General features: G+C 34.6%; 102 protein-coding genes, 2 tRNA genes and 1 pseudogene (1 of these 105 only partly in view). 43 read left to right on the forward strand and 62 right to left on the reverse strand.

Going from position 1 to position 115,343, the window contains the following annotated elements:
* Positions 1–58: 58 nt before the first annotated feature.
* The 11 genes from EKM03_RS07980 to EKM03_RS08030 all read right to left on the reverse strand — a co-directional run bounded on the left by EKM03_RS07980 (position 59) and on the right by EKM03_RS08030 (position 11,126).
* A complete protein-coding gene (locus tag EKM03_RS07980) occupies positions 59–433 on the reverse strand; it encodes a c-type cytochrome (RefSeq protein ID WP_126459669.1) in 375 nt (124 codons plus the stop codon).
* A gap of 18 nt (positions 434–451) precedes the next feature.
* Positions 452–1,504 carry a sugar phosphate isomerase/epimerase gene (locus EKM03_RS07985; protein WP_126553261.1) on the reverse strand — a complete coding sequence of 351 codons (1,053 nt, stop codon included), beginning with the start codon at positions 1,502–1,504 and terminating at the stop codon, positions 452–454.
* A 39-nt stretch (positions 1,505–1,543) separates the two neighbouring features.
* Positions 1,544–2,704 (reverse strand): Gfo/Idh/MocA family protein, encoded by a 1,161-nt coding sequence (locus EKM03_RS07990; RefSeq protein WP_233584076.1) that lies wholly within the window; start codon positions 2,702–2,704, stop codon positions 1,544–1,546.
* Positions 2,705–2,714: 10 nt separating this feature from the next.
* Positions 2,715–4,418, reverse strand: coding sequence for a GMC oxidoreductase (locus EKM03_RS07995; protein WP_126451623.1), 1,704 nt, complete (start codon positions 4,416–4,418; stop codon positions 2,715–2,717).
* A 54-nt stretch (positions 4,419–4,472) separates the two neighbouring features.
* Positions 4,473–5,036 (reverse strand): gluconate 2-dehydrogenase subunit 3 family protein, encoded by a 564-nt coding sequence (locus EKM03_RS08000; RefSeq protein WP_126451624.1) that lies wholly within the window; start codon positions 5,034–5,036, stop codon positions 4,473–4,475.
* Between the two features lie 469 nt (positions 5,037–5,505).
* The gene (locus EKM03_RS08005; protein WP_126563761.1) at positions 5,506–6,696 is read right to left on the reverse strand and encodes a hypothetical protein; all 1,191 of its coding nucleotides are present in this window, start codon (positions 6,694–6,696) and stop codon (positions 5,506–5,508) included.
* Positions 6,697–6,708: 12 nt separating this feature from the next.
* Complete coding sequence (locus EKM03_RS08010) at positions 6,709–7,539, reverse strand: type 1 glutamine amidotransferase (RefSeq protein ID WP_126740153.1); 831 nt, start codon at positions 7,537–7,539, stop codon at positions 6,709–6,711.
* 40 nt (positions 7,540–7,579) lie between these two features.
* Complete coding sequence (locus EKM03_RS08015) at positions 7,580–8,689, reverse strand: carboxylate-amine ligase (protein ID WP_126740154.1); 1,110 nt, start codon at positions 8,687–8,689, stop codon at positions 7,580–7,582.
* Positions 8,690–8,757: 68 nt separating this feature from the next.
* Entirely contained in the window at positions 8,758–9,699 is a 942-nt protein-coding gene (locus EKM03_RS08020) for a RimK family alpha-L-glutamate ligase (RefSeq protein ID WP_126740155.1), read from the reverse strand.
* Between the two features lie 18 nt (positions 9,700–9,717).
* Entirely contained in the window at positions 9,718–10,431 is a 714-nt protein-coding gene (locus tag EKM03_RS08025; protein ID WP_126740156.1) for an esterase family protein, read from the reverse strand.
* A gap of 290 nt (positions 10,432–10,721) precedes the next feature.
* Positions 10,722–11,126: a glyoxalase gene (locus EKM03_RS08030; RefSeq protein WP_126561575.1), complete on the reverse strand. Its 405-nt coding sequence runs from the start codon at positions 11,124–11,126 to the stop codon at positions 10,722–10,724.
* Between the two features lie 67 nt (positions 11,127–11,193).
* On the opposite strand from EKM03_RS08030, the gene EKM03_RS08035 reads away from it, so the two are divergent.
* Positions 11,194–11,583: an acyl-CoA thioesterase gene (locus tag EKM03_RS08035; protein WP_126451631.1), complete on the forward strand. Its 390-nt coding sequence runs from the start codon at positions 11,194–11,196 to the stop codon at positions 11,581–11,583.
* 34 nt (positions 11,584–11,617) lie between these two features.
* On the opposite strand, the gene EKM03_RS08040 is transcribed toward EKM03_RS08035, so the two are convergent.
* Together EKM03_RS08040 and EKM03_RS08045 are read right to left on the reverse strand one after the other, a co-directional pair.
* Positions 11,618–12,874 (reverse strand): mechanosensitive ion channel family protein, encoded by a 1,257-nt coding sequence (locus EKM03_RS08040; RefSeq protein ID WP_126459637.1) that lies wholly within the window; start codon positions 12,872–12,874, stop codon positions 11,618–11,620.
* Entirely contained in the window at positions 12,867–13,145 is a 279-nt protein-coding gene (locus EKM03_RS08045; RefSeq protein WP_126459634.1) for a DUF3817 domain-containing protein, read from the reverse strand. The genes EKM03_RS08040 and EKM03_RS08045 overlap by 8 nt, the downstream gene beginning before the upstream one ends.
* Positions 13,146–13,247: 102 nt before the next feature.
* Here EKM03_RS08045 and EKM03_RS08050 point away from each other — a divergent pair, with 102 nt between their 5' ends.
* The 3 genes from EKM03_RS08050 (at position 13,248) to EKM03_RS08060 (ending at position 16,919) form a co-directional block, all read left to right on the forward strand.
* Positions 13,248–13,775 (forward strand): DUF6155 family protein, encoded by a 528-nt coding sequence (locus EKM03_RS08050; protein ID WP_126459631.1) that lies wholly within the window; start codon positions 13,248–13,250, stop codon positions 13,773–13,775.
* A 106-nt stretch (positions 13,776–13,881) separates the two neighbouring features.
* Positions 13,882–15,426, forward strand: a complete 1,545-nt coding sequence (locus EKM03_RS08055) for a DEAD/DEAH box helicase (RefSeq protein ID WP_126451635.1) — start codon at positions 13,882–13,884, stop codon at positions 15,424–15,426.
* A 143-nt stretch (positions 15,427–15,569) separates the two neighbouring features.
* Entirely contained in the window at positions 15,570–16,919 is a 1,350-nt protein-coding gene (locus EKM03_RS08060) for a DEAD/DEAH box helicase (RefSeq protein ID WP_126553277.1), read from the forward strand.
* Between the two features lie 21 nt (positions 16,920–16,940).
* Here EKM03_RS08060 and EKM03_RS08065 read toward each other — a convergent pair whose 3' ends face one another.
* Both EKM03_RS08065 and EKM03_RS08070 read right to left on the reverse strand, forming a co-directional pair.
* Entirely contained in the window at positions 16,941–18,167 is a 1,227-nt protein-coding gene (locus tag EKM03_RS08065; protein WP_126740183.1) for a multidrug effflux MFS transporter, read from the reverse strand.
* A gap of 187 nt (positions 18,168–18,354) precedes the next feature.
* The gene (locus tag EKM03_RS08070; protein ID WP_199736783.1) at positions 18,355–19,074 is read right to left on the reverse strand and encodes a sulfite exporter TauE/SafE family protein; all 720 of its coding nucleotides are present in this window, start codon (positions 19,072–19,074) and stop codon (positions 18,355–18,357) included.
* Positions 19,075–19,179: 105 nt separating this feature from the next.
* Here EKM03_RS08070 and EKM03_RS08075 point away from each other — a divergent pair, with 105 nt between their 5' ends.
* Positions 19,180–19,596, forward strand: coding sequence for an Lrp/AsnC family transcriptional regulator (locus EKM03_RS08075; protein ID WP_126563760.1), 417 nt, complete (start codon positions 19,180–19,182; stop codon positions 19,594–19,596).
* 497 nt (positions 19,597–20,093) lie between these two features.
* Positions 20,094–20,213, forward strand: coding sequence for an SsrA-binding protein (locus EKM03_RS15265; protein WP_197037188.1), 120 nt, complete (start codon positions 20,094–20,096; stop codon positions 20,211–20,213).
* A 16-nt stretch (positions 20,214–20,229) separates the two neighbouring features.
* Here EKM03_RS15265 and EKM03_RS08085 read toward each other — a convergent pair whose 3' ends face one another.
* Positions 20,230–20,742 (reverse strand): adenine phosphoribosyltransferase, encoded by a 513-nt coding sequence (locus EKM03_RS08085; protein ID WP_126561571.1) that lies wholly within the window; start codon positions 20,740–20,742, stop codon positions 20,230–20,232.
* Positions 20,743–20,843: 101 nt separating this feature from the next.
* Between EKM03_RS08085 and EKM03_RS08090 the strand changes: the two genes are divergently transcribed.
* A tRNA-Arg gene (locus tag EKM03_RS08090) sits at positions 20,844–20,917 on the forward strand.
* Positions 20,918–21,090: 173 nt separating this feature from the next.
* On the opposite strand, the gene EKM03_RS08095 is transcribed toward EKM03_RS08090, so the two are convergent.
* The 3 genes from EKM03_RS08095 to EKM03_RS08105 all read right to left on the reverse strand — a co-directional run bounded on the left by EKM03_RS08095 (position 21,091) and on the right by EKM03_RS08105 (position 24,948).
* Positions 21,091–21,711, reverse strand: coding sequence for an L-threonylcarbamoyladenylate synthase (locus tag EKM03_RS08095; RefSeq protein WP_126561570.1), 621 nt, complete (start codon positions 21,709–21,711; stop codon positions 21,091–21,093).
* 13 nt (positions 21,712–21,724) lie between these two features.
* The gene (locus EKM03_RS08100) at positions 21,725–24,061 is read right to left on the reverse strand and encodes an ATP-dependent helicase (protein ID WP_126740157.1); all 2,337 of its coding nucleotides are present in this window, start codon (positions 24,059–24,061) and stop codon (positions 21,725–21,727) included.
* Positions 24,062–24,180: 119 nt separating this feature from the next.
* Positions 24,181–24,948, reverse strand: coding sequence for a TSUP family transporter (locus EKM03_RS08105; protein ID WP_126740184.1), 768 nt, complete (start codon positions 24,946–24,948; stop codon positions 24,181–24,183).
* Positions 24,949–25,077: 129 nt separating this feature from the next.
* On the opposite strand from EKM03_RS08105, the gene EKM03_RS08110 reads away from it, so the two are divergent.
* Positions 25,078–25,599: a hypothetical protein gene (locus EKM03_RS08110; protein WP_126740158.1), complete on the forward strand. Its 522-nt coding sequence runs from the start codon at positions 25,078–25,080 to the stop codon at positions 25,597–25,599.
* Positions 25,600–25,602: 3 nt separating this feature from the next.
* Here the strand turns inward: EKM03_RS08110 and EKM03_RS08115 are convergent, their stop codons facing one another.
* Together EKM03_RS08115 and EKM03_RS08120 are read right to left on the reverse strand one after the other, a co-directional pair.
* The gene (locus EKM03_RS08115) at positions 25,603–26,502 is read right to left on the reverse strand and encodes a patatin family protein (protein WP_126514825.1); all 900 of its coding nucleotides are present in this window, start codon (positions 26,500–26,502) and stop codon (positions 25,603–25,605) included.
* 50 nt (positions 26,503–26,552) lie between these two features.
* Complete coding sequence (locus tag EKM03_RS08120) at positions 26,553–28,613, reverse strand: M1 family metallopeptidase (RefSeq protein ID WP_126740159.1); 2,061 nt, start codon at positions 28,611–28,613, stop codon at positions 26,553–26,555.
* Positions 28,614–28,715: 102 nt separating this feature from the next.
* On the opposite strand from EKM03_RS08120, the gene EKM03_RS08125 reads away from it, so the two are divergent.
* Complete coding sequence (locus EKM03_RS08125) at positions 28,716–29,453, forward strand: diphthine--ammonia ligase (RefSeq protein WP_126740160.1); 738 nt, start codon at positions 28,716–28,718, stop codon at positions 29,451–29,453.
* Positions 29,454–29,862: 409 nt separating this feature from the next.
* On the opposite strand, the gene EKM03_RS08130 is transcribed toward EKM03_RS08125, so the two are convergent.
* Positions 29,863–30,408, reverse strand: coding sequence for a DUF1697 domain-containing protein (locus EKM03_RS08130; protein WP_126563741.1), 546 nt, complete (start codon positions 30,406–30,408; stop codon positions 29,863–29,865).
* A gap of 139 nt (positions 30,409–30,547) precedes the next feature.
* Here EKM03_RS08130 and recG point away from each other — a divergent pair, with 139 nt between their 5' ends.
* The 7 genes from recG to pheT all read left to right on the forward strand — a co-directional run bounded on the left by recG (position 30,548) and on the right by pheT (position 42,978).
* Positions 30,548–32,656: an ATP-dependent DNA helicase RecG gene (gene recG / locus EKM03_RS08135; RefSeq protein WP_126451461.1), complete on the forward strand. Its 2,109-nt coding sequence runs from the start codon at positions 30,548–30,550 to the stop codon at positions 32,654–32,656.
* 377 nt (positions 32,657–33,033) lie between these two features.
* The gene (locus EKM03_RS08140) at positions 33,034–34,104 is read left to right on the forward strand and encodes an efflux RND transporter periplasmic adaptor subunit (protein WP_126740161.1); all 1,071 of its coding nucleotides are present in this window, start codon (positions 33,034–33,036) and stop codon (positions 34,102–34,104) included.
* A gap of 60 nt (positions 34,105–34,164) precedes the next feature.
* Complete coding sequence (locus EKM03_RS08145; protein ID WP_126740162.1) at positions 34,165–37,260, forward strand: efflux RND transporter permease subunit; 3,096 nt, start codon at positions 34,165–34,167, stop codon at positions 37,258–37,260.
* Between the two features lie 52 nt (positions 37,261–37,312).
* Positions 37,313–38,626 carry a TolC family protein gene (locus tag EKM03_RS08150; RefSeq protein WP_126460124.1) on the forward strand — a complete coding sequence of 438 codons (1,314 nt, stop codon included), beginning with the start codon at positions 37,313–37,315 and terminating at the stop codon, positions 38,624–38,626.
* 152 nt (positions 38,627–38,778) lie between these two features.
* On the forward strand, positions 38,779–39,642 hold the full coding sequence (locus EKM03_RS08155) for a bestrophin family protein (protein WP_126740163.1): 864 nt from the start codon (positions 38,779–38,781) through the stop codon (positions 39,640–39,642).
* 75 nt (positions 39,643–39,717) lie between these two features.
* Positions 39,718–40,215, forward strand: a complete 498-nt coding sequence (locus tag EKM03_RS08160; protein ID WP_233584077.1) for an AraC family transcriptional regulator — start codon at positions 39,718–39,720, stop codon at positions 40,213–40,215.
* Between the two features lie 342 nt (positions 40,216–40,557).
* Positions 40,558–42,978, forward strand: a complete 2,421-nt coding sequence (gene pheT / locus EKM03_RS08165; protein WP_126740164.1) for a phenylalanine--tRNA ligase subunit beta — start codon at positions 40,558–40,560, stop codon at positions 42,976–42,978.
* Between the two features lie 131 nt (positions 42,979–43,109).
* Here the strand turns inward: pheT and EKM03_RS08170 are convergent, their stop codons facing one another.
* From EKM03_RS08170 to EKM03_RS08200, 7 genes are all read right to left on the reverse strand, one after another.
* Positions 43,110–43,664 carry a fasciclin domain-containing protein gene (locus EKM03_RS08170; protein ID WP_126459586.1) on the reverse strand — a complete coding sequence of 185 codons (555 nt, stop codon included), beginning with the start codon at positions 43,662–43,664 and terminating at the stop codon, positions 43,110–43,112.
* Positions 43,665–44,004: 340 nt separating this feature from the next.
* Positions 44,005–45,786 carry a 30S ribosomal protein S1 gene (gene rpsA / locus EKM03_RS08175; RefSeq protein WP_126740165.1) on the reverse strand — a complete coding sequence of 594 codons (1,782 nt, stop codon included), beginning with the start codon at positions 45,784–45,786 and terminating at the stop codon, positions 44,005–44,007.
* 385 nt (positions 45,787–46,171) lie between these two features.
* Positions 46,172–47,548 (reverse strand): nucleoside permease, encoded by a 1,377-nt coding sequence (locus EKM03_RS08180; RefSeq protein WP_126459580.1) that lies wholly within the window; start codon positions 47,546–47,548, stop codon positions 46,172–46,174.
* A 75-nt stretch (positions 47,549–47,623) separates the two neighbouring features.
* The gene (gene cmk / locus EKM03_RS08185; protein WP_126459577.1) at positions 47,624–48,319 is read right to left on the reverse strand and encodes a (d)CMP kinase; all 696 of its coding nucleotides are present in this window, start codon (positions 48,317–48,319) and stop codon (positions 47,624–47,626) included.
* A gap of 34 nt (positions 48,320–48,353) precedes the next feature.
* Positions 48,354–49,376, reverse strand: a complete 1,023-nt coding sequence (gene porQ, locus EKM03_RS08190; protein WP_126563737.1) for a type IX secretion system protein PorQ — start codon at positions 49,374–49,376, stop codon at positions 48,354–48,356.
* A 165-nt stretch (positions 49,377–49,541) separates the two neighbouring features.
* Positions 49,542–51,992 (reverse strand): endopeptidase La, encoded by a 2,451-nt coding sequence (lon, locus tag EKM03_RS08195; protein ID WP_126459571.1) that lies wholly within the window; start codon positions 51,990–51,992, stop codon positions 49,542–49,544.
* 358 nt (positions 51,993–52,350) lie between these two features.
* Positions 52,351–52,428, reverse strand: a tRNA-Val gene (locus EKM03_RS08200).
* Positions 52,429–52,639: 211 nt separating this feature from the next.
* Between EKM03_RS08200 and EKM03_RS08205 the strand changes: the two genes are divergently transcribed.
* Positions 52,640–54,427: an ABC transporter ATP-binding protein gene (locus EKM03_RS08205; RefSeq protein ID WP_126740166.1), complete on the forward strand. Its 1,788-nt coding sequence runs from the start codon at positions 52,640–52,642 to the stop codon at positions 54,425–54,427.
* Between the two features lie 117 nt (positions 54,428–54,544).
* Here EKM03_RS08205 and EKM03_RS08210 read toward each other — a convergent pair whose 3' ends face one another.
* Positions 54,545–55,714 carry a proline dehydrogenase family protein gene (locus tag EKM03_RS08210; protein ID WP_126459563.1) on the reverse strand — a complete coding sequence of 390 codons (1,170 nt, stop codon included), beginning with the start codon at positions 55,712–55,714 and terminating at the stop codon, positions 54,545–54,547.
* Positions 55,715–55,806: 92 nt separating this feature from the next.
* Between EKM03_RS08210 and aroB the strand changes: the two genes are divergently transcribed.
* The 6 genes from aroB to recQ all read left to right on the forward strand — a co-directional run bounded on the left by aroB (position 55,807) and on the right by recQ (position 62,226).
* Complete coding sequence (gene aroB, locus EKM03_RS08215) at positions 55,807–56,874, forward strand: 3-dehydroquinate synthase (RefSeq protein ID WP_126568882.1); 1,068 nt, start codon at positions 55,807–55,809, stop codon at positions 56,872–56,874.
* A gap of 56 nt (positions 56,875–56,930) precedes the next feature.
* Entirely contained in the window at positions 56,931–57,110 is a 180-nt protein-coding gene (locus tag EKM03_RS08220) for a hypothetical protein (RefSeq protein WP_126459556.1), read from the forward strand.
* 53 nt (positions 57,111–57,163) lie between these two features.
* Positions 57,164–58,564 carry an arginine decarboxylase gene (locus tag EKM03_RS08225; protein ID WP_126459553.1) on the forward strand — a complete coding sequence of 467 codons (1,401 nt, stop codon included), beginning with the start codon at positions 57,164–57,166 and terminating at the stop codon, positions 58,562–58,564.
* A gap of 84 nt (positions 58,565–58,648) precedes the next feature.
* Positions 58,649–59,620 carry a deoxyhypusine synthase family protein gene (locus tag EKM03_RS08230; RefSeq protein WP_126459548.1) on the forward strand — a complete coding sequence of 324 codons (972 nt, stop codon included), beginning with the start codon at positions 58,649–58,651 and terminating at the stop codon, positions 59,618–59,620.
* Positions 59,621–59,628: 8 nt separating this feature from the next.
* A complete protein-coding gene (locus EKM03_RS08235) occupies positions 59,629–60,033 on the forward strand; it encodes a DNA primase (protein ID WP_126740167.1) in 405 nt (134 codons plus the stop codon).
* An 87-nt stretch (positions 60,034–60,120) separates the two neighbouring features.
* Entirely contained in the window at positions 60,121–62,226 is a 2,106-nt protein-coding gene (recQ, locus tag EKM03_RS08240; protein ID WP_126740168.1) for a DNA helicase RecQ, read from the forward strand.
* Positions 62,227–62,501: 275 nt separating this feature from the next.
* Here recQ and EKM03_RS08250 read toward each other — a convergent pair whose 3' ends face one another.
* The 4 genes from EKM03_RS08250 to EKM03_RS08265 all read right to left on the reverse strand — a co-directional run bounded on the left by EKM03_RS08250 (position 62,502) and on the right by EKM03_RS08265 (position 67,424).
* Positions 62,502–63,017 (reverse strand): DinB family protein, encoded by a 516-nt coding sequence (locus tag EKM03_RS08250; protein WP_126459538.1) that lies wholly within the window; start codon positions 63,015–63,017, stop codon positions 62,502–62,504.
* Between the two features lie 10 nt (positions 63,018–63,027).
* A complete protein-coding gene (locus tag EKM03_RS08255; RefSeq protein ID WP_126740169.1) occupies positions 63,028–65,613 on the reverse strand; it encodes a phosphoenolpyruvate carboxylase in 2,586 nt (861 codons plus the stop codon).
* Between the two features lie 100 nt (positions 65,614–65,713).
* Positions 65,714–66,193: an Lrp/AsnC family transcriptional regulator gene (locus EKM03_RS08260; protein WP_072943262.1), complete on the reverse strand. Its 480-nt coding sequence runs from the start codon at positions 66,191–66,193 to the stop codon at positions 65,714–65,716.
* 76 nt (positions 66,194–66,269) lie between these two features.
* Positions 66,270–67,424: a M14 metallopeptidase family protein gene (locus EKM03_RS08265; protein ID WP_126553317.1), complete on the reverse strand. Its 1,155-nt coding sequence runs from the start codon at positions 67,422–67,424 to the stop codon at positions 66,270–66,272.
* A 310-nt stretch (positions 67,425–67,734) separates the two neighbouring features.
* Here EKM03_RS08265 and EKM03_RS08270 point away from each other — a divergent pair, with 310 nt between their 5' ends.
* Entirely contained in the window at positions 67,735–68,211 is a 477-nt protein-coding gene (locus tag EKM03_RS08270; RefSeq protein ID WP_126459528.1) for a helix-turn-helix transcriptional regulator, read from the forward strand.
* Between the two features lie 69 nt (positions 68,212–68,280).
* Here the strand turns inward: EKM03_RS08270 and EKM03_RS08275 are convergent, their stop codons facing one another.
* Positions 68,281–68,667 (reverse strand): hypothetical protein, encoded by a 387-nt coding sequence (locus EKM03_RS08275; RefSeq protein WP_126459525.1) that lies wholly within the window; start codon positions 68,665–68,667, stop codon positions 68,281–68,283.
* Between the two features lie 174 nt (positions 68,668–68,841).
* A complete protein-coding gene (locus EKM03_RS08280; RefSeq protein ID WP_126459522.1) occupies positions 68,842–69,396 on the reverse strand; it encodes a 1-acyl-sn-glycerol-3-phosphate acyltransferase in 555 nt (184 codons plus the stop codon).
* 62 nt (positions 69,397–69,458) lie between these two features.
* Between EKM03_RS08280 and EKM03_RS08285 the strand changes: the two genes are divergently transcribed.
* Positions 69,459–70,124, forward strand: coding sequence for a spermidine synthase (locus EKM03_RS08285; protein WP_126459519.1), 666 nt, complete (start codon positions 69,459–69,461; stop codon positions 70,122–70,124).
* 13 nt (positions 70,125–70,137) lie between these two features.
* Here EKM03_RS08285 and kdsB read toward each other — a convergent pair whose 3' ends face one another.
* On the reverse strand, positions 70,138–70,875 hold the full coding sequence (kdsB, locus tag EKM03_RS08290; protein ID WP_126459516.1) for a 3-deoxy-manno-octulosonate cytidylyltransferase: 738 nt from the start codon (positions 70,873–70,875) through the stop codon (positions 70,138–70,140).
* Positions 70,876–71,282: 407 nt separating this feature from the next.
* On the opposite strand from kdsB, the pseudogene EKM03_RS15480 reads away from it, so the two are divergent.
* Positions 71,283–72,100: pseudogene (locus EKM03_RS15480) on the forward strand (LTA synthase family protein); the annotation flags it as partial.
* A gap of 252 nt (positions 72,101–72,352) precedes the next feature.
* Here the strand turns inward: EKM03_RS15480 and EKM03_RS08300 are convergent.
* Positions 72,353–73,351 carry a zinc dependent phospholipase C family protein gene (locus EKM03_RS08300; protein WP_126459509.1) on the reverse strand — a complete coding sequence of 333 codons (999 nt, stop codon included), beginning with the start codon at positions 73,349–73,351 and terminating at the stop codon, positions 72,353–72,355.
* A gap of 98 nt (positions 73,352–73,449) precedes the next feature.
* On the opposite strand from EKM03_RS08300, the gene EKM03_RS08305 reads away from it, so the two are divergent.
* Complete coding sequence (locus tag EKM03_RS08305) at positions 73,450–74,199, forward strand: YoaK family protein (RefSeq protein WP_126459506.1); 750 nt, start codon at positions 73,450–73,452, stop codon at positions 74,197–74,199.
* Here the strand turns inward: EKM03_RS08305 and EKM03_RS08310 are convergent.
* The 4 genes from EKM03_RS08310 to fabG form a co-directional block, all read right to left on the reverse strand.
* Positions 74,183–75,160 carry a YeiH family protein gene (locus EKM03_RS08310; RefSeq protein ID WP_233584078.1) on the reverse strand — a complete coding sequence of 326 codons (978 nt, stop codon included), beginning with the start codon at positions 75,158–75,160 and terminating at the stop codon, positions 74,183–74,185. The genes EKM03_RS08305 and EKM03_RS08310 overlap by 17 nt on opposite strands.
* A gap of 75 nt (positions 75,161–75,235) precedes the next feature.
* Complete coding sequence (locus EKM03_RS08315; RefSeq protein WP_126563728.1) at positions 75,236–76,132, reverse strand: LysR family transcriptional regulator; 897 nt, start codon at positions 76,130–76,132, stop codon at positions 75,236–75,238.
* A 19-nt stretch (positions 76,133–76,151) separates the two neighbouring features.
* Positions 76,152–78,179, reverse strand: coding sequence for a hypothetical protein (locus EKM03_RS08320; protein ID WP_126740170.1), 2,028 nt, complete (start codon positions 78,177–78,179; stop codon positions 76,152–76,154).
* Between the two features lie 100 nt (positions 78,180–78,279).
* Positions 78,280–79,026 (reverse strand): 3-oxoacyl-[acyl-carrier-protein] reductase, encoded by a 747-nt coding sequence (gene fabG / locus EKM03_RS08325; RefSeq protein ID WP_126459494.1) that lies wholly within the window; start codon positions 79,024–79,026, stop codon positions 78,280–78,282.
* Between the two features lie 394 nt (positions 79,027–79,420).
* Between fabG and EKM03_RS08330 the strand changes: the two genes are divergently transcribed.
* On the forward strand, positions 79,421–80,626 hold the full coding sequence (locus tag EKM03_RS08330) for a cytochrome-c peroxidase (protein ID WP_126740171.1): 1,206 nt from the start codon (positions 79,421–79,423) through the stop codon (positions 80,624–80,626).
* Between the two features lie 33 nt (positions 80,627–80,659).
* Here EKM03_RS08330 and EKM03_RS08335 read toward each other — a convergent pair whose 3' ends face one another.
* The 10 genes from EKM03_RS08335 to EKM03_RS08380 form a co-directional block, all read right to left on the reverse strand.
* A complete protein-coding gene (locus EKM03_RS08335) occupies positions 80,660–81,082 on the reverse strand; it encodes a hypothetical protein (protein ID WP_126459488.1) in 423 nt (140 codons plus the stop codon).
* A gap of 214 nt (positions 81,083–81,296) precedes the next feature.
* Positions 81,297–82,169, reverse strand: coding sequence for a succinate--CoA ligase subunit alpha (gene sucD / locus EKM03_RS08340; RefSeq protein ID WP_126451553.1), 873 nt, complete (start codon positions 82,167–82,169; stop codon positions 81,297–81,299).
* 94 nt (positions 82,170–82,263) lie between these two features.
* Positions 82,264–82,626 carry a nuclear transport factor 2 family protein gene (locus tag EKM03_RS08345; RefSeq protein ID WP_126451552.1) on the reverse strand — a complete coding sequence of 121 codons (363 nt, stop codon included), beginning with the start codon at positions 82,624–82,626 and terminating at the stop codon, positions 82,264–82,266.
* Position 82,627: 1 nt separating this feature from the next.
* Positions 82,628–83,557 (reverse strand): UDP-3-O-(3-hydroxymyristoyl)glucosamine N-acyltransferase, encoded by a 930-nt coding sequence (locus EKM03_RS08350; RefSeq protein WP_126459485.1) that lies wholly within the window; start codon positions 83,555–83,557, stop codon positions 82,628–82,630.
* 87 nt (positions 83,558–83,644) lie between these two features.
* Positions 83,645–84,211 (reverse strand): elongation factor P, encoded by a 567-nt coding sequence (gene efp / locus EKM03_RS08355; protein WP_126459482.1) that lies wholly within the window; start codon positions 84,209–84,211, stop codon positions 83,645–83,647.
* A 30-nt stretch (positions 84,212–84,241) separates the two neighbouring features.
* Positions 84,242–85,027: an acyl-ACP--UDP-N-acetylglucosamine O-acyltransferase gene (gene lpxA / locus EKM03_RS08360; protein ID WP_126451549.1), complete on the reverse strand. Its 786-nt coding sequence runs from the start codon at positions 85,025–85,027 to the stop codon at positions 84,242–84,244.
* A 70-nt stretch (positions 85,028–85,097) separates the two neighbouring features.
* A complete protein-coding gene (locus EKM03_RS08365) occupies positions 85,098–86,486 on the reverse strand; it encodes a bifunctional UDP-3-O-[3-hydroxymyristoyl] N-acetylglucosamine deacetylase/3-hydroxyacyl-ACP dehydratase (protein ID WP_126460118.1) in 1,389 nt (462 codons plus the stop codon).
* A complete protein-coding gene (gene lpxD, locus EKM03_RS08370; protein WP_126451547.1) occupies positions 86,479–87,522 on the reverse strand; it encodes a UDP-3-O-(3-hydroxymyristoyl)glucosamine N-acyltransferase in 1,044 nt (347 codons plus the stop codon). The genes EKM03_RS08365 and lpxD overlap by 8 nt, the downstream gene beginning before the upstream one ends.
* Positions 87,523–87,561: 39 nt before the next feature.
* Positions 87,562–88,791 carry an HD domain-containing protein gene (locus EKM03_RS08375; RefSeq protein WP_126561550.1) on the reverse strand — a complete coding sequence of 410 codons (1,230 nt, stop codon included), beginning with the start codon at positions 88,789–88,791 and terminating at the stop codon, positions 87,562–87,564.
* A gap of 119 nt (positions 88,792–88,910) precedes the next feature.
* Positions 88,911–89,705 carry a DUF1080 domain-containing protein gene (locus EKM03_RS08380; protein ID WP_126767341.1) on the reverse strand — a complete coding sequence of 265 codons (795 nt, stop codon included), beginning with the start codon at positions 89,703–89,705 and terminating at the stop codon, positions 88,911–88,913.
* 235 nt (positions 89,706–89,940) lie between these two features.
* Here EKM03_RS08380 and EKM03_RS08385 point away from each other — a divergent pair, with 235 nt between their 5' ends.
* From EKM03_RS08385 to EKM03_RS08400, 4 genes are read left to right on the forward strand one after another with little or no spacing between them, the layout of a single operon-like run.
* On the forward strand, positions 89,941–90,450 hold the full coding sequence (locus tag EKM03_RS08385) for a GbsR/MarR family transcriptional regulator (protein ID WP_126553340.1): 510 nt from the start codon (positions 89,941–89,943) through the stop codon (positions 90,448–90,450).
* A 13-nt stretch (positions 90,451–90,463) separates the two neighbouring features.
* Positions 90,464–91,570, forward strand: a complete 1,107-nt coding sequence (locus EKM03_RS08390; protein ID WP_126561549.1) for an efflux RND transporter periplasmic adaptor subunit — start codon at positions 90,464–90,466, stop codon at positions 91,568–91,570.
* A gap of 33 nt (positions 91,571–91,603) precedes the next feature.
* Positions 91,604–94,774 carry an efflux RND transporter permease subunit gene (locus EKM03_RS08395; RefSeq protein ID WP_126740172.1) on the forward strand — a complete coding sequence of 1,057 codons (3,171 nt, stop codon included), beginning with the start codon at positions 91,604–91,606 and terminating at the stop codon, positions 94,772–94,774.
* Complete coding sequence (locus tag EKM03_RS08400; RefSeq protein ID WP_126740173.1) at positions 94,764–96,176, forward strand: efflux transporter outer membrane subunit; 1,413 nt, start codon at positions 94,764–94,766, stop codon at positions 96,174–96,176. The genes EKM03_RS08395 and EKM03_RS08400 overlap by 11 nt, the downstream gene beginning before the upstream one ends.
* A gap of 113 nt (positions 96,177–96,289) precedes the next feature.
* Here the strand turns inward: EKM03_RS08400 and EKM03_RS08405 are convergent, their stop codons facing one another.
* Complete coding sequence (locus tag EKM03_RS08405) at positions 96,290–96,616, reverse strand: hypothetical protein (RefSeq protein ID WP_126576185.1); 327 nt, start codon at positions 96,614–96,616, stop codon at positions 96,290–96,292.
* A 359-nt stretch (positions 96,617–96,975) separates the two neighbouring features.
* Between EKM03_RS08405 and EKM03_RS08410 the strand changes: the two genes are divergently transcribed.
* From EKM03_RS08410 to EKM03_RS08425, 4 genes are all read left to right on the forward strand, one after another.
* Complete coding sequence (locus EKM03_RS08410; protein ID WP_126459461.1) at positions 96,976–97,443, forward strand: (2Fe-2S)-binding protein; 468 nt, start codon at positions 96,976–96,978, stop codon at positions 97,441–97,443.
* A gap of 111 nt (positions 97,444–97,554) precedes the next feature.
* On the forward strand, positions 97,555–98,133 hold the full coding sequence (locus tag EKM03_RS08415) for a hypothetical protein (protein ID WP_199741559.1): 579 nt from the start codon (positions 97,555–97,557) through the stop codon (positions 98,131–98,133).
* A 41-nt stretch (positions 98,134–98,174) separates the two neighbouring features.
* Positions 98,175–100,340: a xanthine dehydrogenase family protein molybdopterin-binding subunit gene (locus EKM03_RS08420; RefSeq protein ID WP_199741560.1), complete on the forward strand. Its 2,166-nt coding sequence runs from the start codon at positions 98,175–98,177 to the stop codon at positions 100,338–100,340.
* Between the two features lie 181 nt (positions 100,341–100,521).
* Complete coding sequence (locus EKM03_RS08425; RefSeq protein WP_126740174.1) at positions 100,522–101,661, forward strand: cysteine desulfurase family protein; 1,140 nt, start codon at positions 100,522–100,524, stop codon at positions 101,659–101,661.
* A gap of 46 nt (positions 101,662–101,707) precedes the next feature.
* Here EKM03_RS08425 and EKM03_RS08430 read toward each other — a convergent pair whose 3' ends face one another.
* The 8 genes from EKM03_RS08430 to EKM03_RS08465 form a co-directional block, all read right to left on the reverse strand.
* Positions 101,708–102,148, reverse strand: coding sequence for a molybdenum cofactor biosynthesis protein MoaE (locus EKM03_RS08430; protein WP_126563719.1), 441 nt, complete (start codon positions 102,146–102,148; stop codon positions 101,708–101,710).
* Positions 102,148–103,254: a HesA/MoeB/ThiF family protein gene (locus EKM03_RS08435; RefSeq protein ID WP_126563718.1), complete on the reverse strand. Its 1,107-nt coding sequence runs from the start codon at positions 103,252–103,254 to the stop codon at positions 102,148–102,150. Before EKM03_RS08435 ends, EKM03_RS08430 begins: the two co-directional genes overlap by 1 nt.
* Position 103,255: 1 nt before the next feature.
* Positions 103,256–103,483 (reverse strand): MoaD/ThiS family protein, encoded by a 228-nt coding sequence (locus EKM03_RS08440; protein ID WP_126576183.1) that lies wholly within the window; start codon positions 103,481–103,483, stop codon positions 103,256–103,258.
* Positions 103,484–103,768: 285 nt separating this feature from the next.
* On the reverse strand, positions 103,769–104,503 hold the full coding sequence (locus tag EKM03_RS08445) for a sulfite exporter TauE/SafE family protein (RefSeq protein WP_126740175.1): 735 nt from the start codon (positions 104,501–104,503) through the stop codon (positions 103,769–103,771).
* Positions 104,504–104,558: 55 nt separating this feature from the next.
* Positions 104,559–105,737: a gephyrin-like molybdotransferase Glp gene (gene glp / locus EKM03_RS08450; RefSeq protein WP_126740176.1), complete on the reverse strand. Its 1,179-nt coding sequence runs from the start codon at positions 105,735–105,737 to the stop codon at positions 104,559–104,561.
* Positions 105,734–106,321 carry an NTP transferase domain-containing protein gene (locus EKM03_RS08455; protein ID WP_126553362.1) on the reverse strand — a complete coding sequence of 196 codons (588 nt, stop codon included), beginning with the start codon at positions 106,319–106,321 and terminating at the stop codon, positions 105,734–105,736. Before EKM03_RS08455 ends, glp begins: the two co-directional genes overlap by 4 nt.
* Positions 106,321–107,301, reverse strand: a complete 981-nt coding sequence (gene moaA, locus EKM03_RS08460; RefSeq protein WP_126459434.1) for a GTP 3',8-cyclase MoaA — start codon at positions 107,299–107,301, stop codon at positions 106,321–106,323. Before moaA ends, EKM03_RS08455 begins: the two co-directional genes overlap by 1 nt.
* 2 nt (positions 107,302–107,303) lie before the next feature.
* The gene (locus EKM03_RS08465; protein ID WP_126563716.1) at positions 107,304–108,434 is read right to left on the reverse strand and encodes an XdhC family protein; all 1,131 of its coding nucleotides are present in this window, start codon (positions 108,432–108,434) and stop codon (positions 107,304–107,306) included.
* A 214-nt stretch (positions 108,435–108,648) separates the two neighbouring features.
* Between EKM03_RS08465 and EKM03_RS14985 the strand changes: the two genes are divergently transcribed.
* The 6 genes from EKM03_RS14985 (at position 108,649) to EKM03_RS08490 (ending at position 113,235) form a co-directional block, all read left to right on the forward strand.
* Positions 108,649–108,822 carry a hypothetical protein gene (locus EKM03_RS14985; RefSeq protein WP_156063247.1) on the forward strand — a complete coding sequence of 58 codons (174 nt, stop codon included), beginning with the start codon at positions 108,649–108,651 and terminating at the stop codon, positions 108,820–108,822.
* 203 nt (positions 108,823–109,025) lie between these two features.
* The gene (locus tag EKM03_RS08470) at positions 109,026–110,579 is read left to right on the forward strand and encodes a PglZ domain-containing protein (protein WP_126459428.1); all 1,554 of its coding nucleotides are present in this window, start codon (positions 109,026–109,028) and stop codon (positions 110,577–110,579) included.
* A gap of 61 nt (positions 110,580–110,640) precedes the next feature.
* Positions 110,641–111,048 (forward strand): tRNA (adenosine(37)-N6)-threonylcarbamoyltransferase complex ATPase subunit type 1 TsaE, encoded by a 408-nt coding sequence (gene tsaE / locus EKM03_RS08475; RefSeq protein ID WP_126561542.1) that lies wholly within the window; start codon positions 110,641–110,643, stop codon positions 111,046–111,048.
* 8 nt (positions 111,049–111,056) lie between these two features.
* Positions 111,057–111,530: a GNAT family N-acetyltransferase gene (locus tag EKM03_RS08480; protein WP_126561541.1), complete on the forward strand. Its 474-nt coding sequence runs from the start codon at positions 111,057–111,059 to the stop codon at positions 111,528–111,530.
* A 94-nt stretch (positions 111,531–111,624) separates the two neighbouring features.
* The gene (locus EKM03_RS08485; protein WP_197037185.1) at positions 111,625–112,824 is read left to right on the forward strand and encodes an alanine dehydrogenase; all 1,200 of its coding nucleotides are present in this window, start codon (positions 111,625–111,627) and stop codon (positions 112,822–112,824) included.
* A 36-nt stretch (positions 112,825–112,860) separates the two neighbouring features.
* A complete protein-coding gene (locus EKM03_RS08490; RefSeq protein ID WP_126451527.1) occupies positions 112,861–113,235 on the forward strand; it encodes a DUF4258 domain-containing protein in 375 nt (124 codons plus the stop codon).
* Positions 113,236–113,382: 147 nt separating this feature from the next.
* Here EKM03_RS08490 and EKM03_RS08495 read toward each other — a convergent pair whose 3' ends face one another.
* Positions 113,383–114,051 (reverse strand): uracil-DNA glycosylase, encoded by a 669-nt coding sequence (locus EKM03_RS08495; protein WP_126459419.1) that lies wholly within the window; start codon positions 114,049–114,051, stop codon positions 113,383–113,385.
* Between the two features lie 113 nt (positions 114,052–114,164).
* Between EKM03_RS08495 and EKM03_RS08500 the strand changes: the two genes are divergently transcribed.
* A protein-coding gene (locus tag EKM03_RS08500) for a DNA mismatch repair protein MutS (RefSeq protein WP_126459416.1) crosses the window boundary here: on the forward strand, positions 114,165–115,343 show its 5' portion. It continues 987 nt past the right edge of the window; only the first 1,179 of its 2,166 coding nucleotides appear in the window; the start codon lies at positions 114,165–114,167; the stop codon falls past the right edge of the window.

Here is a 115,343-nt window from a genome sequence, read left to right on the forward strand (position 1 = left end):
CATGATTTTATTTTCGACATTCTAGAATTATATTGATTCTTTAAAAGCGCCTTTTAATTTACTTTTTTAAGGATAAAATATACTTTGCCATAGAATTTGCCTCATTCTTTTTCAGTGAAGCATGCGCAGACATGGGAATTGAACCCCAAACCCCAGAGCCACCTTTTATTATTTTACCGGATAAATAGGCAACATTTTTATCATTTAAAGCATATTTTTTAGCAATGTCTAAGTAGGAGGGACCAATTAGTTTTTTGTCTAATTTATGACATCCGATGCAATCGGATTTAGCTATTAATTTTTCTCCTTCAGAGGTTTGAACAACAAGGTTTGATTGCGCAGTAGTTTCAATATATTTTTCTTCTGAATTATCATTAGAAAATGAGGTTAAACTAATTAGTGCAACCCCAAAAAAGAAATATTTTAATTTCATTTTATTGTATTTAAGTTTTTATAATCCTAAGTTTTTTTTGTTAAAAGCCAGATTTGTTTCTACTGCAGCAAAATCATCAAATGCTTTATCAGTAACTTTTATAATATGATTTTTTATAAATTCAGCACCTTCACGCGCTCCATCTTCCTGATTTTTAATGCAGCATTCCCATTCCATTACTGCCCATCCTTTGAAATCATATTGGGCTAGTTTGCTGAATATCGTTTTAAAATCAATCTGACCATCGCCTAGAGAACGATACCGTCCGGCACGATTTGCCCAGCTTTGGTAGCCTCCAAAAGTACCTTGCTTTCCTGTAGGATTAAACTCGGCATCCTTTACGTGAAATGCTTTAATCCGTTCATGATAAAAATCGATATATTGGATGTAATCTAATTGTTGTAAAACAAAATGCGATGGATCGTACAACAAGCAAGCTCTGGAGTGATTATTCACCGCTTTCAAAAACATTTCATAGGTTTCCCCATCAAATAAATCTTCTCCGGGATGAATTTCGTAACAAAGGTCAACACCATTTTGATCAAACTCATTTAAAATGGGCAACCAGCGTTTAGCCAATTCGGCAAAACCATCTTCCACTAAACCCGGAGGTCGTTGTGGCCAAGGATGAAAATACTGCCAAAGTAGAGAACCACTAAAAGTGGCATGTGCATTTAACCCTAAATTTTGAGATGCTTTAGCCGCATATTTCAATTGTTGCACAGCCCATTCTTGCCTTGCTTTAGGATTTCCATGTACATTTACTGGTGCAAATGCATCAAAAAAGTCATCATAAGCAGGATGAACAGCCACTAACTGCCCTTGTAAATGGGTTGATAATTCAGTGATTTCTAGTCCGTAAGAAGCAATTGTTCCTTTTAGTTCATCCGCATAGGTTTTACTTTCTGCCGCTTTTTGTAAATCAATAAAACGGGTATCTAATGTTGGCATTTGAATCCCTTTAAAGCCTAAATCAGCAGCCCATTTACAAATCCCATCTAAGGAATTAAAAGGAGCTTTATCATCAATAAACTGTGCTAAAAAGACCGCAGGCCCTTGAATTGTTGTCATAATATTTGGTATATAAGAGGTCTACGAATTCCTAATAAATTACAAAACGTAGGGAGTCCATTTTTTATCCGATTGTGATGATGCGACTACGTTATCTATAAATGCCATTCCTCTCACTCCATCTTCAACAGAAGGAAAGTCTAACATTTCAGGAGTAGGTGTTGTACCATCTAATTTGCAGTTGAGGGTTAAAGCAAAGTTGCGATAAATATTAGCAAATGCTTCTAAATAACCTTCTGGATGTCCGCCTGGAGTTCTACAATTGTGTGTTGCAAATGAAGATAAATGTGCATAATTGGATCCAGCTCTTAAAACCTGAGTTGGTTCATCTAACCACCTAACCGTTAAAGTGTTTGGATCATGTTGAAACCATTCGATTCCACCTTTTTCGCCATAAACTCTGATTTTTAAAGCGTTTTCTTCTCCAGCTGCTACTTGTGATGCTATTAAAACGCCTTTAGCACCATTGTCAAATTTCAATAGTACAGCTCCATCATCGTCCATTATGCGGCCTTCAACTAATGTGTTTAATTCTGCACAAACATCGGTAATTTTAGCTCCGGTGATATATTCGGCTAAATGAGAGGCGTGCGTACCAATATCTCCCATTACAGAACTTTTTCCGGATTTTTTAGGATCTGTTCGCCATGCAGCTTGTGCGTTTCCCTCTCTTTCGGATAGTGTACTTAACCATCCTTGGGGATATTCTACTAAAACTTTTCTAATTTTACCCAATTTTCCTTCGCTGACCATAGCTTTCGCTTGTTTGACCATTGGATACCCGGAGTACGTATGTGTTAAACAAAGTAGTAATCCTGTCTCTTCTACTTTTTGTTTCAATAGTTTTGCTTCTTCCAATGAAAAAGTCATTGGTTTTTCAATTACTACATTAAAACCATGCTCCAAAGCCATCATTGCAGGTGCAAAATGGGCAAAATTTGGAGTAACAATAGTAACAAAATCGATTCTTTCGTCAGCAGGTAAAGCCGCTTCCGCTTTAATCATTTCGTCATACGTTAAATATGTTCTTGATTCCGGAAGAAACAAGGCTTTACCAGATGCAATTGCGGTTTCTGGTTTTATACTTAATGCACCACACTTTAATTCAATTAGTCCATCCATATTGGCGGCTAAGCGGTGAATTGCACCTATAAAAGCATCTTGACCACCACCGACCATTCCCATTCTTAATTTTCTCATAATGATGAACCTAAATATTTCCTTTTTTTAATTCTTTTACTGCATAATCGCAGGCACGAGCCGTCAAAGCCATAAATGTTAATGATGGATTTTGACACGCAATAGAAGGCATACAAGAACCATCGGTAACAAATACATTACTAACTTCGTGCAATTGATTCCATTTATTTAAAACGGAATCCTTGGGGTCATTACCCATTCTGGCAGTACCCATTTCGTGTATAGCCATTCCAGGATAACAATCGTTATCATAGGTTTGCACATTTTTGATTCCAGATGCTTCCAGCATTTCTGCGGCATCATTCATCATATCTTCCCGCATTTTTGCTTCATTTTCTTTGTATTCACAATCAATAGCTAAAACTGGTTGTCCCCATTTGTCTTTTTTGCTATGATCGATGTACACTTTGTTTTCGTAATACGGCAGCATTTCTCCAAAACCACCTAATCCCATACTCCAGGAATCAGCAGGTAATGACATAGTCGATTTAAAGTTTTCACCAAAAGCCAATTCGGCAACTTCTTTATGCCAAGATCCTCTGCTGGCACCTCCTTGGTACCCAAAACCTCTTAAATAATCTCGTTTATCACCACCTACATTCTGATATCTTGGAATATAAATACCATTAGCTCTTCTTCCGTACGTGTATTTATCTTCAAAACCTTCAGCTGTTCCTTCTGCACCACAACGGAAATGATGGTCCATAAGATTATGGCCTAATTGTCCGCTGGCATTACCCATTCCATTCGGATGCGCTTCTGAAGTTGAATTTAATAAAAGGAATGTTGATCCTAAGGTGGATGCGTTTACAAAAACAATTTTAGCATAAAACTCCATGGTTTCATTTGTTTCTGCATCAATAACCATAACACCCTTTGCTTTTTTAGTGTCTTTATCATAAATAATATGATTCACAATAGAGTAGGGTCTCACGGTCAATCTATTGGTTGCCATTGCAGCAGGTAGTGTAGAAGATTGGGTGCTAAAATAGGCGCCAAATGGACAGCCTCGACTGCATAAATTTCTGTACTGACAGCTGCCACGCCCTTTGTGGGGTACAGTTAAGTTAGCAGTACGACCAATTGTAAGAATACGGGTTTTATTATAATGTTTTTCTAATCTTTCTTTAACTGATTTTTCAACACAATTTAAATCCATTGGAGGCAAAAATTTACCATCCGGTAATAGGGGCCAATTTTCAGCTTGCCCACTTATTCCTGCGAATTTCTCTACATAATCATACCACTTGGTAAGGTCTTTATATCGAATAGGCCAGTCATTTCCATGACCATCTTTGGCATTATCTTCAAAATTATGGTCACTAAAACGGTAACTTTGACGGCCCCACATTAAAGATTTTCCACCCACATGAAATCCTCTGTACCAATCAAAACGTTTGTCTTCTGTATAGGGACATTCCAAGTCATTCACCCACCATTTTTCGGTAGCTTCATTGTATGGATAATCTCTTGTTTGAACAGGATGGGTTCTTTTTTGTTCTTCGGTAAGCTTGCCAGCGCGTTCAAATTCCCATGGTGCTTTCATGGCCGATTCATAATCTTTGATGTGCTCAATATTCATTCCGCGTTCTAACATCAAAACTTTTAATCCTTTTTCGGTAAGTTCTTTTGCAGCCCAACCACCACTAATTCCAGATCCTACAACAATAGCATCATACGTATTTTCCTCTTTCAAATTGGTATTTATATTCACGGGTAGTATTTTTTATTTAATAAAATAGTTTATAACAAAAGGTTCTAGTAACAATTAGTTGGTTGCCCAAGCTTTTTGTCCGGGTTTGTAGTCTGCACTACCATCGTAGCGTCCCGGAACTGGAAGGTATTCGCGTGCTTGTGTACAACCTATTTCTGAAGAATAATAGCCAAGAAGAGTTAAATCTCTAGCAATCAAAAAGAATGAAGGTGCTTTATCAGTTGCAATTGCCTCATCTCGTAATGAAGTCATTAATTGCTGACGCTCTTCAACTGACATTGATAAGAAATTCTTATTGAAATCTTTAACGCATTTTGCTTGCATTTCCTGCATCCCGGAAGCAAAAATTTCTTGCATTTTTGCAGGATAACATTCTCTAATAATCATTGGAATAAAAGCACCCAATCCTGCAGCTTTTGCTCCTGCCGAAGAGGCTGTAGTAGGTATAATGATATCGGCAAATTCAGCCAAAATTTCTTCATCTGCAGCAGAAAAAGACACGCTATTTTTTTCTTTTTCAGGCAAAGTAAAACTTTCAAATAAAACGCCCATTGTTGTTGCTGAGATTGCGCTTCCCATCAAAAATGCAACGCTTTTAAGTGCTTCTCTTCTATTCATTTGCTAATTATTAAAATTATTGATTCTTCTTAATTTATTATAACATTACAATAATAAAGAAAAAAAAAACAGGTTAATTTTTTTTATGTTAAAATATTGAATAATTCCATATTTTTCAAATTATTAAGGGAATCACTTTCAAAAATTCATTAAACAGCAGTTGGAATCAATTAAATCAAGAAAAAAAAAATGTTTGAAGAAGCAAAAAAGAATAAAAAACGATTTTTAAATTATTTTTAATGTAAAATTAACAAGGTTTTAATTATAAAATATAACTGTATTTTCTTTTCACACCATTTCAATGTGTTAAAATGACGGTATTACTTAAATAACCATTCAAATAATCTACTATATATTTCCTGTTTTGTAGTAAAAAAGAAGTTTTTATATTTTAAAAATAGGAAGTAATTTAAATGTGCAACCCGCTAAAAAATGGAATTTTTTGAATGTTACAAAATGGAAGTATTATCTACCTTTCAAATAAACCTAAAGTGCCACCAACCCAATCTTTATCTTTATTGAATTTCACGCCAATCATCTCGCCACGGCTTAAGCGGACTAAGTTGCAGAGTAGAGTAGGTACGGCATCACCTTTTTTCCAAACACACAAGATTCGGACTTCAGCTTTTACTTTCCCTTCAGGAGCGTGTACAATAGGAAGATAATTTACTTTTTTTTGAAGAATATATAATTCTTTATCTACAACGGCTTCAATATCTTTTTTTGTGACATGAAAAATAACGCCCGTTCCTGAAAAAGAAAAAAGCGGTTTCAAAACATAGTTTTCTAAATCCTGAGGAATTACTGCCAAGTCACTCAATAGTGTCGTTTCAATACAATATTTTCCTTTTAAGAAAGGTAAAATAAATTTACTGATTCTGAAAAACCAGTTAGGATGTCCCGCCCATTCCACATCCAAATCATCTGAAAAACTAAAATTAAGTCTTAAATCTGTTCTCAAATCCAATTCATCAAAAATAACCCGATTGTAAATTCTTTTTACCAATATTTCATTGCCTGTTGCATTTTTGTAAAACAGTTGTTTTCCTTTTTTTATGAGTTCAGTAACACAAACTATAGGGATGCCAATGTCTCTTTTGCAGTAATAAAAATCAATCTTGGTATTTTGTTTTTCGGGTTCTATTTCAAGAAGAATAACATTTTCTTTTGGATGATAGTTGCAAATCACTTCTTCTAAAATAGTAAGATATTCCTGTGGTTCAATAGCATTAATAAATGGAGTTAATTCGTTAAGAAATGGATAATGATTTTTAAATTTTTCGTACAAATGCATTTGATAATTGTACAAAGAGGGGAATCCCTGTACTTCAATTAGTTTTGGAATAAGTACTCCGTCTTCTTCACAAATTCCAAAATCAATTGCTAAAAAGGTAGTATGTTCATCCTCATTAGGAACAGTATTATTTAGCTCTAATGATTTATTTGTAAGTGATTTAAAGTCGTTTTTCTGAATGAAAGCTATAACATCATTACAGCCTTCAATCAATTGTGCTTTAAGCTCCTTCGAAATAAAAAAGGGGGTTTCGCCTAACCGGAAAGTAGGCAGGTAATTAAAATCGGAAGCAATATCATCTTTGAATTCCTGATATTTTTTTTCTGTAAATTGAGTATTAAATAACTTCCGATATTTTGAAATCATTTTGAAATCGTATTAATTAGAAAGTGTCTTCTTTGTTTTTAGCAAGTCATTAATTGCTATTCGAAGGAAATTAGGAATCAAAGTTTCATTAGTTCTGTATATTTTATCATCATCTAATAAATCCTCCAGCATGTTTCTGAACTTCTTTTTTCCTTTCATATTCTTAATCTTTTCCTTTGCTTCTTTATTTCTTAAATGAGAAACAAAACTAATGGGATCCGCTTCCGGGTGAAATTGAGTACCCACAAAATAATCGGTAAAACGCACGGCCATAATTGCGCGTTCGTATTGTACATGATCCCTAATTTTCTCTAATGAAATAATTTTGGCTCCTTTTTTCGCAAAAATACTTAACTTGGGTTGAACCACTTGATAGTCTCTGGAGTCTATCGCATAAAAAGGGTCTCCTAATCCCTCGAACAAGGGATCCACAAGTCCTTCTTTGGTTTTATGAATGGTCATCACCCCAAAAGAAGTGTCATTTCGTTTGGTAACCGTAGCCAATCCAAAATGCAAACACGCCATTTGAAAAGAATGACAAATGAACAAAACATGTTTTTTAATACTATTTTCAGTATTCCATTTATTCAAGGAATCGATAAATTCATAGTATTTTACATCCCAGTTTCCATCACCACTTAAGGGATTTCCAGGTCCTCCAGTTGAAATATAAATGTCAAATTTATTCTTGTCCGGCAATTCACATTTTCCCCGAACATCAAATATTTCAAAACTAACAACGGGACTAAACCTATTGACTACATCAATAATACATCGCATTCCCTGGTTGGGTTCACCATTGTACATGTCCAGAAGGGCTATTTTTATAATTTTATTAGACATACTTTTTTTTAAAAAACAATGAACAAAGGTACTTTATATTTTATAATCCTTTCGTAAATTCTCCTGTTATGAAGTCAACCACACGGGAAAGATCGCCCGTTTCTTGAAAAATAGCCAGTTGCTTATCAGCACCGGTACCGTTTTTTAAAATTTCATGGACATAATTTATATCAGCACGACTTCCTAATTCATCCACCACATCATCAATGAAATCAAGCAGTTCCAGAATAAGCATTTTTGTTTCTACTTCTTTTTGCAAACCAAAATCGATCATACTATTCTCAATTCCGTAACGTGCCGCCCGAAATTTATTTTCTTTTATCAAAGCCAGTCGATACACATTAAAGCTAGTATTGTTCATGTTCAATTTGTAGAGTTTAGCTACAATTGCCTGAATAATAGCAACAATGCAAATGGTTTCATCCACTGTCAATGACATATCACAAATCCTGAATTCAATCGTATTGTAAAAAGGATGCAACCGTAAATCCCACCAGATTTTCTTTGGATTATCGATGCAATTAGTCTTTATTAATGTATCCAAATAATTCTCATACGAACTCACCGAATCAAAATATTCCGGCAAACCTGTCCTTGGAAACTTGTCAAAAACTTTTGTTCTAAAGGATTTATAGCCTGTTTTTCTTCCCTCCCAAAAAGGAGAGTTCGTTGAAAGCGCAAAAATATGCGGCAAAAAATATGTGGCCTGATTCATTAATTGCAAGCCAATCTCCCGATTTTCAATTCCTACATGACAATGCATTCCAAAAATTAAATTAGAACGTGCTGCATCTTGCAATTCATTGACAATATCGTGATAGCGAGGATCATCAGTTATCGGTTGATCTTGCCATTTCGAGAAAGGATGCGTCCCGGCACCCCCCACAATAAGATCTTGTTTTTCCGCTAATTCAACGATTTTAGAACGTAAAAACCGAATCTCATTTTTGGCATCATTCACATTATTGCAAATATTGGTACCCACTTCGACCACAGATTGATGCATTTCAGCCTTTACCTGCTCATTCAAAATGATCTTCGCACCATCTACAATTTTGGATAAATGCGACCGTAAATCTCTGGTTACAGGATCTATAATTTGATATTCTTCTTCTACACCGAGGGTAAAAACAGGTAATTTCTTTAACATAATTATTGTTTTAGTGTTCAGTCGCAGTCAAAGTTTACAGTCTGTTTACTGAATACTGTGACTGAAAACTATTTTACTGCATCTTTCATAAATGTTCCCCAAGTCAAATTCATCTTTCCGGATTTCTGTTTTTTTGCAGCAGCAATTGCCATTTTTGCTGCTTCCTCTACAACCCACTCAAAGTTTTCTGCACCTACCGAAGTTAATTCAGCATCTGGTGCTGGATTTCCAAAATCTATCGCATAGGGAATACCATCACGGACTGCAAATTCAACCGTATTAAAATCATAACCCAATCCTTTGCAAAGACGTAAAGTATAATCCTTAATAGTAGCTAATAATTTTTTATCCACAGGCGGCCCATCAAGTACATAACGCAAATGATGCGGATTTCTGGGTTCGTATTGCATAATCCTAACGGCTTTGCAACCCAAACAATAGACTCTGAAATACTCTGTAAAAACAATTTCTTCCTGTAGCATCATCACCAGTTGCCCCGTTTCCTTATGTTTCTCCCAAAATTCTTCGACATTTTCTAATCGATACACATTTTTCCAGCCACCTCCGGCATAGGGTTTCATATAAGCTGGAAAACCAATATAATGAAAAATTTCTTCCCAATCCATTGGGTATTTTAGGTTTCGGAATGATTTTCCAGTCGTATCCGTAGGATGTTCTGCCGATGGGAGAAGTACCGTATTAGGTAACGGAACTCCCAGAGTATCGGCCAATGCGTTATTAAAAAATTTATCGTCGGCACTCCACCAAAAAGGATTGTTGATCACATTTGTCCCTGTTAAAGCAGCATTTTTCAAATATGCACGATAGAAAGGGACATCTTGCGAAATGCGATCAATAATTACGGCATATTCTCCGTCTTGATTTTGAACTACTTTATCAATAACCACAGCTTCAGCTATGATTTCTTTTTCGTTTTTTGAATTGACACGATCTATGAAGGCTTGTGGAAATGTATCTTCCATTCCAAATAAAATTCCAATTTTTTTCATCTTGATATGTTTATAATTTTAAAAAAAATTTATTCTGGATAAATAATGTGGAAACATTTCGTTCCATACCGGCCAGTCGTGTTTTCGTTCCTGACGAATATCCAACCAATGATGAATGTTTCTATCGCTCAACACTTTACTTAGTTTTAAATTTGCATCAAAACAAATATCCCAATTAGACGTCCCAAGCACAATATCCATTTTCCATAATTCCGGATCATTAAGTCCATGTAAATAATCTTCCGGGCTGTTGTAAAACACATCATCGTCATGAAAACCATCCATAAAACTCTTGATATTAAAAGCGCCACTCATAGAAAACAAATGACTTACATAACCAGGATGTCTAAAAGCAAAATTTGCCGCATGATACCCGCCAAAACTGCAACCGGCAAGAGCCACTCTGCCTGAGGAGGTATTGTTCTTTACTTTTTCAACGATTTCGTGACAAATCATTTTATCGTACCTGACGTGGTTTTCTATACGATTTATAGGATATATATTTTTATTGTAAAAACTGTCTTTATCAATGCTATCAGGACAAAATATTTGGATCAAACCTTGTTCCAGATACCATTTTGCAGAATCAATCAATCCCATATCTTTATTTTCATGGTAACTCCCCATAGAAGTAGGAAATACAATTACAGGATATCCGGCATGTCCAAAAACCAACATTTCTATCTCTCTATTTAAATTAGGGGAATGCCATTTGAAATACTCTTCCTTCATGAAATTAGTTTTAACAATTATAATGAAAAAAATAACACAAAAAGCAGATAAAATTATACTTAACCCATATTTATTATAAAAAAGATTAGGATTAATAAATTGGATCTAAATGGTAAAATTTGGATGAATAAAGAGCCGTTTTTTAAATTATAAACAACAAGGCAACGTGTTTTAAAAGCTCTATATTTTTAATTATAAGGTTTTTAGACCTAAAATAAGCCTTAGGATCTTTCCTATAATTACTATTTGATTAGAGAACCCTAAATTTCTAAAATAAGGAAGAAATAGCGCTAGTTGCTTTTATTAATTTCATACAGTGATACATGACTTTTTAATCGTTCTACAAGCATACTCATCATTCTTTTATTGATATTGGAGGAGTTTTGTACATAAGCAGCATATTCATCGGCTGTAAATAAACCAATGATCATTCCTTTCAGAGAATTTCTAAACTTGATGTCTTTCTGGATTGCATTTTCCATGACGGATACTTTTTTATCAAGTGTATAACTGTAGAAATCAATTTTATTTTTGTTGACATAATTGAGGAAGGATGCTGCAAATAAGTCATTTTGCAACTTTAGAATGGGGCGTAACACCTCATTTTGAAATGATTCTTCTGTTGTGGATTGTGTGGTTACGGAACCTATTGTTTGTCCTCGAAATTCTTTTAAAAAAGTATCGCGTGCATTCATATTTTTTCTTTAAAATTAAATAAAATTGCGTCAAGAATACGTATTTTTACATTTATAAAGAAAAAACATGAAATTTCACACTAGAAAATGGGTAAAACCCGAAGATCTAAATCCTAACGGAACTTTATTTGGCGGTAAATTATTAGCTTGGATTGATGAAGAATTGGCTTTGTATACCATAATTCAATTAGAAAATACCAGAATCGTAACCAAATACATGTCGGAAATCAATTTTCGAAGTTCGGCCAGACAAGGTGATATTGTCGAAATTGGAATTGATGTTTTAAAATTTGGCACAACCTCACTCACGCTGAAATGCGAGGCGCGAAATATGATGACACGCGAAACTATCATTACAATTGATCACACCACAATGGTTAACTTAGATGCGGATGGAAAACCTAAGGCACATGGAAAAACAGCAATTGAATATGTGAAAAACAGATTATTAATTTGATACGAAGTGCATTTATACTTTTTAAGTAAAAAAATTAAACCTGAGATTCACTTTCTGCAGTTGTTTCAAAAATTTCTAAATCAAAATATTTTATGGAAGCAATGATGTGATCAAATATATCCGACATGATGTATTCATAGTTTTCAAATCGCTTGTCATGTGAAAAGGCATAAACCTCAAGCGGTACACCATGGGAAGTTGATTGTAACTGACGGCAAAGCATCAACATGTCTTTGTTTAATCCTGGATAATTGAACAGGTATTCCGTGATGTATTTTCGAAATAAACCTAAGTTTGTCAAATTTCGCCCATTAATAGCAATGGATTTGTCAATTTTATGTTTAGAATTATAGTCGTCTATTTCTAATTTGCGAGTGCCTATATAATCCGATATTAGATGAATTTTTTTTAAGTCATTTAATTCTGATTCCTCTAAAAACCGAATGCTGCTTGTTTTTATCAGAATGTGTCTTTTGATGCGTCGGCCATCTGAATTCAGCATTCCGCGCCAGTTTTGAAACGAATCTGAACTCAAACTATAGGTTGGAATTGTGGTTGTGGTATTATCGAAATTTCGAACTTTTACCGTTGCCAAATTGATCTCGATGACATCTCCATCGGCACCAAATTTATCCATCGTAATCCAGTCGCCAATTCGAACCATATCGTTTATGGATACTTGAACACTAGATACAAAACCTAAAATGGTATCTCGAAAAATTAATATGATTACCGCTGAAACAGCTCCTAAAATAGTTAAAAGCTCTTTTTTATCAATCTCAAATAATTTTGAAATGATTAATGTAATTCCAATTACCCACAACATAATCATGATTACCTGAATGAAACTGTCAATAGGTTTGTCGCTGTATCTTGGTTTTAGTTTTAAATAATCACGTAACGCATTGAAAATAGTTCGTATAATCCATAAAATCAGAATGATGATGTAGATTCCAACCAATTTCCCAAAAAAGCCTTCCCAATATTCAAATCGGTCTAAAATTATTGGAACAGATTTGTAAATAAACAATAGTGGAATTAAATGTGCAATGTATTTAGCCGTTTTGTTAGTTACCAGCAAATCATCAAATTTGGTTTTGGTTTTTTGGGCAATAACGGCCATAATAGTAACTAAAACAAGTCTAAAAATTACGTAGATGACATACGCCAATACACACAAAACAATAATGTTCAGCACCAAGCTAAAATAAGAAGCCAGACTGTTCCCTAAGCCCCATTTCCTGAGTACTAGATATAGAAAAGTGAATATTTTTTCTATTAATTTATACATTTCGCAAGTATTTCTTTTCTATGTAAAAAGTCCCAAAAGGAGGAATTGACGCAATACAAATGATAAAATACTTTTTAAAATTCCACTTTTCACTAAACTTTAAAATTGTTGCCAAGATAATGTAAGCAGTAAATAATACGCCGTGAGCCATTCCAATGTGTTTGACATAAATAGGATCATTAAAAATGTATTTCATTGGCATAGCAAAGAAAAATAACAATAAGGCGGATATACCTTCTACTATTGCTGTAACCTTAAAAATCTTAAGCATTTATTTTTTTTTAAGTGATAATTGACAAAATTAAGGATTATCATTGATTTACCACGCATTGATTCCTAAAGTAAATTACTTTTGTAATCTTAAACTTTGATAATGAGCAAACGAGATTTAAAAAAATATGTAGCCGAATTGAATAAAGAACAACTCGAAGAGCAAATACTCGAATTGTACGAGAAATTCAGTTCTGTAAAAGTCTATTATGATTTTGTTTTTAATCCAAAAGAAGAAACGCTTTTGAAGGAATGCAAACTCAAAATTTCCAATGAATATTATCCTCTGAAAAAATCCGGAAGGCGTAGCAAACCTAAAATGAGGCGTTCCGTTGCCCAAAAATACATTAAGCACTTTACGCTTTTGGGAGTAGATCCTTTTGTAATTGCGGATGTAATGCTTTACAATATTGAAATAGCACAAACATTCTCATCAGAACAGGATATAAAGCAAGAATTATTTTTCAAAAGCATGTATAATTCCTTTCAGCAAGCCGTTGTTTTCTTGATTGCAAATGGAATACTTACTGATTTTAAACCCAGAATTAGTGCCATACACACTGAAACTATTTTGCAAAAATGGTACAATGAACCAGAATTTAATGCCATTTTAGAACGATTAGAATATTAAATCCTCACATAATTCAAATTTATTTAATCATTCCGTTTATTTTTAATAAAAATTGATACTTAAACTGTTTTTTAGGCGTATTTTTGCAAAAACCCAACAATAAGCAATGTCCCAAAACACTTTAGAAATAGAAATAGAAGACAAAAAAGAACTTTATGCGTACCAAAAAGGCGATATAGATGCCATCTTTGAGCGCATTGATAATGCACCGCCACAACACCATTTGTTATACCAATTGCCCACCGGTGGTGGAAAAACAGTGGTTTTTTCTGAAATTGTGCGCCGTTATTTATCGCAACATGATAAAAAAGTAGTTGTTTTGACCCACAGAATTGAGTTGTGCAAGCAAACCTCAAAAATGTTGAAGGGTTTTGATGTGAAAAACAAAATTATCAACAGTAAAGTAAAAGAACTTCCGGATCAAAACGATTATTCCTGTTTTGTAGCCATGGTGGAAACTTTAAAAAACCGAATCAACGATGAAAAACTGCATTTAGATAATGTAGGATTGGTAATCATTGATGAGGCACATTACAATTCCTTTCGCAAATTATTGAGCTCTTTCAAAAATGCTTTTATTTTAGGGGTAACCGCAACACCTTTAAGCTCAAATATCAAATTGCCAATGCATGAAAGCTACGATGAATTAATCGTAGGAGACACCATTAGTTCCTTGATTACAAATGGCTTTTTGGCCAAAGCAGTTACCTATAGCTATGATGTGGGACTGACCTCCCTGAAAGTAGGGATCAATGGCGATTATACCGTAAAATCATCTGATGATTTGTACACCAATATGGCCATGCAGGAAAAGTTATTGCATGCCTACACGGAGAAATCATTAGGCAAGAAAACCTTGATTTTCAATAACGGGATCAACACCTCCTTATATGTATACGAAACGTTTAGAGAAGCCGGTTATGCCATTCGCCATTTAGATAACACCAGTAATAACGAGGAAAGAAAAGATATTTTACATTGGTTCAAGCATACACCTGATGCCATATTGACATCAGTGGGAATTCTTACTACCGGTTTTGATGAGCCTACCGTAGAGACCATAATCCTGAACAGAGCAACAAAATCGTTGACCTTATATTACCAAATGATCGGTCGTGGTTCCAGAAAATTACCTAACAAAGACATTTTCAATGTGATCGATTTAGGGAATAACGCCGCCCGATTTGGCCTGTGGAGTGAGCCGGTAAACTGGCAGCATATCTTTAAATCTCCGGAGTTTTACCTGGAAAACTTACGAGACGATACAGAAATAGAATTGTATTTTAAATACAGCATGCCACCGGAATTACGTGCTAAATTCAGTAAAACAGAAGTAGTAACCTTTGATGTGGATGAAGAACACAAACTCATTATCAAACAAAATTTACGTTCCAAAGTAGTGCTAGAAAAATCCCTAGAGCAACATGCCGCCATGTGTGTGGATAATTCTGAAACCTTACAAGAAGCAAAAGCGCTGGGAAAAGAACTGGATGATGACATTGATTGTCGCATCAAGCGCTATTCAAAATGTTTGAGCCAGTGCAGTAAAAATTACCGCGAATGGCTAGTAGATGATTACAAATTGAAACTGGTATTATTGACCGGGAAAAAATACCGGGAAAAAATCATGAACGAACCGGATGAAGAGTAATATTTATTTTTCAAGGAGCTAATCCCGCTATTCGTTTCAATCTTTTATTTTTAAAGAAAAAATAAAAGGATTTTCACTGCTATCGGGGCTAAAATTACCGTTACAAAACAACTATTTTTTATAAAATATAAAATTCAAAAAAAATGCCAAAACAATTCTCTGATTTAGGAATTTCAGCACCAATAGTAAAAGCGATTACCGAATTGAAAATTGTTGTACCAACAGAAATTCAGCTAAAAACGATTCCGTTACTTTTGTCAAATACAACGGATATAGTTGGACTTGCTAAAACCGGTACCGGAAAAACAGCCGCATTTGGATTGCCAATTTTACAATTAATAGATGTAAAATCACCTTTGATTCAAGCAGTAATTCTTGCACCAACTCGGGAATTAGGCCAACAAATATTTAAAAATTTAGAGTCTTTTGCCACCTTTTTGCCTGAAGTTTCCATTGCAGCAACATGCGGAGGAATTCCAATCAAACCGCAAATAGAACGCCTTGCAACACCTACACATATTGTAGTGGCAACGCCCGGAAGATTAATTGATTTAATTCAGCGCAAAGCCATAAACTTAAAAGAAACCAGATTCCTCGTGCTCGATGAAGCCGATGAAATGGTGACTATATTAAAAGAAGGCTTAGATGAAATTATTGCTGAATTACCAGCAGCGCATAAGACTTTTTTATTCTCGGCCACCATGCCCGGAAGCATAAAACAATTGATTCAAAACTATTTGAATAAAAATGTGGTACATGTCAGTGCCAATATGGAAACAGTAGGTAATCAAGGAATTGATCATCAATACATTGTGGTAAATCCTATTGAAAAACTGGACGTTTTGATGCATTTTCTGAATTCTAAAGAGGGTGAACGCGGTATCATTTTTTGTAAAACAAAAGCAGCAGTCAATAAATTAGCTAAAAACTTGGCTATCAATAGGTTTTCTTCTGGTGCATTACACGGAAGTTTATCGCAGGGAATTAGAGACCGAATCATGGAGCAATTCCGCGAAGGACATATCAATATATTAGTCGCAACAGATTTAGCAGCAAGAGGAATTGATGTAAAAGAAATTTCTTATGTAGTCAATTATCATTTGCCTGATGTGTATGAAGCATACGTACATCGTAGCGGTAGAACTGCAAGAGCAGGAGCAAAGGGACTTTCATTGACGGTATTGCAGCCGGAAGAAGTAGTTGAAATTGCTGAATTCGAAAAAGAATTGGGAATACAATTCAAAGAATTTAAAAAACCAACTCTTGCCAGTATTGAAGAAAATAATACGTTGTTATGGGCGAAGCAAATCTTCAAGACAAAACCCAATCATGACATCGCTACAGAATTAAAAGATAAAATAAAAACAGTTTTTCATCATTTGACGAAAGACGAACTAATAGAAAAGGTCCTGGCCAATCACTTGCTTCAAGCAAAAAATGAAGTCCTTTCAAAAACGGAGAAACCAATAAAAAAACAAAAAAGAATGAATTAATTCATTCTTTTTCATAAACTGTTAATGAGCTATTACAATTTCATCATCTGAAGTTGTAATGGCTTTTTTTATGTTTCGTTTTCCGATAATTAAAATAATCAATGCCAGTATTGTTGATGTTGTCATAATCAAAACCATTGGTAACATAGAGCTTTTTACAAAAACACCAACCGCAAAAGAGGCCAAAGCACCTAATCCCAATTGAATCGCACCCATGAGGGCTGACGCGCTTCCTGCATTTCTTGAAAAAGGAGCAAGAGTCAGTCCTGCTGTATTAGGATTAGAGATTCCTAAACACGCCAAGAATAAAAACAGCATGGCGATTGTTTCATACAAACCTAAAAGACCATTGATTGCTAATGTCAGAAATAAAACACTGATTACCGACTGTGTAATTAAGGCCCCAAAAATCATTTGTTCACTGGTAAATTTCCGCAATAAAAAAGAATTAAGCTGACTGGCGCTTATAAAACTCAAAGACATAAAGGCAAAAATCCAGCCATACGTTGTACCATCTACTTTGAAAATATCCATAAATAAAATAGGAGAGGCTGCTACATACGTGAATAAACCAGAAAAAGCGATTGCTCCTGTAAACGCATAGGTGTAAAATTGAGGCACTTTAACAATGCGTATAAAATTAGAAATAATTGGTTTTGGCTTTAATGAAATAGAAGTGTCCGGTTTGAAAGTATTAGGCAAAACAATTTGAGCCGCTACAAGAATTACAATTCCCATGCACATCAGTATAAAAAATACAGTATGCCAACCGTAATAAGTAGTAACATAACCGCCTACAGTGGGTGCCAGCATTGGCGAAAGCCCTACAACCAACATCAATAAAGAAAAGACTTTAGGTATCTCTTTTACAGGAAATAAATCCCGAACCATTGACACTGAGGCTACCGTAGCAGCACAGCTCCCAACAGCCTGAATGAATCTCAGCCCTATAAAAGTATCAATATCAGTGACAAATGCGCAGCCCAAAGAGGCTAATATGTAAACCAATAATCCAATAAAGAGCGGTTTTTTTCGGCCAAAACGATCTAATAACGGACCATAAAGCAATTGTCCAGCAGAAATTCCAATAAAATAACTGGATAATGTCATGGACACATTGGCAACAGAAGTATTCAAATCTTTAGCAATTCCGGCAAAACCAGGTAAATACATATCAATTGAAAATGGGCCAAGTGCGGTAAGAGAACCTAAAATGAGGATTAATTTAATGTATTTTTTTTTGTTCATTTCGGTATTATTCATTGAAGTCGCAATTTTTAATTTTTTGCAAAGGTAAATAATTAAGATGCGAATCAAACCACTTTGCACACTAATGTGATCTATGATAATGGACAAAGAGCTGCTAAATAAAATAAATTTAGCACTGTCATTGACCAGTAATGTGATAAAAGCAGAGTCAATACAATTTCTATAATTATACTTTAAAAACCAGCAATACTCCTGATAGAAATAATAGTCCTAAAATGATTCTTTTTATAAGCGCTTCATTAAGTTTTAAATAGACTTTTTTGCCCAAAAATAAAGCAAGAATAAGAAAAGGCACAACATAGAGGGAATTGTAAATTTGGTTCATAGTAATCACGCCACCTAAAACCAAAACAGGCATTCGCATCAGCGTAACCAGGCCTAAAGTACCAAACATGGTAGCCCTAAATGTCTTTATATCGTTAGTTTCATTCTGAACAATTATTACATATAAAGGACCTCCGGTAGAAAATAAACCAGAGAAGAAACCTCCTAGAAAACCCAAAAAGTGTTTCGTTTTTTTTAAAATCACTACTTTTTTTTTGACACGAAGACTATTTAATACAAATAGGATAATAAAAACACCCAACGCCTGCTTTAAGATCAGAGGTTTTCCATAAACTAGAACCACTATTCCGGTAAGCACTCCAAAAAAGGAAGAAAAAGCAATTTTTTTTAATAAGCTTTTGTCTATATGTTCCCATTCTTTATACACATAAATAGGAGAGGAGACCAAATAAAAAATAGAAAGATACGAAACTGCTTCAGATAAAGGCATGACTAACAACAAGAAAGGTAAAGCTATTAAAGCACCGCCGAAACCGATCATAGTTTGAATAAAAAATCCTGTGAAAATTCCAATTGTAAGTAGTAATAAAGTGTTATCCATGGTTCAAAAGTACTATTAGCACTATAAATATCTAAATTTAATCCATCAATAAACAAGTAATTTTCCGTTAAAAAGTTGTAATTTTAAGCATTTAAAACTTTTTTAATGGTTGATACTCTAGATTTAAAAATAATAAAGCAATTAGAAATAAACTCAAGAGCTTCCTATGTAGAAATTGGGAAACAAATTGGACTTTCACCTTCTTCCGTAAGAGAACGCATTCAAAAACTGGAGGATGCTGCTATTATACAGGGATATAAACTTCAGCTGAACAACCAAAAACTGGGATTTGGATTAGAGGTTTTTATTCTGTTCAAGTTATTTAGTGGAAAACTACAGCTGTTTTGTGATCAGCTGAAAGATTTTCCAGAGATAAATGAGGTTTTTAGAATTACTGGACCCCAAAACATTATTATGAACGTCGTTCTAGTTGATCAAATGCACCTACAACAATTTATTGATCGGCTTTTAGTTTATGGAGAGCCTACAACTCACTTGATTTTATCTGATTTAAATAAATAATATAGGATCGTCTGTTTCTTAAATCAAAAATTATTCCGTTACTATTAATAGTTTAGTTTTACGTTAGCTGCCAAAACCAAGGTAAAGCGTCGTAACACAAAGAAATACTTTAAAACCATTAAAATGGCCTATATTTAGATTAAAACAGCATAAATTATAACAAAATAATGTGATTTTAAGCTTTTGAGACGTATTTCTCTGAAATCGGAAATGGTGTCAGCCAATCGTAAAATTATTTATAGCAAAAGACTGTAAAAATGAATATCCTTCATGTTAAATAATTTAAGGAAGGATTGTAATCGTTTAATGTAACTAAACAGTGTAATTTTTTTGTCTAAATGTAGTGTGTCTTTTTTGCGCTATAATTTATATTATGTAAAATAGCTTTTTTAATTATAATATAAACATAGTGTGCTTTAGAGATAAAAAAGCATCACCCAATCAAAGCCCTCTTTACCCTCTTTCTTTATTTTTATCTTTTTACAAAACAAAACGATATGTATAAAATCTTGGGCCAACTCAACAAAATCATTTTACAGAGTTTCACCAAACAGGGATTGGATTTGGCTAAAGCCAAGAAATTGCAAATCGCGATTATTGCTTTAAGTATTACGTAATCACACGAACCTTAAATTAGTATGTAATTGCTACAAAAATTTCATTTCCTTTGATTTTTGTCCTTCCATTTAAGAAAGCTAATTCCATCAGGAAATTGCATTGCACGATTTCACCACCTAATTGTTCCACCAATTCACAAACTGCTCTTGCGGTTCCTCCGGTTGCCAATACATCATCGTGAATCAGAATTCGGTCTCCTTTTTGAATTGCATCAATATGGATTTCTAAAGTATCCGTTCCATATTCTAAATCATACGTTGCCGAGATGGTTTCGTAAGGCAACTTGTTCGGCTTACGAACCGGAATAAAACCAACATTTAATTCTTGTGCAATCAACATTCCAAAGAAAAATCCACGACTTTCTACTCCTATTACCTTGTCAATTTTTTTATCTTTCAAGGATTCAACCAGTATTTCAAGACATTTATTCCTTGCTTCGGGATTAATTAGTAACGGAGTGATGTCTTTAAACAAAATTCCTTCTTTAGGAAATCCCTGAATATCACGTATATACTTTTTTAATGGCATATTTTTTTGTTTTTTTACAATTTTAGACTTGCAAATTACACATTTATACTTATATTTGCACCCGCTAAGACGCCTTAATTAAGACATCAATAGCAAAAAAAGGCCTTGTGGCGCAACTGAATAGCGCACTTGATTACGGCTCAAGAGGTTACTGGTTTGAATCCAGTCAAGGTCACTTCAAAAATCCTTAAACATACTGATAATCAGTGATTTAAGGATTTTTTACTTATAAATTTGTAGGGTTTTTGTATTATGGCTTTTTGAAGTTGGTGACTATAGATTTGTAACTTCTTGGGAAACACAAAAATTTATGGTAAATCGGCAACTATTTTGCCAAAAATTTAAATCTTATAAAATATCTAAACTTCCTTTGCCTTCTCTAACTACAACTGGCTCATCACCCGATAAATCAATAATGGTGGATCCTATATTGTCTCCATAACCTCCATCAATAACTAAATCAACCAGGTTTTGCCATTTCTCAAAAATTAGTTCCGGATCCGTGGTATATTCTATCACATCATCTTCATCATGAATTGAGGTAGAAACAATAGGATTCCCTAATACTTTAACTATTTCTAGAGCAATCGCATTGTCTGGAACCCGAATTCCAACGGTTGTTTTCTTTTTAAATTCTTTAGGCAAGCTATTATTTCCAGGTAAAATAAAAGTATACGGCCCTGGCAACGCTCTTTTTAATAATTTGAAAGTTGCTGTGTCTATCTGCCTCACATAATCCGATATGTTGCTTAGATCATGGCAAACAAAAGAAAAATTAGCTTTATCCAGCTTTACTCCTTTTATTCTCGCTATGCGTTCCAATGCTTTGGTATTGGTAATATCACAACCCAAACCATAAACAGTATCCGTGGGATAGATCACTAAACCACCTTCTTTTAAAACCTTAACTACTTTGGCAATTGCTGCTTCATTAGGTTTGTCTTCGTATATTTTTATAAATTGAGCCATTTTTTTTAGTTTTTCATCCAATAATATCCAGTTTAGCAAAACGCAACAGTAATTTCTTTATTCCGCCTACTTCAAATTTGATTTCGGCTTTTTTGTCGGCTCCCACTCCTTCAAGGTTTAACACTTCGCCTTTCCCAAAACGTTCGTGCATCACTATATTACCAGCAACCAGTTTATTATCGAATAAATTAGCACTTCCTGAAGCAGCATTATTACTAACAGGTTTCAATTTACGAATATTTATATCCGATTTAGGTTCATTATCTGTATTATATTTGGTCGGCGGGGTTCCGTTAGCTGGTTTTGCCAGACGCAATCTAGATTTATCTACATCACCAAAAATATCGCTATCAATCATTGGTTTATACCTGTAATTATTTTCAGGAGGTGTAATGTATTCCAGATATTGACTATCGATTTCCTCAATAAAACGCGACGGTTCACTATCAGTCAATTTTCCCCAACGGTATCGTGATTGTGCATAGGTCAAATACGCCTGTTGCTCTGCACGGGTCAAAGCCACATAAAACAAGCGGCGTTCTTCTTCTAGTTCGCTTCTCGTGCTCATACTCATGGCACTCGGGAACAAATCTTCTTCCATTCCCACTACAAAAACATGAGGAAATTCTAATCCTTTAGCTAAGTGAATGGTCATCAACGCCACGCGGTCTTCATCACTGGTGTCTTTGTCTAAATCAGTTGCCAGAGCCACATCTTCCATAAATTCAGACAAAGCGCCACGAGCTCCATCCACTTCTTTTTGGCCATCTGTAAAATCCTTAATACCGTTTAGTAATTCCTCAATATTCTGAATTTTAGCCATTCCTTCCGGTGTAGCATCTTTTTTTAATTCCTGAATTAATCCTGTTTTTTTGGCAACATGATCCGCTAAATAAAACGCATCCTGATTTTCATTTATAGCCTGAAAACTCTGAATCATCGTAACAAAATCTAATAGTTTTTGCTTGGTTCCGGAATTCAGTTTTAAATCAATTCGCTCTATGTTTTGCATCACTTCAAACATCGAACGTTTGTAGTGATTGGCTGCAATGGTTAGTTTTTCGATTGTTGTATTCCCAATCCCACGTGCCGGATAATTAATTACCCGAACTAAAGCTTCTTCATCTTTTGGATTAATAACCAATCGTAAATAACACAAAACATCCTTGACTTCTTTTCTTTGATAGAAAGAAAGTCCACCATAAATCCGGTACGGAATATCTCTTTTTCTAAGCGCATCTTCCATAGCCCGGGATTGTGCATTGGTCCGGTACAAAATGGCAAACGCACCGTTAGGCATTTGATTTTGCATTTTTTGCTCCCAAATCGTACTGGCTACAAAACGGCCTTCTTCGTTGTCTGTTAAACTGCGGTGAACCTTTATTTTGGGACCAAAATCATTGGCGGTCCAAACGATTTTGTCCAGTTTTACTTTATTTTTATCAATAATAGTGTTTGCTGCTTCAACAATATTCTTTGTCGAACGGTAATTTTGTTCTAGTCTGAAGGTTTTTACGCCTTCATAATCTTTCTGGAAATTCAGTATATTATTGATGTTTGCACCACGAAACGCATAAATACTTTGTGCATCATCGCCGACCACACAAATATTCTGAAATTTATCGGATAAAGCCCGAACAATAAGATATTGCGAGTGATTTGTATCTTGGTACTCATCTACCAAAATATAGCGAAAACGGTTTTGATATTTGGCCAGAACTTCCGGAAAACGAGTCAGTAATTCATTGGTTTTTAATAACAAATCATCAAAATCCATGGCGCCTGCTTTAAAACATCGGTCCACATAATTTTGATAAATTTCGCCCATTCGAGGTTTTTTAGACATTGCATCCGCTTCTTGCAAATCAGGATCATTAAAATATGCTTTTACCGTAATCAAACTGTTTTTGAAATTTGAAATTCGGCTTAAAACCTGTTTGGGTTTGTACACATCACGATCCAGTTGCATTTCCTTGATTATTCCGGAAATGGCACGCAATGAATCCTGAGAATCATATATGGTAAAGTTTGAAGGATAACCAAGATGTTCGGCTTCTGAGCGTAAAATTCGAGCAAAAACCGAGTGAAATGTTCCCATCCAAAGATTTTTTGCCTCTCCGGCTCCCACGATATCCGAAATTCTTTTTTTCATTTCTCGGGCCGCTTTATTGGTAAAAGTAAGCGATAAGATACTAAACGCATCAACACCCTGACTCATCAAATAAGCAATTCTGATAGTCAACACCCTCGTTTTACCGGAACCTGCACCCGCAATAATTATCATGGGTCCGTCTTTTTGCAAAACGGGTTCACGTTGGGCTTCATTAAGTTGATCGATATATTTGTGCATGGAAATTTTTAAGTTTTATTATGCAAAAATAGCGATTTTGAATGAGGTTTTCAGTACCAAAAAACAACAATTGGCTAATTCATTTTGCGACTCTTCTTAATAAGATATTCTTGTATTTATTATCTCAAAAACACATCGTACGCAAAACGGATTAAAGTCCCAACAACTACAACTAGAAAAAAAATCCGAATAAAACTATTTCCCTTGTTAATGGCTATTTTTGCTCCAATCCATCCGCCTAACGCATTGCTGGCAGCCATGGGTAGTGCAATTGCCCAAATAATTTTTCCTTTTAAAATAAACAAACATATAGAACCAAAGTTTGTCGCCAGATTCACCATTTTCGCATTTGCGGAAGCGTGCAGAAAATCGAAACCCATAATGGCAATAAAAGCCACAACCAAAAAACTTCCGGTTCCCGGTCCGATAAATCCATCATATAAACCAACTACAAAACTGATTCCAATAGCATTCCAAATTTGAGTTCTTGGGGAATGATTTTTTTCAATATGTTGTCCAAAATTTTTCTTGGCGTACGTGTAAACAACTAAAAAAGAAAGAACCACCAATAATAACGGTTTCATAAAATCATTGCTTACATACGTCAATAAAGTAGAACCCAAAAATGCCGATGGAAAGGCCAAAAGCATCATAATCGACAACAATTTCCAGTTCATATCTACCTTTTTTAGATATTGATATGCTGCAAAGGAAGTACCACTAAAAGCAGGAACTTTCAAGGTTCCAATTACGGTTGCAACAGGAAGATTCGGTAATAAAACCAATCCCATAGGCGTTTGTATTAATCCGCCACCTCCAACAATTGCATCAATAAATCCAGCAGCAAAGGCCGCAATACAAAGTAAAGCCAAAACGTAAGTCTCCATCATAGTATTCAATTAAAATATTCTTGTTACGAACAACAAAAATAGCATTCGGTTTCATTTATTGCTATTAAATAGAAATTGATTTATACTCAAAAAAGTATATTTTTGCTAAATAATTTTCACATCAAAATGGATTCTACAAAAATCATAGAAATTCTGGGCTACACAATACCTTCACTAATTACTGGAGGTGTTGCTTATTATTTATTTAACGCTTATTTCAAAGACCAACAAAATACAAGACGCTGGTTATTACAAAAAGACGCTCAAAAAGACTTATTGCCTCTGCGCTTGCAGGCTTATGAGCGTATGGCTTTGTTTATGGAACGGATCAATCCTTCAAAACTTTTAGTTCGAATTACCCCTCTTTCAGAAGATAAAAACGAGTATCGCAATTTTGTAATTGCACAAATCGAACAAGAGTATGAACACAATTTAGCACAGCAAATCTACATTTCGGATGAGTGTTGGTCCATTATTGTTACAGCCAAAAATGCAACCATTCAAATGATTCGTTTGGCAACAACTAATGAAAGAGTAAAAGACGCAAATAGTTTGCGGGAAATTATCATTGAAGATTTATTAGACAAACCTTCTCCAAGCACTGCAGCATTGGCTTATATTAAAAACGAAGTGGGACAATTGTGGTAAGAGTTATTTTATATCACTCATAATTTCACTTTTAGTCAATGCGTATTCGTAACCTTGTTTCCACCATTTTTTCATTTCTGTTTTATTAAAAAAAAGCGCATTATCAGTCAAATGCGTTGGAGTATAATAAAAATTTATGGTTACATTATTATTCTTTGCTGCCAAAAGACCAATGGCAATGTCCTTTTTCTTTACCTGTTCGAGAACAGTCCCAAATAAATTTACCAATAAAGAGAAAGGGTTTCTACTGATAATTTTTTTACTAATTTGGGTTTCTGTTTGCAAGATAATGACATCAATTTCTGTTGCTCCTCGATTTATGGCTTCTCGAATTGGTACTAAATTGGTAAATCCACCATCGCCATAATCACTTCCTTTTTTATTAACCAAACTCATGAAGGGAAGATAATTACATGAAATCCAGATCCAATCACAAAACTCAGAATATTCAAAATCTTTAATTGACTTGTACTCCACTTCATTAGTGCTCAAATTGGAAACGGTAATAATAACATCTTTGCTCCCGGCTTTTAACTCTTTAAACTCTTCACGAGTAATGGATTTTCGAATTAATTTTCTCAAACTATAACTTTCTCCAAAAGTCTTACTCCCTCTGATGAGATTGATTAGTACATTAAAATGGTTTATCGAAATAACAAATACCCCATTTTTATTTTTTACAAAAAAAGGACGTCTACTAAAAATACTGGACTGATTTACAGAGGTAAAAATTTCTTTTATTTTTTCAATTTTATTTAAAGCCAAATGAGGAATCAGCAAACTTCCAGTTGAAGTTCCGACGAAAAGATCATATTTATCGGCTTCTTTTTCTAAAAGAAATTCTGCTACCCCGCCTGCAAATGCTCCTTTACTACCACCCCCTGAAATGACTAATGCTTTCATCTATTTTATATTGAAATAATAAATCTTATATTATTATCTCGTTAAAGTAATTAAAAAATCAATCTTTTCAATTGAAATTGCTCCTTTTCAATCAAATTTGGTAAAATCCTTTCGAATGAAAGCTGCATTTCTTTGTTTTTTAGCAAGGTTCTAATGTTGTCTCTCGCAAATTTTGAAAACTGCCACATTTGATGTGTTGATGCATTGATCAAGTTTTTCAAAACCGTGTCGTTTATTATTCCAAAAGTAAGAAGATTTTCCAAAGCATTTTGGCGTGTTGTCGCTTCATAAATTGAAGAAGAATAATTCACCAATTCCGTGATTAAATCCGTTTTGTCTGATGCATAATCTGGACTTGACAAGGCTAAGCTAAGCCACAAGGTTTTAAGATTATAATCATTAAAACCAATCCAGTCTTTGGATTTATCCAAATAAAGAGAGCGATATTCGGGGAAATTATTCCATAAATGATACAACGCTATTTCTTGGGTTTGATAGGAATGATCATCGAGTAAAGTCTCATATTGCAAACGGAAATCTTCGGGTATTTTAGTCAAAGTACTAGCTACTGCCTGACGCACTTGGAGATTTTCAGTTGTTAAAGCCAATGCCAGAAGTTCTTTTTTATCTTCCCATTTTTCATTTTTTAATTGATTTAAAATAACTTCTTTTACCAAAAAATAGACGTCAGATTGCATTGTTTTTTCAAGAAAATCCTTTTTCTCTGACAACGGTTTGTTTTTTAATTTATCGACTTCAAACAACGCCTGAATTGATTTGTTTTTAAGCAATAAACTATTGGCTTGTTGTGTATTGAAAACAGTAGTTTCAAGCCATACTTCACTAAAATTATCTAAATCATAACTAGATACTTTTTTGATTTCAGCAAAAAAATCTGTTGTATTCACATTTTGAAATGCATTTTTTTCTAAATAACTTTTTACCGCTTTTTTAAACGCCTTATCCCCTATTTCTTTGTGTAAAACAAAAAGTGCCCAAGCTCCTTTTTGATAAAAAGTCAATGAACTGGCTTTGGCATTCAAAACCGGAATGCTATCCGTTCTGGAAGCGTATTTTAATTGTGATGCCGACTCATATAATTTGGAATAAAAATAATCTTCTCCATAGATTTCCTTTTCGGCTAAAAGTGCATAATACGTTGCAAAACCTTCTTGTAACCAATGATGCTTGCTGCTTTCGGCAGTGACTAAATTCCCAAACCACTGATGCGCTAATTCATGCGCATTGACATTCGTGTAACTTCTGTCTTCAAAACCTGTAGAATCCACCACATAACGCGTGTTGAAAAGCGTTGCTGATGTATTTTCCATTCCGGCATACAAGAAATCTCGAACAGGTGCTTGTTTGTAAATTTCCCAAGGATACTTCACTCCTATTTCCTTTTCTAAGAAATCAAACATTTTTTTAGAGTTGCGATAGGTTGGTTCAAATTTGGAAACGTCTTTTAGTCCCAAATACATTTCTAAAGGAATTCCAGAATTTGATTTCTCGATTTTTTTTTCAAATTTACCGATGGTAAGCATCAATAAATACGAACTCATTGGTTTTTGCATTTGGTATTGCCAAACCGAAAGTCCATCAAATCCAGATTTAAATCTCAAAGTTCCATTTGAAATTACCTGATACTCTTTTTTGAATATAATATTCAAATTGAAAACCACTTTTTCATTCACATCATCAAAACTCGGAAACCAATGACTGGTATATTTTCCTTGTCCTTGCGTCCAAATTTGTAAATTATCATTTGCTTCTGAACCCACGAAATACATCGTTTGTTTTGGCTTAGCTGAATATTGAAAGGTCAAATTATTTTTTCCTTTTTTAAATGGAAAAATGATTTGCAATTGTTTTTGTGTATTGCGGTAATTGATTGCTTTTCCGTTCAGTTTTACATCTGAAAATTCTATGTTTTGGGCATCAATTTTAATGGTATCTATAGATTTCAAAACATTAAAATCATAATTAACATCACCAGAAACAGTTCTTTCAATTGGATTTATTACAATTTTCCCTAAAACTGATTTAAAATCAACAAATTGGGTTTGTTGGGCGAATGTGAACGTGGAAATAAAAAAGAATAGGTATTTCATTATGATACATTTAATACTGTAATTTTCAAAGTTACAAAGGTTTCCTAAACTAATCCGACAAATTTTGTAAGTTTACCTACAGAAAATTACAAGATAATTACATTGAAAAAGAAAGCCTTATTTAATTGGAGCAGCGGAAAAGATTCTGCACTGGCCTTATATAAAACGCTACAAAATCCAGAAATTGAAATTGCCAGTTTACTGACCAGTGTGAACCAAGAACATCAGCGTATTTCGATGCATGGCGTCCGAGTAGAATTATTGAAACAACAAGCCGAAAGCATTGGATTGCCTCTTGAAATTATGCAAATTCCTGAAATGCCAACCATGGAGGTGTACGAAAATGTGATGCGGGAAACATTGGCAAAACTAAAAAACCAAGGTGTTACACATTCGATTTTTGGTGATATTTTTCTGGAAGATTTACGTAAATACAGAGAAGACAAACTAGCCGAAATAGGTTTTGAAGGTATTTTTCCGCTTTGGAAAATCCCAACACATGATTTAATTCAAGAATTTATCAATTTAGGTTTTAAAACAATTGTGGTTTGCGTCAATGAACGCTTTTTAGATAAAAGCTTCGTTGGTCGCGTGATTGATCAAAATTTCATCAATGAATTACCTGAAAATGTAGACGTTTGTGGCGAAAACGGCGAATTTCATACTTTTACTTTTGATGGACCTATTTTTTCCAAACCAATTGATTTCGAAATAGGAGAAGTTGTTTATAGAAAATACGAAAAACCAGAAAAGGAAGATTCATCTGACACTGCTTATGACACGAGCGCTTCTGATGCATTTGATTTTGGTTTTTGGTATTGTGATCTGGTTGAAAAATAATCTATTTAATGGCTAATAAATTCAGTACTTTAGGATAGGCTTCATTTTTATAATTAAGGTTTTAAAAAAAAAGTACCAAAAATTTTTCAACTCCTGAGATCTCTTTCGCAAAAATGCTTCATAATCCTAAATTTAACCGCATCAAAATGTTCAATAAGCACTTATTAATTTACTTTTTTAACTAAAAGTGTAAAATAATATTTGACATCGTTTACACAGATATTCTTGAGATGATTCTTTTTGTAAAAGGTTGCGTCAAATTATAAATATTTTATTTCTAAAGTTAAAAATAGATTCTGAAACATCCTTGTTTTGACTCTAAAAAAATACCGCTAATTCGCAAATTTCAAATGGATGATAACATTTGAAAATTAGCGAATTAGCGGTTATACTAGATTTTAAAGTCTTATTATCTTTCCTCGTAAAGTTTCAGTAATTGCGTCACAGTATTCCAATTGCGGATTGTTGCAATAACGTTTAGCTTCTTCTCGATGTATTTTTGGTCGAATCGGGTTTTTCCGGCGCCAACAGCATATTTTATAAAAATTCTGCTGCCGTCAATACTGGCTTCATCCGGTTTGAACTGACTTATTCTCAAATCATTCATACCGCTACTTTGTAACGTAGTCGAAATAAAAGCCACATATAATTTCTTAGTATCAATATCTTTTTCCTTCAAGAAAGGATTGTTCTTGAAACATGCTTCTAAATCTGCAGAGCTAATGACTACAACCGGCACTTCATGACCAAAAGCCTTGAAAATTTCCTGCTTTATTTTGAATCCAACAGCAGCTGAACTTTCTTCTTCTGTATCTACAAAAACATTGCCCGATTGAATATACGTTTGTACATTTTGAAAACCAATGGCTTCCAAAGTTGTTTTTAGCGCCTCCATTTTTATCATACTGTGACCGGAAACATTTATGCCACGGAGTAATGCGAGATGAGTTGTCATTTATTACTTTTTTTTACGAAGGTATTGCGTTTGGTGTTAATTTCACAATTAAGTTAAGTTTTAACTTTACATTTTTAATAAAGCATTTTAGAATCAATTACACTTTCCAAATTTCCAAACAAAAAACTATCTTCGCACTATGCAACAAAACCTCCTACTCACTCCCATCGAATACTTGAAAGGCGTTGGTCCCAATCGGGGCGAATTGCTACGTAAGGAATTGGGAATTTATAAGTACGTGGATTTGGTTAATTTTTTTCCAAATAGATACATAGACAGAACGCGCTATTACAAGATTAACGAACTGCAAAATAATAGTGCCGAAGTTCAGATTATCGGTAAAATCATCAACATCAAAACTGTAGAATTTGGCAAAAACCAAAAACGATTGGTAGCGACTTTTGTAGATGATACAGGACAAATGGAACTCGTTTGGTTTCAAGGTCACAAATGGATTCGGGAGAGTTTAAAGCTCAATGAAATGTGTGTTATTTTTGGGAAATGCACCTCTTTTGGAAATGCGTTCAACATGGCGCATCCCGAAATTGAATTGATGACAGAGCATGAACAAAGTCTGCGTTCAGCGATGCAACCCGTGTATCCTTCGACAGAAACTTTGACTAATCGCGGAATTTCAAACCGGGTGATTAATAAACTGATGCAGCAATTGTTTCTGGAAACACAAGCGTTATTCACGGAAACTTTACCGGATTATTTGATTAACGAATTGAAGCTGATTCCTAAAAAAGCGGCTTTATTCAACATTCATTTTCCAAAAAGTGCTGATGTTTTAGCTAAAGCGAAATTCCGATTAATATTCGAAGAATTGTTCTTTATCCAATTGCAATTAATCACGAAGAATCTCATCCGAAAACATAAAATAAAAGGACATCCGTTTACAACTGTAGGCGAAAACTTCAATGATTTTTATCAGCATCATTTGCCTTTTCAACTGACAAATGCTCAAAAAAGAGTGATAAAGGAAATCCGAACCGATATGGGAAGCAACGCCCAAATGAACCGATTGCTGCAAGGCGATGTAGGTTCCGGAAAAACAATTGTGGCTTTTATGAGCATGCTTTTGGCGCTTGATAATGGCTTCCAAGCCTGCTTGATGGCACCAACAGAAATCCTCGCCAATCAGCATTTTATCGGTTTATCCGAATTGGCCGAAACTTTAAATATAAATATCCGAATCCTAACAGGTTCTACCAAAATAGCTCAACGCCGAATTATCCATGAAGAACTGGAAAACGGTACGTTACATATCCTTATCGGAACGCATGCTTTACTAGAAGATAAAGTAAAATTCAAGAATTTAGGACTGGCTGTAATTGATGAGCAACATCGTTTTGGCGTAGAGCAACGCTCTAAATTATGGAAGAAAAATGTGATTCCGCCACACGTTCTGGTAATGACCGCCACGCCTATTCCCCGCACTTTGGCGATGAGTTTGTATGGCGATTTAGACATTTCAGTAATTGATGAACTGCCTCCGGGACGAAAACCGATTCAGACCGTACATCGTTTTGACAGCAACCGTTTGAAGGTTTGGAAATTCCTTCGGGACGAAATCGCTTTGGGTCGCCAAATCTATATAGTGTATCCGCTCATCCAGGAATCGGAGAAAATGGATTTCAAGGATTTAATGGACGGTTACGAAAGTGTTTCCAGAGATTTCCCATTGCCACAGTATTCGATTTCAATTTTGCACGGAAAGATGAAACCAGCGGAAAAGGATGCAGAAATGAAACGCTTTTCAGAAGGGAAAACTAATATTATGGTTGCGACAACTGTAATTGAAGTTGGCGTGAATGTTCCTAATGCCAGCGTGATGATTATTGAAAGTGCGGAACGTTTTGGATTGTCGCAACTCCATCAGCTTCGAGGTCGCGTGGGTCGTGGTGCGGAGCAAAGTTATTGCATCCTGATGACAAGTCACAAATTGAGTTCTGACAGTAAAACCCGAATGGAAACGATGGTGCAAACAAACGATGGTTTCGAAATTGCGGAAGTCGACTTGAAGCTTCGTGGTCCGGGTGATTTGATGGGAACCCAACAAAGCGGCGTACTGAATCTTCAAATTGCCGATTTAGTTCGAGACAGAGATACTTTGGCTTTAGCCAGAAATTATGCTTTAAAACTTCTGAAAGAAGATGCAGGGATGCAAAAACCGGAGCATACCGCTTTGAGAGTTGTTTTCTTAGAAATGACAAAAAAGAAAAACATCTGGAATTATATTAGCTAACCTAAATTCTTATTTTGAGAATAATGTTCAACTTTTGTTTTTGATTAAAACTAAAACGGCGAGAAGTTGATATTTTATCTTGCTAACGTAATTTTTGATCGTATGTACTTTTGAATTTAGTTTCGTTAAATACTATTTTTTCTATTATCAATTAAACCATTTCCGTTTTTTGTAGTCCTACAATCTAATGAGTTTCTGAAAACATTTTTTTTAATGCTATATTTCTAAAATATTTAGAATTCAGAAACGTATTTTTTACGGACAAGACATTTGTATGTACAAACGTTAAATAAAAATTAACACCTCAATTAATTCATTTCTAAAACCTAAATTTGTCTTTAACTAAAAAAACTGAGACCTAATCTTACTTAATAACTATGAAAATTAAATACCTAGTTTATGCCTTGCTAACAATTGGAATCATTGGATTTATTGGTTACCGAATAAAAGAAAACAAAAGTAAAAGTGGCGATTCAAAAGATCAATCAGGAAACATCAAATCAATGAATGTCAGTGGAATTATTGTAGAGCCACAAACGTTTGATAATAATTTATCGCTATCTGGTTCTATTGAAGCCAATGAACAGGTTGAAATCCGGAGTGAAGTTTCAGGAATTGTTGAACGAATTTATTTTAAGGAAGGAAGTAGCGTTAGCAAAGGTCAAGTACTTTTTAAAGTGAATGATTTAGAGTTAAGAGCCCAATTGAGACAAGCATCTACTCGAGAAGGATTAGCTTCAGAAAATGCAAGAAGAGCACAATTATTACTTCAAAAAGAAGCCATTAGCCAGGAAGAATATGATTTAGCCCGAGCGGATCTAAAATCAGCAGAAGCCCAAACTCAGTTGATTCAAGTTCAAATTGCCAAAACATCTGTACGAGCGCCCTTCTCAGGAAAAATTGGTTTGCGTTCTATTTCTCCGGGGATTTATATTACACCTTCCATGTTGATTGCAAATCTTGTGAACACCAGCAAGCTAAAAATAACTTTTTCGATTCCTGAAAAATATGCTACACAAATTAAGAAAAACACCTCTTTACACTTTACAGTAGCCGGATCTAATAAAAAATATAGCGCTATGATTTATGCTATTGAGCCAAGAGTGTCTGTAGCTACCAGAACCATACAAGTACGAGCATTAGCAGAAAACAAAGACGGTAACTTATTACCGGGACTTTTTGCCGATGTAGAAATGCCTTTGGATATTATCAAAGATGCGATCTTAGTCCCAACAGAAGCGATCATTCCGGTTCAAAACGGTAAAAAAGTTTTTATTTCCAGTGGAGGAAAAGCAAAGCAAGTGATGGTCGAAACCGCCACCAGAACGGATGCTTCCATCTTAGTACTTTCAGGACTTAAGGCGGGTGATACTTTATTGACCAGTGGTATTATGTCCTTAAAAAATGATGTTCCTGTAAAAGTAACTGTCGCTAAAAATAATATTTAAGGTCAATACCCTTAAAATTAAATCCCTTTGTTTATTGGGATTAAAAACTAAATTAAAACAATGAGTTTATCAACTTTAAGTATCAAAAGACCTGTATTAACTATAGTAATGAACCTTTCCATTGTGTTATTTGGAATAATTGGATATAGTTTTTTGGGAGTCCGGGAATTTCCTTCTATTGATCCTGCGCAAATTTCGATTCGAACCAATTATGCCGGAGCAAATGCGGATATTATTGAGTCACAAATTACCGAGCCTATAGAAAAAGCAATCAATTCTATTGAAGGAATTCGAAATATTACTTCGTCGAGTACCCAAGGAAACAGCAGCATAACCATTGAATTTAATTTAGGTAAGGATCTTGAAGCTGCCGCAAATGATGTCCGGGATAAAGTATCTCAGGCAGTACGAAATTTGCCAGAAGACATTGATTCCCCTCCTGTTGTCTCTAAAGCAGATGCCGATAGTCGTGCCATTATTTCGATGACAGTTCAAAGTGATTCCAGAAATTCCCTAGAATTAAGTGATTATGCTGAAAATGTTATTGCCCAAAGATTAGAAACAATCCCTGGAGTCAGTGGAGTTCAAATTTGGGGACAACAGAGATTTGCCATGCGTTTATGGATTGATCCTGTCAAATTAGCCGCTTACGGATGTTCTGTAGCCGAAGTTAGAGATGCCTTAAATCAACAAAATGTAGAACTCCCTTCTGGAAAAATAACGGGCAATAATACGGAATTAACAGTAAAAACAGTTGGAAATTTATCTACAGCCGAAGAGTTCAATAATATTATCATTCGTTCCGAAGGAGCAAAAACGGTTCTTTTTAGTGATATAGGTACAGCGGTTTTAGGACCTGAAAATCTGGAAACAAAAATGACGCAATCCGGTTTACCGTTAGTGGGTGTAGCTATAGTTCCGCTTCCTGGTGCAAATTATTTAGATATTTCTAAAGAATTCTACAAAGAATATGATAAATTAAAAAAGGATTTACCCAAAGATATTAAATTAAACATTGTTATTGACAGCACTATTTTTGTAAAAAAATCCGTTATTGAAGTGGCTGAAACCTTATTAATTTCTATCATTCTGGTAATTCTGATCATTTATTTATTCTTTAGAGATTGGGCTATTGCCATTAGACCCTTAATTGACATACCGGTTTCGCTAATTGCAACGTTCTTCATCATGTATCTTTTTGGTTTCTCGATAAATGTACTGACTTTATTAGCTATTGTTCTTGCTACAGGCCTGGTCGTTGATGATGGAATTGTTGTCACGGAAAATATTTTTAAGAAGGTCGAAGAAGGGATGTCTCCAATTGAGGCAGCTATAAAAGGCTCTAATGAGATCTTTTTTGCTGTAATCTCGATTTCAATTACTTTAGCAGCCGTATTTTTACCGGTAATTTTTCTGGAAGGATTTGTTGGGCGGCTATTTCGGGAGTTTGGCGTCGTCATAGGAGCCGCAGTATTAATTTCGGCTTTTGTCTCATTAACATTAACACCGATGTTAAATGCCTATTTGATGAAAGGCGGGGAACAAAAAAAATCAAAATTCTATATTTATTCGGAACCATTTTACCAAAGATTGAATAGTGGTTATGCCAGTGCATTAAGTACTTTTATGAAACGAAAATGGATCAGTTTTCCCATTCTTATAGCTTGTTTTGGATTAATATATGTATTTTTTAATTTATTGCAAAAAGAAACTGCACCTTACGATGACCGTAGTGCTCTTGTTATGAGAATGACAACTCCTGAGGGTTCGTCCTACGAATACACGGACCGGTTTATGCAAGAATTATCACAATTAGTAGATGATTCTATTCCGGAAAAAAAGGTTGCTTTAGTAATTACATCACCGGGATGGGGTTCCTCCTCTGTAAATAGTGGAATGATTCGACTGGCACTCTCAGAAACAGGGGAACGAGAAAAATCTCAAAAGGAAATTGCAGAAAAATTAAACCGATTAACAAAAAAATATCCCGAAATTAAGACTTCAGTTATTGAAGAACCTACTATTGCAGTAAACAGACGTGGAGGTCTACCGATTGAATACATTATTCAGGCACCTAATTTTAAACAATTAGAAAAAAAGATTCCTGAATTTATGGATGAGGCTGCCAAAAACCCTACGTTTTCGGTTACCGATGTAAACCTAAAATTTAACAAACCCGAAATCAATGTTACTATTGATCGGGAAAAAGCGAAAAGTTTAGGTATATCTGTTATGGATATTGCACAAACCTTACAACTTTCTTTGAGCGGACAGCGTTTTGGTTATTTTATGCGCAATGGAAAACAATATCAGGTCATTGGACAATTTGAACAAGAAGATCGATCCAAACCTTTGGATTTAACTTCTATGTATGTAAAAAATAGTAGTGGAGAATTAATCCAAATGGATAATGTTGTTAGTATTCAAGAACAGAGCAATCCGCCACAATTGTACCACAATAACCGATACATGTCAGCCACTGTAACTGCCGGATTAGCACCGGGAAAAAGTATCAGTGATGGAATTGATGCCATGAATGAAATTAAAGCGAAAGTACTTGACGACACTTTTACCACTGATTTAGGGGGCGAATCCAGGGATTATGTAGAGAGTAGTTCTAATACCTCTTTTGCTTTTGGATTGGCTTTACTGTTAATATTTTTGATTCTGGCAGCACAATTTGAGAGTTTTATCGATCCTTTAATTATTATTTTGACAGTTCCAATGGCTGTTGCAGGTGCTTTATTCTCCCTTTGGTTGTTTGATCAGACGTGGAATATTTTCAGCCAAATTGGAACGGTAATGCTTATTGGATTAGTCACGAAGAATGGGATTTTGATAGTTGAGTTTGCCAATAAACTGAGAGAAGAAGGAAAACCAAAACTGGAGGCTATTTTAGAAGCTTCTGAATCCAGACTTCGTCCTATTTTAATGACTAGTTTAGCTATTTCATTGGGAGCTTTGCCTATTGCGCTATCTTTAGGAGAAGCATCTACCAGTAGAATTGGAATGGGAGTTGTCATTGTTGGCGGAACAATTTTCTCTTTAATTCTAACTTTATTTGTAATCCCTGCCATGTACTTAATGTGGTCTAAAGCTCGAAAACATTATCCTGAATTTGATCATATTGAAGAATATGAAAAAGAAGTTCGATAATTTGAACGGAGCTACAAATGACAAGGATTTATCTGTGACAAAAAAAACAATTATGACAAACACTAAAATACTCTTTCGCAGTTTAATTTTAATTTTCTTTTGTATTTTAAATACCCAAGCACAAGAAGTGCTAACATTGGAAAGTGCCATAAAGATAGCATTGGAAAACAATTACGAAATAAAAATTGCAGCCAATAATTTAAAAATAGAAAAAACAAACGTAGCGGTTGGAAATGCAGGAATGCTACCCACCGTAACAGCTTCTGTAGTGGATAATAACAGCGTTCAAAATAGTTCCCAAACCAGGCAAGACGGAGCAGAAACGAAATTAGACAATGCTAAAAATAACAGTTTGAGTTATGGTGTAGGTCTGAACTGGACCATTTTTGACGGATTCCGAATGTTTGCCCGAATGAACCAGCTCAAAGAGTTACAAAAACTTGGGGAAGCCCAATTAAAGCTGACCTTAATTACTAAAATTAGTGACGTAAATGCTGCTTATTATGATTTAGTGCAGCAACAACAACAATTGGCCGCTTTGGATACGACAATTGTTATTTCAAATCAGCGATTAATTTTGGCACAAAACCGATTTACAATCGGAAAAGCATCTAAATTAGAGGTTTTGAATGCTCAGGTAGATTTAAATACTGACCAAGTCGCACTTTTAAGACAAAAAGAACTCTATGCTAACAGCAAAATCCTGCTGAATCAAATTATGGCCAGAGATCTTAAAATTAATTTTAAAGTAATCGATGTACTTGCAGTAGACCGACTGTTATTTCTTCCGGAACTTACTGTGCTGGCCGAAAAGCAAAATCCACAATTAGAAGCTCAGATCATCAATAAAAGAGTAGCTGAATTGCAATTGAAGCAAATCAAAGCAGGACGTTATCCTACAATCAGAGTTAATACGGCCTATAACTTTTCAGAAAGTCAATCCAGTCTTGGTTTCGTCACACAATCGCAATCCAGAGGTTTTAATTATGGCTTTACAGCAACATTAAACCTGTTTGATGGCTTTTCTCAAAATAGAAATGAAAAAATAGCGAAAATTCAAATTGAAAATTCCAAAATATCAATTCAGCAACAAAATTTGATCCTAAATGCTCAATTGGCAACCTCCTATCAAACCTATTTGACCAATTTAGAATTGATAACATTAGAAGAAAAAAATCAAGCAATAGCCCAACAGAATTTGACTATAACTTTAGATAAATTTCGCATTGGAACCATTACCACTCTAGAATTCAGAACCGCACAATTGAATTATGTTAATGCAAAGGTTCGCTATAGTAACGCCCAATTTCAAGGCAAATTATCTGAAATTGCACTTCGAGAATTGGCGGGAAATCTTATTTTTTAATTTGACAATAATTCACAATTTTGTTCTTTTTTCCATGGCTCAATTTTCAAATTTTAAGGGCAAAACGAATGGTAGTTTACAGTAAAAATTTTGATTCCTTATTTAGAACCAGAAAGTTCATTTTAGTTTATTTTTGCAAATAAAAAATCTGAATGACTTCGTATAACCCTAAAGATTGGATTAGTTTTATTTTCCATTTAAGCAAAGCCGATACTTTTCGGAAATTGATACCAATGATGCTACTTATTGGTGTTTATTCCGGTATAATAGGGTATTTGGAAATTGAATATTGGCATTTGCCGGATAACAGTCCCGTAAAAAACATTTCAATAATGCACGGAATGTTGGGTTTTGTAATTTCATTATTATTAGCCTACCGAACCAATACAGCTTATGATCGCTGGTGGGAAGGAAGAAAATTATGGGGATCATTGGTAAATAACAGTCGTAATTTATCTATTAAATTGTCTGCAATGTTGCAGGACGAAAAAGATCGTAATTTCTTTCGCAAAATAATTCCCGGGTATGCCTCAATTTTACACAAACATTTAAACGACCGTGACACCAGCCTGCAACTTTTTGACGATTTGGATTTAGACATTGATCATCAGAAACACAAGCCTAATCAGGTCGCAAAAATGATGTTTCAAAAAATCAATGATTTGTATGTTTCTAAAAAAATAACAGGCGACCAACTCTTGATTTTAAATACTGAAGTTCATTCGTTTACTGATATTTGTGGTGCTTGTGAACGTATAAAAAACACTCCTATCCCCTATTCATACAGTGCTTTTATCAAAAAATTTATTTTTATTTATGTACTGACTTTGCCTTTTGGATACGTGTTCAGTTTGGGATATTATGTAATTCCGGTTGTGGTATTTATCTTTTATGTTTTAGCAAGTTTAGAGCTGATTGCCGAAGAAATTGAAGACCCTTTTGGCATGGATGCCAATGATCTGCCCACTAAAAAAATTGCAGAAAACATAAAAAAACACGTCGAAGAATTAATTTAAATATTCCATAAATAGCACTAAAATTTAAGTTATTTACTTTAAATTTAGACTTTTCCTTTTTTAAAGTTTAAATTTATGAATAGTAATCGTACCTTCATCAACCCACCACATTTATCAAACGAGAAATCGTTAAAAACATTAGTGGAGAACCGAACGGTTTACTCTTTGAACCATTGCGAACTAAATCTTTTTGAAACTTATGAATCATCGGCATTAGTTCCTCTAAAATTTAATGATTTTGTAGTGACCAGCATGCTCAGAGGTAAAAAAGTGATGCATCTTTTTGATGATCCGAGCTTTGTGTACTTACCAGGAGAAACAGTAGTGATTCCCTCAAATGTAGAAATGAAAATTGATTTCCCGGAGGCTACAAGAAAAAATCCAACACAGTGTTTGGCTTTGGCCATAGAGCAAACTAAGATTATAGATACCTTACAGTTTTTGAACGAACGGTATCCTAAAGACGGAAACGACCAATTTTGGCAATTAAACTACCAAAATTATTTTTTCTACAACAATGTAGAACTGGCAGCTACCATCAATAAATTAATCAAAGAATGCATGAGTATTTAATTGGTGCAACAAACTTTCCCCCAATATAATTATCATATTTTGCCTTAAATTCTGGTCTTTGTGCTACGTTATCCATATTGTTATCTGTTTATATTTTATCAAAAATAGTTACCTATTTCTCTTTAGAATAGCACAATTCAGTCAAGTAATAGCATTAAATTTAAATATGTGTTTTTTTAACCTAATTTTATTGTTTAATTCACATATAATTATATTTAAGATTCCTTTATCTGTATTTTTGGTACGTAGTCAATCCATATAAATGAGTTGTAAAAAACCAAAAAAATTGTTTCTTACTCCAAACTGCAATCCTTATATTTGCAGTCTCATTAAAATTAAAAGATGAAAATATCTTACAACTGGTTAAAACAATTTATTAAAATAGACTGGAAATCCGAGGAAACTGCAGCATTACTAACTGATTTAGGGTTAGAAGTAGAAATTGTTGATAAATACCAATCCGTAAAAGGCGGATTAGAAGGCATTGTTGTGGGACACGTGCTTACGTGCATCCAACATCCGGATGCTGACCGATTAAAAATTACCACAGTCGATTTAGGAAATGGCGTTCCTGTACAGATTGTATGTGGTGCCACTAATGTTGCTGCAGGACAAAAAGTGCCGGTTGCTACTATTGGAACCACATTATATGACGCCTCGGGAATTGCTTTTATAATAAAAAAAGGAAAAATTCGCGGACAGGAAAGTCACGGAATGATTTGTGCAGAAGATGAACTAGGACTAGGCGATAGCCATGACGGAATTATGATACTGGACGATGCTTTAGCAGCAGGAACTCCTGCATCCACCGTTTTTAAAATTGAAAATGACGAAGTTTTCGAAATTGGATTGACACCCAATCGTGCTGATGCCATGAGCCATTTGGGAACTGCTCGGGATTTGAGAGCAGGAATGCTGCAAAGCGGTGTCAATGTAGAACTGATCACCCCTTCGGTAAGTAATTTTAGAGTAGATAAAAGAACCTTAAAAATTGATATTGATGTCAAAGAGTCTAAACTGGCTCCTAGATATTGTGGTGTAACCATTTCTGGTATAGAGGTAAAACCATCACCAGCTTGGTTGCAAAACCGATTGAAAGCTATTGGAATCAATCCTAAAAATAATATTGTAGATGTAACCAATTATGTTTTACATGAGCTGGGTCAACCACTTCATGCCTTTGATGCTGCAAAAATTAATGGAAAGATACTCGTACAAACACTTCCTGCCGGAACTAAATTCATTACTCTTGATGATGTAGAACGAACCTTACACGAAGAAGATTTAATGATTTGTGATGAAAAAGGACCTTTATGTATTGCCGGTGTTTTTGGCGGAAAAAAATCAGGAGTAGGTGAACATACCAATTCTATTTTTCTGGAAAGTGCTTATTTTAATCCCGTAAGTATTCGTAAAACAGCGAAAAGACATCAATTGAATACGGATGCTTCCTTTCGATTTGAAAGAGGAATTGACCCAACCATTACCGCATACGCCCTAAAAAGAGCAGCTCTATTAATACAAGAAGTAGCAGGAGGCGAAATAACATCCGATGTTGTGGATATGTATCCAAAAAAATTGGAAGACTTTTCAGTGTTTTTAAATTTTAGTAAAGTCGCTAAAATAATTGGTCAGGAATTACCAAAAGATACGATCAAACAAATCTTAGCGTCATTAGAAATTAAAATCAATAGTGTTTCTGACGCAGGTTTAGGTTTAACCATTCCGGCTTACCGGGTTGATGTACAAAGAGAAATTGATGTAATTGAAGAAATATTAAGGGTTTACGGTTACAATAACATTAAATTTTCAAAAAAATTGAATGCTACTGTTTCTAATTCTCCCAGAAACGAAGACTATAAGATACAAAATCTGATTGCCACACAATTAAATTCTCAAGGATTTAATGAGATGATGGCTAATTCGCTGACGACCGCTTCTTATGTAGCGCTGAGTGAAATACTTAAAGAAGAACATAACGTAACAATGCTGAATCCGTTAAGTGCTGATTTATCAACAATGCGACAATCCCTGTTATTCTCCGGATTAGAGGCTGTTTCCTATAATATTAATCGTAAAAATTCCGATTTAAAATTATTTGAATTTGGAAAATCATACCACAACTATCTTGCTGGTTATGAAGAGAAAAAACATTTGACTTTATTTTTTTCCGGAAACAGAAATCAAGAAAATTGGACTAACGCTCAAAAACCCTCTGATTTCTTTTTGTTCAAAGGCTATGTCCATGGGATCCTTTCAAGATTAGGGATTCAAAAAACACAAAATTTACCTGTTACATCTGATATTTTTTCTGAAGGAATTGCAATTGGATGTCACAAAGATACTTTGGTAGAATTTGGGGTGGTAAAAAAATCAATATTGAAGCATTTTGGAATCAAACAAGAAGTATTTTTTGCGGATTTTAATTGGGCTCTAATTTTAAAATTAATTTCTGCGAAGATAAAATATACCGAGATTCCAAAATATCCGGAAGTGCGCAGGGATTTGGCTTTGCTTATAGATCAAAACATAACTTATGAAAGTATTTATAACATTGCACGTCAGACAGAAAAAACACTTTTAAAAGACATTAATTTATTTGATGTATATCAAGGTCAAAATCTTCCTGAAGGGAAAAAATCATACGCTTTAAGTTTCGCTATTCAAGACTGTTCTAAAACACTGACGGATGCGCAAATTGACAGAATTATGAGCAAGTTGCAAAATAATTTTATAACTGAACTCGGAGCCACTTTGAGATAAGTTCAATTTTATCTAAGTAAAATATAATCCCGATGCTAAAAAACTTAGTATCGGGGTTTTTTTATAACAAAAAAGCCCTGCAAATTGCGAGGGCTCTTAAGACTAACAAAATATCAACCTCTAATCAAAAATTATTGTTTAGGTAATACAACTGCATCAATAACGTGAATCACACCATTAGATTGGTTCACATCAGCAATTGTTACTTTAGATTTTCCTCCATTTTCATCCGAGATATATAAATCTTTACCTTTCATCCAAGCAGTTAAGTTTCCGCCACTAACTGTTTTTAAGGTTGCTTTTCCTTTTCCCATTTTAATTGCTTTAGCAATATCTGAAGCATTCATTTTTCCAGCTACAACATGGTACGTAAGTATTGTTTGTAACATCTTTAAGTTTTCTGGTTTTAACAATGTAGTTACAGTTCCTGCTGGTAAATTATCAAACGCAGCATTTGTTGGGGCAAAAACGGTGAATGGTCCTGTACTTTGTAATGTTTCAACTAAACCAGCTGCTGTTACAGCTGCAACTAAAGTAGTATGGTCTTTAGAGTTTACCGCATTTTCAACAATATTTTTAGTTGGATACATCGCTGCTCCTCCAACCATTACACTTTTTTGAGCGAAAGATGTAGCTCCAAATACTAATGTCATTAATGCAATTGATAAAAATTTTCTAGTTTTCATATTTTTTTTTTAAAAGTTATATAAAAGCATTTACGCACTATTATTACTTTTGGTTTTAAAAAAATAAAAATATTTTTCAAAATATTGATTTTCAAATAATTATATTTTTTTAATAGTGTTATGAAAATGAAACGAAGTAAAATAGCCCAGATGGCAGCAAGTATCCTTTTTATGGTGCTACCCAAAGTTATTTTTTAAAAATTAGTACTGCACAATAAAAAGATACTGCGAACAGCGGGACGATTGTGGATGGTGAACTTATATGTTATGCTCCTTAAAAAGGAAGCAAAAAAAAGCCCCACATTACTGTGGAGCTTTCTATTTTCAAAAAATCAAGAAATTATTTTTTCTCTGACTTTTCCATTTTAGCTTTTAATGCTGCTAATACATCATTACTGTCACCTAAAGTTGATGCCGAAGCATTGTTTGTAGATGATGAAGATGATGTGTTTTCAGTAGCTGTTTTCACATTTTTCTCTTCTTCTTCACGGAAGATAGCAGTGTGAGAGGCAACTACTCTTTTGAATTCTTTGTTGAATTCGATAACTTTGAAATCAGCTGTTTCGCCTTTTTTCAATTTCTTTCCGTCTTCTTTTTCAAGGTGACGTGTAGGAATGAAAGCAACGATATCATCACCAAATTCTACAGTAGCTCCTTTGTCAACAATTTCAGAGATTTCACCGTTATGGATTGTTCCAACTGCAAATGAATCTTCATATTGATCCCAAGGATTAGCAGTAGTTTGTTTGTGACCTAAAGATAATTTACGACCATCAACATCTAATTCTAATACTACTACATCTAATTTTTCACCAACATTTACAAATTCAGATGGGTGTTTGATTTTCTTTGTCCAAGATAGGTCTGAGATGTAAATCAATCCATCAATTCCTTCTTCTAGTTCTACGAAAATACCAAAGTTTGTAAAGTTTCTAACGATACCTGAATGTTTAGAACCTACAGGATATTTAGAAGTGATATCAGTCCAAGGATCTTGAGACAATTGTTTGATACCTAATGACATTTTACGGTCATCTCTGTCTAATGTTAAGATAACTGCTTCAACAATATCTCCTACTTTTACGAAATCTTGAGCAGAACGTAAATGAGTAGACCAAGACATTTCAGAAACGTGGATTAAACCTTCAACACCTTCAGCCACTTCAATAAATGCACCGTAATCAGCGATTACAACTACTTTACCTTTTACTTTGTCTCCAATTGCTAATTTAGCATCTAGAGCATCCCAAGGGTGAGCGTTTAATTGTTTCAATCCTAATTGAATTCTTGTTTTTTCGTCATCGAAATCAAGGATTACAACATTTAATTTTTGGTCTAATTCCAATACTTCAGATGGGTGGTTGATTCTTGACCAAGAAAGGTCAGTAATGTGAATCAATCCATCAACTCCACCTAAGTCAATAAAGACACCATAAGAAGTAATGTTTTTAACAACACCTTCTAATACTTGTCCTTTTTGCAATTGACCGATGATTTCTTTTTTCTGGATTTCGATATCCGCTTCAATAAGCGCTTTATGAGAAACAACAACATTTTTGAATTCGTGGTTGATTTTTACCACTTTGAATTCCATCATTTTGTTTACATATACATCGTAGTCTCTAATTGGTTTAACATCAATTTGAGATCCTGGTAAAAACGCTTCAATTCCGAAAACGTCAACGATCATACCACCTTTAGTTCTGCATTTTACAAAACCATTAACGATTTCTCCTGTTTCGTTAGCCGAAATAACTCTATCCCATGATTTGATAGTACGTGCTTTTCTGTGAGACAATACTAATTGACCTGTTTTATCCTCACGGATGTCAATTAATACTTCAACAGTATCACCTACTTTTAAGCTTGGGTTGTAACGGAATTCGTTCAATGAAATAACACCTTCCGATTTTGCGTTGATATCAACAATAACGTCTCTATCTGTAATTCTAACAACTGTTCCATCTACTACTTCTTCTTGATCTGTAGCGATAAATGTTTTTGAAACTAGTTCTTCAAATTCTAATAAGTTTTTTTGATCCACTGCATCAATACCTTCTTCAAAGTTGTGCCAGTTAAAATTTGCTAAAAACTCTTCTTGTGATTTTACTTGTTCAGACATGCTGATTGAAAATTTGTATTCTGTATTCTCTCGAGTTTCTTAATGTGCTAGAAAACAACAGAAGTTGTTTGTATAATTAAGTAATACCTAAAGGAAACTCTTATTCACCAAAAGGACTGCAAAAGTAACACATTTATCTTAATTTGCAAAATAATTTAAATACGATAATGTCTTGGTTTTTAGGAGCAGTACGTTTTGGGGTTTTTATGACGATTACTCCCGCTTTCCGCTATATCTTTTATACAGTATCTAGCCTTTTGAAGGCTGGATACTGTATAAAAGGATGCCGCTTCACTCGGGGCTAGTTATGTAAATATTTGATTACCAGCATAAAAAAACCGATAGCTATTTTTAGTTATCGGTTTTTTTTATTTTTCTTTCCTTTCTAATGACTTACATTTTCAAAATCTACAGGATTGTGTTTGTGCTTGAATAAAACGGCAAAAGCCAAGGCAATTATCAGTGCATACATAGCAAAAGCCAACCAAATGGTATGCCAGTCTTTCATAAAAATGGCTTTACTAAACAATCCATCAGCCGTAATTGTATTCCCTTGAGCAGTCACAAATTCTAACATCTTTGAATTCGTCGTTTCTGTTTCCAGAAAACCAGCCAAATCTGTAGTATTATTAAATGATTTAGTAAAATATTTATCAATAGCCCATCCCGAAGTAAAACTTCCTAAAACCGCTCCAAAACCATTGGTCATCATCATAAACAATCCTTGTGCCGAAGAACGATTTTTTGGATCTGTGGTGGTTTCAACAAATAATGATCCTGATATATTAAAGAAATCAAATGCCATTCCGTATACCACACAGGACATAATAATCATCCATAACCCGTCTGTAGGATTGCCGTAAGCAAATAATCCAAAACGCAATACCCAAGCCAGCATACTGATCAACATCACTTGTTTGATACCAAAACGTCTTAGAAAAAAAGGAATCGCAAGAATAAATAAAGTCTCCGATATTTGAGAAATCGACATGATAATAGTTGAATATTCCACTACGAAAGAATCAGCATATTTTGGAAAATGTTTGAATTCATCCAAGAAAACATCTCCGTACGCATTTGTTAATTGTAAAGCGCCTCCTAAAAACATGGAGAAAACAAAGAACAAAGCCATTTTATAATCTGCGAATAACTTAAAGGATTCTAATCCTAGTGTTTCCATCACAGAAGCATTCTCTTTAGACAAGCGCTGCGGTTTACATTTGGGTAACGTAAAAGAGTAAATTCCCAAAAGTACTGCTGCTAAACCTGCAATATAAAATTGATATTCCGTTGCTTTATTTCCGGTCAAATTAGTGATCCACATAGCAACAATAAAACCGATTGTTCCCCAAACCCGTATTGGAGGGAAATTTTTGATTACATCTTTATTGTTTAATTTTAGAGCCGTGTAAGAAATTGAGTTACTCAAAGCAATCGTTGGCATATAAAAACACATTGCTAAAAGCATACTATAAATAAAGGTTTCCGGAGTAGTAACTTGTGGGATAAAAAATAATACTGCAGCATACAAAATATGAAGAATTCCATATAATTTCTCAGCATTTACCCATCGATCAGCAATAATTCCGGTTAGTGTCGGCATAAATAAAGAAGCAATTCCCATAGTTCCAAAAACCAATCCAAATTGAGTTCCTTCCCAATTCTTGGTGCCAAACCAATAATTTGCAATGGTAATCAACCAAGCTCCCCAAACAAAAAACTGAAGAAAACTCATTATTACCAATCTATTTTTAATTCCCATGCGATGAATTGTTTTTTTTGTTTTAAAAAATTTACAAGGCGTAAATCTACTATTAAAAATTAAATCTGCAACTAATTATATCGTTTTAGTAATTTCATTTACTAATTCTAAAACAAGCTCAAATTGCTCTTTACGATTTAAATGTGAATTGTCAATTTCTATCGCATCATCGGCCATTATCAAGGGAGAATCTTCCCGGTGAGTATCAATATAATCCCGCTCTTCTACATTTTTGAGAACTTTTTCATACGTGATACTATCGCCTTTTTGAACTAACTCGTCATAGCGTCTTTTTGCTCTTGTGCTTGCACTGGCGGTCATGAATATTTTAAGCTCGGCATCCGGAAAAACAACGGTACCTATATCTCTGCCGTCCATAACAATTGCTTTGTCTTTTCCCATTTCTTTTTGCTGTTCGACTAATTTACTGCGAACCTCAGAAACTTCGGCTACTTTACTGACAAAACTAGACACTTCAATCGTTCTGATTTCAGTTTCGACATTCACATCATTCAAATACATTTCGGCAAAACCCAAATCAGTATTGAATTTAAACTGCAACTTAATATTTGACAAACTATTAATCAATGCTTGTTTATCAAAAAAAGTGGCGTTAACATATCCTTTTTGCATCGCAAAAAAAGTAACGGCACGATACATTGCTCCGGTATCTACAAATACATATCCAAAATGATTTGCGAGTTGTTTGGCTAAAGTACTTTTTCCGGTTGATGAAAAACCGTCAATCGCAATGGTGATTTTTTTGTTCAAAATGTAAAATTTAAAGTTCAATGTTATATCAAAATCATTCTTGAAAATTAATTGTCAATCCAAAAAGGCTTGTATTTCCTGCTAAGGTATATCTTGAATATGAATAATTAAATTTAAGTTTATTTAATTTAAGTCCAAAACCCAATGAAATTCCTGAAAAATTACGTTTCTCGACAATACGTAATTCTTCGGCTCGTCTAAAATTATATCCCAATCGCAAATTAAGGGCTCTTTTAGGAAAAAGCTCTACTCCCATAATTACATGACGCAAAGCATTATTTACAAATGACACCTTCTCTTCGGTTGATTCTCCATTAAATGAAGATGTAGCTCTAGCTGGATTTGAAAAAGCAATATTCCATTGCTGTAAATTCTCTAAAGTAAGATGCCAGCGAATAGGGACATTTTCTAATTCCTGTGACACTCCTGCGATTATTTCTAGTGGCAGTTTTTCATTTGTACCATTATACGTTGAAAACTGTGTGCCTATATTTCGAATGGCCAAAGCCCAATTGACATCATTTTTTTCATCAATAAAAAGAGCGCCTATATCTAACGCACCACCAAAAGAATTATAAATGTCTAAATTTGAAGAAATCAATTTAGCGCTCGCACCAATATGAATATTCGTATAGGGAATATTATAGGCATACCCGAAAGAAAGCGCTATTTCACTTCCAGTAAATGCTGCCGTAGGCTGGCCATTTTCATCAAATCCTTCAAAATTACCATAATTTACATAATTTATACCCGCCTGAAAGGTCTGTAAATGACGATCGTATGTATACGCGTACGAAGCAGTTCCATAAGTCACTTCATTAAAGTAGCTCCCGTAATTCAAAGCCAAATGGTTGTCCATTTCTGCATTTATAGTAGCCGGATTAAAATGGACCTGATTGACATCCTCATCATAAATTGTAATCACTTTCCCGCCTAAAGCTGCCTGTCTTGGTGAGGTCACTAAATTTAAAAACTGATAGGTGTACTTCCCTCCTATTTGACTGTAAGACACAGCACAAACAAAAATAAAAGAGTACAGATATAGTTTTTTTAGCATGCTTTAAATTGGAGTTTGTATAAGTAAAACGCAACTGCGAAGATAAAATTATAAATACAATAAATGGCAACTTTAAAACTGGTAATTACAAATAAAAAAATCCAAATTCCTTTGCTTGAAAATCAAGTTTTAGAAGTTGGATTTTAAATTTAGAATTTGTTTTTATTACAAATCCTTAGCGTTTTTAACCTTTTGATCAGTTAGAGCATATTTCAATACTTCGCTCATTTCTTTTACATAATGAAAAGAAAGTCCTTCCAGATATTCAGGTTTTATTTCATCAATATCACTCTTATTTTCATGACACAGAATAATTTCTTTAATATTGGCTCTTTTTGCAGCCAAAATCTTTTCTTTGATTCCGCCTACTGGCAATACTTTCCCACGTAAAGTAATTTCTCCTGTCATGGCTAGGTTTTTCTTCACTCGTTTTTGTGTAAATAACGAAACTAAGGACGTCAGCATTGCAATTCCTGCACTTGGTCCGTCTTTTGGAGTGGCTCCTTCCGGAACGTGTAAGTGAATGTTATATTTAGAAAGTAGCTCTGAATCCAATCCTAAAAATGATGCATTGGCCTTAATATATTCTAAAGCAATGGTGGCAGATTCTTTCATTACTGTACCCAAGTTTCCGGTAATTGTCATGGTTCCTTTTCCTGGGGAAAGCAACGATTCTATAAACAAAATATCACCGCCAACAGAGGTCCAGGCCAAACCAGTTACTACTCCGGCAACATCATTATTCTCGTATTTATCTCTTTCTAGCCTTGGAACACCTAGCGTTTTTATGATATCGTCATCCGTTACTTTTTTATTATACGCTTCCTCCATTGCAACGGATTTTGCTGCGTTACGGATTACTTGAGCAATTTTAGCTTCTAGGCCACGAACTCCGGATTCACGTGTGTATCCTTCGACAATTTTTTCTAATTGTTTTTTACCAATAGTTAAATCTTTGGTTGTCAAACCATGTTCTTTCAATTGTCTTGGAAACAAATGCTGACGTGCAATTTCTACCTTTTCTTCAATCGTATAGCCTGACATTTTGATGATTTCCATTCTGTCTTTCAACGCAGGTTGAATCGCAGCCATATTATTCGATGTAGCAATAAACATCACTTTAGACAAATCATATCCCATTTCAAGGAAATTATCATAAAAAGAATTGTTTTGTTCCGGATCTAAAACTTCCAATAATGCTGATGACGGATCACCTTGGTTGCTGTTTGATAATTTATCGATTTCATCCAAAACAAAAACAGGATTTGAGGTTCCGGCTTTTTTCAAGCTTTGGATAATTCGTCCAGGCATGGCACCTATATACGTTTTTCTATGTCCGCGAATTTCCGCTTCATCACGCAACCCACCAAGAGAAATTCTAACATATTTTCGGCCTAAAGCTTCTGCTATAGAGCGTCCAATAGATGTTTTTCCAACTCCGGGAGGTCCTGTCAAACAAATAATTGGGGATTTCATATCATTTCGCAATTTTAAAACTGCCAAATGTTCTATCATTCTTTTCTTAACATCTTCAAGACCAAAATGATCTCTATCTAATATTTTCTGTGCTCTTTTTAAATCAAATTTATCTTTAGAATATTCGTTCCAAGGCAATTCCAAAAACAACTCCAGATAGTTTCTTTGAATACCAAAATCAGGCGCTTGGGGATTCATGCGACGCATTTTAGACAATTCCTTATCAAAATGTTTTTTGGTTTTCTCGTCCCATTTTTTGGTCAAGGACTTCTGTAACATTTCGTCCATTTCCTCTTCCTGAGAAACGCCACCTAATTCTTCCTGAATGGTTTTCATTTGCTGGTGCAGGAAATATTCACGCTGTTGTTGGTCTAAATCAAACCGAACTTTAGACTGAATATCATTTTTTAATTCGAGTTTTTGCAACTCAATATTCATGTAGCGAAGCGTTTCTAAAGCCCTTTCTTTCAATTCATTAATCGCCAATAAATCTTGTTTTTCTTTAACTGTCAAATTCATATTCGAAGTCACAAAGTTGACTAAAAACGATTGGCTTTCAATATTCTTGATCGCAAAAGTAGCTTCACTGGGAATGTTTGGACTTTCTTTTATAATCTGAATCGCTAATTCTTTGATTGAATCCAGAATGGCAACAAATTCAGTATCGTTTTTCTTAGGTCTTTTCTCTGGAACTTCCTTGATTTTTGCAGTAATATAAGATGTTTCATCAATAACAGTCTCAATCTCAAAACGTTTTTTACCTTGAAGAATTACCGTTATATTCCCGTCAGGCATTTTCAGTACACGTAAAATACGGGCTACCGTACCTATTTTATGAATATCTGCTTTGGTTGGGTCTTCATCTTCCTCATTGATTTGAGCAACAACTCCAATAGTTTTCCCTGCAGCGTTAGCGTCATTGATCAATTTAATCGATTTATCGCGTCCCGCAGTAATTGGGATTACAACTCCTGGAAATAAAACCATATTCCGCAAGGGCAATATAGCCAATAATTCAGGTAAAGCCTCATTGTTCATTTCCTCCTCGTCTTCGGGAGTCAAAAGTGGAATTAAATCTGCTTCCGAATCAAATTCCTGAAGTGACAGATTGTCAATAGTAAGTATTTTATGATTTGACATATATTTATTTAAGTCTTTTTGTCATTAAAAATTTTCATTTGCCAAGTAAATATATGATATCATAGTATTAATTTAAATAAAATCGTTGTATGACACTAATAATTTGTACAACCCTAAAAGAGACAATCATTATGCCAAAGTAAAAGCAAATTAATTTTATCTTCCTACAAATAATTCGAAAGATATATCTTTCTTTTTTTTTTTAGCTTTTTTCAACACTTGATTCGCATGGATAAATATTACCTATGAAATGTCTTTGATAAATAGGAGGAAGTGTTAGTTTTTGATTCAGTCAGACTGCTAAAAAATTTTTCAAATAAAAAAAGGACAAAGAAGAATTTTTCTTCCTTGTCCCTTATGGTGGGCAATGAGGGGTTCGAACCCCCGACCCCCTCGGTGTAAACGAGGTGCTCTGAACCAGCTGAGCTAATTGCCCTAAACAATGCAGATATTTTCATATCCTTATTGCGAGTGCAAATATACAGCTAGAAATCGTATCTGCAAGCAAAAAAGTAAAAAAAATCAATAAAATAGTGACTCAGTTTTCTTTCGTGCTCTATAATAGCACTTTATCTTTGTAATGAAAAACTAGTATTTTTTTGTATTCATTCGCTATAGTCTTACATTTGCGACATAAACAATAGATAATGGCCAGGTTCAAAGAAAACGATTTACCAAAATCAAAAATTACTGCAAGTTCACTCCAAAAAGCAACTGTAATATTTCAATATGCAGGAAATCACCGATGGAAATTTTATGTAGGATTAGTTTTTTTATTATTCACTGGAGCGACTGCTCTTGCTTTTCCTAAGTTGATGGGAATGCTAATTGATTGTGTGAAAAACAAAGACAATACTCAAGCTAACATGATTGCGGGTGGTTTAATTGTAATCTTATTTCTTCAGTCCATTTTTTCGTTTTTTAGATTGTATTTATTTGTCAATTTTACGGAGAATACTTTAGCTAATCTACGATTATCACTGTACAGCAATTTGGTAAAACTACCTATGTCTTTCTTCTCGCAAAAGCGTGTTGGCGAATTAAACAGTAGAATCAGTTCAGATATTACCCAGATACAAGATACTTTAACATCTACTATAGCCGAATTCTTAAGACAATTCATTTTAATTATTGGTGGCGTTCTTTTATTGGCCAATGAAAGCATCAAATTGACGTTATTGATGTTGTCCGTAATGCCGCTAGTGGCCGTTGCTGCGGTTATTTTTGGGCGATTCATTAGGAAATATTCAAAAAATGTTCAAGATAAAGTGGCCGAAAGTCAAGTAATTGTTGAAGAAACCATGCAAGGCATCAGTATTGTTAAGGCTTTTGCCAATGAGTGGTACGAAATTGCCCGTTACAACGGAAAAATAAAAGAAGTGGTTGCAATTGCCATCAAAGGCGGGAAATACCGAGGGTATTTTGCTTCATTCATTATTTTCTGTCTTTTTGGAGCTATTGTTGCCGTAGTTTGGTTTGGTGTTCGATTGAGTATTAGCGGAGAAATGAGCGTTGGCCAATTGATTTCGTTTGTGTTGTATTCTACATTTGTAGGTGCTTCTTTTGGCGGAATTGCGGAACTATATGCCCAAATCCAAAAAGCGATTGGCGCAACCGAACGTGTTTTTGAATTATTAGATGAAACTCCTGAAAAAATTAATTCGGTACGTGATCCGGCAACAATTGAAAAAATAAAAGGCAATGTCACTTTCAAGAATGTAGCGTTCAGTTACCATTCCAGAAAAGAAATCAAAGTATTAAAAGACGTCAATTTTACGGCTAATTTTGGTCAAAAAATTGCTATTGTAGGGCCAAGCGGAACCGGAAAATCGACTATTGCTTCCCTATTATTGCGTTTTTATACTATTGATGAAGGAGAAATATTGGTTGACGGAAAAAATATTTATGATTTTGATTTAGAAAGTCTTCGTGGAAACATGAGTATTGTACCGCAAGACGTAATATTATTTGGCGGAACCATCAGAGAGAATATTGCTTATGGAAATCCCAATGCTACCGAAGAAGAAATTGTTACTGCTTCAAAACAAGCCAATGCCTATAATTTTATCGAAAGTTTCCCTGAAAAATTTGAAACAATTGTGGGAGAAAGAGGTATTAAACTTTCCGGCGGACAACGACAACGTATTGCCATAGCCCGAGCATTATTGAAAAATCCAAGTATTTTAATTCTGGATGAAGCCACATCATCATTAGATAGTGAAAGTGAAAAACTAGTTCAGGAAGCCTTAGAGATTTTAATGCAAGGAAGAACTAGTATTATAATAGCGCACCGCCTATCGACGATTCGCAGTGCGGATCAAATTTTGGTCTTGGATAAAGGAAAAATCACAGAACAAGGAACACATCAGGAATTAATCGCTCTAGAAAATGGGATTTATAAAAATTTAAGTAATCTGCAGTTTAGCAATTTTTAGATTTCATAAATTTGACATTAAAAAACTCCATTCAATAAGCTGAATGGAGTTTTTTATTAAAACTTTTTATAAATTCTAATATAACTGAATACTAAAATCTGATCACTGACCACTTTCCTACTTCCCTTTTCTTCGATTGCGTTCTGCTTTTATCATTTCTAATTCACGACTCGTTTGTCCCGCTACGGAAGTATTTTCTTCCGCACGACGAATTAAGTACGGCATCACATCTTTTACTGGACCAAAAGGCAAATATTTAGCAACATTATAGCCATTAGCGGCCATATTGTAGCTGATGTTATCGCTCATACCATACAATTGTCCAAACCAGATTCTGTCATCATTAGTTTTTATTCCTTTCTCCGTCATTAATTCCATTAGCGTATAAGTGCTGGACTCATTATGGGTACCTGCAAAAACAGACATTACCTCTAAATGATCCGTCATATAGCGCACAGCACCATCATAATTTTCATCCGTAGCTTCTTTTGAAGCGCAAATTGGTGATGGATATCCTTTTTCAGCAGCCCGAACAATTTCCTTTTCCATGTACGCACCACGAACCAATTTCATTCCGATAAAAAAACCTTCTTTTATAGCCTGTTCATGTAATTTTTTCAAGTAATCCAAACGATCCCAACGGTACATTTGCAACGTATTGAAAACAATGGTTTTTTCTTTATTGTATTTGCGCATCATTTCGGTCACTAAATCATCAGCCGCATCTTGCATCCAACTTTCTTCACCGTCTATCAAAAGAGCAACATTTTTAGAATGGGCATCTTTACAAACTAAATCAAAACGAGCCATCACTCTATTCCATTCTGCCTGTTCTTCTGGAGTCAATGTTTGTTTTTCGCCCAACTTCTCATATAATTCAAAACGCCCAAAACCGGTTGGTTTAAAAACGGCAAAAGGAATGGCTTGGCGTTCTCTCGCAAATTCAATAGTTTTCAAGGTCATTTCAAGCGCGGCATCAAATTGATCTTCGGCTTCTTTTCCTTCTACAGAATAATCCAAAACAGAGGAAACTCCTTTGGTATACATTTTATCTACCACCGAAAGACAGTCCACTTCATTTATCCCACCACAAAAATGGTCAAAAACCGTAGCGCGAATCAAACCTTCAACAGGAAGATTGGCTTTAAGGGCAAAATTTGTAACTGCAGTTCCAATACGTACCAGAGGCTGATTAGCAATCATTTTGAAAAGAAAATAAGCTCTGTCAAGTTCCGTATCACTTTTTAATGAAAAGGCAACTTGAGTATTATTGAATATTTTTTCCATTATTTGTTAGATTTTTGTACAAATATAGACAGAGTTTTGAATATTATTTAGCAAAAAATGCCTTATTTTGCGGTTCCAATTAATCCATACAGATGCAATCAATTCAAGCCAACAGTTACCCGATACATTTTAACGAAAAAGGATATGAAGCAATAAACCTTCATTTAAAAGAAAATAAATACTCCAACCTATTTATTATTGTTGACAGCAATACTAATGAGTTTTGTCTGCCCCATTTTCTTCCTGTTCTGGAAACTGATCTTATAATTGAAATCATTGAATTTGATTCTGGCGAAGAAAATAAAAATATTGAGACTTGCGTCCAAATTTGGAAAGTACTCACGGAACTTGGGGCTGACAGAAAAAGCCTTATCATTAACTTAGGCGGTGGCGTTGTCACTGATTTAGGTGGTTTTGTAGCATCAACCTTCAAACGCGGTGTTGATTTTATTCACGTTCCAACCACTTTACTCGCAATGGTCGATGCTTCTGTAGGTGGCAAAAACGGGGTGGATTTAGGAAATTTAAAAAACCAAATCGGTGTTATTAATGTGCCTAAAATGGTGCTTATTGATACTCAATATTTAGAAACAGTGCCACAAAACGAAATGCGTTCCGGTCTTGCCGAAATGCTGAAACACGGTTTGATTTATGATAAAGAATATTGGGAGCAATTTTTAGATTTAAAGACTATAGATTTTGCTGATTTTGATGTATTAATTTACCGTTCAGTCGAGATAAAAAATGAAATTGTGCTGCAAGATCCAACCGAAAAAAATATCCGAAAAGCGTTGAATTTTGGTCACACACTGGGTCATGCCATTGAAAGTTATTTTTTGGAAAATGATAACAAAACAACTTTATTGCACGGTGAAGCCATAGCCGTTGGGATGATATTAGAGAGTTACCTTTCACTACATAAAAAACTGATCAATATAGAAGAATATTCTCAGATAAAATCCAGTATAAAGGCTATCTATACCGACATCGTTTTTGAAGAAAATGATATCAAACCAATCTTAGAATTACTGATTCACGACAAAAAAAACGAATATGGAAACATCCAGTTCGCATTGATAGAAGGTATCGGAAAAATAAAAATCAATCAAATGGTTGAAAATGAATTAATTCTTAAAGCCTTTCAGGATTATAAATCTTAATTATTTTTTATAAAAAGGATTGCATTACGTATATAATATTTTTTACATTTGCAGTAATGAAAAAAAGTCAAAACAAACAAAATTATAGTTGTAATAAAACCCGAAACAATATCTCTTTTCTAAGAATATTGAAACGTTTTTATTCTATCAAAGGAAACTTTAGTTTTGATGTTTTTCAATACATGAAAGCAGATCACGAAAAACTTCAGATTATCTATGCAAATATTCGGGTTTGAATTATGGGTTTCTTTATTTTACAATATTTTAATCTATAAATTTATGACATCTAATGAATACAAAATATTCTGATTTAATCAATCAAACCTACTATTTTCCACAGGAAGAATTTACTTTAAACAAAGACAACCTTCAGTTTCATAATATCGATTTAATGAAATTGGTAGAACAATATGGCACTCCATTAAAATTCACCTACTTACCTCAAATTTCCAACAACATTAACAAAGCCAAAAGCTGGTTTCGTAAATCGATGGAGAAAAACAAATACGAGGCAAAATATTACTACTGCTATTGTACTAAAAGTTCTCATTTTGAATTTGTAATGAATGAAGCCTTTAAAAATAACATTCATATTGAAACGTCATCTGCTTTTGATATCAATATTGTTGAGAACTTACTGGCAAACGGAAAAATTAATAAAAGCACCTATGTGATATGCAATGGCTTTAAGAGAGATCAGTATATTGAAAATATAGCCCGAATAATAAATAATGGTCATAAAAATGCAATTCCAATTATTGATAATTATGAAGAGCTTGATCTTTTACAAGAACAAATAAAAGGGAAATTCAAAATTGGAATTCGTATTGCTGCTGAGGAAGAACCTAAATTTGAGTTTTACACGTCAAGATTAGGAATAGGGTATAAAAACATTGTCAATTTTTACAAAAAACAAATTCAGGAAAATAAAAAATTGGAACTAAAAATGTTGCACTTTTTTATCAATACAGGAATAAATGATAATGCCTATTACTGGAATGAATTAGTAAAATGTATCAAAGTTTATATTGCATTAAAAAAAGAGTGCCCTACACTTGATGGACTGAATATTGGCGGTGGTTTTCCGATCAAAAATTCATTAGCATTCGAGTACGATTATCAATATATGATTGACGAAATTATCAATCAAATCAAAATTGCCTGCGATGAAGCCGAGGTTGAGGTTCCAAATATTTTCACTGAATTCGGGTCCTTCACAGTAGGAGAAAGTGGCGGTGCAATATACCAGATATTGTATCAAAAACAACAAAATGACAGAGAAAAGTGGAACATGATTGATTCCTCTTTCATCACAACGCTACCGGACACTTGGGCTATAAACAAACGTTTTATCATGCTGGCTGTGAATCGCTGGAATGAAACTTACGAAAGAGTTTTATTAGGAGGAATGACATGCGACAGCGATGATTATTACAACTCTGAGCAAAATATGAACGCAATCTATCTCCCCAAATACAACAAAGAAAAACCGTTATACATAGGATTTTTTAATACTGGGGCTTATCAGGAAACGATTGGCGGATACGGTGGCTTGCATCACTGTTTGATTCCGCAACCCAAACATATATTAATAGACAGAGACGAAAATGGTATTTTAGCTACTGAGGTTTTCTCCGAACAACAAACCTCCGACGATGTTTTGAAAATATTAGGGTACGACAAAAAATAAATAACAATTATTCAATATAAAAATTCGTTAAATTTGAAATACTAATTTTAACGAATTGATTTCTAAGTATTTAAATAAATAAAAATGAGCAAAGGACCAATCAGTCAGTTTATAGAAAAGCATTATTTGCATTTCAACTCTGCATCTTTAGTTGACGCCGCTAAGGCATATGAAGAACAATTAGCCAATGGTGCAAAAATGATGGTGAGCATGGCTGGAGCTATGAGTACTGCCGAGATTGGTAAGATTTTTTCTGAAATTATTCGTCAGGACAAAGTGCATATTATTTCGTGTACTGGTGCAAATCTCGAAGAAGACGTGATGAATCTAGTCGCTCATTCTCATTATGAAAGAGTTCCTAATTACCGTGATTTGACTCCACAGGACGAATGGGATTTATTAGAAAGAGGATTAAATCGTGTAACTGATACTTGTATCCCGGAGCATGAAGCTTTCCGTCGTTTGCAAAAACACATTTACAAAATATGGAAAGATGCAGATGATAAAGGCGAAAGATATTTTCCGCATGAGTTTATGTACAAAATGTTGCTTTCAGGTGTTCTTGAAGAATATTATGAAATTGACCTAAAAGACAGCTGGATGTATGCAGCCGCTGAGAAAAATTTGCCTATCATTGTACCGGGATGGGAAGATAGTACCATGGGAAATATATTTGCATCCTATGTAATAAAAGGAGATTTAAAAGCTTCAACAATGAAATCCGGTATCGAATATATGGTCTTCTTGTCTGATTGGTATCCTAAAAACAGTACAAATGGTGTAGGTTTCTTTCAAATTGGTGGTGGTATTGCTGGAGACTTTCCAATATGTGTAGTACCAATGTTATACCAAGATATGGAAATGCATGACATTCCTTTTTGGAGTTATTTCTGTCAGATTTCAGATTCAACAACCAGTTACGGTTCGTATTCTGGAGCGGTGCCAAATGAAAAAATTACGTGGGGTAAATTAGACATTAAAACCCCTAAGTTCATTATTGAGTCCGATGCTACCATTGTAGCTCCTTTAATTTTCGCTTATTTATTAGATTTATAGAATATTTTATGAAAAGAGTAATTGTAGATTACGCCAAACTTACCAATGAAATTTTAAACCTATTGGTTGATAAATTTCCAGATGGTTATGATGATTCAAATATTATTAGTTTTAGAAACGCTAAAAATGAATTAGTTGAAGCAGTTGAAGTACGAACTGAAGATACCATTTATTTAGTAAAAGTGAGCACAAAACTGGCTGATAGAATTGAAAATTATGATGAAGATGATGAAATAATCATCGATGAAGTTGTTGAACCAATTAAAGGGCTTGATTTAGAGGACGATATGGATGATGATGACGAGGATGATGCTAATGCTAATGATAAACCAGATACTGGTTCAGGAGATGATGATGAAGATGCAGACGAAAAAGATTTTTCAGATGATGACGATGACGATGAAGAGGATTAATTAATCCCTTCTCAAATATATTTATTAAAAGGAACTCATTCACGAGTTCCTTTTTTTATAACTTTAGACTTCTAAATATACGCCAAAATGACTAATCAAATTTTATATGCCAAACTCAAAGAAAACTTTGGTTTTGAAAAATTTCGCCCAAACCAGGAAGAGATAATAAATTGTGTACTTTCCGGACAGGATACATTGGCAATTATGCCTACAGGTGGAGGAAAATCAATTTGTTTTCAATTGCCCGCATTGGTTTTTCCGGGAATTACAATCGTAATTTCTCCACTGATTGCTTTGATGAAAGATCAGGTAGATAGTCTGAAAGCAAATGGTATTGAAGCCTGTTTCATCAACAGTAGCCAAACTGAAAATGAACGTCAGTTTTATATCGAAAGGTTAAAATCGAATGTGATTAAATTAGTGTATATCGCTCCGGAAAGCCTGTCGTTTCTGGATAATCTTTTCAATAGTTTGACCATAAGTTTAATTGCTATTGATGAAGCACATTGCATTTCAGCTTGGGGACATGATTTTCGTCCTGCATATACTAATTTAGGATACCTCAAAAAGCGCTTCCCTTCTACTCCAATATTAGCTTTAACTGCAACGGCTGATAAGGCTACACGTAAAGATATTAGCCAACAATTAAATTTGATAAATCCAAAAATATTTGTTGCTTCTTTTGATCGAAAAAATTTAAGTTTAGAAGTGCGTCCCGCTTTGGACAGAGTCAAACAAATTATAGATTTCATCCTAGAAAAGCCCAATGAATCGGGAATTATCTACTGTTTAAGCAGAAAAACAACAGAAGAATTGGCTGAAAAACTACAAAAAACAGGCGTGAATGCCAAAGCGTATCACGCAGGTTTAGACACGAAAATTCGTTCTAAAACACAAGATGAATTTATCAATGATGATTGCCAGGTGATTTGTGCTACCATTGCTTTTGGAATGGGAATTGACAAATCTAATGTACGCTGGGTCATTCATTATAACTTACCTAAAAACATTGAAGGCTATTATCAGGAAATTGGTCGTGCCGGTCGCGATGGATTACCATCAGAAACGGTATTATTCGAAAGTTATGGTGATCTGATTCAGTTGCAAAAATTTGCCTCTCAAGGTTTGAATGCTGAAGTGCAACTGGCCAAATTAGAACGAATGAAACAATATGCCGATGCGTTGAGTTGTCGCAGAAAAATATTGCTTTCCTATTTTGGCGAACTTGTCACAGAGAATTGTGGAAACTGTGATATTTGTAAAAATCCACCACTTTTTTTTGATGGAACGGTCATCGCTCAAAAAGCTTTATCGGCAATTATTCGGTTGAAGGAAATAGAACCATTACCAGTAATCATTGACTTTTTACGCGGTTCAAAAAATGCATATATTTATGAAAAAGAATACCAAAACCTGAAAACATACAGTGTTGGTGCTAATTTATCATGGTATGACTGGAATCAATATTTGATACAATTGATCAATTTGGGCTATTGTGAAATTGCTTTTCACCAGCAAAACAAAATCAAATTGACAGCCTTTGCAAAAAAAGTATTATTTGAAGGTGAGAAAGTACAACTGACCACAGTTCAAAAAATCAATATCGACAAGCAAGAAATTAAACAAACCAAATCCGTTGCAAATTCACTTTTTGAAACTTTACGTAAACTACGGTACGAAATTTCTAAGGAAGAATCTGTTCCGGCTTATGTGATTTTCAGTGATGCGGCTTTACGCCAAATGGAAATTGAAAGACCGATGAGCGATACCGAATTATTAGCAATTGATGGCGTTGGTAAAGCAAAACTAGAAAAATATGGCGATGCTTTTATAAAAGTTATCCAAGATTTCCAGAAAGCAAAAGGCGCTAAAAAGAAAAAAGAAGCCACAACCTACAAAGAAACATTAGAACTTTATACTACCGGATTCTCTGTAGAGGAAATTGCCCAAAAAAGAAAATTAGGTTTAAGTACAATTATGTCTCATTTAGCAAAACTGTATGTTGATGGAGCTAATATAGATTTGGATTCGCTTATCTCAAAAGAAGAAGTTTCTCAAATTGCTGAAGCGCAAATAAAACTGGAATCACCAAATGCCTTAAAACCTTATTTTGATTATTTTGAAGAAAAAATAGACTACGGAAAAATCCGGTTAGCATTAGCCATACTCGAAAAAGAAAAAGCTATACTTTAAACCTTAATATGATACAATCCTTTCTGGATTTTGTAAATTCTGAAACTGAAATATTCCCATCAAAAACCAAGAAGAAACTGATTTTGAAACATTGTTTAAAGAATTTCCCGGCATCACAAAAATTATTTTTAACGGAAAAGAAAGTCATAAATACTTTCTAAAAAAATTTGGTCAAATAAAAGGCATCACATATTATATGATGCCTTCCACAAATCCTGTAAATACTATGTCTTTTGAAAACAAGTTGAAAATTTGGTCGACTTGTTTTCAATAATTTATAAGTACCTTTCTTCAAAAACTTTTTGATGGTGTTTTTGATGTCCAATCATAATAAAACCTATGGCTCGAACTGAAACAGCAGTATTTGAGGCAGTTCCAATTCTCTTTAATTGCTCTTCAGATAAACTTTTGAAAAGAAATAAATTCGAATGTCGCACTGCTGAAAATTCAGTTAGTAAATCTTGAATACTTCTATTGGCAGCTTCAGTATTATTTACATAATCATTTTCATCAAAACCAGGCAAAGCTGTTTGGTCATTTCTTGAAATTCGCAACGCACGATAGGCAAATATGCGCTCCGTATCAATTACATGCTGAATAATTTCCTTGATATTCCACTTCCCTTGCGCATATCTATAATCAAATTTATCCATTGGAATGTTTTGAATAAAATGGATAAAATCATGTAATGAAATTTCTAATTCTTCCATCAAATTTACGTCTCCCAAAGCATTTATATACGGAGTATAAAAAGAGGCATATTCGTTTTCGGGTAATTGAGTTGACTTCATATTTTATCGTTTAAGCGGAGTTTCTACTGGCATTAGTATTTCCAAAAAGGGAACGGGTTACAATTTTTTCGTATACTTGTATCAAAGCTTCGTCAGGGGTATTTTCTTTATTTAATTCATTGATACGCAATAAAGCATATTGTTGTATTGTTAATAGTGGCAGCACTATACGTTCTCTTATTTGAATTGATGCTTTACCATCTGGATAATTTTCCATAAGCTCTTTATGATCTGCAATTTTCAAAAGTAATCTTTTTGTTTCTAAAAATTCATCATAAATAATTTGCCAAAATGTTCCAAATTCAGGATCTTTTCTCATGTAAGCAGTCAATGGGAAAAATGATTTGGCCAATGACATCATACTGTTTTCTAATAAGGTTTTAACAAACAACGAATTATCGTATAAATCCTGAACTTTATCCCACTGATTTGTATCTTCAAAATGTTTTAAAGCTGTACCTACACCAAAAAACCCGGGTACATTTTGCTTCAATTGGCTCCAAGAACCTACAAAAGGAATCGCTCGTAAATCAGCAAAATCTAAATGTTCTGATTTACTTCTTTTAGAAGGACGACTTCCTATGTTTGTTTTAGCATAATACTTCAACGTACTCATCTGCTCTAAATAAGGAATAAATTTTGGATGATTTTTAAAGCTTAAATATTTCTCATATCCTAAACCAGCTAATTGATCCATTATGTTTTTTTCGTCCAAAGTCAATTCATTTTGACCTTTGCTGAAAACCTGATTGGTTACTCCGGCACTCAATAAATTTTCTAAATTGTAGCGACAGGAATCCAAAGTCCCAAAATTAGAACTAATCGTTTGACCTTGTACAGTAACCTGAATTTCGTTATTTTCAATATTAGGCCCCAATGAAGCATAGAACTTATGTGTTTTCCCTCCGCCACGCGCTGGTGGACCGCCTCGACCATCAAAGAAAATTACTTTTACACCATATTTTCTGGAAATTGCAGTAAGCTCTTCTTTGGCCTTGTAAATACTCCAATTCGCCATCAAATATCCTCCGTCTTTTGTACCGTCAGAAAAACCAAGCATGATGGTTTGCTTATTATCTCTGTTCGTTAAATGTTTTGCATAACCAGGATTAGTATATAATTTTTCCATGATAGCATGTGCATTTTGCAAATCATTAACCGATTCAAAAAGCGGAATAATATCAACGGGAGGATTTTCCCAATTGCTCAAACGAAATAACGCAAAGGTCTCCATCACATTAAGTGCACTTTCATTATTACTGATAATGTAACGGTTAGCGCCAAATTCTCCGTTTTTTTCCTGAATTGTTTTTATCGTTTGAATGGATTCGATTGTCAAACGCGACATTTCATTTGAAAACACAGTAGCATCAAGATTCCCACTTACATTTGATAAAATCGTAAACTTTTCTTTTTCTGTTAATTCAAAATAATTTTTCGGAAAAACAGAGGGATTTGTTTTTAAATAAAAATCCACTATATCTTTGAACACAGCATCATGAATTTTACTGTTCTGACGTATGTCTAATGACGCAAAATGAAATCCAAATAAATTTACTTTTATTAATAGCGCGTCCAATTCATCCAAATATAACGATTGATGCTGATCGATAATTATTTGTTTAATTTTATTTAATTGTGATTTGAATTCATCCAAAGTAATGAAAATTTCTCCTGTAGAATAAAATACAGACCTATAAAGTTTTTGTTCTAATTCAGTCACTAAAGTATCTACACCAGAGAAGGTTAGTTTTCTTTTTAAATTTCTAATTTCGATATAATAACACTTCAATATAGAAGTTCGCAAACGTTCCGCTACTTTCAGCGTTATTTCAGTAGTCACAAATGGATTTCCATCACGGTCGCCGCCTGGCCAAAATCCAAGTTTAATCAAAGGATTCTTTATGGAGTTGCCGTTAAAAATGTTTTTTTGCAAATACTGCACGATCTCGCCTGAAGTTTGATAAAAAACATTTTCAAGATACCAGATCAAACTTACTGCTTCGTCAAAAGGATTTGGTTTTTCGTTTTGAATAAAAGGCGTTTTTCCTAATTGAGCCAGTAACTGTTTAATTTCAAGCAAGTTATTTTTCCGAATCGCTTCGGTCAAATCAGTAATTATCCCAAGAACTGCTCCCGGATAAAATTGCGTAGGATGCGCCGTCAAAACTGTCCTTACATTGAAATCTTCCAGAAAATCAATCAATTCCTCTTCCTTGTCTTTTGCATCTGATTTTTCTTTGATATCTCTTAAAGATCCTCGTCCTTCCATATTATTAACAACTGGAAAAGCAGCATCTTCAATAGCATCAAACAAAACAATTTGGCGTTCGATATATTGAATAAAACGAAACATAATATCAATTTTTTCTGTTTCTGAAGGATCATGTAAATACCTTTTGGCAAAAAAATCAAAAATTTCTTTTGGAGTTTCTTGCTTTTTAAATCCTGTATCACAAATATCTGCAAACAAAGGAAGTAAAGCTCCCGTATTATCTATGGAGTGAAATGGCAATGTTATAAAAACACTATTATAAATGTGATATTTAGAGAGGACATCTTGATTAAAACGTTCAAGTTTGGGTAGTGTGTACATAATTTTGTTGTAGTTGGTTGTTGGTTTAGTTAATTTTTCATAAAAAAACCTCAAGAACTAACTTGAGGTTATATTTATAATATAGTGCATTCAAGAGTAATTACATATTTTTGAAAATAGTATGCATCAAACGCTTCTTATCATTTATACTTTCCTCAAGGGAAATCATTGTTTCGGTTCTATAAACACCATCAATATCATCAATCATAAAGATCACATCTTTAGCATGCTTGGTATCTTTTGCTCTAATTTTACAAAAAATATTAAATTTTCCAGTGGTGACTGAAGCTACTGTTACAAAAGGAATTTCGTTGATACGCTCCAAAACAAACTTCGTTTGAGACGTATTATTTAGAAAAACACCAACATAAGCAATAAAAGAATAGCCTAATTTATCATAATCAAGCACTAATGAGGATCCCATGATAATACCGGCATCTTCCATTTTTTTCACTCTAACATGCACAGTTCCTGCTGAAATCAATAATTTTTTTGCAATATCCGTAAATGGAACTCTTGTGTTGTCTATCAACATATCTAAAATCTGGTGATCTACTTCATCTAAACGAAACTTACTCATAATTCTTTAATTAATATTATTAATTACTATAACAAAGTATAAAAATATACATAAAAACAACAAAAAGACGTAAATATTATATTTTTATCATTCCGTTAACAAATTTCACGTTATTATCTAAATAAAAATCAGCTTTTTGATTTAATTTAGGAATATCATTATAACCATCTTTGTATAAAGCTCCTTTAGCATCATATTCGAAATGACCAAAATAATCCTCTAAATCGCCTATTTGTGAAACATAGGCATTAAAACAGACCTGATTTTCAATTAACTCTTCTTTGTATTGTGCTGCAAAATTGGTGATAATTTCGATACCATCATAATTTATTTTGATGTTTTTATACATAAAATCATAAAAAACGACTTTATTCTGAGAAATACTCAAATATTTGTCAATTCCATTATCAACTATAACGTTTTCGGAGAGTATCCTAAAACTTGAAATTAAACTCATAAAAACGTATTTTCGTGTTTCTTCCCTTTGATAATCATTCTCAAAATGACCCGCTTCAAACAATAAAGTGGGCACTCCTAAAAACTGAAACGTGTCTCCAATGCAATTTATATTAAACGAATCATCAAAACGCCCAATCTGATTGGGAAGATAACGCTGTAGATCCTCATTTATTCCGGCAATCAAGTTGATCGCTTTCAACCTAGATTCATTTATATCTCGATTTTCATTATAGGAAGGTGCTAAAAAAGATACTGTTGCAGGTTTCCCGGTATCATCTACACCAAAAATAGTACGCTGATCATGCAAGTTAAAACAATAATCAGGCTCAAAGGAATCAAAAGCTGCCCTTAACAGCTTGCTTTCTGGTTGTGTCAGCGCTTGCGAATCGCGATTTAAATCAACTTTATTGGCGTTTTCTCTTGTGTATAATGTTGCACCGTCAGGATTCAACATCGGAATGGTGTAAAAAGTAAAGAAGTCTAATAATTGGTGTGCTAATGCAGAACCACTATGCAGTACATTAAAAAAATCGAATAGCGCTTTTGTAGTTGTACTTTCATTTCCGTGCATTTGGGACCACAGAAAAATTCTCGTTTTTCCTTTTCCAATTTCATACGAATAAATAGATTTTCCAAGAACTGATTTTCCTATAATTTGAAGTTGATTGTTCGTGTTTAATTTTTGCAACAAAGGCTCGATTGATGTTAAAGTGACGTACCGTCCACGAACGGATTCTTCCTTAAACTGATCGAATAATTCTTCTAAATTCATACCATTTTATTTGATTTACAAAAGTAAACATCTTTGCATTTACATTTGTAAACATTCAAAACAAAGAATATTTCAATACTGTAAACACTTTTCGCCAGTTAAACCAGGTAGAAAATCCGGCAAATGTTAACAATTGTTATAAATTTATTTTATAATAATTAGAATTTTGTTTATCAATTAATTATGTGTATTTATTAAAAGTATAACTTTAGTTTATTAGACTTTTAAAATACTATTTATACCTTTAATTTTGATACGTAAGCTTCTTTTGATTACATTTGTAACTAGTTAATTTTTACATTAATTTACAATGGTAAACATAGAAGATTTTATAAAAAGATTAGAGATTATACTGGACTACTACAATTTGAATGCCTCTTCTTTTGCAGATAAAATTGGTGTGCAACGCTCCAGCCTGTCTCACCTGCTTTCTGGGAGAAACAAACCAAGCTTGGATTTTATACTTAAAATTTTAGATGTTTTTCCTGATGTTGATTTGTATTGGATTCTGAATGGAAAAGGAACCTTTCCAAAAAATGCGGAAGAGTTTAACACTAGAGAAAGAATTATTAATCAGGTCTCTGAACAAAATATCCCTGCTCTGGCCAGTGATCAAATAATCTCTGAAAATTTATTTTCTGAACTAAAAAATACTGTTTTGATTCCTGCATTGGAAACTAAAAAAAGTGATCCAATAAATAGTCCTGGTGAAGCGGTTGCTTCTGAAATTGACACCATTGTTATCTTTTATAAAAATGGCTCTTTCAAGAGTTATGTTCCAAATTAAATAAATAACCCCAATTCTGATTTTAGAATTGGGGTTATCGATTAAAAAAGCATTTTTGAAAACAAAAATCTATTTTCTTAAGACAAAAATTGACGTTACACCCGCTTCCGCTCTCGCATTTACGGGAGCAAAATCACCCGAACCAACAGGAAAACTATACGTTAGTACTTGTCCTCCTGCATTTAATCTTTCAGCAACATATATGTTTTTTGTAACACTGTCATAAGCCACAGCCACAGGATTGCCTAAAAGTGAATTAGAACCATAAATCCGTACTTGATTCGTTACTGCAATTGTTCCCGCAGCAGCAGTTGAAGCGAAAACAGTTGAGAAATTTTTAATTATAATTAATCCACCATCAGTGGCTGAAGCAGCACTGGCAAATAATTTGACTATTGGTGTTGTAGTTAATAAATTGGTAAGCGTAATTTTCCCGGAGGTATTACTGGATGTCATCAAATTTAATTCTGCCGGGCTAGTATCAGAATCATTATTATTGTATCAAGCGAAAAATAAAACTAAAAATGCGGTACTAATAACCAAATGTTTCATGTTGTATATTTTAGAGTTTTAATACACTTACGAGAAATCAATTATATGGTTTTAACATTTTTTAAGTTTTTTTAAGAGTTATTCAAATGAGTATCCCTGTTCTGGAATTTTACCCTTGACTCCTATAAAATGTTTTTTCAAAACGGTTATATCGGCCTCAATATCTCCCGAAGGAAAAATAGGATTTCCTAAATTAATTTCTTTTTTTCCAAAATCAAATGCAATAGGAATTACAGGAACCTTTGCTTTTAAAGCAATGTAATAAAATCCTGTTTTAAGTTTGCTAATCTTTTTACGGGTTCCTTCCGGTGCTACTGCCAGACGAAAAACCTTTTTTCTTTGAAAAATAGCTGCAATAGAATCCACTTTATTCAACCCTCCTGTCCTATCAAGCGGTTCTCCACCCATGTATCTAAAATAAAATCCCAAAGGAAAACGGAATAATTCCTGTTTGCCTACCCAATTCATTTGTAAACCGGTTATTGCTCGGATAAAAACCCCTAAATAAAAATCATGAGCGCTGGTATGTGGCATTATCATCATGACACATTTCGTGATATTTGGATCAATACTACCCACTACTTTCCAACCCATTAGTCTGGAAAATATCCATTTGTATAATTGTTTCTTCATTCTTGCTTTCTTTCGTACAAAATAAATAATTAATATCTTATTTTTGGGTAAATCTATCATTAATGCTAAAAAAAATATTCAGCTACGTAATTCCTTTAACTATTTATCAAACTAAATCGGTTTTGAGCAAATCGATTGAGGTGACTTGGGCAAATGGGGAACTGGTCATGGATTCGCAAAACACAAATTATTCCTATGGCAGTTTGCAACGGATTCTGAGGTTAGGCTTAAAAAACATTGGATACAAAAAAATTGTGCCCATGGAGCATATTTTAGTTTTAGGTGTTGCTGGTGGAAGTGTCATCAAAACATTGGTAGAAGAAATAAAATACAAAGGAAAAATTACCGGTGTTGAAATTGATCCTGAAATAATTACAATAGCCAATGCCTATTTTGACTTGGATAAAACAAAAAATCTTACAATTGTAATTGAGGATGCTTTTGCATTTGTGTTAAAAACCCCTACTAAATACGATTTGATTATCATTGATATTTTTCAGGACACTACAATGCCTAATTTTTTATTTGAACCTTTTTTTACCAATAGGGTTTGCTCGCTTTTAAAAAGTCATGGTTTTATTCTTTTTAATACGATGTTATTAGATGAAAATCAAAATCAAAGAAATAAAAAATATGTAACCGAGTTTTACAAAAATCAATTTAAAATTAGAACTATTCCAAGAGTTGAAGTTCATAACGAACTTATTGTCATCGAGAAAATTGCCTAATCAAAACGGTTTTTCAGCTCTGAATTTTTAACATTTCCCTAGCTTTTTCTAGATCTTCTGGGGTATCAATACCAATACCAATGTGAGTAGTTTCGATCATTTTAATGCGTTTCCCAAATTCAAGATAACGCAATTGCTCTAGTTTTTCAGATGCTTCTAATGATTGCATGGGCAAACTATAAAAATCCAATAATGCTTGTTTTCTAAACGCATAAACACCAATATGTTGCAGGTACCGTACGCCTACATTTTTCGCTCTTGGATACGGAATAACCGATCGGGAGAAGTACAAGGCAAATCCGTTTTGATCCACCACAACTTTTACATTATTGGGATTATTAATCTCTGCTTCATTCGTGATTTCGCGCATCAACGACGCTAAATCTACTTTTTTATCCAAATCATTTCTAAAAACTTCAATCACTTTAGCTAAAGGTGCCGCATCAATAAAAGGCTCATCTCCTTGTACATTGACTACAATATCAACATCCAGATTTTCTATTGCTTCTGCAATTCGATCACTTCCGGATTCGTGTTCTTTGATGCTTCGAATAACGTTTCCTCCGTGAGTACGTATTTCGTCATAAATTAAATCGGAATCAGTTACTACAAAAACAGCATCAAATAATTTAGTGTTTACAGCTGCTTCATACGTTCTTAAAATTACCGTTTTATCGCCTAAATCCTGCATTAGTTTGGCAGGAAATCGTGTCGAAGCGTATCGTGCGGGAATGACTGCTATTATTTTCATTTTTATTTTTTTATTTGCGTTTAAGAGTTTTATAGCCGTTACAGCTAGACTCTTTAAAGTATAAAATTACTTCATTATCCTAATCCACTCTTGCTAGCAGGCTACTAAGTTAGTCTGTTTTTATGAATTAGAAAAACGGCACTACATTCTCAGTGCTTAATTGTAGTGTTTTACATTAGTATGAGTTTTATTTTAAGAGTTATTCTTTTTTTTTATCCCATCACACAAGCCTCCTTTACTTGGATTGATACGCTACACTTATTTATATTTGGATTTTTATCTGATTTTTGTTTTTGTTTTGGTCAGTGACTTTTTGTGGCTCTATCATATTTTCATCTCCAATACAAAATACCGAAACAAATCAGGTTCTGGTTATTTTCCTTTGTCATCTTTCTATATGTGGTTTAATTTTACAAAATAGAATCAGTGAATACCTTTTTCGGAATGAATTTGGGGTCAAATACAATTTTATCGCAGTAAATTATCTGGTGTATACTAATGAAGTGATAGGTAATATTATGCAATCCTATCCTGTTATTCCCTTATTTTCTGCACTATTTATTTGTACAGGATTGGTCACTTATTTTAAAAGTAAAGAAATCAAAAAACTATATTGAAAGCATTCCCGCTTTTGTACAAAAAATCAAAATTCCAGGAATTTACCTGCTTCTCTTCACATTATCGTTATTGGCAATTCCTGCTTTATCCGTTAAATAAAATTCTTAAAATATGTTTGTCAATTAATTAAAAAACCAGCCTATTATATAAATTTTATATGGCATTTATGAAAAGTGAACTTGAAGCCATTACTTTATGTTTTCCTCCTACTCCCGGCGAAAGTGTTATAAAAAGGAAAGACAATAAAAATAAATTCCCTACCGGAATGCTCTTTAAACAAAAAGGCTATACTGTAAAATTCATGTATGGCGGCGATTCCTTTTTTGACAATATGGGCGATTTCTTTTCAGGAAATGGATATGAAATTGTAGACAAAAAAACATTTGAACCCAACGAAATCACTTTTGCTAATATTTGGGACGTTTGCGATGAAGATATGTACAACAAAGCACTCTCGGAAATAAACAAAGAAGCAGCGGCAAATAAGCCGTTTTTTAATCACATTATGACCGTGAGCAATCACAGACCATTCACGTATCCAAATGGAAAAATTGATATTCCCGGAGATGCAAAATCTCTTGATGGCGGGGTAAAATGTATTGACTATTATTTCTCTCAAACAAACCGTCAAACAATTTCAATTGACTTTGAAACCCAATCAAAAAGCAGCTACTGATTTTTAAATATTTTATGATCAAATACCGCTCACAAAAGAAAGAACGGATTTAGTAAATGAAATGATTTCGTATCATCAAACAGTCTCGGATATGTTAAAGAAAAAAAAATATCAAAAAATTTATTAGCATAAAAAAACGGGTAAAATTGAAGTTTTACCCGTTATTTAATTGGAAATATATCGTTATTCTTTTTCGTTTGTTAAACCAAAAAGAGTTCCTTTTTCAAAAGTTTTCAAATCCTTTTTTAAAGTTTTGCTATTGCGCTTTGTAAGTTCGGCAGTATCAAGAGTACTTAAATCTGGTTTTCCGGCATTAACCCAAGCCGTGTACCAAAAACTTGCAGTGGCTGTAATGGCTTTTTTCATTTGTTGTTCAACCATTCCGTTCAACTCCGTGTGCAATTTAGCAGCATATTCGTCGGAATATAACATTCCTCCGTATTTGTTCTTGACAACATTTCCATCGGTATCCGTTACGTACATTTTGTTTTCAGCAGTTGCAGTTCTTAATTTTTTATCGGCAGCCAACAAAGGTTCCACTAAACTGTGCGTGTCAAAAACGATATCCCAAGTAGCTTTCTCCACATTGTCTAAATATATTCCTTCAGGTACATTTAATTTATACCCTTTGGCAAACAATTCCGGCAAACGGCTTTCCCATAAGGAATGAATTCCTTTTTGATTCGTGTTTTGTCCATCGTGATTGTCTGATGTATGCAACGGCATGTGTGCATCGGCAATATAATGGCCTAAATCCCCCGCAATAAATAAAATTTCATTTTTTCTTTTGTCCTTGAACGCTTTAGTCAATTTGACCATCATATCCTGAATATACCAAGGTAAAATTCCGTTTTTAGTCAAAAATTTCTCATCGTATTTCAGCTTCGCTTCTTCCATAGTTTTAGGAAACGTTTCCATAGCTCCAAAATTCTCCATGTCAAAATAATGACGGGGCGGCTCTGCTTTATCATTCAAAATATTTCTTCTCAAATCCGGAACAGTAGATTCTTGGGTAATGAAATCGATATGATTGTAAAAAAAGGTCTGCAATGGTTTTGGAAGTGCCATTACCGCCGCTCTATTGATTCGTTCATGACCAATAACGCCCCACGACAAAAGAAAAAGTGCAACTCCAAGAGCAGATAAAGTGATAAGTGTAGGTCTAATTTTAAAATTTTTCATTAAATTTATTTTTTTGAAGTACAAATGTATTTCTTTAAATCGTTATTAGAAAAAATTGAGTTTAAGATTCTGTTAATTAAAACAAGAAAACTACAACTATGTTTCGACATCAAGGAAAAAACAGAACTTTTATTCATAACCTACGTTTAGCCACTTTACTATCTTTTGTTGCCGGAATTGTAAATGTTACTGGAGTTTTATCCGTACACACGTTGACCACAAATGTTACGGGACATTTTGCCTATTTTGCCGAAGAAATAATGAAACAGAATTATATAGCTGCTATTACCTTTTTTGTATTTACTATTTTCTTCTTGTTGGGCGCTTTTACCTCTAATTTTTTAGCAGAATTAATTTCTAAAAAACATCCTGATTTATCTCATGTCATTCCTATTTCACTGGAAATGATTGTTTTGATTGGCATTGGTATTTTTGGACTAGCGTCTGAATTATCCAGCATTGAAGGAAAATGGATTGCTTTTTCGATGCTTTTTGCCATGGGAATACAAAACTCTTTGGTTACAAAAATCTCTCAGTCTACAGTTAGAACAACCCATTTAACGGGGCTTTTTACTGATTTGGGAATCGAACTGTCACAATTATTTTTTTATAAAAAACCAGAAGAAAATAAAAAATTAAAGATCAGTATTTATTTGAGATTGTCTATTATTATATTCTTTTTCATGGGCTGTATTCTAGGTGGTTTTTTGTATAATTTACTAGGCATGAAAACACTTTTTGTTGCCGCAACCTTTTTATTGTTTGCACTTTTGTATGATTATATCAGATTACAATTTCATGTGATCAAACGAAAAACCTTCCGTCATAAAACTATTTTAAATAAATAATTGAAATTAAAGTTGCAACTGCAATGAATGTCCAAAGCAAAACTCCCTGCACAAGCGGTTTTAATCCCACTGATTTCACTACATTCCTATTTAATCCGGCACCAATTAAAAACAAAGTTACCGTCAGGCCTATTTTGGCAAGTGAAACTAAATGTGGTCCTGCACTCTTCATTTCTGGCAGATAGGTATTGGCAATCATTGCCAAAATAAACAATCCTATAAAATAAGGAATTTTTATTTTTCCAGATTTATTTTTGAAAATAAATGCGGTAATCAATGCTACAGGAATAATCCACAACGCACGGGCTAATTTTACTGTTGTGGCTATTTGCATGGCTTCAGGACCAAATTTACTCGCTGCTCCTACTACAGAACTCGTATCATGAATAGCAATAGCGCACCATAATCCAAACTCTTTTTGCGATAAATCCAGCCAATGACCTACTGCAGGAAATAAAAATAGCGCTACCGAATTCAGAATAAATATCACTCCCAAAGCAACTGAGGTTTGTTTTTCATTCGATTGGATTACGGGAGCAATAGCGGCGATTGCACTTCCTCCGCAAATTGCAGTGCCACAAGAAATTAAATGTGATGTTTTTGTATCCGTTTTAAACCATTTTCCTAAAAAAGTTCCTAAAATTAAAGTGCTCACAATAGAAGCAATTGTAAAATAAAAACCCTCTTTTCCGGCTGAAACAGCACTGTGAACATTCATTCCAAATCCTAAACCAACTACCGAAAACTGCAACAGATAATTAGTTGCTTTATGATTCAATTCTAAAAAAGGATGTCCAAAAAGGTTGGCAACAATCAATCCTAGTACCAAAGCAATTGGTGGAGAAATAAAAATTGTGGTGCAAAACAAAAGCAATGCAACGAAAATGAGTTGCTGCAATGTGGCATTTACTTTAAAAAAAATAAAAGATTCCTTCTGAATTGCTTTTTGATTCGTTTCCAATGTAAAGTTGTTGAATTAGTACAGTACAAAGGTGGAACGATAAAACTATTTATGCCAATCGCAAATTATAATCTGCTATAACTTTAAATTATAATGATTGGAAATATTCTGAATAAACAAATCAGATAATGAATCTGTTTTTCCTTGAAGCGTAATAATATAAAAGTATCGTTCTATAATCAGGTCTTCAATATCTAATATAGCCAATTCATTGTTTTGAAGTTCTTTTTTTATGGCATGAATCGATATAAATGCCACACAATCCGAGTGCATTAAATAGGATTTTATACTTTCTGTACTTCCCAATTGCATTTCAATTTGTAGTTCGGATACTTTAATTTTAAATGGTTTCAACGCATGTTCAATAACTTCAAGTGTTCCTGAACCTTGTTCTCGCATTAAAAAACGCATCTTTTTAAGATCATCCTGAGTCACTTCATCACGACTTACTAACGGATTGGAACTCTTACAGACCAAAACCAATTCGTCTTTCAAAAACTCGGTATATTTAATAGATTTATTTTTGGATTGCCCTTCAACAATTCCTATTTCAATTTCTTTTCTTAATAAAGCGTTTTCTATTTGTTCCGTGTTTCCGTTGAGTAAACTTACTTTTACATCTTGCAATTTTTGATGGAAACGAGCTAAAAGGGGCGGAATTATATACTGAGAAATTGTAGTACTGGCTCCTAATTGCAACAATCCGGAACGTTGATTAATCAGTGTACTCATGTCAAAATTAATTTCGCGGTATACTTCAAAAATGTTTTTGGTGTGTTTCAATAATACCTCACCAGCAGTTGTCAATGCTATTTTAGAACCATTTCTGTCAAACAGTTTGATTTTATAGTCCTCTTCTAATTCCTGAATGTGTTTGGAAATAGCAGGTTGCGTAATAAACAATTCGGTTGCCGCTTTTGTAAAACTCAAACGATTGGCAACAGTATAAAATACTTTCAGTCTAAAATCCATGTTGTTTAATTGTATTTTATTAAAGTAATCCGTTGTGTTTTCGAACAAACCATTCGGTTGTCAGTAAAATTGAAATTAAAACCAATAACCACATCCAATTTATCAAAGGAGTTTTGGTAACACTACTCTTTTGTATCGTCTTGTATTCCTCATTTTCTAAAAGCGTTTTAATCAATACGTCTACTTGATCTGAAAAATACGCTTTTCCTTGTGTTTGCCCAGCTAATTGCGTCAATTTCTCCACGTCGGGATTAACAAATTGTTTTTCAATATCAAAATCAAGAATTTCAAAACTACTGGAATACGTCGTTTTAGAATTTAATTCTTTTACTGTAAAAGTATGAGAACCGGCTTTCAATCCGTCAAGATTGACTTTATAGGAATTATTCCCTTTTAATAAATCGTAATTTTTCGTTTGCTTGGTTTCGGTATTTTTTACCGTTATAGTCAAACGGGCTTTTTCATCAAACTCATAATTTTTATTGAAATACTGTGCCGTTATTTCAATGGCTTCACCGGAATTATAAAAACTTTCATGTTCAACAACCAATGATTTTTTAGAATTATTAGAAGCCAGAAATTGAATAATCTTATCCATGAAAACGTCATATTTTTCAAAAGATTGATTATTTACATGTGTTTGCAAGCGCCATTTCCAACTATTTTCACCCAAAAGATAAGTGGCTCGCCTGCCTTGATTTTCTGCAAAAACCAGTAAAGGCGCATTCGTATCTATTGTTCTGATTTTATATGAAAGCAAAACTGACACAACTCCTTTTGTAGTTACGGTTCCAAAAGCGTTTTGCAAAGGCGGTAAATCTTCAAACCCAATATTGTCCGCAGCAAACAAATTAAACTGTTTATTAAAAACCGACAAATACTCTTCTTTTTGTCCACTCATTTTAAAGCTCAAATTCTCCTGTTGCTGATTCAAAAAATTGAAATCGGTGTTGTTTCCAGTAATAATAAATGTATTAATTCCGGCAACTTTATTACTTTCAAAAATAGTTTTAAATTCAGTCGTTGGTTGGTATAAAATCAAAACATTATAATCTTGTAATGTTTTGATTTCATTTGGTTTAATAATTATTACTTTACGCTGTACATTCGATTTAATAGCTCTTTTCATAGCCCCTAAATCGGGATGATTTATAGCTGAAATTATGGCAATATTTGTTTTTTGATCAATAACTTCAACTGCAAAATTCTTGGTGTTGTTATATGTATTTTTTTCTTTTTCTTTTGATGAAATTGTAACTTTAAAAACCTGTAATCCTATTTTATCAGCCGGCAAAAGTACGGGTACAGTTGCTGTCTTCTTGGATGGTGATAAGGTAATGGATTGTGTACTGAATACCGAATTCCCTTGTGAAATAACAAAATCAGCTGTTACACTTTTGGTTCCTGAATACTGCAAAAAAACTTCTACAGGAAATTTATTCTTATGAAAAGCATATTTATTAACGTTCAGTTGATTGATTTTTAAGTCAAATAATTTTGTTGTGTCGCCTAATATTACCGGATAAACTTTATTTAAGGGGTCAAAACTATAGACGTAATCATTCCCTGAAGTTTGGTTTCCATCTGTGATTAAAACTGTTGGATATACTGTGTTTTTATAAATGCTTTTTAGATTTTTGGCAACAACATCGATATTGGTTTGAGTTCCCTTAAAATCAAAAATTTCCGTAGGTTCAAAATCATCTGAAAACTGATACGTTTGCACATCGAATTTATCTTTCAAATCTGAGTTTAATTGTATTCTTTTATACAATTCTAATGCTTTTTCATTGGCATTCAAAAAAGAAATAGAACTGGAATTATCAACAACAATCGGTAAGGGTGTTTTTACCGTTTCGAAGGTATTTTTGGTTAGTATTGGATTAATCAACAACATTAAAATTCCAAAAATGGATAAAAAACGCAAAAAAGCCAAAAACCAACCGACTTTCGATTTGTTTTTGGCTTTGTAAATATATTGAAAAAATGACAAACCACCAGCTATTAGTAACGAAAGCAGTAATAATAGTAGCGTGTTTGTTGTCATTTATTCTTTATTAAAAGATTGAAGAATTTAATGATTAAAAATTAATTACGTAGTTCAAAAATCTTTAAATCTTTGAATTTTACAATCTTTTAATTAAATTTTAGGTAAGCATTCCTCCGCAAACATTCATAACCTGTCCCGTTACATACGCACTCATATCCGAAGCAAAGAAAAGACACGCATTAGCAACATCTTCAGTAGTTCCGCCACGTTTCAAAGGAATTCCATCTCTCCATCCTTTTACAACATCTTCATTTAACTTAGCGGTCATTTCCGTTTCTATAAATCCCGGAGCAATTACATTACAACGAATGTTACGAGATCCTAATTCCAATGCTACAGATTTAGAAAAACCAATAACTCCCGCTTTAGAAGCCGCATAATTCGTTTGTCCTGCATTTCCTTTCACTCCTACTACTGAACTCATATTGATAATTGAACCTGAACGTTGTTTCAAGAAAGTACGTTGAATGGCTTTAGTCATATTAAAAACCGATTTCAGGTTAACATCAATTACTTGATCAAAATCGCCTTCAGACATTCGCATCAATAGGTTGTCTTTAGTAATTCCGGCATTGTTTATCAGAATATCGACTGTTCCGAATTCAGCTAAAACCGCGTCTACAAGAGTTTGTGCTTCATTAAAATCGGCTGCATTTGATTGATATCCTTTGGCTTTAATCCCTAAAGCGTTCAATTCATTTTCAAGAGCCAAAGCTGATTCAACAGATGAACTGTACGTAAAAGCAACATTTGCCCCATTTTTAGCAAAAACTTCTGCAATTCCTTTACCAATTCCACGGCTTGCGCCAGTAATTATAACAACCTTTCCTTCTAGTAATTTCATGTTCTAAAATTAATTTAATATTTATTTGAAGCTATTCCTGCTATCCGTTTCAATCTTTTTCTCTTGTTCTCCTCCTCGCTTTTCAAACGAAATCGAACTGACAAGAAAAAGGATTTCCACTTCTATCAGGGCTAATTTACACTTGTCAAATATAGCAATAATTGTGGGTTGAAAAAAAAATACATCTTCAATTAAACCTTTTATAAAAAAAATTGTCCTAAAACTAAGTAAAACTGTTTGACATGATTAAAGCTTCAAAATGTTTAGATGTAATCATAATAAAATTACTAGATTTGAAATTGACTCTAATTATAAAAAAAAGTAAAAAAACAATCTAAAATACAAGAAACCCAAATAGAATCAACGACTTCATTTTTTAACTTAACCAATTGATATGAACAAGATCTCTTCCTTATTATTTTTTGTAGGATTACTCGTTTTTACAGCTTGTAGCAAAAATGAAAGCAATGAAACAACTGTGATTGCCGATTCCTATCCCAATGTGACTGCTACTTTTCCTGGTAAAATTGATTTAAATAATTTGAGTAATTATGCTAACCAAATTATCCCTTCTTACATAACTAAAGATAACACTGCAGGAAATCCAGTAACTGACAAAGGAGCAACATTAGGTCGGGTTCTATTTTATGATAAAAACTTATCCTCAAATAACACAATTTCCTGTTCTTCCTGCCACATTCAAGCAAATGCTTTTGGAGATGTGGCTATTGCCAGCGACGGAATAAACGGAAAGACCACCAGACATTCTATGAGATTGGTGAATTCTAGATTTTCAAGAGAAAACAAGTTTTTTTGGGACGAACGAGCAACCACATTAGAGTTACAAACGACACAACCTATTCAAAATCACATTGAAATGGGTTTTAGCGGAACCTTAGGTGATGCAAACTTGATAGTACTAATTTCAAAATTGCAAAACATTGGGTATTACAAAGAATTGTTTAAATATACGTATGGCTCTGAAATCATTACTGAAAGCAAGATTCAGCTGGCTTTGGCGCAATTTATTAGAAGCATCCAATCCTTTGATTCTAAATATGATGCTGGAAGGGTATTAGTTGCAAACGACGGCCAACCCTTCACCAACTTTACGACACAAGAAAATCAAGGTAAAAATTTGTTCCTGGCGCCTCCGGTTTTTGACGCAACCGGAAACAGAACTTCTGGAGGAGTAGGATGTGCAGTTTGCCATGCCGCACCTGAATTTGACATTGATCCCAATACAAAAAACAATGGTATTATAGGTGTTTTAAACGCCCCGGGAATTGACATCACAAACACAAGAGCACCTTCATTGAGAGATCTGGTAAAACCAAACGGAAGTTCTAATGGTTTATTTATGCATACGGGAAATTTAACAACACTACAAAATGTTATTGGGCATTATGGAAGTATCAATTTAGCTCCCGGAAATACAAATTTGGATCCAAGATTAGCGCCAAATGGTTTTGGGCAAAAATTAAATCTTACTGCTCCCGAAGTTAATGCTCTTGTCGCTTTTATTCAAACATTATCAGGAACTAATGTATATGTAGATACAAAATGGTCGACACCATTTAATAAAAAAAGCCCCAAATAGGAGCTTTTAAATTATTTAAAAAAACGGATTGTATTAAAAAGCTACATTCCATTTTGGTAATCTTCCATTTTCGTCTAGAAAGTTTTGTAAAACTTGTCCTTCTACGAATGTTGGAATCACTTTAGTTTTATCGTTGAATGTCTCATACCAAACCACTTCTAGCGTGCTGATCTCTTCAATTTTCATTTGCGCTGGCCAAGAATATTTTCTTCCTGTTTTAGCAAATTGGTGTCCTTCAACAATTTTTTCTTTTAGACCACCGTTTTTAATTTTCAAAGTTCCGTTATTTTGGACAGTTCCGGTAGAACCCACCATAATCAACTCTTTCTCTTCTGCTACGGCATATACTAAAAATATTCCAGATCCTTCTGAAGCATTACAAACTTCGGCTAAACTATCTTCTGTAGTGAATGAAAACTGATTGGTAACTTTGAATTTTTTTAACTCTTTATACATTTTTTTTATTTTAATTTGAATTGGCTTTAGCAAAAAAATACCCCACAAAATCGTGAAGTCCATTAGAAACCATTCGTTTATGTTTACTTTTATTAGGATTACATCTGAAAAACAGATTTATTTAATAAAGTGCAAAGATATTTCTTTAATTGAATTTATAATAAAAAAGCCCCACAAAATGTGAGGCTTTTAAAATATTTAATTAGAGTTTAGATTAACCTAAAACTTCTTTTACTTTTTTACCAATTTCCGCTGGAGAATCTACTACGTGAATACCACATTCTCGCATGATTTGCTTTTTTGCTTCAGCAGTATCGTCAGATCCACCTACGATTGCACCTGCATGTCCCATTGTGCGTCCTACTGGAGCGGTAACTCCTGCAATGAATCCTACAACTGGTTTACGGTTACCATCTGCTTTGATCCAGTGAGCTGCATCCGCTTCTAATTGTCCGCCAATTTCACCTATCATTACAATACATTCTGTTTCTGGATCGTTCATTAATAATTCAACAGCTTCTTTTGTTGTAGTTCCAATGATTGGGTCTCCACCAATACCAATAGCGGTAGTGATTCCTAATCCTTGCTTAACTACTTGATCCGCTGCCTCATAGGTTAATGTTCCCGATTTAGAAACAATACCAACAGTTCCTTTTTTGAAAACGAAACCTGGCATAATACCAACTTTAGCTTCACCCGGAGTAATTATTCCTGGGCAGTTAGGTCCTATTAGACGAGCATTTCTTTCTTTTACGTAACTATTTGCTTTTATCATGTCAGCCACAGGTATTCCTTCAGTAATTGCAATAATTACTTTTATACCTGCATCTGCAGCTTCCATTATTGCATCAGCAGCAAAAGCCGGTGGAACAAAAATGATAGTTGTATCAGCTCCTGCTTGTTCTACAGCATCTTTTACAGTATTGAAAACGGGTCTGTCTAAGTGAGTTGTTCCTCCTTTTCCTGGAGTTACGCCACCAACAACGTTAGTACCGTACTCAATCATTTGAGAAGCATGGAAAGTTCCTTCACTTCCTGTAAAACCTTGAACAATTATTTTGGAATCTTTATTAACTAAAACACTCATGATATATTTTTTATGTAGTTTTTAAAATTGTTATGCAAAAGTATAAAATAGTAAGCAGTAATCAGTGTTCAGTGTTCAGTTTTTTGACACTAAATTAGGATAATTGACTCATTTGATACCCTCTGTATAATTTATTGTCTTTTATTTCCCAAATAGCTATAAAATGTGCTAATAACATCTCTTCTCTAGGATTTTCAATTGTTTTGACAAAATGAGAATAGCGCACGGAAATTAAATTATTTTCACCAATAATATGGCTTATTCGAACTTTAGAACGAACATACGCTTTGCTTAAATCATTAGATAAATTTAATAAAGAATTATAATCCAACTGAATGAATCCTTTGCTGCTATTCCATTCTACTATTACTTCCGGGTGCAAATAATCTTTGATGACTTCGCTGTCGATTAAAGCATCTGATTTATAAAATTGTTGAACGATTTCTTTTGCAGACATATTATTTTAGTTTAGTAAGAATTTCTGGTATCTTTTTAATATTGGCCAGTTGCTTCAATTTTTCTCTTGATTCCTCAATTGGCGTTCCAAAATAGGATTTACCTCCTTCTACTGATTTTGTAACTCCGGTTTGTCCTAGAATAACAGCCTTTGCTCCTATTGTGATTCCGCTGGTAGTTCCTACTTGTCCCCATATTGTAACTTCATCTTCTATAATAACGCATCCGGCAATTCCGGTTTGTGAAGCAATTAAACATTTTTTCCCAATCACGGTGTCATGACCTACATGCACCTGATTGTCAATTTTTGTGCCTTCACCAATAATAGTATCGCCAGTAACACCTTTGTCAATTGTACAAAGCGCTCCAATTCCCACATTGTCTTTGATGACCACTCTTCCGCCGGAAAGTAATTGATCGTATCCTTCGGGACGTTTTTTATAGTAAAAAGCATCGGCACCCAAAATTGTTCCTGCGTGAATGATTACATTATCACCAATTACGGTATAATCATAAATAGAAACATTAGAATGTATCACACAATTTTCTCCAATGACAACATGATTTCCAATAAATGTATTGGGCTGTATTACAGTTCCTTCACCTATTGAAGCTGAAGCAGCTATTGAAACATTTGAATACTGAAAAGGTTTAAAGTGTTTTGTTAATGTGTTGAAATCCCTAAACGGATCATTAGAAATAAGTAATGCTTTTCCATCAGGACAAGCTACATTTTTATTGATTAAAACTATAGTTGCCGCTGAGTTTAACGCTTTATCATAATACTTAGGATGATCTACAAAAACAATATCACCAGATTCGACAACATGAATTTCATTCATTCCCAAAACAGGAAAATTAGCATCACCAACATATTCACAGTCGATGATAGTTGCAATTTCTTCTAAAGTATATACTTTTTGGAATTTCATTTTTTCATTTCTTTAGTCTCAGTTTTCAGTACCAGTTTTAATTCTTTACAACTCGAATTATCTACTGATACTGAAAACCTATAAAAACTACTCCTTTACACGTTCCATATAAGAACCTGATGCAGTATCTATTTTAATTTTATCTCCTTCATTGATAAACAAAGGTACATTTACAGTGGCTCCTGTTTCAACAGTTGCTGATTTTGTTGCATTTGTAGCAGTATTTCCTTTGATACCTGGTTCCGCATAAGTCACTTCAAGAATTACAGATGCCGGCATATCTACAGAAAGAGGTAAATCAGTCTCTGTATTGATACTTACCATTACATTTTCGCCTTCTTTTAATAATCCTGGGGAATCCAAAATATTTTTATTCAAGGAAATTTGCTCAAAGGTTTCTGTATTCATAAAATGGAATTCATCACCTTCCGGATACAAATATTGAAATTTATGATTTTCAACTCGAACTTCCTCAATTTTATGACCCGCAGAAAAAGTGTTATCCAATACTTTTCCGTTTGTTAAACTTCTTAATTTAGTTCTAACGAAAGCTGGTCCTTTTCCTGGTTTTACATGAAGAAATTCAATTATTTTGTAGATATCGTTGTTGTATTTAATACACAATCCGTTTTTAATGTCTGATGTAGATGCCATTTTTATTTTTATTTGTTGATTTGTTGATTCTTAATAATTTCCTGAATAGCCTTTCATTACACCTCTTGAGGAGTTTCGAATAAAATCAATGATTTCATCTCTTTCCGGCGTGGCCTCCATTTCAGCTTCAATAATACCCAAAGCTTGCGTGGTATTATAATTTTTTTGGTACAGAATTCTGTAAATATCTTGAATTTCTCTGATTTTTTCTGTTGTAAAACCACGTCTTCTTAATCCCACAGAATTAATACCTACATACGACAAAGGTTCTTTTGCGGCTTTGGTAAACGGGGGAACATCTTTTCTTACTAAGGATCCACCAGAAATCATGGCATGATCTCCAATATGGATAAATTGATGAATGGCAGCCAATCCTCCAATAACGGCATATTTACCAACGGTTACATGACCAGCCAGAGCGACTCCGTTTACAATAATAGCATTATCACCTATGTGACAATCGTGGGCAATATGCGCCGTTGCCATTACCAAACAATTATTACCTAAGGTAGTCTGTCCGGAGGCTATTGTTCCCCTATTGATGGTCACACATTCTCTTATGGTACAATTATCTCCAATAATTGCTAAAGAATCTTCTCCGCCAAATTTTAAATCCTGTGGAACTGCTGAAATTACTGCACCAGGGAATATATTACAATTTTTTCCTATTCTTGCGCCTTCCATTATGGTAACGTTAGATCCTATCCAAGTGCCATCCCCAATAACTACATTATTATGGATGGTTGTAAACGGTTCAATGACAACATTCTTGGCGATTTTAGCGCCGGGATGAACATATGCTAGTGGTTGATTCATATTCTTTGTTTAATCGTTTAACTGTTTAATCGATTAACCGAATACACGATTAACCAAATCAACAAAAAAATTACTGTTTCTTAGCAATTTGGGCCATCAATTCTGCTTCAGCAACCAGTTTTCCATTTGCATACGCATTTGCTTGCATATGACAAATACCTCGTCGGATTGGCGTAATTAAATCGCATTTAAAAATCAAAGTATCGCCTGGTAATACTTTGTGTTTAAATTTAACATTATCTATTTTCATAAAATAAGTCAAATAGTTCTCCGGATCCGGAACCGTGCTTAAAACAAGAATCCCTCCTGTTTGCGCCATGGCCTCCACAATTAAAACACCTGGCATAACCGGAGCTTCAGGAAAATGACCTACAAAAAAGTTTTCGTTCATGGTTACATTTTTCATTCCAACCACATGAGTTTCTGACATTTCGATAATTCTGTCAATCAATAAAAATGGGGGTCTATGAGGCAGAACTGCCATGATTTTATGAATGTCCATCAATGGTTCCTGATGTAAATCAAAAACAGGAACATAATTTCGTTGTTCAATTTTTATGATTTTAGCCATTTTCTTCGCAAATTGTGTATTGACAAAATGTCCTGGTTTGTTAGCTATTACCTTACCTTGTATTTTAGTTCCAATTAAAGCTAAATCACCTATTACATCAAGTAGTTTGTGTCTTGCCGCTTCATTCGGATAATGCAAAGTCAGATTGTCTAAAATACCATTTGGTTTAACCGTTATTTGCTCTTTTCCAAAAGCGAGTTTCAAACTTTCCATTGTAGTGGCTGATATTTCTTTATCAACATACACGATAGCATTATTTAAATCACCTCCTTTTATCAAACCGTTCTCTAAAAGAGATTCTAATTCATGCAAGAAACTGAAGGTTCTTGACTCAGATATCTCCGTTTTGAAATCAGAAATATTTTTCATAGTCGCATTTTGAGTTCCTAAAATTTTAGTCCCAAAATCAACCATTGCAGTAACGCAGTAATAATCACTTGGCATCACTAAAATTTCGCTGCCTGTGGCTTCATCAGTAAATGAAATAACTTCTTTTACTATATATACATTCCTTTTTGCACTTTGTTCTTCGATACCCGCTTTTTCAAGAGCTTCAACAAAGAATTTAGAGGAGCCATCCATTATTGGTAGTTCAGAAGCATTCAATTCTATGATGACATTATCTAAGTCACAACCCGTCAATGCCGCTAAAACATGTTCTGGTGTTTGAATTTTTACCCCTAACTTTTCTAAATTGGTTCCTCTTTGTGTATTTACTACATAATTTGCATCAGCTTCCACAATAGGTTGTCCCTCTAGATCTACACGAACAAAAGTAAAACCATTATTGACTGGAGCAGGTTTAAAAGTCATTTTCACTTCTTTACCTGTGTGTAATCCAACTCCAGTTAGAGAGATTTCTGTTTTGATGGTCTTCTGTTTAACCATTTTTTCCATTTTTTTGGTTTAAAATTTGTTTTTTTAATTCTTCGATTTCTGCAACAATTTTGGGTAAATTCTTGAAATGAACGTACGATTTACTAAAATCATTGTACCCAAATGCGGGACTTCCTTGTAAGATTTCATTATCTTTAATATTCCTTCCTACACCACATTGCGCTTGAATTCGTACATTATTGCCAATGGTTAGGTGTCCAGAAATTCCAACTTGGCCACCAATCATTCCGTTTTTGCCAATTTTAGTTGAACCCGCAACACCGGTTTGCGCCGCTATTACCGTATTCTCCCCAATTTCAACATTGTGCGCAATTTGAATTTGATTGTCCAGCTTCACGCCTTTTCGTATAATAGTTGAACCCATTGTGGCTCTATCTATTGTAGTACAAGACCCAATATCAACATTGTCTTCAATAATAACATTTCCTATTTGTGGGATTTTAGTGTAAGTTCCGTCTGGATTAGGTGCAAAACCAAAACCATCTGAACCTATTATAGCTCCGGAATGTATCGTACAGTTATTCCCTATTATGGTCTCTGAATAAATTTTTGCACCAGCAAATAGAATAACATTATCCCCTACTACTACATTATCACCCAGAAAACAATTGGGATAAATTTTTACGTTTTCTCCTAAAACGACATTTTGACCTACATAACTAAAACTCCCTAAATATAAACTTTCTCCATATTTAACGCTGTCCGAAAGGAAAGAGGGTTGTTCTATCCCACTTTTATTTAATTTTACCTGATTGTAAAATTCTAATAATTTAGAAAATGCGGAATACGCATCAATCACTTTAATCAAAGTTGTAGTAATTGGTGCCTCTGCTATAAAAGTATCATTAACAATTGTTACAGATGCTTTAGTAGAATAAATATAATTCTGATACTTGGGGTTTGACAAGAAAGTTAGTGATCCTTCGATGCCTTCTTCGATTTTTGATAATCTAGAAACTTCTGCCATGGGATTTCCTACAACTTCACCTTCTAAAATCCCTGCTATTTGTTCTGCTGTAAATTTCATCCCGACAAAAATATAAAAAATAGGTTTTAAATACTGAATTTATAACAGTTGTTTTGGAAAACATATGTAATATTTAGTAACGGATTTAGATAATGATTTCAAATTCAATTGATCAGAGGCATCCACAACGTCTTCAATTGTTTTGTCTTTATTCAAAATCCGTATGGGTTCTGCCTGTTTGCTGTAAGCCTGATTTTTTATTTTTCCTCTAAAAATAAAATAGTTTGTTTCTTGTAAAGAAATATGATGCTCTGCTGCAAAACGTTCTTTCAACGGCTGTAATTCTTCCAAAGTGACTTTTTCACTCGTTAATTTTATCTTTAATAAATCACGGTTTACAATCATTTTACTTAAGGAGGATAGCGTAAAGTCATCCTGTTGCTGCCATGATTTCAAAGCACTAATGATATCAAAATCATCTAATTGTGCAAATAAATCTAACCTCCCGGCATCAAATGTGTCCATCGTAACTTTATTTTCCATAAAAAAGAACAACGGCTTGCTGCAAGGCAACTGTACTCCTTTTAATGTCAATTCTTTAGCTCTTTTTAGGACTTTCGTCAAAATTAACTCGGCCACTAAACTGGTTTTGTGTAAATAAACCTGCCAGTACATTAATCGTCTGGACATCAAGAATTTTTCAACAGAATAAATTCCTTTTTCTTCAATAACCAAAACATCATCCGCAACATTCATCATTTGGATCAATCGTTCTGAATTGACATTGCCTTCTGAAACACCCGAATAAAAACTATCGCGTTTCAAATAATCCATACGATCCATATCCAATTGGCTCGAAATAAGTTGCAGCATAAATTTCCGGTCATATTCCCCCTTGAAAACCTGAATGGCTAGACTCAACTGGCCCTTGAATTCCACATTTAACTGATTCATGAACAATAAGGAAATTTCCTCATGATGTACATCCTCAACGATACTTCTTTCCATAGCATGCGAAAAAGGGCCATGTCCTACATCGTGTAACAAAATGGCAATATAGAGTGCATTTTCTTCTTCTGGAGATATTGAAACTCCCTTAAAACGCAATACATCAACCGCTTTTTGCATTAAATGCATACAACCTAAAGCATGATGAAAACGGGTATGATTGGCACCAGGATATACTAAATACGACAAGCCCATCTGGGAAATACGGCGCAAACGCTGAAAATAAGGATGCTGTATTAAATCGTAAATTAAGGCATTGGGTATGGTAATAAACCCATAAATGGGATCATTGAATATTTTTAGCTTATTGATTTGACTCACTATAAGTTTTTTTTAGGTCAACAAATATAAGTAATTTAGATTTCAAAAACAGAACAGTACTAATTGTGTTGTAGCGCTAAAAAAAACGGAGCGTTTTAGCACTCCGTTGGTATTTAATTTTATAGTTTTCTGATCCAAATATTTCGGAATTGATTTTTAGAATCATGATCCTGAAGCGAAATAACATCCTCTCCATGAGCCGAGGGATAATTATGCAAACCGATGTAAAGTGTCAACCCGTTTATTGTAGTATTATTTTGGACTAAAACACCATTTAAAAACACGGTAATTCTTGCCGGAGCATCAATTTTACCATCTGCTTTGAAGCGAGGTGCCGTATATATTACATCATAAGCATTCCATTCTAATGGTGTTTTCACGGCGTTTACTAAAGGTGGATGATCTTTATAAATACTTCCGGCCTGGCCATTACTATAGGTTCTATTATTATAGGAATCTAATATTTGTAATTCATATCTGTTTTGGAAAAATACGCCACTGTTTCCTCTTGCCTGTCCCCCATCTAAAACAACATCCGGCGCGCTCCATTCCAGGTGCAGTTGACAATCCCCAAAAACCATTTTAGTTTGAATGGCTCCGGTACCCGGAACAACTTCCATGTAATCTTGATCAACAATTTTCCATCCTGCCGGTTTATTTATATCTTTCTGGCTCACCCATTGTGCTAAATTTTTACCGTCAAATAAAATAATCGCATCCGAAGGCGCATTTCCAAGGGTTTTAGCCGGGGTAATACCTTTTACTTCTGGTTCCCAAATTTCAGTCATTTCTGGTTTCATTGACATTGGGGAAACCTCTGGCGGAGTGTTCACATAGTTGTGTTGCGCCATAACTGCTGTTGCAGAGAATAAAGAAATCATTAATAAAGAGTTCTTGAAGTTTTTAGATTTCATAGTAAAATTCATTTGGTTTAATAAAATATGGATAAATGTTCACTTTTCAATATTAAGCATTTTTTTTTCACCAACTAACTTTTAATCTAATTATAACTAAATGAGGAATAAACTTTAGATTTTTATTGTAGAAGCAGTAACTTCATTAACTACAATTTGTTAAATAAATTAACATAGATTTAAGTTCGCTTAGTTCGGTAAATGCCGAACTAAATAGTACTTTTGCAAAAAAATTATGAACAATATTCCTAAAGAAAGAGAAGAACTTATAGAAATGTTCGGAATTCATTTTGAGTTACTGTATAATTTATCTCCGCTTGGCTCCAGAATTCTGGGACTATTAATAATTGATGGCTGCAAAAAAGGATTAACCTTTGAAGAAATAGTTGAAAAACTGGGCGCCAGTAAAAGTTCGATTTCTACAAACTTGAATCTGCTGCTAAAAATGGACAAAATAAATTATTATACGTTAACTGGTGATCGAAAAAAATATTTCAAATCCAGTCCATTTAGCGAAAGACTGACTAATTATCTAAAAATACTTGATTTTGAAAAACAAATAATCGAAAAATTGCAAGCGTACCGTGAAAAAAACATTTCATGTCCTGAAGAGCAGTGCAATCTGGAAAATACAAAAGCATACAAAAAACATGTAATAGAAGTCGAAGAATTATTGATTAAAACCATCCATAAATTCAAAGAAATAGAAAATAACAATAGTAAAATAATAATTAATCAATTTTAGTAAATAGTCCCAGATGAAAAAAAAATATTTTATAAGTGTAATTTTATTATCAATAAGCTTGCTCTCCTGCAAAAAAGAAACGGCTCAAACGGCTCCTTCTGTTATGTCCTACAAAGTGGTTGAGATAGCAACCTCTAATACAACTTTATTAGCTGAATATCCTGCGAGTTTAGAAGGCGTTACCGATATAGATATTCGTCCAAAAGTAGATGGATATATTCAAAAAATATATGTACAAGAAGGACAAGAAGTTAAAAAAGGGCAATTGCTTTTTAAATTAGAGACTCAAACAGCAACCCAGGAAGCTGGCGCTGCAAAAGCAAAAGTTGCGGCTGCTCAAGTGGAGGTAAATCGTTTAATCCCTTTGGTAGAGCGTGACATCATCAGTGATGTGCAATTAGAAACGGCTAAAGCAAATTTAGCTAGTGCTAAAAGCACGTATCAAAGTATCGTTGCCAGAATTAATTATGCTACTATAAAAAGTCCTGTTAACGGAATTGTAGGAACTTTACCTTTAAGACTTGGAAGTTATGTAAGCAGCCAAACTGTTGAACCTTTAACCCGAATTTCGGATGTGAGCACGATTTATGCCTATTTTTCAGTAAATGAAAAAGAACAATTGGATATCATGATGAATACTCCAGGAAAGTCATTTCAAGAAAAAATAAACAAAATGGAAGCGGTAAATTTAATTTTAAGCAATGGGATGCAATATGAACAAAAGGGTAAAATTGAAACCTTTAGCGGACAAGCCAACACACAAACAGGATCGTTTAATGTACGAGCACGTTTTACAAACGGAAACAAATTGTTGCGTTCTGGAGAAAGTGGAACGATACAAATCCCTACACATTTAGAGGATGTTATTGTCATTCCTCAAAATGCAACATTAGAATTACAAGACAAACGCATTGCACTTGTTGTGGATAAAAACAACAAAGTGCAAGCAATCCCAATTGAAGTTCGCGCAATTCCTGGAGGTCAATTTTTTGTAGTGGATAGCGGATTAAATGTAAACGATAAAATACTTGTTGAAGGAGTGGGGATAGTAACTGAAGGAACCCTCATTAAGGCTGAAATTATTGATTTTAAAACTATCATCAATCCAACAAAAAAGTAATTCAGAAACTAATTATTGAATAAATAACAAAATATGTTTTCAAAATTCATTGACAGACCGGTATTGTCAACGGTGATCTCTATTATCATCGTAATTTTAGGAGTTTTAGGGTTAATCTCACTCCCTGTCTCACAATATCCAGAAATAGCGCCACCTACGGTAACCGTAGCAGCAAACTATCAAGGCGCCAGTTCCGAAGTTGTAATGAGCTCGGTAGTAATTCCATTAGAAGAACAAATCAACGGTGTTGAAGACATGACTTACATGACTTCTACATCAAATAATGACGGTTCAGCAGCTATTAATATTTACTTTAAATTAGGTACAAATCCAGATTTAGCAGCTGTGAATGTGCAAAATCGTGTTTCACGTGCTACACCTTTGTTGCCTCAGGAAGTTACAAGAGCCGGTGTAACAACTTCAAAGAGACAAAGCGACAATATTTTGATTTTATCTTTATACAGCGACAACCCGGATTATGATGATACTTTCCTTCAAAATTATGCTAACATCAATATTTTACCAAAAATAAAACGTGTAGCAGGAGTTGGAGAAGCAATGATTTTTGGACAAAAAGACTACTCGATGCGTATTTGGCTTAAGCCAGATGTAATGGGAGCTTATGGACTTGTTCCTTCGGATATTACAGCTTTATTGGCTGAGCAGAATATTGAAGCCGCTCCCGGTCAGTTAGGTGAAAGTAGTGACCAATCTTTTCAATATACATTAAAATACAAAGGGCGTCTGCAAGATGTAAAAGAGTTCGAAGAAATTATTATCCGTTCAACCCAAAACGGAGAAATCCTTAAATTAGGGGATGTTGCAAAAATTGAATTGGGGGCTGTAAATTACGCCAGTAATGCGTACACAAATGGAAACAAATCTATTGCAATTGCTATTGCACAAACTGCAGGATCAAATGCACAAGAAGTAATTGAAGGTTCCTTAAAAGTGTTAAATGAAGCGGAAGTAAATTTCCCGAAAGGGGTAAAATATGCCACCTTAATTAATGCAAATGACTTCTTAGAAGAATCTATCACTAAAGTGATCTATACTTTGATTGAAGCCTTTTTATTGGTTTTTATTGTGGTTTTTATCTTCTTACAAGACTGGAGATCTACCCTTATACCAGCAATATCCGTACCTGTTGCAATTGTAGGTACTTTCTTTTTCCTAAGTTTATTTGGCTTTACCATTAATTTATTAACTCTTTTTGCCTTAGTATTGGCCGTGGGAATTGTGGTCGATGATGCCATTGTAGTAGTTGAAGCCGTCCATGCCAAAATGGAAGCTGGGGAACATGATCCCAAAAAAGCAGCTCATAGTGCCATGCAAGATATTAGTAGTGCAATTATTTCTATTACACTTGTTATGTCAGCGGTATTTATTCCTGTTTCTTTTATTAGTGGTTCAGCTGGCGTTTTCTACAAGCAGTTTGGAATAACTTTGGCTGTTGCAATTGTATTATCAGCTATTAACGCCCTAACACTTTCTCCTGCTTTGTGTGCCATTTTCTTGAAAGAACACGATAAAAACTTAAAGAAAAAAGGTTTTGCAGAACGCTTTTATACGGCATTCAATGTTGGGTTTGAAACAACAACCGCTAAGTATAAAAGATCTGTTGAGTTTTTTATAAAACGTAAATGGTTGGCTTTTTTAGGAATTGCCATTTTTGCAGGGATTTTTATCTTATTATTAAATATTACGCCAAAGGCTTTTGTTCCGGGTGAGGATACAGGAGCAATTCTTTCTGACGTTTCTCTTCCGCCCGGCACTTCATTAGAAAGAACCGAGGAAGTATTATTGCAAATTGAAAATAAAGTAAAAGATATTCCTGAAATAAAAGAAGTACTTCGTATTTCAGGTCGTAGTTTAATAAGTGGTACAGGTAGTAATTACGGAATGGTAATTGTAAAATTAAAAACTTGGGCTGAACGTAAAGATGCGAATCAGGAAATAAATGCAGTAATAGCTGAATTGTTTAAGCGTACGGCTTCTGTTAAAGATGCAAAAGTCCTCTATTTTGCTCGCCCTACACTTGTTGGTTTTGGTTTTACCAATGGTTTTGAATTTCAATTACAAGATCAAAAAGGAGGAACAATTGAGGAGTTGGATGAAGTAAAAAGTAAATTTTTAGGAGCTTTAAATAGCCGTCCCGAAATCAAATATGCAACTACCTCTTTTTCTCCAAATTATCCGCAATACCGAATTGATTTGAATGTTGCTACCATAAAGAAATCAGGGTTAACTGTCACGGATGTTTTAGGCACTATGCAAGGATATTATGGTGGCGTTTATGCTTCTAATTTTAACAAATTTGGAAAACAATTTCGTGTAATTTACCAATCTGAACCCGAATTTAGAAGTAATCCCGAATCGTTAAATCAAGTATTGGTCAGAAATAATACTGGTCAGATGGCTCCTATTTCACAATTTGTGACTTTAGTAAAAGTATTTGGCCCTCAGGCAATAGAACGTTTCAATTTATTCACTTCTATAAAAGTCACAGGGGCTCCAAATGAAGGTTTCAGCTCAGGTGATGCCATTAAAGCAGTTGAAGAAGTGGCAAGTCAAACCTTACCTATTGGTTATGGTTATGAGTTTTCAGGAATGACTCGTGAGGAAATAAGTGCTGGCGGTCAAACATTGTATATTTTCCTATTGTGTTTGGTTTTTGTATATTTCTTGTTAGCCGCTCAATATGAGAGTTATATGTTGCCTTTTGCGGTATTAATTTCATTACCAATTGGTTTAGCAGGAGCATACTTATTTGCTTATTTTTTCAATGTGAGTGATAATATTTACCTACAAATAACACTTATTATGCTTATTGGATTACTCGCTAAGAACGCCATTTTAATCGTCGAGTTTTCTGTAGATTCCAGAAAAAAAGGAATGAGTATCACCCAAGCGGCTATTCATGGTGCAGTTGCTCGTTTACGTCCTATATTGATGACATCATTTGCATTTATTTTCGGATTATTGCCTTTGATGTTAGCTAAAGGAGCTGGAGCTGTTGGGAATAATGCTATTGGAACTGGAGCAATTGGCGGTATGTTAATAGGAACCATTTTTGGTATTTTTGTAATACCGGTATTGTTTATCGTTTTCCAAACCTTACAAGAAAAAATTTCTACAAAACCACTTCCGATAACAAATCAGGAAACTGATGTCGCACTTTTAAATAAAGAAAATGAAGAATAAGTTAATTAAAATAGCAGTAGTTGTTATAACCGCTACTGTAATGCAGTCGTGCTTTGTTGCTAAAAAATACGATAGGCCAGAATTAAAAACCGAAAATCTTTACAGAACTGAAGTTGTTTCAAATGATACCACTTCACTTGCTAATGTTGCTTGGGATGTCGTTTTTACCGATCCTCTTTTGCAAGGGTATATCAAAAAAGGGTTAAACAATAACCTGGATATCAGAATTGCAATGCAAAATATCCAAGCTGCCGAGGCTGCCATGCGACAGGGAAAAGCCGGGTATTTTCCAACACTTTCTGTAGGTGCCGACTGGACGCATCAAGAGCTTTCTAAAAACAGTCAATTAGGTGCCTTAATAAGTGGTGGTGGTGGTGCAACTAATGTAGATCAATACCTGTTTACAGGGAATCTTTCTTGGGAAGCAGACATTTGGGGAAAAATACGAAGCAACAAGCGCGCAGCAAATGCGGCCTATCTTCAAACTACAGCAGCGAATCAAGTGGTCAAAACACAATTAATTGCTACCCTTGCCGCAACCTATTATCAATTGCTTTCTGTTGACGCACAAATAAAATTAGCAGAACGAACCTTGATTAACAGAAATCAAAGTATTGAAACAATTGTAGCATTAAAGGCGGCAGGAAATGTTACCGAAGTTGGTGTGAAGCAAACCGAAGCGCAAAAATATGCTACCGAAATTATCCTTGCTGATTTAAAGAATAATAGTATCATTCTTGAAAACACGATGAGCATTCTTATGGGTGAAGCTTCTGCCAAAATTGAAAGAAGCACTTTTGAAACACAATCCTTACAACCAACCATTACACTTGGTGTACCTGCTACGTTACTAAGAAACAGACCTGACGTGATTGCAGCAGAATACAACTTTATTTCGAGTTTTGAGCAAACCAATGTAGCTAAAAGTAATTTTTATCCAACGTTAAAACTTACTGCAACAGGAGGACTTCAGAGTATTGATTTGAAAGAATGGTTTAGCGCTAATTCCCTTTTTGCTAATGTAATTACGGGGTTGACACAACCTATTTTTAATCAAAGACAGATTAAAACCAGATTTGAAATTGCAAAAGCAAATCAGGAAAAAGCCTATCTTCAGTTTGAGCAGTCTTTGTTGACCGCCGGAAAAGAAGTTTCGGATGCATTGGCACAATACAACAATGAAACCTACAAACTCACCGTGAGGGGAAAACAAGTAGCTGCATTGAATAAAGCCACTGATTATTCAGATGAATTATTGACGTACGGACTAGCGAATTATTTAGAAGTTTTAACTGTAAAAGACAATGCTTTGAATGCAGAATTAAGCTTGATAGACAATAAATTCCAACAATACAAAGCCATAATTCAATTGTACAGAGCCCTTGGTGGGGGCTGGCAATAAGACTTACTTGATTAATTAGAATTGATTTCTGTTAGTTCCAGAACCACTGTTTATTGTATAAGCAGTGGTTTTGTCTTTTAATTCGGATTCCAATATTTAAGTAGTGGACTTTCTCAGTGAAAGAGTAAAGTATAAAAAAATACAAACCCAAACGTAAGAAGCGTAATTAATACGAATCCAAAGAACATACTTCTTTGTGACTCAATTACTGGTTTGTTGTCTTTGTATAAACTCATCACCACTCCATTAGCACCGTACCCAAAAATAAATTTACAGGCTACTTCTTGCTCATTTTCAATCATTTTAAAATGATGTGTAGCTCCGGTTATCGAATTTTTTTCCGAAACTACTTTTCCGTTCAATACGATAGTTTCTTTTGCCATAAAAGAATTAAAAACTTCTATCTTATTGTCTCCAAGAGTGATTGTTGTAAACTTCATTATTCAATTTGCTTTAGTATTTAATTACGTCCTTTCAAAGTATTATAAATCTCTGTTGTTGGGTAAAAGTATATAATTATTGAAGCAATAAACAGGACTGCACATTTAAATCAGAATTTTAAGGAATAAAACCATAATATAAACCTCAAAAATGTACTTATTATCTCATTGTCAGATGCAACCCCTATTTTTACAATAGTAAAAGTGAGTTGAGAATCATAATACAGTATTTACTTTTCGTTAAATTTAGTGTTAATATTAGAAAACCTTTATTTTTTTTAGTAAGTTTAAACATTAGATATTTTTTTACCTATTTTCAGGAAACTGTCTATTGATCTTTAATCTAATTTCAAGTACTTATGATAACATTAAACGTAAATAATAAAACCTATCAAGTTGATGTAAGTCCGGACATGCCTCTACTATGGGTAGTAAGGGACACACTGGGCCTGACTGGAACAAAATTTGGTTGTGGTGTTGCACAGTGCGGAGCATGCGTGTTGCATCTTGATGGAGAAGCAGTTCGATCCTGCGTAACTAAAGTCAGCAGGGCCGAAGGAAAAAAAATAACCACAATTGAAGGCTTGTCTTTACATAATGACCACCCAGCGCAACTGGCATGGAATGAAATGGATGTACCCCAATGCGGATACTGCCATTCCGGCCAAATCATGTCAGCTGCAGTGTTATTGAGAGAAAATCCAAAACCGACTGATAAGGATATTGATGACGCGATGTCAGGAAATATTTGTCGATGCGGAACCTATCCTCGTGTAAGAAAAGCCATTCATTTAGCCGCACAATTACAAGAAAAAGATAAAAGATAAAAGATACTTCAATATACTAAATCAACTTTTTATAGGATATTCCTCTCTTAAAATAATCAATTTACTATGGCTTCATTCCAAAAAAATAAAACGGCTGTTATTCTCTTTTTTTTGCTCGTTAGTGTAGTTGCATTGGGCTGGACACTAAAACCGGAGAATGAAAGTGAATATATAAATATTAATCCTACTGTAATCATCAAGGACAGCATTGCCTCTGTAAAAGCATTCCAAAAGGTTTATAAAGTTTTAATGAGTCCCCGTTGCGTGAACTGCCACCCTATTGGTGACGTTCCTTTACAAGGAGAAGACAGTCATTTACATGTCATGGCTCCTAAACGCGGTATTGACGGAAGAGGATTATATGCCATGAAATGTACAAATTGCCACCAAACTAAAAATACACCTGGATTACATACGCCACCAGGAAATTCAGACTGGCACTTGCCACCTGCTGATATGAAAATGGTTTTTGAAGGCAGAACAGCTCACCAGCTGGCAAAACAATTAATGGATCCATCTAAAAACGGACATATGGATATTAATAAACTCAAAAAACATGCTGATGATGCTTTTGTTCTTGCAGGATGGAATCCGGGCGAAGGGCGCAGCCTACCGCCACTGACCCATGCAGAGTTTAAAAAAGAATGGCTGACATGGCTAAATAACGGTGCATATGCTCCCGCCAAATAATTTCTAAACCAGAGTATTGTAAAATAAATAATTTCTAAAGTATGATGGATTCAAAAAACAATTTAGTAAATACAAGACGAAGCTTTCTCAAACTTACTGGTTTGGGTGGGGCTGCTCTTTGTATGGGGTTTTATTTACCCGGCGATACAGTTCCAACTTTAATAAAACCATCCGATTTAACAGCAGCTGATATTGAAATGTGCGCCTGGATACTCATCAATACCTCCGGAAAAGTAACCATAGTTAGTCACCGTGCCGAAATGGGTCAGGGTGCCTATCATTCCATTCCGCAAATTATAGCCGAAGAACTAGAAGTGAATTTAAAAGATATAGACGTAGTATTTGCCCAAGGAAATGAAAAAAAATACGGAAACCAGATTACTGGTGGTAGCTCAACCATAAGATCCGCGTACAAAAAATTACTAAAATTGAGCGCCACGGCACGTGAAATGCTGATTGCCGCAGCTGCGCTCCAATGGAATGTATCCGTTGACGATTGCTATGCCGAAGCAGGACATGTTATTCACAGGCCTTCTGGCAAAAAGAAACACTATGGTGAACTGGCAACCCAAGCTTCAAAATTAGAAGCTCCTAAAAATCCTAAACTCAAAAAAATATCCGAATATAAGCTTATCCGCCAGCCATTACACCGTTTGGATACGCCCATGAAAACAAATGGGACTGCTATTTTTGGCCTCGATAAAAAGATTCCAGGCATGCTCTATGCAGCCGTAGAACGAAATCCAAGACTTCGTGGAACAGTAAAAAGTTTTGATGATTCCGTGGCAAAAAAAATACCAGGGGTAAAACAGATTTTTGTGGTAAAAATGATGGTCCACAATACCATTCGGGAAGGAGTCGCCGTTGTGGCTGATTCGACTTGGGCAGCGATGCAGGGGAAAAAGGCTTTAATAGTTGAATGGGATGATACTGGATTTGAACATGTAAACAGTCCCGAAATATTCAAACGCCAGGAAGAATTTATAAAAACGAAGGAAGGATTGCCTCTTAAATCTCAAGGTGATCCTACTGCAATCATAGAAAAATCAAATAAGAAACTGGATGTAATCTACCAGACCCCATACCAATCCCATAGCTGTATGGAACCGCTGAATTGTATTGCCAATTTCCAAGGAGATACTGTAGAAATTTGGGGTCCGATTCAAGCACCTGGATGGGTTCAGGATTTTATAAGCACCCAAATGGGAATTGCAAAAGAAAAGGTAATTGTAAATATGACTTTCCTCGGTGGTGGTTTTGGAAGAAAAGCCTTTACCGATTATCCTCATGAAGCGGTATTGATTTCAAAAGAAATTGGAGCTCCGGTTCAGGTAGTTTGGACACGAGAGGATGACCTTAAGCAGGGCCCTTACCGACCAGGAATCTCTTATCGTTGTGAAGGTGTAGTAAAAGGCGGGAAAATTGAAGCGCTTAAATTTAGAATGGCAGGCCAAAATAACGACCACTGGAGTGGAGGAAAGAAAGACGTTCCTAATGATAGTACCAGCGAAGGATTCCTTGAACCCTATTATGCGAGTATCAAAAATTTAAGCATTTCAGATGTTCCCTTTGAAACACCACTACCAACAATGTGGTGGCGTTCAGTGTATGCTTCTACAAACGGATTTGCGTTTGAAAGTTTTATGGATGAAATAGCTGTAGAAGCTGGCGCGGATCCGCTGGATTTTAGAAGAGCTCATCTACAGGATGAGAGATGCCAAAAACTAATTGACAAAATGGAAGAAGTCTCCGGCTGGAAAAAAAGAAGTAAAAATGAAGGCTATGGTGTAGCCATCACTGAATGTTTCAAATCAACGGTAGGACACATTGTAAAAGTTTCAAAAAACGCCTCTGGAGGTGTAAAAATAGATAATGTTTGGGCCGTCATAGATTGTGGCTGGTATGTAAATCCGGATATTATTCGCGCGCAGGTTGAAGGTTCCATCGTCATGGGTCTGGGTGCGGCAACAATACATGAAATAACATTTAAGGATGGTATAGTAGAACAAAATAATTTTTATGATTACCCAATGCCTCGTATTACGGATATTCCACAAATAGAAGTGTATATTATAGACAATGAAGAAGATGCAGGCGGAGTTGGAGAACCCGGTCTTCCTCCTTTTGCACCAGCGTTGACAAATGCCATTTTTGACCTGACAGGCAAAAGAATACGAAAATTACCATTTAGTCTGGCAACGGTATAATGCCCTATTTTTTTAGCCAGAATCGTTAAAACTTCAAAATGATTCTGGCTAAATTTTTTACCTTTAAGGGTGATAGCAATTACAAGCTCTTTTTTAATTCCTATGCTCCGCAAAAGCAGATTCTTAAAAACTCACAAAAGAACTAAATAAGCATAAAACCTACTTTACAATACTAGTTTAAATGACACTTATCCAAGAAAAAATCTATTTAGATAATAATGCAACAACGCGTATTGACGATCGGGTGCTTGATGCCATGCTTCCCTATTTCACTAATTTTTATGCCAATGCAAACAGTAGCCACCTGGCTGGATTAACGGTGAAAGAAGCAGTCGAACAGGCCAGATGGCAAACAGCGGAACTAATTCAAGCAAAACCAAACGACATTATTTTTACCTCAGGTGCAACAGAAGCAATAAATCTTGCAATCAAAGGACTTGCAAACGAAAAACGCAAACATATTGTTACTGTAATTACAGAGCACGAAGCCGTTTTGGATACTTGCCTTCACCTAGAAACCATCGGATACAAAATCAGCTATTTAGGCGTCAATAAGGATGGTATTTTAGACCTAGACCTTCTTACAGCATCCGTGACCGAAGAAACTGCACTAGTAATTGTCATGATGGCAAATAACGAAACGGGGACACTCCAGGATATTAAAAAAATCGGGGAAATTGCTAAATCTAAAGAAGCCTATTTCCTGTGCGATGCCACTCAGGCTATAGGAAAAATTCCAATTAATGTCGTTGATTTAGGCATTGACCTTCTGTCTCTTTCTGCACATAAATTTTATGGACCAAAAGGCATCGGTGCATTATTTGTTTCCAAAAAAATAAAAGCAAAATTAACGAGTCAAATCACTGGAGGTGGTCAGCAAAACAGCAAACGAAGCGGTACTTTAAATGTTCCGGGAATCATCGGACTTGGCAAAGCCTGCGAAATTGCAAGCTTAGAAATGGAAAAGGACAGAGATAGGATAACAATAATGCGAGACTTACTTGAAAGGGAACTATTGAAAATACCCGCATCTTTTGTCAATGGTTCGCAAACAAATCGTCTTTACAATACGACCAATATTTGCTTTCGAGGCGTGAATTCTGAAAATCTTATTCTTGCTTTGCAAAATATTTCCGTTTCTAATGGTTCGGCCTGTTCGGCTGTTACATCAGAACCTTCACATGTCTTGAAAGCATTGGGTCTTACAAATGAAAATGCCTTATCTTCGATCCGATTTAGCTTAGGAAAATTCACCACTTTAGCAGAAATTGAATTGACAATTGCTACCGTTTCCGAATTAACACGGCTATTAAAGTCATAAAATAGTATGTTCTAAATCGGATTTAATCCAAGTACGAAAATTAAATTCAGCTATTTATTTTCCACTGATGGGATTGGTCATTAAAAATTTCTTTTCCCCAAATCTGAAGTTCTGCTTTCACGCGTTCTACAATTTCATTACAGGCTTCCATGGCAATGTTTCTGTGCTTAGAAGAAGTGAAAACAAACAGGCATATTTCACCCGCATTGACCACCCCAAGACTGTGATGCACATGCATACAGCTCAACTCATATTTAGAAAATAGCTCTTCCCTGATTTCCTGCATTTTTTCTAACGCCATCGCTTCATAAGCACTATATTCAATAGCTTTCACTGTTTTGCCATCAACAACATCTTCCCGAATCTGACCCAGGAAAATACTGTGCGCTCCAATATTTTTTTTAGTCGCATGTTTTGCAATGCTATCTGCTATAAATAATGGAGGAATAGCTCCTTCAATGAAAATATTTTTGATTTTTTTGATCATTATTTAAGATCTTTTAATGCATTGATGCCGTCTTTTAAGTGGCTTATTTTTTTGGTAGTTCCAAATTTTTCTAATAAAAGTGCCCCTGCTATCAAGCTACGTTTTCCACTTTGGCAGAATAATAGAATCGTACGTTCACTAATTTCTGGAATTTTTTCACTCAGCCCGGATAAGGGAAGAGCACAATATTTGAAATCAGCTTTTGGAAGCTCGTCCTTTTCCCGGACATCAATTACAATAGTATCGTTATTGGAAACTTGGTCTAAAAAATCAATAACAGAAAGGGTTTCAATTTCGGTACTTGCGAGTCCGCAGAGCAAGTTATATTCTGTGGCTTCGAATGTTATTTCATCTTTTGGTATCAAATCAGAAACGGAAACTTCCATATTAATTTCAATGACATACAGTTCATAATTAAGCAAACTGAATGTAAGGAGTCTATTAACCAATACCTCCCCTATTCCTGTAAGTAATTTAATCACCTCCCCAGCCTGCATCAACCCGATGATCCCGGGTAAAACGCCTAAAACACCCGCTTCATTGCAATTTTGAACTTCATCCGGTTTTGGAGGTTTAGGAAACAAATGGCGGTAGTTCGTCTTGTTCTTATTTTCATCTTCAATATTAAAAACAGCCACTTGCCCTTCATATTGATAAATAGCACCAAAAACCAAAGGCTTCTCTAACAAGACACAGGCATCGTTTATCAAATAGCGGGATGCAAAATTATCAGTGCAATCCACTATAATATCATAGGCACGGATGAGTTTTATTGCATTTTTAGAACTAAGTGCAATGACATAGCCCGTAATACTAATTTCAGGATTGAGGCTTAGTAGTCTTTTGCATGCAACTGTGGCTTTGTCTTTACCAATGTCATCCGTCGTGTATAAAACCTGTCGTTGCAGGTTGCTTAAGGATATGATATCATGATCTACAATGCCAATGGTACCAATCCCAGAGGCAACAAGATACTGCAAGACGGGACATCCTAAACCACCCGCTCCTATCACAAGCACCTTGGCTTTCTCCAGTTTTTGCTGTCCTTTAGTTCCAAAATCTTGAAGTGAATAATGGCGGGAATATCGGGCGTTATAATTTTCCATATTATCCTCCTGAATAAGGTGGCATAAGTGCTACCGTATCATTTTGACCAAATAAAACATTTGTTCCTGCTAATTTCATGTTGACTGCTACCGCATATTTACGATCCGACAATTCTGGAAAAAGTTGCTCTAAAGCTTCTTTCATAGACACGATGTCAGTAGCGTGCAGGCAAATTTCTTTTCCCATAATCGCTGTAATCGAACCAAATGCTATAATTTTAATTTTCATATGTAGATAATATTTGCAAAGCCTGATTTTTTATGATTTTTTCAAATACGGGCGTTTGGGGAAATTACAATAAATCTATCTTTATCCAAAACATCTTAATGCAAAATTCCGCTAAACGTTCTGAATATTTTTTTAATTACGCGTTGTGATTCTGAATTATCAAACATTTATGAGCCATAAATCATCATTAATACTAGTGTCTAAATTTAAGCAAAATTAATTTTAAAAATCCTATATCTATACTTAAACCTATTAAGAATATAATTACTCCTAATTTACATATAACTAAGCTTTTGAAAACACTAATTTATAGGAAGCCAACAGCAAAACTACAGCCAGTACATATTTCAGAATAGTAGCATTAAATTTCTTAGAACCTAAATAAGCACCCAAAAATCCTCCGACCAAAGCTACACCAACAAACAGAGCCATATCTCCCGTGAATGTAATACCTCGTGTGAGCATACCACCTAGCCCCGCTAGAGAATTCACAAATATAAATGCCGCACTTATGGCCGCAGTCTGTTTTTGATTGGTCCATTGCAACAGTAATAAAAGGGGTGAAAGCAAAATACCTCCTCCAATACCAATCATTCCCGACAGCAAGCCCACGATTCCTCCACTAATAATTACTACGGAAACAGTATGGGGCCTCAATTGACAATCTTCTACATTTTTGAAAAAGAAAAAACGAAGAATAGGAAAAAGCAATAACACTCCCAAAATTCGCTTGTAAACCGTTTCTTCAACGGTAATCATTCCGCCAATAAAGGCCATGGGAATCGACATTGCTGCAATTGGAATAAATATTTTCTTTGAGAAAAACCCACCGCGATAATAGTGTGAAAAAGAAGTTATAGAAACGAAAAGATTGAGCACTAAAGCAGTCGGTTTCATTTCTTCAGGAGCAATACCATAAAGTGCCATTAGCGCCAGATAGCCACTGGCACCACCATGACCGACCGAAGCATATAAGAAAGCAACAAAAAAAAGAATTATGTAAAATACTTCTATAGACATTCATTTAATGAGTTAGGGATAAATAGTAAAAATATTGTTTTTTTTGAAACAAGTATTATCCAGGCAGGAGATGAACGGCAACTTCTTCTCCGGCTAGGCAACCTTTTGATTCTTCCGGCAAAACAATAAAGCAATTCGCCTGAGCAAAAGAGTGCAAACGGAAAGATTCTTGTGCATGCAAGGGAGTTACTGTTCCATTGCTATACGAGGCCTTTAGAAAATGTGTTAATCCCGAAGCTTTAGGATAATCATGTGTAACCCTAGCGGTAATTTCCGTCAAGCTATTAGTCAAGCCCATACGATTTTCAAGTACTGGTAACACATACTCGTAAAAACAAGTCAGCGAAGACGAAGGATTTCCAGGAAGTCCAAAAATCAATTTGTCTTTTTTTGTTCCAAAAAACAAAGGCTTCCCGGGCTTCTGCTTGATTTTGTGAAATTGTTGCTCGACACCACACCGCTGCGCCACAAGAGGCACAAAATCATAATCGCCCACACTAACGCCACCGTTCAAAAGAACAATATCATGAGTGTCAAGCGCTTTTTGCAAAACGTCCTGTAATACTTTAATCTGATCTTCAGCAGTTTGTACTGTAATATCTCTGACGCCAATTTTATTTAAAACTGCTTTTAACTGAACGGAATTGGCTTCATAAACCTGACCAAATTCTAAGGGACGACCCGGTTCTTGCAATTCATTTCCGGTAAGGATAATAGCCACTTTTGGAGGTGAATATACCCAAACTTCCGCACAGCCTATTCCGGCTAGAAAGCCTACTGCTGCCGGGGAAAGATAAGTTTCAGCCGCCATGGCAATGACTCCGCTTTCAACCTCTGCTCCTTTTAGTCTTACATTTGCTCCTTTCAAAAGTGTCTGGTCTTCAACTAGTAGTTTTCCGTTTTCAAGGCATATCCGTTCTTGCATTACTACGGTATCAGCTCCCTCCGGCAAAGGAGCGCCGGTAAATATTCTCGTAGCCTCACCTTTATTAAGTACCAGTTGTCTACTCGTACCAGCCGCCATTTCTCCTATAATGGTAAGAAGACTGTCCTTATCTTCATATTTCATAGCATAACCATCCATGGAAGATTGATGAAAATTTGGAATGTCTATCATGGCTCGAATGTCTCTTGCGGTCACTTGTCCATGAGCATATTGGAGTGCGACGAGCTCACTTTTTTTTGTCAAAGCTGCTCCCATAATTAGTTGTTTTGCTTCTTTTACAGAAATCATTTGGGATGGATCAGTTGTTCGTAATCTTCTATAGTGTCGATATCAACAGCCCCTTTTTCAAAGGGAATGCTGGCCACATCTTTTTTGTATTTTTCAATCATTTTTCGGGCTCCGGCATTACCAGAAAGCTGCATTAGCTCAGTAAAGTATTTTCTGCTGAACAAAACGGGAGTTCCCATCGTATTGGCATAGCTAGAGGCGATAATACCTTTTCCGGTTTTTTTATGCTTTTCAATTAAGCTGCGGAAAACAACAGCATCAATATGAGGCTGGTCACAAACGGCCAAAATGCAGTGCTCAATGTCTAAATTAACAAGCAGCAACTCCTCCAAGCCTTTGCTTATCGAAGACCCCATGCCTTTTTGCCAATCAGGATTTCGGCAAATTAAAACCGAATTAACTTCTTTTTCAATAGCGGTGTTCTTTGAACCCATTACAACAATCGCTTTAGTGCTTACTTCGAGTATTTGTTCTACAGTATGAAAAAGTAAGGTTTTACCATTAAATTCAAGTAACTGTTTGGGCCGACCCAAGCGCGAGGAACTCCCCGCTGCCAATAGTACTATTCCTGTTTTATTTTCCATCAGCCGCCTATTGTAATCATACTTCTATTTTTAAGTTTACTGGCATCTATATCTTCAAAAACGCCACTAAATTGACCTCCTAAAGCTTTGGCCTTAGCCATAATAGTGTCTTCTATCAAAGGCAAAATTTCTTGACCGGCACGTAAAGCGCCAAGCAAATCGGTTTCCTCTTTAGAGAATAAGCAATTTTTTAATTTTCCATCAGCCGTCAGTCGCATGCGGTTGCAAGTTTCACAAAAAGGAGAACTCATTGTACTAATTACAGCAAAGGAACCCACATGACCCGGAATCATATATTTTTTTGAGGTATCGTTGGGTTCGGGCTGCACCGGAAGGACATCATATTTTGAAGCGACTTTCAACAAAATCTCTTGCAGGGTAAAAACCTGGTTACTCGTCCAGTTATTACCACTGAAAGGCATGAATTCGATAAACCGTACTTCGATTGTATTGTGTTGGGTCAGTGCTATAAAATCCAGAATTTCGTTCTCGTTGAGGCCTTTCATCACAACCACATTTATTTTCACACGAATCCCGTGCTGCAACAGCAATTCGATATTACTTCTGACACGATGATACAAATCTCTTCGGGTAATTTTCAAAAATTTATCGGCTTGCAAAGTATCTAAGCTGATATTTATCGCCTTAATATTTGCCGCTAAAAGCTCGTCTAGCATTTCATTTATCCGCACGCCATTGGTAGTAATAGCGAGTTCAACTCCTAATTTTCCCAAAGATTCTATAATCCGTGGAGCGTCTTTTCGTACCAAAGGTTCGCCTCCGGTCAGGCGAATTTTTTTTACGCCATTGGCCACGAATAATTTGGCGATGGTTTCGATCTCTTCAACCTGCATTAATTTAGAGGCTGGTGCAAAGGCATAATTTTCTTCTGGCATGCAATAAAAACAGCGTAGATTGCAATTATCAGTCAGTGAAATCCTGAGATAGTCGTGAACGCGTCCGAATGTGTCTTTTATCATAATCAAGTATTTTTAATCCCATTCGTAGCAGGATGTATTTTATTTTTTTTGTGTTTGAGCGAGTTCGCCGTTTTTCCTTCCATCACTGCTTTTATTTCTGCTACAACAGAAAGCGCTATTTCTTCTGATGTTTCCGCACCAATATCAAGGCCTATCGGACCATAGATTCGATCCAGCTGTGCTTTAGTTACCACAATTCCTTCGGCGCTCAAATCATCAAACATGCGGTTCAGTTTTGTCTTTGGACCTAATATTCCGATGTACATACAATCAGTTTCCAAAAGCAATTTTAAAACTTCCAGATCATATTTGTAGTTATGCGTCATCAGGACAAAGAAAGTCCGGGAGTCAATGCTGCTGTTTTCTACTAATTGCAGTGGCTTGGTTACAAGTATTTGCTTGGCTTCTGGAAAACGTTTTGCGGTTGAATGCGTTGCTCTTCCGTCACCTACAAGTACTTCCCAACCTAATAAATTAGCCATTTTTACTAATGGTTGCGCATCATTTCCTGCACCGGCAAGTACTAGCGAAACTGGGAGTGGGATGTATTCGATTAAAGCTTCATGTTCATGATCTTCTAGCTGTATTTTTTTTATAATCGATGATTTGCTATAAAGTACTTCCTTGAAAGCTACATGCAATGCCTTTAAATCAGTTCTTTGACTAATCACCAGATCTTCTCGGTACACTAATACAGTCCCTATTTGTACAGTATTCCGCTCCAAGGAAAACAAGGTCAAAACCACGGCTTCTTTGCGTTCTGCTACCGATTGTTCCAACAAGTAAATCGGATTACATACTGCACATTCATCGATGTATTCAAAAAGAATATGGACAATTCCGTTGCATCCTAATTGCACTCCAAAATCAGAATCGCTTTCATCACTGGTATCGTAGGTAATTAGCTTATTTTGTTTTTGGTGTATGGCCAGCAGTGCTTTTCGCAAGGCATCGCCTTCAAGGCATCCGCCGCTAATAGCACCGGTCAAAATACCGTCTTCTGTTACAAGCATGCGTGCGCCCGGCTGACGGTAAGAAGAGCCTTCTACTTTGACCACTGTTGCCAATGCTGTTTTTTTTCCACTCGCTTTGGCTGTTGAATAGGCTTTTAAAATATCTGTAACTTCTTTCATTAGTCTTTTTTTTAACGGCTTAGATTCTGTTTTTAAAATATTTTCTCTTAAAAATAAAAGAAATAACAGAGTAAGCGATACACAACATGAATGGAGTATCGTACAACAGAATATCACATTCAATTGTATAACCATCAGTTTCAATTTTTTAGCAATACGAGCCTAATGTACCGCTCCGATTGACTAATCAATTCCGAAATTTAATCAATTTATTATGGATATCAAACCTATTCACAACGAATCTAGGTTAAAAAAGCCTGTCACGAAGGAGTTTTTAGATAACACGGTAAGTGGTGTGCTGGTTTTAAATGATAAATTTGCCATTAGATTAGGCGAAAACAATACCAAACACATGTATTATATAGCTCAAATTTCATCTAAAATATAGCGTACAGTCAGACCCGGACGGAGTTTACGAACGATTAGGTACACCAAAAAATTAACTTAAAACAGAATTAAAGTGAATTGTAATTTTAAAAATTATAACGTAAATATGTTAAAAAATTATAATAACATTAGCAGATAGCAATTCCAAAAAAATGTAATTTGCCACTTTAATTTAGTTCTTTCGAACACCTGTTACTACAACTTATGGATAAAATAAAAATACTTTGGGTAGATGATGAAATCGACCTTTTGAAACCACATATATTATTTCTGGAAAAGAAAAATTACGAGGTTACGACCTGTAACAACGGACTTGACGCCATTGGAATTTTTGAAGAAAACAATTTTGATATTATTTTTCTGGATGAAAATATGCCTGGAATGAGTGGTTTGGAAACACTGTCAGAAATGAAGGAGAAAAAATCTTCGGTTCCCATGATTATGATTACGAAAAGCGAGGAAGAATACATTATGGAGGAAGCCATAGGGTCAAAAATTGCCGATTATTTGATCAAACCCGTGAATCCAAATCAGATTTTGTTGAGTTTGAAGAAAAATCTGGATCATTCCCGATTGATTTCTCAAAAAACAACGCTGGATTATCAGAAAGAATTTAGAAAAATCACCATGGAAATGGCGATGGTGAATTCCTATGAAGACTGGGTTGAGTTATACAAAAAATTGATTTTTTGGGAACTGGAATTGGAAAATATCGATGATCAGAGTATGATTGAAATTTTGGAATCCCAGAAAACAGAAGCCAATTCCCAGTTTGGAAAATTCATAGAGCGCAATTATGAGGATTGGTTTGCTCCAAAGGCCGATAAACCGGTTCAATCGCACACATTATTCAAAGAATTAGTGCTTCCTGAACTCCAGAAAAAAGACAAGCCTATTTTGTTTGTCGTAATTGATAACCTGCGCTATGACCAGTGGAAAACCTTTGAAAGTGTAGTAGGAAATTACTATAAACTGGAAAAAGAAGTGCCTTACTATTCTATTCTTCCTACGGCCACACAATATGCGCGAAACGCTATTTTCTCCGGTTTAACCCCGCTGGAAATGGAAAAACAGTTTCCGAAATACTGGAAAAACGACCCGGAAGAAGGCGGAAAGAACCTTTTTGAAGCCGAATTTTTGACGGCGCAACTAAAAAAATTGGGTTTGAATATCAAGGAAGATTATTTTAAAATAACAAGTCTTGCCAGCGGAAAAAAATTATCAGAGGGATTTAAAGCACTAAAAGATAATGATTTAGTAACTGTTGTATATAACTTTGTAGACATGCTTTCCCATGCCAAAACAGAGATGGATGTCGTAAAAGAACTGGCCTCTGATGATAAAGCGTATCGTTCGCTGACCTTGAGCTGGTTTAAGAATTCTCCACTTTTAGAAATCATTCAACAAGCTCAAAAAATGGGTTTCAAATTGATTTTGACCACGGATCACGGAACGATAAACGTAAAAAACCCATCGAAAGTGGTAGGTGACAAAAACACTAGTTTGAACTTGCGGTATAAAACCGGACGCAGTTTGACATACGAACACAAAGATGTTTATGCTGTGAAAGAACCAAAAAATATTGGTTTGCCTACCATAAATATGAGCAGTTCGTATATTTTTGCAAAAAATGATTTATTTTTGGCCTATGTCAACAACTACAATCATTATGTGAGTTATTACAAAAATACGTATCAGCACGGGGGTATTTCATTAGAAGAAATGATTATTCCATTTTTGGTTTTTAACCCAAAATAAGTAGTCAGTATCCGTTTTTAATGTATAGCATGAACCTTAAACTTTAAACAATTTCACAAGAATGAATATCATTTTTTCTATTGACGAACTCGAGGAAGTGGCGCAAAAAATCATTACAAAGAATCCTAAAAAAGTGATTCTTTTTCATGGGGAAATGGGCGTTGGAAAAACAACTTTGATCAAGCGATTGTGTAAAACGCTTGGCGTAACCGGAGCAACGAGTAGCCCAACTTTTTCTTTAGTTAATGAATATGAAGCATTTGACAATCAGTTAGTTTATCATTTTGATTTTTACAGATTAAATACTGAAGTCGAAGCGCTGGATATGGGGATTGATGATTATTTGTATTCTGGTAATTGGTGCTTTATAGAATGGGCTGAGAAGATCCCAAATTTGATTCCGGAAACACATTCCGTTATAACTATTTCACTGCTTCCTGACGGAAAACGTTCTTTAACCTTAAGTTAAAAGTAAATATGAGTGTAGATAATACCGTTGAAATAATACCATTTGCCCCTGCTTTCAAAGAAGCGATAAAAACATTAAATCTGGAATGGTTACAAAAACATTTTTGGGTTGAACCCAAAGATGAAAAAATACTTTCGGATCCGCAAGGTCAGATAATTGACAAAGGCGGAATGATTTTTTATGCAAAATACAAGAATACCATAGTAGGAACAGTTTCCTTAATAAAAATCGATAATGCCACTTTTGAACTGAGTAAAATGGCTGTTACTGTTAGCGCACAAGGACTGGGAGTTGGCAAAAAATTAATGCTGCATTGCCTTGCTGTTGCCGAAACAAAAGGAATGGAGAAACTGATTTTATATTCGAACCGGAAATTACTATCGGCTATTCATTTGTATAAAAAATTTGATTTCGTAGAAGTACTGTTAGAAGATGGCGTTTATGAGCGAGCCGATATAAAAATGGAAAGAATCATTCACTGAGATTTAGTTGTCTTATAAACGAATTTATCAAGATTGAATTCGTATCGTTTATAAAACTTTTTACGTAAATTGTACCCTTAATTTAACAACATCAATGTCAATAACTATAACACCATTCACAAAACAACAGCTTTTACCTCAGGAGGAAAAACTGGAAATTGCAAGACAAAAAAGTGAACTTTTTATTGGTATTCCCAAGGAAACGAGTTATCAAGAACGTCGGATTTGTCTTACACCAGATGCTGTTACTTCAATTACGTATCACGGACATCGCGTAATGATTGAAGCTGGTGCGGGATTGAGTTCGAGTTATACCGACAAAGAATATAGTGATGCAGGTGCCGAAATCACAAATGACACCAAAAAAGTATTCAGTTGTCCTATGATTTTGAAGGTGGAACCTGCCACACTTACCGAAATTGAAATGATGAATCCGCAAACCATTCTGTTGTCAGCCATCCAATTAAAAACGCGTAAAAAAAACTATTTTGAGGCTTTAACCAAAAAGAAAATTACCGCATTGGCTTTTGAATACATCAAAGACGAAGACGGAACCTATCCTGCAGTAAAATCCCTGAGCGAGATAGCAGGAACTGCTTCTATCCTAATTGCTGCCGAATTGATGATTACTAATGAATTTGGAAAAGGACTATTATTCGGTAACATTACCGGAGTCCCTCCTACTGATGTGGTCATTCTAGGTGCAGGAACGGTGGGGGAATTTGCTGCCAAAACCGCTATAGGATTAGGAGCCAATGTCAAAGTTTTTGATAATTCTATCACCAAACTACGTCGTTTGCAGAATAATCTGAACCAACGAATCTTTACTTCTACCATACAACCAAAAGCTTTGCTAAAAGCATTGAGAAGGTGTGATGTCGCCATTGGTGCCATGCGAGGGAAAGATCGTTGTCCCGTGATAGTTACGGAGACCATGGTAGAACACATGAAAATTGGCGCCGTAATCGTAGATGTAAGTATTGATACTGGAGGATGTTTTGAGACTTCTGAAGTGACATCCCATGAAAAACCAACGTTTATCAAAAACAATGTATTGCATTATTGCGTACCCAATATTCCGTCCCGCTATTCTAAAACCGCTTCGCTTTCCATAAGCAATATCATATCGCCTTACCTAATGAAAATTGCTGAGGATGGTGGTATTGAGAGTGCTATACGTTGTGATAAAGGGTTAAAAAATGGCGTCTATATGTACCACGGAATCCTCACAAACAATGCTATTAGTGACTGGTTTGACTTACCCAATAACGACATTAATTTAATTGTTTTTTAAGAAAACTTTCTGCTACCTTTGCCAAAAATATAATTCATGAAGTTTATACATCGTTTTGCCTATTATCTTGTAGGTTTAGTTATAGGACTGTTTTTTGTAGCGTTAGTTTTCAGCGGCAAAGACACCCGCTGCAATTATTTTCCAAACGCAAGAGTACTAAATGATTTAAGAAACAAACCCTTTTATTATTCCGATAAAGCTTCTCTTATTTTAGCTGAAAAATGGATTGATACTGCCGATATAAAAAATACATTGCAATTTGGAGATGTTGATTTTGACCAAAGTAATATTGATCTTAAGAAAGGAAAACTCTACCTTATAGAAGGTAAAACAATCAAAAACCAAGAAGTTACTTTGAAAGTAATTAATTATGCTGACAGAGCCGTTCTGGAAGATATAATAAAAAAATAATTACTCTTTTATTCAAACAAAAACAAATTCTAAAACCAGTACCATTAAAATCTTTTAAACCATTAAAAAATTTAGAAAATTAAGTTTTAAATCCTTAATTTCTTAATGGTTCAGAAAAATATAATTTAAGAATAGTTTAAAAGACTACTACCATTCTATTGGCTCTAAACCATTTCTTTTCAAATAAGAATTTGTTTTACTAAAATGTTTATTCCCGAACCATTTTCCCTGATTTGCACTCATAGGCGAAGGATGTCCGGATTCAAAAACCAAATGTTTATTTCGGTCGATTTTAAGTCCTTTTTTATGGGCGAAATTTCCCCAAAGTAAGAAAACAACATGCTCTTTTTTTCCCGAAATTTTTTGGATAACTGCATCCGTAAAAACATTCCATTTCAAGTGTTTATGGCTATTTGGGCTGTCTTCTCTCACGGTCAGCGAGGCATTCAACAATAAAACACCTTGCTTTGCCCAAGCTTCTAAATTACCGGCAGCAGGCATAAAAATAGTCCCTAAATCATCACTCATTTCGCGAAAAATATTGCGTAACGACGGCGGAATTCGGATGCCGTCATTCACAGAGAAACTCAAACCATTCGCTTCGCCTTTACCATGATACGGATCTTGACCAATGATAACAATCTTTACATCTTTGAAACTGCAATAATTAAACGCTGCAAAAATCAATTCTTTGGGAGGATAACAAGTATGATTTTTATATTCCTCATCAACAGTTCCCATTAATTCCTGAAAATAGGATTTCTTGATTTCGTCTGATAAAATGGTTTTCCAAGAGGGATTGAGGTTAATTTGCATGTAATTTATTTTGCCGTAAAGTTCGCAAAGTTTTTCGCAAAGTACGCTAAAAAAATTAATGCATTTCACTTTGAATCTTTGTAACTTTGAACCTTTACAACTTAGATTATAAAATGATATCCATCACCGAAAAAACATTACAAGATTTACAATTTCCAACTGTTCTCGAAACCATTTCGACCATTTGTAATACTGACATTGGAAAACAAAAAGCATTAGAAATCACTCCATTTAAAGACAAGGAAACGTTGGTACAGGCATTAATGCAAACATCGGAATATGTTTCGTCTTTCCAAAATAACAATGCCATTCCAAATCATGGTTTTGATGCCATCACGTATGAGATAAAATTTCTGGCCATTGAAGACAGTTTCTTGGAAGTGGGCAGTTTTAGAAAAATCGCTACCATTTCATCAACGGTAAATTTCCTATTGAGTTTTTTGAGAAAATTCGAAGATTATTATCCAAATTTAAACGCAAGAGCAAACCAAGTTGAACTGACTAAAGAAATTATCACGATGGTCGATGAAGTAGTTGACAAATATGGTGAAATAAAAGACAATGCATCCCCGGATTTATTGAATATCCGTAGGAACATGAATGCGGTTCGCGGGAAAGTGAATCAAAGTTTTGGCACAGCACTGACACAATACAACTCATTAGGATATTTAGACGATATAAAAGAAAGTTTTGTACAAAACAGACGTGTTTTGGCCGTTTTAGCCATGTACCGTCGCAAAGTAAAAGGATCCATTCTGGGCAGTTCCAAGACTGGAAGTATTGCTTATATTGAACCGGAAGCTACCTTACAATATTCTCGTGAATTGAGTAATTTAGAATATGAAGAAAAAGAAGAAATCACCCGAATTTTAAAACAGTTATCTAATTATATTCGTCCTTTTTTACAGTTATTGATTGAATATCAGGATTTCTTGAGTGATATTGATGTAATTGCCGCAAAGGCAAATTATGCTAATAAAATCAACGGAATTTTGCCAACAATTACTGAGGAACGTCGTGTTTATTTTAGAGATGCGTACCATCCTATTTTATATTTGAATAATAAACAGAAAAACGAAATTACACACCCGCAAACTATTGAACTCAGTCAGGAAAGTAGAATTATTGTAATTTCCGGACCCAACGCAGGAGGAAAAACTATCTCCTTGAAAACCGTTGGATTATTGCAACTGATGCTACAATCCGGTATGTTAATTCCCGTTCATGAACGCAGTGAAACATTTTTATTTGATAGAATTTTAACAGATATCGGAGACAATCAATCTATTGAA

Source organism: Flavobacterium sp. GSP6 (assembly GCF_003984855.1).
Classification (GTDB): Bacteria; Bacteroidota; Bacteroidia; order Flavobacteriales; family Flavobacteriaceae; genus Flavobacterium.

What these genes read in the sequence shown, in the direction of transcription:
- EKM03_RS08085 (WP_126561571.1), bottom strand. Translation starts at nt 20,742, where the DNA reads ATGCCATTAAAAAAGTATATACGTGATATTCAGGGATTTCCTAAAGAA.
- porQ (WP_126563737.1), bottom strand. Translation starts at nt 49,376, where the DNA reads ATGCTAAAAAAACTATATCTGTACTCTTTTATTTTTGTTTGTGCTGTG.
- EKM03_RS08225 (WP_126459553.1), top strand. Translation starts at nt 57,164, where the DNA reads ATGAATACAAAATATTCTGATTTAATCAATCAAACCTACTATTTTCCA.
- EKM03_RS08095 (WP_126561570.1), bottom strand. Translation starts at nt 21,711, where the DNA reads ATGGCTCAATTTATAAAAATATACGAAGACAAACCTAATGAAGCAGCA.
- EKM03_RS08055 (WP_126451635.1), top strand. Translation starts at nt 13,882, where the DNA reads ATGTCCCAAAACACTTTAGAAATAGAAATAGAAGACAAAAAAGAACTT.
- EKM03_RS15265 (WP_197037188.1), top strand. Translation starts at nt 20,094, where the DNA reads ATGTATAAAATCTTGGGCCAACTCAACAAAATCATTTTACAGAGTTTC.
- EKM03_RS08005 (WP_126563761.1), bottom strand. Translation starts at nt 6,696, where the DNA reads ATGATTTCAAAATATCGGAAGTTATTTAATACTCAATTTACAGAAAAA.
- EKM03_RS08160 (WP_233584077.1), top strand. Translation starts at nt 39,718, where the DNA reads ATGAATAGTAATCGTACCTTCATCAACCCACCACATTTATCAAACGAG.
- EKM03_RS14985 (WP_156063247.1), top strand. Translation starts at nt 108,649, where the DNA reads ATGGATATCAAACCTATTCACAACGAATCTAGGTTAAAAAAGCCTGTC.
- EKM03_RS08275 (WP_126459525.1), bottom strand. Translation starts at nt 68,667, where the DNA reads ATGACATCCAGTAATACCTCCGGGAAAATTACGCTTACCAATTTATTA.
- EKM03_RS08145 (WP_126740162.1), top strand. Translation starts at nt 34,165, where the DNA reads ATGAGTTTATCAACTTTAAGTATCAAAAGACCTGTATTAACTATAGTA.
- EKM03_RS08490 (WP_126451527.1), top strand. Translation starts at nt 112,861, where the DNA reads ATGAAGTTTATACATCGTTTTGCCTATTATCTTGTAGGTTTAGTTATA.
- EKM03_RS08270 (WP_126459528.1), top strand. Translation starts at nt 67,735, where the DNA reads ATGGTAAACATAGAAGATTTTATAAAAAGATTAGAGATTATACTGGAC.
- EKM03_RS08210 (WP_126459563.1), bottom strand. Translation starts at nt 55,714, where the DNA reads ATGGAAAAAATATTCAATAATACTCAAGTTGCCTTTTCATTAAAAAGT.
- EKM03_RS08410 (WP_126459461.1), top strand. Translation starts at nt 96,976, where the DNA reads ATGATAACATTAAACGTAAATAATAAAACCTATCAAGTTGATGTAAGT.
- EKM03_RS08495 (WP_126459419.1), bottom strand. Translation starts at nt 114,051, where the DNA reads ATGCAAATTAACCTCAATCCCTCTTGGAAAACCATTTTATCAGACGAA.
- EKM03_RS08260 (WP_072943262.1), bottom strand. Translation starts at nt 66,193, where the DNA reads ATGAGTAAGTTTCGTTTAGATGAAGTAGATCACCAGATTTTAGATATG.
- EKM03_RS07980 (WP_126459669.1), bottom strand. Translation starts at nt 433, where the DNA reads ATGAAATTAAAATATTTCTTTTTTGGGGTTGCACTAATTAGTTTAACC.
- EKM03_RS08365 (WP_126460118.1), bottom strand. Translation starts at nt 86,486, where the DNA reads ATGGTTAAACAGAAGACCATCAAAACAGAAATCTCTCTAACTGGAGTT.
- EKM03_RS08010 (WP_126740153.1), bottom strand. Translation starts at nt 7,539, where the DNA reads ATGTCTAATAAAATTATAAAAATAGCCCTTCTGGACATGTACAATGGT.
- EKM03_RS08405 (WP_126576185.1), bottom strand. Translation starts at nt 96,616, where the DNA reads ATGAAGTTTACAACAATCACTCTTGGAGACAATAAGATAGAAGTTTTT.
- EKM03_RS08110 (WP_126740158.1), top strand. Translation starts at nt 25,078, where the DNA reads ATGGATTCTACAAAAATCATAGAAATTCTGGGCTACACAATACCTTCA.
- EKM03_RS08430 (WP_126563719.1), bottom strand. Translation starts at nt 102,148, where the DNA reads ATGATCAAAAAAATCAAAAATATTTTCATTGAAGGAGCTATTCCTCCA.
- EKM03_RS08020 (WP_126740155.1), bottom strand. Translation starts at nt 9,699, where the DNA reads ATGAAAAAAATTGGAATTTTATTTGGAATGGAAGATACATTTCCACAA.
- EKM03_RS08180 (WP_126459580.1), bottom strand. Translation starts at nt 47,548, where the DNA reads ATGGGAATTAAAAATAGATTGGTAATAATGAGTTTTCTTCAGTTTTTT.
- EKM03_RS08425 (WP_126740174.1), top strand. Translation starts at nt 100,522, where the DNA reads ATGACACTTATCCAAGAAAAAATCTATTTAGATAATAATGCAACAACG.
- EKM03_RS08385 (WP_126553340.1), top strand. Translation starts at nt 89,941, where the DNA reads ATGAACAATATTCCTAAAGAAAGAGAAGAACTTATAGAAATGTTCGGA.
- EKM03_RS08065 (WP_126740183.1), bottom strand. Translation starts at nt 18,167, where the DNA reads ATGAACAAAAAAAAATACATTAAATTAATCCTCATTTTAGGTTCTCTT.
- EKM03_RS08400 (WP_126740173.1), top strand. Translation starts at nt 94,764, where the DNA reads ATGAAGAATAAGTTAATTAAAATAGCAGTAGTTGTTATAACCGCTACT.
- lon (WP_126459571.1), bottom strand. Translation starts at nt 51,992, where the DNA reads ATGTCAAATCATAAAATACTTACTATTGACAATCTGTCACTTCAGGAA.
- EKM03_RS08485 (WP_197037185.1), top strand. Translation starts at nt 111,625, where the DNA reads ATGTCAATAACTATAACACCATTCACAAAACAACAGCTTTTACCTCAG.
- EKM03_RS08470 (WP_126459428.1), top strand. Translation starts at nt 109,026, where the DNA reads ATGGATAAAATAAAAATACTTTGGGTAGATGATGAAATCGACCTTTTG.
- EKM03_RS08465 (WP_126563716.1), bottom strand. Translation starts at nt 108,434, where the DNA reads ATGAAAGAAGTTACAGATATTTTAAAAGCCTATTCAACAGCCAAAGCG.
- lpxA (WP_126451549.1), bottom strand. Translation starts at nt 85,027, where the DNA reads ATGAATCAACCACTAGCATATGTTCATCCCGGCGCTAAAATCGCCAAG.
- lpxD (WP_126451547.1), bottom strand. Translation starts at nt 87,522, where the DNA reads ATGAAATTTACAGCAGAACAAATAGCAGGGATTTTAGAAGGTGAAGTT.
- EKM03_RS08390 (WP_126561549.1), top strand. Translation starts at nt 90,464, where the DNA reads ATGAAAAAAAAATATTTTATAAGTGTAATTTTATTATCAATAAGCTTG.
- tsaE (WP_126561542.1), top strand. Translation starts at nt 110,641, where the DNA reads ATGAATATCATTTTTTCTATTGACGAACTCGAGGAAGTGGCGCAAAAA.
- aroB (WP_126568882.1), top strand. Translation starts at nt 55,807, where the DNA reads ATGCAATCAATTCAAGCCAACAGTTACCCGATACATTTTAACGAAAAA.
- recG (WP_126451461.1), top strand. Translation starts at nt 30,548, where the DNA reads ATGCAACAAAACCTCCTACTCACTCCCATCGAATACTTGAAAGGCGTT.
- EKM03_RS08265 (WP_126553317.1), bottom strand. Translation starts at nt 67,424, where the DNA reads ATGAATTTAGAAGAATTATTCGATCAGTTTAAGGAAGAATCCGTTCGT.
- EKM03_RS08300 (WP_126459509.1), bottom strand. Translation starts at nt 73,351, where the DNA reads ATGAAAAATTTTAAAATTAGACCTACACTTATCACTTTATCTGCTCTT.
- EKM03_RS08480 (WP_126561541.1), top strand. Translation starts at nt 111,057, where the DNA reads ATGAGTGTAGATAATACCGTTGAAATAATACCATTTGCCCCTGCTTTC.
- EKM03_RS08285 (WP_126459519.1), top strand. Translation starts at nt 69,459, where the DNA reads ATGCTAAAAAAAATATTCAGCTACGTAATTCCTTTAACTATTTATCAA.
- EKM03_RS08250 (WP_126459538.1), bottom strand. Translation starts at nt 63,017, where the DNA reads ATGAAGTCAACTCAATTACCCGAAAACGAATATGCCTCTTTTTATACT.
- glp (WP_126740176.1), bottom strand. Translation starts at nt 105,737, where the DNA reads ATGATTTCTGTAAAAGAAGCAAAACAACTAATTATGGGAGCAGCTTTG.
- EKM03_RS07985 (WP_126553261.1), bottom strand. Translation starts at nt 1,504, where the DNA reads ATGACAACAATTCAAGGGCCTGCGGTCTTTTTAGCACAGTTTATTGAT.
- sucD (WP_126451553.1), bottom strand. Translation starts at nt 82,169, where the DNA reads ATGAGTGTTTTAGTTAATAAAGATTCCAAAATAATTGTTCAAGGTTTT.
- EKM03_RS08255 (WP_126740169.1), bottom strand. Translation starts at nt 65,613, where the DNA reads ATGTACACACTACCCAAACTTGAACGTTTTAATCAAGATGTCCTCTCT.
- EKM03_RS08445 (WP_126740175.1), bottom strand. Translation starts at nt 104,503, where the DNA reads ATGTCTATAGAAGTATTTTACATAATTCTTTTTTTTGTTGCTTTCTTA.
- EKM03_RS08380 (WP_126767341.1), bottom strand. Translation starts at nt 89,705, where the DNA reads ATGAAATCTAAAAACTTCAAGAACTCTTTATTAATGATTTCTTTATTC.
- EKM03_RS08155 (WP_126740163.1), top strand. Translation starts at nt 38,779, where the DNA reads ATGACTTCGTATAACCCTAAAGATTGGATTAGTTTTATTTTCCATTTA.
- EKM03_RS08320 (WP_126740170.1), bottom strand. Translation starts at nt 78,179, where the DNA reads ATGACAACAAACACGCTACTATTATTACTGCTTTCGTTACTAATAGCT.
- EKM03_RS08335 (WP_126459488.1), bottom strand. Translation starts at nt 81,082, where the DNA reads ATGTATAAAGAGTTAAAAAAATTCAAAGTTACCAATCAGTTTTCATTC.
- EKM03_RS08305 (WP_126459506.1), top strand. Translation starts at nt 73,450, where the DNA reads ATGTTTCGACATCAAGGAAAAAACAGAACTTTTATTCATAACCTACGT.
- EKM03_RS08395 (WP_126740172.1), top strand. Translation starts at nt 91,604, where the DNA reads ATGTTTTCAAAATTCATTGACAGACCGGTATTGTCAACGGTGATCTCT.
- EKM03_RS08035 (WP_126451631.1), top strand. Translation starts at nt 11,194, where the DNA reads ATGAAATTTCACACTAGAAAATGGGTAAAACCCGAAGATCTAAATCCT.
- EKM03_RS08140 (WP_126740161.1), top strand. Translation starts at nt 33,034, where the DNA reads ATGAAAATTAAATACCTAGTTTATGCCTTGCTAACAATTGGAATCATT.
- EKM03_RS08330 (WP_126740171.1), top strand. Translation starts at nt 79,421, where the DNA reads ATGAACAAGATCTCTTCCTTATTATTTTTTGTAGGATTACTCGTTTTT.
- EKM03_RS08170 (WP_126459586.1), bottom strand. Translation starts at nt 43,664, where the DNA reads ATGAAAACTAGAAAATTTTTATCAATTGCATTAATGACATTAGTATTT.
- EKM03_RS08315 (WP_126563728.1), bottom strand. Translation starts at nt 76,132, where the DNA reads ATGGATTTTAGACTGAAAGTATTTTATACTGTTGCCAATCGTTTGAGT.
- EKM03_RS08070 (WP_199736783.1), bottom strand. Translation starts at nt 19,074, where the DNA reads ATGGATAACACTTTATTACTACTTACAATTGGAATTTTCACAGGATTT.
- EKM03_RS08345 (WP_126451552.1), bottom strand. Translation starts at nt 82,626, where the DNA reads ATGTCTGCAAAAGAAATCGTTCAACAATTTTATAAATCAGATGCTTTA.
- EKM03_RS08235 (WP_126740167.1), top strand. Translation starts at nt 59,629, where the DNA reads ATGAAAAGAGTAATTGTAGATTACGCCAAACTTACCAATGAAATTTTA.
- EKM03_RS08030 (WP_126561575.1), bottom strand. Translation starts at nt 11,126, where the DNA reads ATGAATGCACGCGATACTTTTTTAAAAGAATTTCGAGGACAAACAATA.
- EKM03_RS08455 (WP_126553362.1), bottom strand. Translation starts at nt 106,321, where the DNA reads ATGGAAAATAAAACAGGAATAGTACTATTGGCAGCGGGGAGTTCCTCG.
- EKM03_RS08205 (WP_126740166.1), top strand. Translation starts at nt 52,640, where the DNA reads ATGGCCAGGTTCAAAGAAAACGATTTACCAAAATCAAAAATTACTGCA.
- EKM03_RS08100 (WP_126740157.1), bottom strand. Translation starts at nt 24,061, where the DNA reads ATGCACAAATATATCGATCAACTTAATGAAGCCCAACGTGAACCCGTT.
- pheT (WP_126740164.1), top strand. Translation starts at nt 40,558, where the DNA reads ATGAAAATATCTTACAACTGGTTAAAACAATTTATTAAAATAGACTGG.
- EKM03_RS08025 (WP_126740156.1), bottom strand. Translation starts at nt 10,431, where the DNA reads ATGAAGGAAGAGTATTTCAAATGGCATTCCCCTAATTTAAATAGAGAG.
- EKM03_RS08015 (WP_126740154.1), bottom strand. Translation starts at nt 8,689, where the DNA reads ATGTTAAAGAAATTACCTGTTTTTACCCTCGGTGTAGAAGAAGAATAT.
- EKM03_RS08280 (WP_126459522.1), bottom strand. Translation starts at nt 69,396, where the DNA reads ATGAAGAAACAATTATACAAATGGATATTTTCCAGACTAATGGGTTGG.
- EKM03_RS08040 (WP_126459637.1), bottom strand. Translation starts at nt 12,874, where the DNA reads ATGTATAAATTAATAGAAAAAATATTCACTTTTCTATATCTAGTACTC.
- EKM03_RS08000 (WP_126451624.1), bottom strand. Translation starts at nt 5,036, where the DNA reads ATGAATAGAAGAGAAGCACTTAAAAGCGTTGCATTTTTGATGGGAAGC.
- EKM03_RS08050 (WP_126459631.1), top strand. Translation starts at nt 13,248, where the DNA reads ATGAGCAAACGAGATTTAAAAAAATATGTAGCCGAATTGAATAAAGAA.
- EKM03_RS08130 (WP_126563741.1), bottom strand. Translation starts at nt 30,408, where the DNA reads ATGACAACTCATCTCGCATTACTCCGTGGCATAAATGTTTCCGGTCAC.
- EKM03_RS08075 (WP_126563760.1), top strand. Translation starts at nt 19,180, where the DNA reads ATGGTTGATACTCTAGATTTAAAAATAATAAAGCAATTAGAAATAAAC.
- moaA (WP_126459434.1), bottom strand. Translation starts at nt 107,301, where the DNA reads ATGATAAAAGACACATTCGGACGCGTTCACGACTATCTCAGGATTTCA.
- EKM03_RS08120 (WP_126740159.1), bottom strand. Translation starts at nt 28,613, where the DNA reads ATGAAATACCTATTCTTTTTTATTTCCACGTTCACATTCGCCCAACAA.
- EKM03_RS08350 (WP_126459485.1), bottom strand. Translation starts at nt 83,557, where the DNA reads ATGAAATTCCAAAAAGTATATACTTTAGAAGAAATTGCAACTATCATC.
- kdsB (WP_126459516.1), bottom strand. Translation starts at nt 70,875, where the DNA reads ATGAAAATAATAGCAGTCATTCCCGCACGATACGCTTCGACACGATTT.
- EKM03_RS08105 (WP_126740184.1), bottom strand. Translation starts at nt 24,948, where the DNA reads ATGGAGACTTACGTTTTGGCTTTACTTTGTATTGCGGCCTTTGCTGCT.
- EKM03_RS08440 (WP_126576183.1), bottom strand. Translation starts at nt 103,483, where the DNA reads ATGAAAATTAAAATTATAGCATTTGGTTCGATTACAGCGATTATGGGA.
- recQ (WP_126740168.1), top strand. Translation starts at nt 60,121, where the DNA reads ATGACTAATCAAATTTTATATGCCAAACTCAAAGAAAACTTTGGTTTT.
- EKM03_RS08220 (WP_126459556.1), top strand. Translation starts at nt 56,931, where the DNA reads ATGAAAAAAAGTCAAAACAAACAAAATTATAGTTGTAATAAAACCCGA.
- fabG (WP_126459494.1), bottom strand. Translation starts at nt 79,026, where the DNA reads ATGAAATTACTAGAAGGAAAGGTTGTTATAATTACTGGCGCAAGCCGT.
- EKM03_RS08115 (WP_126514825.1), bottom strand. Translation starts at nt 26,502, where the DNA reads ATGAAAGCATTAGTCATTTCAGGGGGTGGTAGTAAAGGAGCATTTGCA.
- EKM03_RS08150 (WP_126460124.1), top strand. Translation starts at nt 37,313, where the DNA reads ATGACAAACACTAAAATACTCTTTCGCAGTTTAATTTTAATTTTCTTT.
- EKM03_RS07990 (WP_233584076.1), bottom strand. Translation starts at nt 2,704, where the DNA reads ATGAGAAAATTAAGAATGGGAATGGTCGGTGGTGGTCAAGATGCTTTT.
- EKM03_RS08435 (WP_126563718.1), bottom strand. Translation starts at nt 103,254, where the DNA reads ATGGAAAATTATAACGCCCGATATTCCCGCCATTATTCACTTCAAGAT.
- rpsA (WP_126740165.1), bottom strand. Translation starts at nt 45,786, where the DNA reads ATGTCTGAACAAGTAAAATCACAAGAAGAGTTTTTAGCAAATTTTAAC.
- EKM03_RS08420 (WP_199741560.1), top strand. Translation starts at nt 98,175, where the DNA reads ATGATGGATTCAAAAAACAATTTAGTAAATACAAGACGAAGCTTTCTC.
- efp (WP_126459482.1), bottom strand. Translation starts at nt 84,211, where the DNA reads ATGGCATCTACATCAGACATTAAAAACGGATTGTGTATTAAATACAAC.
- EKM03_RS08230 (WP_126459548.1), top strand. Translation starts at nt 58,649, where the DNA reads ATGAGCAAAGGACCAATCAGTCAGTTTATAGAAAAGCATTATTTGCAT.
- EKM03_RS08060 (WP_126553277.1), top strand. Translation starts at nt 15,570, where the DNA reads ATGCCAAAACAATTCTCTGATTTAGGAATTTCAGCACCAATAGTAAAA.
- EKM03_RS08045 (WP_126459634.1), bottom strand. Translation starts at nt 13,145, where the DNA reads ATGCTTAAGATTTTTAAGGTTACAGCAATAGTAGAAGGTATATCCGCC.